The sequence below is a fragment of the Herbaspirillum sp. DW155 genome (assembly GCF_037076565.1).
In the GTDB taxonomy this organism is placed as follows: Bacteria; Pseudomonadota; Gammaproteobacteria; order Burkholderiales; family Burkholderiaceae_D; genus Herbaspirillum.
This window is the reverse complement of sequence record NZ_AP029028.1, coordinates 2695849-2809963: the sequence shown is the minus strand read 5'-3', so window position 1 is coordinate 2809963 and position 114115 is coordinate 2695849. Positions and strand designations below refer to the sequence as shown.

The window sequence follows — 114115 nt, the reverse complement described above, 5'->3', positions numbered from 1 at the left end:
CAGCCGCGTCGACAGGGCCAGCAGGGCGCCCAGCGCGCTGGTGTGCATCATGGTGGTGAAGAGATAGAACATCGCGCCGCGATCAGGCTCCGCGCGGCGCCACTTGGCCAGCACGCTCCACCAGAACAGCAATGCCGAGATGAAGAAACTGGCATGCTGGGCAATGTGCACCGCCTCATGTCGCAACGCCGCCTGGAAGCAGAACGGCACATGCCAGCCCCATACCGCCAGGAAATGCAGCGTCCAGGCCGGCAGCGGCCGGCTCGCGCCGCGTAGCCACTGCAGTGACCGCTGGCTGCCGAACCAGCGCCCGACCGGCTTGCGCCAGCCCGGCGCAAGCGACCACAGCCAGGTGCGCGCCGGCCTGCCGGCGATGAGCAGGGGCGCGGCGACGATCATCAGCAGTTCGTGCTGGACCATATGGGCCGCAAAGGAGACCGCCCCGGCCGCATCAATGGGCGAGAGCAACGCCGCCGACAGGCATAGCCAGCCTGCGACAAAGCTGGCCACCCGGCCAGGCTGGACGCGTCCCGCCCTGTGCAGTCGCAGACTGCCCAGCCAGTACATCGCAAGACTCAACAGCAGCAAAGACCACAGCCATGCCTCCGAAATTGCGATTCATATCCGTCGGCGAATTCAGGAGAAAGAATAGCCGCCGAATGAAGTGGTGAATCAACTTAAAATCACACAGCAGCAGGCGTCACCGCTGTCCACAATAAACATAGACGACTTTACTTTAGACGCTTTTATGGCTACTGGCTGTGCGTTTAGGTATACCCTTAAAGCTATCTTTGGCTGAATAGCGACTATCCGTGCGCCCTCCCTGTCCAAAACTCGACAGCACCTGGTGGTAACTCGGCTAAGAAGGCAAAGAAACGCTCTTGATCAACGTATTTGAGGATAGCGTTGGACACTACCGCTATAGCGTTATCGGGAGAGAAGTTGTGGCGCGAGCGCAGCGCACGTACTTCATCAATCATGCTAGCGCTGTTACCGAAAGCGGACGTTGGTTCAGATAAATCCCAGCGTTCGATAAGCACGGAACGCAGACATACCGGCAGCAGCTCGGCAAAAGAAATTGTCTGCTGAGGCGTCAGGCGGCGTCGGAATGTGTGCAAGACCCCCTCTACCATTGTGTAGGTAACGTGCGTACTCCACAGGTCGGCAGCGTCACGCACCTCGACTAAAAATTCGTAGAAGATATCGGATGCGCGGCTGTATTCGACTGGGACAGGCATGATTGCTTATTTCTCCTAAAATATGACATCCGAAAAAAGGGGACTCGTGACCTGCGTCTGTAATTTGTAGCCATTCGGGCAGTGAGTCGGTTGTCGATCATATTCGATTCCAGCCAGGCTCGACGGACCGTAGCTGGAGCTTGGTAGTTATGTGCGCTATGCGGCCTGCGCTCGTTGTAGAACTGACGCCATCTTTCGATCAGCACTTTTGCCTCTGCCCGGCTGCGGAACCACTCTCGGTTAAGCAGTTCGTCACGCAGTTTGCCATTGAAGCTTTCTACGAATCCGTTCTGCCATGGACTGCCTGGCGCAATGAAGGCGGGGCCAACGGAGGCATCCCGCAGCCAGCGCATGACCTTGGCCGCTGTGAACTCGGCTCCGTTGTCCGACCGAACGTAGGCTGGCTTTCCATGTAACCGCATCAATCGCGAGAGTGTCAGGATGACATCCAGGGAGCGCAGACTGGCAGCAACTTCTATAGCCAGGCATTCCCTGGTGTATTCATCGATCACGCACAGCATCTTCAATGAGCGTCCATCCACCATCTGGTCATGAAGAAAGTCGTAGCTCCAGACCGAATTGGGCCTGGTTGCTCCAGGTAGCCGAATATCGTTGCCGAAGCGAGGGACCTCTTGCGATGCCGCGATGAGCTGCTGCGTCAGGCTCCGATCCTTTTCAGGTTGCAGCAACTGATAACCTGCTACCCGCCGGCTCAGTTCCAGATAACGACATGCCTTGCGTTGCGACTGCCCTCGACGAGTAAGGACTTCCAGCGCTTCGCGCCGGCCGGCGGAGGTCATCATTTTTTTCGGCTTAACTCCTTCAAGCCATCAATCACCAGTAACTGTTCCACCACCATGCGTTTGAGCTTGTCGTTCTCGGATTCAAGCTCTCTGAGCCGCCGGGCATCCGAGACATCCATACCGCCAAACTTGTTTCTCCAGCGGTAAAAGGTCTGCTCAGTAATGTTGTGGCGCTTGCACAGATCTACCGTCGCAATCTCCTTGCTCTTTGCTTCTCGCAAGATGCTGATGATCTGTTCGTCCGTAAATCGCTTCTTCATTGAGTTCTCCTTGGTGTTAGCATAAAGAACTCACTTATCCGGTGGCTACAAAATTCGTCTCAGGTCACTCGCCGGAGCATAAAATGGCAAAATTAACAACGCATGACTCGGAGTTGAGGGGGGATAAAGTAATTCAATATCTGTTGGTTTGCTCGCAGAATTGATCCTCTTCATTTGCTCTCGTTCCATTGCCTCCCGAAGAGTGCCACGCTGGCATAGGGTTCTTCATATCCCAGCTTCCTTAAGTCCAGCAACATCTGTTTCAAGTTTCGTCTCTGATTACGTTAGTTGACTACCCCAGCGCTGAGTCAGACTTACGGCCAAAAGCTGTCGCTTGTATTGACATAGTAACGGATTGAAAGGGCAACTCATCAACTCCTACAATAGCCAAGAATTCTCATCGCATCATTACCCATCGTCCCTCAACAGGAGATTGATTGATGAAAATCTTCGACGACGTTATGGCACAAATGGAGGTCAACCGGCTGCCACTTTACGCGGTCAGCGCTACTGCTGCCAACTCGGCAGACAGTCCGCTCTATCTCTTTTTGCACTGGCACGGCTTCCAACGGTCTACCCCATTGCAGTTGCCGGAAATATCGTTCCCTGTCAGACCAGTGCTGAGTTCGCTGCTGAAGGTGGAGGGCCCCTGGTATAGCGACCTGCTGCGCGATGAATTAGTCCTGGAGCTGGCCTGGCGCCTAGGAGCCTGGGATGTCACGCGCATCCGTGCCCGCGGATGCAACCAGATCGGTGCGCCAGAGGGGGAAGCCCTGCAATGCCGACAGGCCTTCGGGGAGGGCGACGAAGACCATCCGGTCACACTCGACGATGCCCCGCAGGCCCGCCATGACGCCATGCAACTGGCTGCGCGCCGTGGCTACTGGCGCTGGCTGTTCCACCCGGTCAAGGGTGGCCTGTGGTCGCAACTGGCGCAGGACGACGAGACGCTCAACAGCGATGGCGCACGTACCGGCCCCTGTCCGGTCGCGCCGCTGCCGGCTGAAGGCCGGGGCCGCCGGACGGTCTACCGGATGGGACGCATCACGCGATTGATCCTCCCTTCCGGCCTGTAACAACTGGTTACAAATTGCTCCTCCTGGCGCTCTTGATAAGCGGCCCGGCCAGACCTATTTCCTGCATCGCCGAATTTTCAAGGCCGGGATCCCCGGATCCCTGATTCTCTTTTGTTCACGTGACATAGACCATTCTGGAGATTGAACATGAAACTTCGTCCCCTTTATGACCGAGTGATCGTCAAGCGAATCGAACACCAGCGCCAGACCGCCTCGGGCATCGTCATCCCCGACAGCGCCACCGAGAAGCCCGAGCAGGGCGAGGTGCTGGCCGTGGGCAATGGCCGCGTCCTGCCTGACGGCAATCTGCGTGCGCTGCAACTGAAGGTTGGCGACCTGGTGCTGTTTGGCAAATATGCCGGGCAGACCGTCAAGATCGATGGCCAGGAGCTCCTGGTCATGCGCGAGGAAGATATCTTCGGCGTCTTCGAAGCTGCCGCCGGGCAGGACAAGAAGGCTGCCTGACACGGCGCATTGCTGATCCTTACCATTCCCTAGTTCGTGGAGACCTAACATGAGTGCGAAACAAGTGAAGTTTCATGACACTGCCCGCGCCCGCATCGTCAAGGGCGTCAACGTACTGGCCGATGCCGTCAAGGTGACCCTCGGTCCCAAGGGCCGCAACGTGCTGCTGGATCGCAGCTTCGGTGCGCCGGTGATCACCAAGGACGGTGTCTCGGTGGCCAAGGAAATCGAATTGAAGGACCGCCTGGAGAACATGGGCGCGCAGGTCGTCAAGCAGGTTGCCTCCAAGACGGCCGATGTCGCCGGCGACGGCACCACCACGGCCACCGTGCTGGCCCAGTCCATCGTGCAGGAAGGCATGAAGTACGTGGCCGCCGGCATGAACCCGATGGACCTCAAGCGCGGTATCGACAAGGCGGTGGCAGCGGCCATCGACGAGCTGCGCAAAATCTCCCGCCCCATTACCACCAACAAGGAAATCGCCCAGGTCGGCGCGATCTCGGCCAATTCCGACGAGGCCATCGGCAGCATCATCGCCCAGGCCATGGAGAAGGTCGGCAAGGAAGGCGTGATCACGGTCGAGGATGGCAAGTCGCTGGAGAACGAACTCGATGTGGTCGAGGGCATGCAGTTTGACCGGGGTTACCTGTCGCCTTACTTCATCAATGATCCGGACAAGCAGCTGTGCCAGCTCGATGACCCGTTGGTGCTGCTGTATGACAAGAAGATCTCCAGCATCCGTGAACTGCTGCCGGTGCTGGAAATGACGGCCAAGGCCGGCAAGCCGCTGTTCATCGTGGCCGAGGATATCGATGGTGAAGCGCTGGCGACCCTGGTGGTGAACTCGGTGCGCGGGGTGCTGAAAGTGGCGGCGGTGAAGGCACCGGGCTTCGGCGATCGTCGCAAGGCCATGCTGGAAGACCTGGCCGTGCTGACCGGCGGTACCGTGATCTCCGAAGAAACCGGCAAGAGCCTGGAAAAGACCGCCCTGGAAGACCTGGGCAGCGCCAAGCGCGTGGAGGTGCGCAAGGACAGCACCACCGTCATCGATGGCGCCGGTGCCCAGGAAAAGATCGATGCCCGCGTCAAGGCGATCCAGGCCCAGATCGAGGAAACCACCAGCGACTACGACCGCGAAAAGCTGCAGGAGCGGGTGGCCAAGCTGGCCGGCGGGGTGGCGGTCATCAAGATCGGTGCCGCGACCGAGGTAGAAATGAAGGAAAAGAAGGATCGCGTCGATGACGCCCTGCACGCCACCCGTGCGGCGGTGGAAGAAGGCATCGTGCCCGGTGGCGGCGTGGCACTGCTGCGTGCCCGTGCGGCGATCAGCAAGCTGGAAGGGGCCAATGCCGACCAGAAGGCCGGTATCCAGATCGTACTGCGTGCGCTGGAGGCACCGCTGCGTGTAATTGCTGCCAACGCGGGCGATGAGCCCTCTGTGGTAGTAGCCAAGGTTTATTCCGGCAAGGGAAACTTCGGTTACAACGCGGCTAACGGAGAGTACGGAGACATGGTGGAACTGGGCGTGATCGATCCAACCAAGGTCACCCGCACCGCCTTGCAGAATGCTGCTTCGGTCGCTTCGTTGATCCTGACTACAGATGCTACCGTGGCGGATGCACCGACGGAGGAAAAAGAAGCCGCCCCAACTGCCGCGTTAGATATGTGAATCCGACAAGCTGTTCGAGAATATATATCGCTGAGCAGCAAACGCCCGCCTAAAGCGGGCGTTTTCACATTCAGAGCATCTGATTACGAATCTGCTGAGAAAATCATAAAATCAAGCGGTTAGGACTCCAGAACACCTTGATGGCAAGCCACAGCACAGGAAGTGGCATTAGTTTTTCTGCTGACTTTCCGTACGTGCAGCTGCAATGTCACTGAGCCATCTGCGCCAGCTGAGTATCTGTTGAAGGAGCTCGTCCTGTTCCATACCTTCGGTGTTCATCGCCGAAGTCCGGTTCTGCTGGTTCGATTTGATCTGTTCGAAACTGCTTTGCGTCAATGCCGTGCCGGCCTTGCTGACCACTCCACCCATGACGCTGGCTACCAGCGCTGCCGCCCGTGCGGCATAGTCGGGGCCATTTCTGCCGTTGTCGATGGCGGCCAGTTGCCGCTGTAGCGTGTCGCTCAAGGCGTAATCGCTGCTGATGGTGCCCTGATTGTCTATGGTGGCAATGACGCGCCCACCGCTACTGACTGTGGCATAGGTGCTGGTCAGTCGGCTGTCGATGGCCTGTGCGCTGTGGTCAGTATACTGGCTGCGCAAATAGAACTCGTTTGCGGCGATGCGCTGACGCTCTAAATCGACGAACTGCTGATACTCCGCCTCCGGCAGTTTGGCCACATCCACCTGCGCGCTGTCCATCCAGTCGCGCGAGATTTCCTGAACCGCCCGGGTTTCGCCGTTACCCAGCTTTAGCTCCTTCTGCTCTGCAGAGCTCCATGCCCTGCTGATTCCGCTGACTGCGCCGATACTCATCTGTCTGTCTCCTCTTTGGTCGTGAATGGGGCTGCGTAATTCACAAATCTCAGCGGCCGATGCTGCGCGCTATCATAGGCGCCAGCAGAAGTATGGGAATTAGCAGGCCGAGTTCGACGCTTTTCCAGCGCCGTAGGCTTGCTATTTTCTCCGCCGAGGGAGGCTGAGTGTTGCGATGCCACTGGCGGATGCGCACAGTGGGCTTGACGGATAACAGCCCGATCAGGGAAAAGCAGCCTAGCTTTAGCCAGAACGTGGCGTTGTCACCGTAGTAGTGCCAGCCCTTGGCACCCCATAGCAGCCGCGCGCTTCCGGCCAGCATGATGGCTGCAGCCAGCAGGCCATATACCACGTCCAGTCGTGCCAACAGAGTGATGTTGCACCGCGCAGCAGGCAAATACAGCAGCAGCCATTGGCCGAACAGCCCCATTGTCAATGCGAATGCAATCATGTGTTGACATGATGCAAGCAACGCGTCCAAGAGGTGATAGTGCATGGTTTTATCGGGAAGACTATCAAATTGGCGTACTCTAAAACGCACAAATAGACAGTGTCAAGTATTGCGGATGGCACGCTGCGTTACACTTACACCATGAGCCGTTCATCTATCGTAGCCGCATCTGCTGGCCAGCGCGACCTGCGCACAGACATTCTTCGTATCGCCAGAAACTTACTAGAGGAGGGGGGGCGTCCCCTCGCTCAGCATGCGCGAAGTCAGCCGCCGCGCCCAATCCACCCATCACGCACCGTACCACCACTTTGGTGACCGGGCCGCGATTCTGGCGACATTGGCTACAGAAGGATTTTCCCAACTCGGACAGCGGCTGGCCAAAGCCAATTGCCTCGCGGCCGTGCTGGGCTACGATGCCGTACTGCGCGCGTCGGCACGTGCTTATGTAGAGTTTGCGCTTGAACATACTGGCGTGTTCCGCCTGATGTTTCAGAACCACGCGGACAATCCGCTGAGTTCACCGGAGCTAGCTGCGAATGGCCTAGCGGCCGGGCCGAACTCACTCGCTTGAGCAAATTCATTCCGGGCGGGGACGGCGATAGAAGCCACGAGTACGTTCTCTGGTCCTTTGTTCATGGTCTGGCATGTTTACTAATCGATGGTCAGCTCGCGGCTAGTCTGGGCAGGGGTGACGGCCTACGGCAACAACTAGATGCCGTCAGGAATCGCGCGCAAGGTGGTGAAGCCGCCGGGCTGCTCGCCGATGTGATCGAGCATGCGTTGTTCTGTCCACCATTGGATGCCAATTGAGGCAAGTTCTTTGCCGGCCGTTTCGATGAGCGGCTTCAGACCAGCCTTGGCGACGATCAGGTTGCAGTAGCGCTCTACCCATTGATTTTCGGTAGGGCCGCGCTTTGCGTATTCCTTAAGGCTGCCCCGCAGGATGTATTGTTTCTTCGGGACGGTCTCCCTGATCTTTCTTGCGGTCTGCTCGGAGTATTCGACCCAGGCATCGTACAGCGTCGGTGATTTGTTGGAGAGAGCGGAAACCCATAATAGGGGAACCATGGGGGTGTGGGATGCCACCCGGCCGCGATGCCATGCATCCCGTCGCGGGCGATGAAAGCAGCGTCTGCTTCAGGGCGGCGCAATATGCGGCTGTTCATGGGGTCTCTTTGATCTGCGTGCAATGACCGACGGTAGACAGTTCCAGTGTTTACGCGGGTTTCAGCGGTGTGCGTCGCAACAATTCCTTTAAAATCAGGCACTTGCTGTTTGCCTTTTTCCCCGCGTATGATGGTGCGCATTGTTCTCTTCAGAGAGTCAAACAATGGACCACTGGCACGCTCCCTACCTCGGCTTGCGCCATATCCCGCCCGAACTCACAGAGTTTGAGCTAAACACGTTCTTCACGTTTTCCCCCAAAGAACGCGCATTGATTGAAGCGAGGCGCAGCCTTCTTTATCGTCTGGCGCTCTCCCTCCACCTTGGTTTTATCCGGATGACCGGCCGCACGCTTGATGCCTACAAGCAAATTCCTAAGGTTCTGTGGAGCCATCTCGGGGAGCAATTATCTATCGACCCGCCCGAGATCGGAACATTGCGCTCCCTGTATGAGACGCGGCCACGGACCTTAATCGACCACCAGCAACTGGCACAACAGGCGCTGGGCTTTTCCTCGATGACCGAGCACCAGCGACGTTACCTGGTCCGCTGGCTTAAGGAGACCCTGGTCGGCCGACCGGATGCCTCTACCCTGCTCATGCAAGTCAAGGTGTGGCTGTACCAGCATCAAATATTGGTTCCGCATGATAGGCTTCTCAGGCGCGTGATCGCCGAAGCGATACGCAGCCATGAGGCTGCCTTGGAGACTGCCCTGGTACGCTACCTCGGGGAGGCCAATATCCAGGGGTGGAGCCGGGACCTACCGGCACCGTATGAGGACAGGGGAAGCCTGCAACAGTGGCTATGGGCGGTCCCTGTGAAGCACTCGACAGTTCAGATGTCTGAATTGTTCGCAAAAATCGATCACCTCAAGGAGCTGAGTGTTCCCACGGACTGGCCTGCCGAAGTCAATGAGACGCTCGTGCGCCATTACGCGCGCCGTTGCGCTAATCGCCCACCTTCCGTCAGCAAGCGCATTCAATCGCAGTCCCGCCGACTAGAGACAGCTTGCTTCATGCGCTACGCACTGTGCTCAGCTACAGACCAGCTGCTTGCGATGTTTCGACGTTGGGCGATTGACGTCACGAGCGAAGCAGGTCGACAGGTCGATGCCGGTCGACCTGACCTCAAGAAGCAGCTTTGCGGCTTCGCAGAGGCAGTCAAGCTTCTTGCTCTGGATACTGCTTCTCCAGCTGCGGAAACGCTGCTCAAGATCCTGGACCTGGCTGACCAGGTGCTGCAACAGCACGCCCCGAGTCGACGAAGCTTGATTCGTCTGCAGCTGATGGCCAAGAGTGCGCAGGCCCGCGCTTTGTTACACAAGCTGGTTGACTTGCCCTTTGAGTCGGAGTCGCAACATCCGGTTGTTGACGCCATTCACGTGCTTCGCGGTCTGTACGGCCCAGACGGTGGCAACGAATTACCAGTTCACACCAATATCAAAATCGGCCGAGTCTGGCGTGAGATCATCCAGGGCGAGGATCGCGTTGCGGCACTGCGTGCGTTTGAGTGGGCCACTATTTCTGCTCTGAGAATGGCGTTACGCAATGGATCGGTCTTCGTGAATCACAGCTTCTCATTCCGCAGCCGGGAAACAATGCTTATTTCCCGCGAGGAATGGAAGGCAAAGCGGCACCATCACTACGGCCACCTTGGAGTATCGGAAGACCCCAAAGTTTTCCTTAATAATGTTATTGAGCACCTGGACGAAGGCCTAGAACGGCTCAAGGATGCCTACCTGTCCTGTGATGTGCGGATCGAGGCTGGAAGCATTCGCAACGAGGCCTTGGTGGCCGAAGAGCGAGATCCCCACCTCGATGCGCTACGGCGGGCCATCTTCGAAGACCGCCCAGTCGGGCAACTTCCGACGATCATTCTCGACATCGATAGTGAAGTGCGATTTTCTTGGCTGCTGTTGGGGAGGGAACCGCGCTCACGCAGCGAACTGCTTCTCGTCTATGCCGCAGTGCTGGCCCACGGCACCTCCCTGTCAGCAGCGGACATTTCACGCATGATCCCGGAGCTCAAAGCCTCGTCGATCCGGCAGATGATGAAACTGGTGGCAGACGAACGCAAATTGCGAGAGGCTGCCGATGCAGTCCTGGCGTACATGCACCGACATCCCATCGCCGCGCATTGGGGAATTGGTGATCTGGCGTCGTCCGACATGATGAGCTTGGAGACCACGCGCACGGTCTGGCAAGCGCGCGCCGACCCGCGTCGCCGCACGGCCTCAATCGGCATCTACACCCATGTGCGCGATCGCTGGGGTATTTTTTACGATCAGCCCATCCTCCTGAAGGAACGCCAGGTAGGCGCAGCCATCGAGGGCGTGGTTCGTCAAACCGCTACGGAAGATGTCGCTCAGCTCGCAGTAGATACCCACGGTTACACCGACTTCGGGATAGCCGTGGCAAAGGGCCTCAAGTTTGACCTTTGCCCTGTGCTTCAACACATGCGTGATCGATACCTCCATGTCCCCCGTGGCCACATGGTGCCGGATGAAATCCTGCCAGTGGTGGTCGGCGACGTTGACCTGGACGGGATCGAAGCAATTTACGATGAATTCGTCCGAGTGGTGGCATCCATCAAGAGCGGGCGCTGCACCGCTGTCCAAGCGCTGCAGCGTTTTGGATCGGCTGCCCGGGGCCAGGACGTGTACGACGGCGGCACGCAGCTTGGTAGGCTGCTCCGGTCGATCTTCTTGATCGACTACTTTACCAATTCGACCTTCCGCCGTGAACTTCGCCATGTGCTCAATCGTGGCGAGGCTGTGCATGCAATTCAGCGCGCTGTCCACACCGGCAAAATCCCCACCGAGTTGGCCAAGCGTCCGGATTCGTTGGCGGCGGTTTCGTCAAGTCTTTCATTGCTGACCAATGTGCTCATGGCCTGGAATACCCGTCATATACAGCGTGCCGTTGACCGTTTTGAGGAATTCGGCGGCGAGCCTATCGCTCCAGAACTTCTGAGGCGGATCGCTCCTACTCACCTGGAAGGACTGAATCTGCGCGGCACCCTTGAGTTTCCCTTGGCGGAATACGCGATACGTATTCTGCCTAGCAGTGCGGTCACGAGTTTACCGGCCAGTCAGAAACAGATCCGATAGCATGGCGAGATTGGTGTCGACAAATTCAGGCCGCTAAGACCGCTGCAACCAGCTTAGCGCGCTTTCTTTCCCGTTTCTGAGACGATCCTCCATTACGGAAGTAAAGTTTTCATTAATTAATGTAAATACGAACGATAATTACTTATAATCCGATAACTCGGTTTCCTGCCGCAACTTTTGAAAGTTTCTTCATGTCACTCTCGCACTTCCACCGCCTCACGCCGCTGGCCGCCGCGCTGGCACTGGCTTTCCTCAGCCCCCTGCCGGCCCTGGCGCAGAGCAGCGCCACCAGCACCAGCGACAGCACCGCCAGCAGCGACCAGAAAGACCAGCAACTGCCCACCATCACCGTCAATGCTTCGGCTGACGCCTCCGCCGATGGCCTGACCAAGGAATTCGCCGGTGGCCAGGTCGCGCGCGGCAGCCGCCTGGGCGTGCTGGGCAATGTCGACAATCTGGACAGCCCGGTGCGCTCGGTGGCCTACACCCAGCAACTGATTGCCGACCAGCAGGCGCATGGCGTGGGCGACGTACTCAAGAACGATCCGGTGGTGCGCACCACGCGCGGCTATGGCAACTTCCAGGAGTCGTACATGATCCGCGGCTTCATCGCCAACTCCGACGACCTGATGTACAACGGCCTGTTCGGCATCCTGCCGCGCCAGTATGTGGCCGCCGAAATGATCGAGCGCGTCGAGGTGCTGTACGGCGCCAGCGCCTTCCTCAACGGCGCCACACCGGGCGACGCCGGCCTGGGCGGCACCATCAACATCGTCCCCAAGCGCGCCGCCAATGAGCCGCTGACCGAGGTGACGATGGGCTACGAATCGGGCAACAGCAAATATGCCGCCATCGATTTCTCGCGCCGCCTCGGGCCGGAAGATCGCCTGGGCGTGCGCATCAACGCCGCCCGCCATGCCGGCGGCACCGGCGTGTCCAATGAAAAGCGCGAAACCAACCTGTTCTCGCTGGGTGTGGATTATCGCGGTAATGATTTCCGCCTCTCAGCCGATCTGGGCGTACAGGAAAACAATCTCAACAACATGCGCTCCAGCGTCACGCTGGGCAGCGGGCTGACTTCGGTGCCGGCGGCGCCGAGCGGCTCGGCCAACTATTCCCAGCCGTGGTCGTATTCCAATGAACGCGACATCTTCGGCACCGTCCGTGGCGAATGGGATCTGTCCGATCACACCACCGCCTGGGCGGCCTTCGGCGCCCGCCAGGGTACCGAAAACAATTCGCTGTCCGGCATCCGCGTCAACAACGCCAGCACCGGCGCCGCCTCCACCTACCGCTTCGACAATGCGCGCCAGGATGATGTGGCCACCGGGGAAGTGGGCATCCGCACCCAGATCAAGACCGGCGCGGTCTCACACAAGCTGGTGGCCGCCGCTTCGATGTACTCGCTGAACTCGCGCAATGCCTATGGCTATTCGTCTTTCTACGCGCTGGGCACCAATCTGTACAACCCGACGATGTACAGCCAGCCGGCACTGACCACGCTGGGCAACAGCCTCAGCGACCCGCAGACCACCACCCGCACCAACCTGGCCAGCGCGGTGGTCTCCGACACGCTGGGCTTCTATAACGATCGCCTGCTGGTTACCGTGGGCGTGCGTCAGCAGCAGCTCAAGTCCGACACCTATGCCTACAACACCCACCTCAACAGCGCGCACTACGACCAGAGCGCCACTTCGCCGATGGCCGGCGTGGTCTTCAAGGTGCAGAAGAACCTGTCCCTCTATGCCAACTACATCGAGGGTCTGCAGCAAGGCAAGCAGATTACCGACACCACAGCGGCGAACTATGGCCAGGTGCTTGCCCCGTACAAGTCCAAGCAGAAGGAAGTGGGCGTGAAGTATGAACTGGGCGGCCTGGGTCTGGGGGCGGCCTTCTTCACCACCGACCGTCCGCTGTCCTACAAGGATGCGGTCACCAACATCGAAGCCACCAACGGTCTGCAGCGTAACCGCGGCGTCGAACTGACCGCCTATGGCGAGCTGAGCAAGAACCTGCGCCTGCTCTCGGGCATCACCTTCCTCAATGCCAAACAGCAGCAGACCAGCGGCGGCACCAACAATGGCAAATACGCGATCGGCGTGCCCAGGCTGCAAGCCAATGCTGGTCTGGAGTACGACGTCCCCAGCGTGCGCGGCCTGAGCATCAATGGCCGTGCCACCTACACCTCGACTCAGTACGTGGATGCCGCCAACAAGCTGGAAGTGCCGTCGTGGGTGCGCTATGACATCGGCGCGCGCTACCTGACAGACATCGGCGGACACGCCGTGACCTTCCGCGCCGCCATCGAGAATCTGGCCAACCGCAACTACTGGGAATCGGCCGGTGGCGCCTCCAACTCGGGCTATCTGGTCCTGGCCAACCCGCGCACCTTTAGCACCTCGGTGTCGGTGGCTTTCTAAGCCGCATCGCCAACCGGCCTGCGCGCTGCAGGCCGACAGCAAAACGCCTGCACCTCAACGAGGACAGCAGGCGTGGTTGCATGGGCGCCGGCACCGGGCGGCGCTGCCTCAGTCGAAGCGCGGCGTAGGCGATCAGCATTTCCTCGATGAATAGCTTGGGCGAGAGCGGATGGTCGGCAATAGCGCGACGTTCGCCCATGCTGCGGATGGCCGTCGAAATCACCAACGCATCGACACGCTGGGCCAGCCCTCCAGTTCCTTGGCATGCCGCCGGTAGTAGCGCACCACGCCGGCCTTCAACCTGACGGGGGATTACGTCTGGCGCCAGGCCCGTCGGCTAGAAGCGGGGCACTTCAGGCCACTACGCAGCGGGGAAAAGCCGTAGTAGTTGGCCGCGGCGTGTACGAGGACGAGAATTCGTAACCTTACGATTTCTCGTAATAGCGCAACGTTGCGGGCGCTATCAGTGGTTCAAAACCTTAGCGTACGATTTTTTCCGAATTCTGTGGTGACCCCAATTCCACCACACCCGCAAACATAACTCGCACCCGCAGCCTACTCCTTATGGCATGGCAGCTAGCGTCACCGTAGTGCGGCGCATGAGACCTATCTCGCGCACGATCGCCCGCCCCAGATCGGCCTCGAAAATGTGTCCTTATCTCGGCTGGCTCCCTATGGGGGGCGATTCAGCGCGGGGATTCAAGAGAAAATATCCCAGCGGATGTCCGGTTGATAAGTGTTCAATTTAGCACCTTCTTTATGCTTCCACGGCATAAAGAAGGCAACCTTAAGCACTTTCAGGATTGTGTGTCATTTCCGGCCTTATCCCGGCATGACCCCTCTCCGCCAGGGCCTTGTCCTTGCGCCGGACCTCGCGTTCTAGTTCCTTGATGCGTCGCTGATCCTGTCTCGTCTGCGACGGGCTCGCGCGCGCCTCCTCGGGAACGGCCAGCGCCTGCGTTGCGTTTGACTTCCACTGCTGCAACTGCTGGGGATATACGCCGTTCTCATGACACCAGGCGCTGCGCTAGGCCTCATCCATTGCGGCGGTCGTGATCACCGCTTCTAGCCGCGCTGCGGCCGTCCAGATCCGTTCCTTGGACGGCCTGGACAACGACTTCGAGCACCAGCGCTCCAGCGTATCCACGCCAACTCCGATCTCCCGCGCCACCGCCTCAGGCGATGCGCTCTCGGGTGGCAGCATGCGCGCTACCGCCCGGTCCTTGAATGCTTGTCGGTATCGAGCCAATTTGTTCTCTCTCATCGCGCCCCCTAACCAAAGAAACGACGGGGTGGCGCCAGCGCCTACGGCGCCACCAACCTCCATCAATCGACCAGAGCTAAAGGCTCAGGTCCTATTGGGGCGACAAGTATTCTGACACGGGGGGGATGGGGACATTGCATCACCAACATAAGCTTGTCAACGGGAAAAAATCACTGCAAGATTTCGAGCGCCGAACCTGCGTCAGCTCGACGTGCAGCATGAAAAAAAGGCTGAGACATATTGCCGGAGCCCGCAAATACAACAGAGAGGAAGTGTGATCGGACCCGATTTCAGCGCTGCGCTTCTTAATCCAAATCAAACCGACGGCGCAGATTCGCTCGCTTTCTGCATGCCCGCACAACACATCGCCGGGCCATTAGAAAGGAGTGACTGCGCTCACCCACCACACCATCAGGGGCAGCGCGCCGAGCAGCAGCGCACGCGTTATCGCAGGCAGGCGCGCAGGCCAGTAGCTCACGGCCAGTACCAGCAACAGCGCAGCCAGCGTCAACACGCCCAGCTCAGCCACCAGGCCGACGCCCCAGCCCTGCATGTGGACGTTGAGGGCCAGGCTGGCCAGCAAGCCCAGCACGGCTGCGCCGCGCAAGCGCATGCGCAGCGGCGGCGCGGGTTCGACGCCGCGTCCGTGGATATCGGCGTAGTGGCGATCCATCGCCATGGCCAGCGCGCTCCATGCGCCGCCAGCCAGCACCAGCGCCAGCAGGAAGCCCGGGGCGCTCATGCGATTTCCTTCGCGACTGCAGGATGCGCTGCGCGCCGCACCGGCACCGATCGTTCCTGCGACGCACGCTGACGCCGTGCAAGCAGGTGTGCGGCCAGCGCCAATGCCGATCCCAGCGCCAGCAGCGTGAGATCGCATCCGGCTACCGCCCACGGCCCACGCCCCTGCAGCAGCGTCACGCCCAGGTGCGAATGTGTAGTGAACACATTAAGCACCGGCAGACCCAGGAACAGCGCTGCCCCTGCACCCAGCTGCAAGCGCCACATGCCCAGGCTGGGGCGGATCTGCGCCAGCACCGCCGCGGTCGCCCAGGCGGCAAAAAACAGGTGGATCTCCATCTGAGCGCGCCCCGCCAGTTCCACCGGCAGCAGGCGATTGGCCCAGAAGTAGCTGGCGAAGGCGATCGGCAATCCGGCAATGGCACCGAGGTTGAGCGCCTCTACCAGCCGCAGGCCGAACCCGGCTCGGGCACCAGCGGCGATGGCCTTGGCTTGTTTCTGGCGCGTCTTGACGGCCCACAGCAAGGCACCGGTGGCCACCATCAGGTAGCCGCACAGCCCGCACAGGAAGAACAGCATACGCAGCCAGGGATCGGCGAAATGTGCCAGGTGCAGTCCGACCAAAGCGCCGCGCGTGACCGCCGTGGCGCTGACTGCCTCACCGAGCGCCGCCACTTGACGTCCGCTGACGCCCTCGAAGAACAGCGCCGGTTGCAGTGACGAAAGTGTGGCCAGTTTCTGGCGCGTGACGACCACTGTCGCCTTGGCATCACCCGGGTTGTTGACCACCACCAGCGCCAGCGGTGCGCCTTGCCAGTGCTGCCGCGCGCGTTCGGCCAGGGCCGGCAGCGCGGTCAGCGGCGCCGCCACGCCCGTCGCCTTGACGCGTCCGGCGCCGCCCGGAAACACTTCCTCGAAGAAGGCCTTCTCGCCGCCCTGGTCGCGATAAGCGCTTTGCACGCCCCACGGCATGATCATGAACATCAGCGTGATCAGCCCGGTGTAGGTGATCATCAGGTGGAAAGGCAGCGCCAGCACTGCCGTGGCGTTGTGCGCATCAAGCCAGGAGCGCTGGCCCTTGTTGCGGCGGAAAGTGAAAAAATCGGCGAAGATGCGCCGGTGCGTAATCACGCCGCTGACGATGGCCACCAGCATGAAGAGCGCACACACGCTCACGATCCAACGTGCCCACTGCACCGGCAGGTAATGCAGGTCGAAATGCAGGCGATATAGGAACTCGCCGCCCCGCGTATCACGTACCCGCGCCAAGGGCTGGCCGGTGGCGGCATCGATACGCTCGCTCTTGAAGCGGCTGCGCGGGGAACTCGCTGCTTCCTTGCCGGCAGCAGCAGGCGGCGCGATCCAGCCGACCCGCATGGCCACGCTGCGTTCGTCCGGCAAGGTGATGAACCAGCGCTCGGCCTGCGGCGCGCGTTGCTGCAGATAAGCGGCTGCACGTTCGATCGCTTGGGCCTGCGTTACCGGCGCGGCGGCGCTGGCGTGCAGCTCGGGCATCATCCACAGGCTGATCTCTTCCTTGAAGTAACTGGCACTGCCGCCGGCAAACACCAGCAACAATACCCAGCACACCAGCAGCCCGCACCAGGTGTGCAACCAGGCCATGGACTGCCGCAATCCCTCCTTCATGGCAGCACCCGTCCGAACCAGGCCAGCAACGCCAGCGCCAGGGCCGGCAAGGCCAGCCCGTACCAGGCGCGCCAGGCACTGCGGGCCGCAAAGACCCAGATCACGGCACACGTGAAGACCGCAAAGGACAACATGGTCGCCGTCATCACCGCATCGGCCCGCCCCATGGGCAGGAAGCGCGCCGCCACCATCGTCGCCAGCGTGGTCAGCACGTAGCCGCCGCCCACGGCAGCCAGCGTGCGAGAGAGCACGGCCAACCGGTAGCGCAAGCCGGACGGGGCCGCAGAAGTCATTTTGTCAGGCACCATGAAAGTGAAAGCCGGAAGGCGGAGCCACGCTGCAGCCGGACTCGGGCGCAGGCAAGCCCCCAATTTATTTGATAATGATTATCAATTATATGGAGTCTGCGACGGCTGGACAAGTCCGCTTGCTGCACAAAGCGCTCCACCCGCATCACCAGGAGAACGCCGGTCATGCCTGGCCGCACTCATCTGGCCACCATCACGCGCATGACGGTGTGCGCTCATGCTCACTACCGGCACCAATGAGTATTCCGGCATGACCGCCTTCGCCATTGGCCTGCCCACCAAGAGCGGCGTGGGTGGCGGCGTGCTGTCGGTGATCCCAGGGCGCGGCTGCATCTGCGCCTGGTCGCCGCGACTGGACCCGCGAGGTAATTCGGTGTGCGCAATGAAGGCGCTGGAACTGAGGTCGAACACGGCCGGGCTATCGGTATTCGCCTGAAGTAAGGGCGCAAAAAAGTAGAAATCTCGCAGCATTGAAATACGTTGTGCTCTATCTCTCGCACCATCAGCGCAATCGACTACTAATTCAGCGAAGCCTTAATGAGTTATTGCGCTACGAGTTTCACAAGAAAAAATTTGCCCGAACACCATGCGCTCAATGATGCAAGAGCCAATTGCTACGCATTCCGGGAGCTGCCTGCTGAATCCAGTGGAGCTTCGTTTGCATAGAGCTAAAGGTGTAGGCAATAGAGCTGTTAGAAGTCTTACTTGCCACCGTTAGTAAAACTGGTCTCAACGAAATTACGCAACTGGGCCAAATCTGTCTTGGAATAGCTGGCAGTCGTTTGCACAGACGCATGGCCGAGTAAAGCTTGCGCAACTGGAAGTGGCACCTGGTGATCGACCACCAGTGCCTTTGCATACGCATGGCGTAACCAATGCGGTGAAGCGGCCTCTAGTAACGACGCCAGAGCGCCATCGTTCGGTCGAAGAGTGGTGGCGACTTCCTCAAAAATCGCCTTCACCTCACTGTACAAGCCGCTCTCCTGCAATGCGCCGCCTTTGAATCCATGGATTAGCGGTGCCACCTCGTGGGCGGCAGGCTGCGCAGTCAATCCGCGCGCAATGCGATAGGTCGTGAGGGCGTTTGCCGCGACATCCGGTAATGGAATGGCCCGATCCTTATTGCCTTTGCCATGGACGTAGAGCGTCCATTTGCCGTCATCCTCTACAACGACACGCGGCAAGTTGGTGTCGACATGCCACGCCAGTTCTGCAAGGCGAATTCCGCCATAACGGTACAGAACCCAGATTGCACGCCTGCGCAGGAGTGCCAACTCAGTCTTTCCTTCGATTGGCGTATCTAGCCAGGCGTCGCAGGCATTGAGTGCGGTCGGGGAAAGAAATCGTTTTGGAGAAAACTCATTCCTGGCCTGCGTGCCGGTGACCAAGCCAGAGGCTGGGTTGGCGATGAGATAACCGGTATCGAACCAATATTGATAGAGACTAGCGACGACGGCCAGTGCTCGCGCCTGCGTGCGCTCACTAGGCGCCACAACACGTTGCTGACCTTGGTCGGAGATGCTGATGCGGGCCACGCATAACGAATCGCGGTAAGCCAGCAAATCGTTACGAGTAAGGTTGGAAAGCGGTCCTATCTGCCGATCCCGGCACCAGCTGATGAGGCGTCGTAGATCGGCGGCATATGCACGCAAAGTATGCCGGGAGCGACTTGCCCGGTCACGCAAAAACAGGGAGAACGCTTGGCAGTCGTCAAAGGTCGCCAGCGTATTCGTGGAAGCTTCTTGGTTAACAAAGCGCCCGCTACGCGAAAGCCAGGCCACGAGCGTTCGGACATGCTGGGGATCGATAGCCGCGACCCATCTCTGGTGATCGCCAGAGTCTGATGCCTGCACCTGTATGGGTTCCCAATGCCGGAATCGTCGACGATACGTGCGAAGAAGTCGGTTCAATGTATCTTGCGGACTGGGTGCGTTATCCGTTGCAGCAGTGCGAAGGCGACCACTTTCCCACCACTCAACGACCTCGGTATGATCGAGCAATAGATCAAATACTGATCGCATCTCGACCTTCGCCGTCCCCAGCGAAGAAAAAGCACGCTTTATCTTGGCCAGCGTCCAGCGTTCATAGCAGGTGTGCCCGAGCACATGGGTGAGATATGCCAACGCCTCATCGGTGTCTTCAGGCAGTGGCGCTGGTGGAGTTACGCCGTGATCGAGCCAGCGTGCCATGATCAGCCGCCTTTGCGGCGGGGTGCTGGCTGCTTGCTGCCTGGGGGCTCGGCAGGTGCTGGCGAGCGCCGGTGCCGCGTTGTTGCAGCGTTGGCCAGAGTGGAGCGCATGATTTCTTCCAGTTGGGAACGCTGACTTGCGTTGACAGCCTTCAGTGCGGTGGCTTCACCCACGGCGGCCTGTCGCTTATCGCGTTCTGAAGCAGCGTCCGCTTCGGCATGAGAAATAGCTTCTTCTAGCGTCGAAATGCGTCGCTCTGCAAATTTTAGCTGTGAGCTCAGCCGGCTCTGTTCCTGTTGAAACTGCTGCCGCTGCAATGCCGTTTCTTGGAGCAGTTGCTTGGACAAGCCTTCATATCGCTGCTGTGCTGCCACCAGGCTTTCTTGATGAATCTGTGCGGCAGCGGCACTTTGCTCACGTGACTCATGCAGTGCGGCCTGGGTTGACTTCAAATCTACCTGCATCGATGCCACGCTCGCATGTGCTGCCACCAACTCGGCGCGTGCTTGGGCCACCTCTTGGTCCCGCATAGAAAGAAGCGCGCGTATCGCATCCAATTCTTCGCGCAACATATCCACCCGCATATTTGCCTCGGCCACGGTCTCTTGGGCGGTCTCGATCGATTGCTGGGCCTCGAGCTTGAGCTTTACGACATCATCGAGCTGCGAAGACACCGCCGCCTGCCAAAGCTGGCGCATGAGATCGGAAATATCTGCCGGTATATCTGGGAGAGCCATGTCGGCCAAGCCGGCGCTGATAATTTCCGATTCAATCGCGTTTATGGTCCGGCCGAGCGTCGCCGGATCGCCGCCGCCAAGCCGATCCTTCAACTTGCGTACCGAGACGATGCGGCGAAAGCGCTCGCGGGTCGGCGGGGATGAGTCATGGGCCTCGGCCAGCATCGACAGGATGGTCGAACGGATCTGATCGGGGGAGGCAATGGCGGGGCGGGACATAGAGAGGCTCCGTTGGCGGACGAATATCCCTATATTACATACAGTCCTAACGTTATGTAAGGTTAAAACGTCAGTTTTAATTTTTAAAATAAAAGATAACTAATATTATCGTGTCAAAACGAGGCTGGCGAAGCATCCGTTGTCCTAAGGGGCGGGGCGTGTAGCCTGACCAACGTGATCGGGCGCAAGGCCGGGTTCACCAGCGATTTCAAGTATTCCCCGGCGATGGTCTCGGCCGGTTTCATCTGGACCGAAGACAAGCTGCGTACCTACCTCAAGGCGACCAGCGAGGTCGTGCTGGGCAACAAGATGCGTTTCTGGGGGATGGGCAGCGACAAGCAGATCGATGACATCCTGGCTTACCTGCGTACTTTCAATCCTTAAGTACGGCCTGCTCCTGTCCAAGCGAAGATGACGGCGCGCCCCACCGCAGCATGTCTCTCTGCTGTAAAGCCGGGCCCGTTGATGAAAGCCAAAGGCGCACTGCCTCCCTAATATGCCTCACTGTGAACAGGCTCCGATTGCTTCTCCGGCACCGGCAGCCATTCCGATCTCCCTTGCACAGTTTGACTGAGGATGACATGCCCTTTCCAATCACGACCAGCCAGAACCCTAAGCCGATACCAGAGGACGTGGGAAATACCTTCGGCGCCTACTTTACCGACCACATGTTTCTGATGGACTACAAGCAGGGCCTGGGATGGTACAACCACAGGATCGTTCCTTTTGGCCCGCTCAGCCTGCATCCGTCCTGTGCGGCCATCCAGTATGGGCAATCGATCTTCGACGGTTTCAAAGCTTACCGCTGCGACGACGATGTGATCCGCCTGTTCCGGCCACTCGACCATATCGAACGCATTAACAAGTCGACGGCCCGGCTGTGTATGCCCGCAGTGGATCCGCAGAGCGTGTTGGCTGCCATGGTTCAGCTGGTGGATCTGGATCGCCGGTGGGTCCCGCGCCAGAAAGGAACGGCGCTCTACGTGCGCGAGACGATGATCGGAACGGAAGGGCTGATGGGCGTACGCCCGGCCAGCGAATACACCTTTATGATTTTCCTGTCACCGGTCGGTTCGTACTATGCAGAGGGCGCCAATCCGGTCAGCATCCTCGTTTCGGACAAGCATGTACGCGCCGCTCGCGGGGGCATCGGCGCCGCCAAGGCCGCTGCCAACTATGGCGCTAGTCTTCTGGCCAGTGAAGAGGCCAAATCGATGGGCTACACGCAGGTGCTGTGGCTGGATTCGACGGAGCGAAGATTCCTGGAAGAAGTCGGCACCATGAACGTGATGCTGAGAATTGGCAACGAAATCATCACCCCGCCCCTCAGTGATTCGATCCTGGCTGGCGTCACACGCATGACGGCGCTGGCCCTCCTGCGTAAATGGGGACTGCAGGTCAGCGAGCGGCCAATTGACATCAACGACGTGATGACCGGGATTGGCAACGGCACCATTGAAGAAATATGGGGCGTTGGAACCGCAGCCGTGGTATCGCCAATCGGTCAACTGACCTATCGCGGCCAAACGCTGGAAGTCGGCGCACGCCGGATCGGAAAAGTAACGGCACGCCTGCACGCTGCCATTACCAGCCTGCATACCCAGCCAGGCAAGGATCCTTATGGCTGGCGTGTCGATGTGATCTGATCGCGGCGATGCTGGCGCCAGTGGTACGGGCTCATGCCCGTGGCTTGCTTCATGGCGGTAGAGAAGTGGCTTTGGCTGGCAAAGCCACAGCTCATTGCGATATCAATGAGGGATTGCTCCGTTGAGGCGAGCAATGTCTTGGCTTTTTCAAGTCGGCGCTCCATCAGCCAGCGATGCGGCGTTTCGCCCACCTCGCTGCGGAAGCTGCGGGCAAAGTGGCGACGACTCAAACCGGCCGCCGCCGCGAGCTCTTCCAGACTCACATTCCTGTCGATATTATTGTCCACGAAACTGATCACCCGCTGGAGTCGCCAGCGCGGCAGCGCCACCGCCGGATCCGCCTCAAGCGGCGCATCGGCCTTGATCATCAGCTGCGACAGGGCGGAAATCAGTAAACCGTCGCTGAGCAGGCGGCTGGCGGCTGCGCCATCCGAGACGCAACTCCACATCCGGTGTAGTAATACATTCAGGAACGTGTCTTCCCATGAGTTCTCGCTGAGCCTTCGAAAAGCCTCGCGGATGCTTCGACCATGCGTCTGGCCGAGCACCGCCTGTACCGTAGCATCGGGAATGACCAGCATCAGAATCTCGCGCTCGCCATCAATTTCCCATTCACTTTGTACACCGGACGGGACGACCAGCAGCCGTCCGGGCTCGGCCGCTTCCTCGTGGCGTCGGCCGGCCATCGACCAGCGCCAGGTGCAGCGCTGCTTCACACGATAGGGTAAGGCGAGAATCGTTTCCGGTACTTCCGGATCAGAGAAGTTGTGCGGCCCCTGCTGCACCTTGATCAGGTCGTATCGCAATTTCCCTGGACTGCTCAGATGCTCTTGCGGGAAGGTCTGGTAGACCGAGCCCTGGTAAAAGTCCGAGTACCGCTTCCACTTTGAAGGCAACATAGACAGGCTCCAACTGATGTCATCGTCTTCTGGCTGAAGCAAAAATTGCGCCAGAAAAAGATCCTCGTTCGCCATCAGGTGACCGGTAAGCGAAGACCGGGGCACTTTTCAATAAAACGCGGCCGTTCAGTAAAAGGGCGCGCTGGATTTGCTCACCATAATGTTGACGCTGCCACAGGGCCTGCTCCCGCTTAATCTCGAATTTGCGATCCCGTGGGAACGGGCCTGAGAGAGTGGCAGAGTCACCGTGACGATGTTCGTGGGCGTCACGGTGTTTCATCAACCTCAATCGGGTGAACAACGTCATGGACAAAAAGTGGACTGCAGTGTTGCTCGTATCGATGTTACTGATGGCCTGTGGCAAGATGAATGATTCCGCAAAGCCCGTACAGGCTGACGATATCCCGGTGGTCCGGATCGCGACTGCTGCGCCTCTGAGCGGCGCGATAGCGCATCTGGGAAAAGACAATGAGCTGGGCGTGAAGATGGCCATTGATGATCTCAACGCGAGCGGCCTTGTGATCGGGCAGACCAGGGTCCGCCTGGAAATGGTATCGGAAGACGATGCCGGTGATCCGAAGCAAGGCACAGCCATCGCCCAGAAATTCGTCGACATGAAGGTCAATGGCGTCGTGGGCCACTTCAATTCGGGCGTCACCATTCCCGCATCAAAGATCTACAGTGCGGCTGGCATTCCGGAAATATCGCCCTCCTCGACCAATCCCAAATACACGCGCCAGGGTTTCAAGACAGCGTTTCGCCTGGTGGCAGACGACATCCAGTTGGGCGGCGCCATGGCTCGCTTTGCCGTGAACACGCTCAAGGCCCGCAGGATCGCCATCATTGATGACCGGACTGCCTATGGTCAAGGTGTTGCGGACGAATTTGAGAAGGCGGCTAAAGCCGCCAACGCAAGCATCGTCGGTCGCGAATTCACGACCGACAAGTCGACCGACTTCAATGCCATCCTGACCAAATTGAAAGCGGCACATGCCGACGTCATTTTCTTCGGTGGCCAGGATGCAGTAGGCGGACCGATGCTCAGGCAGATGAAGGCCCTCGGAATCAACCTCAAGTTCCTTGGCGGCGATGGCCTGTGTACTGGTGAAATGGCGAAGCTGTCAGGCGATGCTCTAGGGGACGATGTCGTCTACTGCGCAGAGGCCGGAGGCGTAGAAGGTGAATTCGAGAAAAAGATGCTTGAATGGAAGGCCGAGTTCCGCCGGAGGTATGGGGTAGATGTGCAACTCTATGCAGCCAACGCCTACGATGCCGTCAATGTGTTGGTGGCCGCGATGATGAAGGCAGGCTCCGCGGATCCGGCCATCTATCTCCCGCAGGTGTCGAAAGTACAGATCAAGGGGCTGACGGGACCGATCGCTTTCGATGAGAAGGGCGATATTCTCCAGGGCGCGCTTACGCTGTCAACGTTCCGCGGCGGGAAGAAAGAACCCATCGGGATCGTGCGATGACCTCGCTTGTCACTCGCGCTGATGCAAGGCGTCTCAAGATCGGCATCATAGGACTGGGCCGTCTTGGCACGGCGCTCGCCTGGAGCCTGGAGTCGCACGGCGGCAATGTCCATGCGCTGGCGAGCCGCTCGGTAACGCGGACCGCCGAGACGGCCATGCGTATGCGCTCTTGCAGCGTACTCACCGCACAGGGGGTAGCGGATCACTGCGACCTCATTTTCGTGACCACGCCGGACGCGCTGATAGCGCCGACCGTGGAGGGTCTTTCCTGGCGCCCGGGCAGTAGCGTCGTGCATTGCAGCGGTGCCACCGAGATATCGGTGCTCGGCAAGGCCGCTGCCGATGGTGCGGATATCGGCGGCTTCCATCCGATGCAGACCTTTGGCGATGCGCTCACAGCGGCCCGGACCTTGCCTGGCTGCGTGGTGACCATCGAAGCGGGAGAGGCCTTGGGCGCGCGGTTGGCGGATATTGCCCAGTTGCTTGGATGTGAGGTAAACCGTATCCCCGCAGGAGCGCGCGGCCGATATCACGCGGCAGCGGCGTATGCATCTCAGTACGTCAACGTCCTGTTGGACGAGGCCATCAGGATCTGGCGCTCATGGGGAGCATCGGAAGAAGCCGCCTTGCGTGCGCTGCTGCCACTGCTGCGCGGTACGATTTCTGCGATGGAGAGCGCTGGTGTCGCGGCAAGCATGCCCGGTCCGGTATCGCGTGGCGATGTTGCCACCGTCATGAAACAAATGCTGTCCGTGGCCGCATTGGGCGATGAGGATCTGGCGTTTTATCGCACGCTTTACCTGCGCAGCATCCGCATTGCGGAGGGAGCCGGGCGAATCGACGCCGCCATCGCTAATGAATTGCGTGACCTGGCCTGAGGCTTCACAGCTTATTGCAGAAGAGTCCAGTCCTCGCCTGGCTAGCGATGCTCCCGGAGGACCTGGGCTATTTCGCTGATGATGTCTTTGCCGTGTTCTGATGGCAGCTTACGGCTGCGGCAAGCCCACAACGCATTGGCCGATGAATGCACCCGGGCCCAGCAGTCTCTGAGCATGAGCCATGAAGAGCTCCATTCTGGGCGCTCGCCCTCACTGCGGCACAGACTGAGAACGCCGGACTCCACCAGCGGCTGGCTGATCGCGCCACAGAAGTTCATGCCCTGAATCAGCAATTGACGCAGGCGTGCGCGCAGTTTGAGCACTTCCAGGAAGCGGCTGCGCGGCAACGCGCCGAAGAACGGCAAGCTTTTGAGCAGTGTCTTGCCCGCCTGGAGCAGGAAATTGCCGCCTATAGGCGCCAGGAGGCCAGCCTAGCGCAACAGGCGGCCGAACTTGATCGGCTTCGCAAAGGCTTGGCTCACGCCCCAAATGAACTGCACCAGGTTATTTCCGAGTGTGATCAAAAAAACCTCCAGCTACAGGATTTGGGTCTTACAAAAGCTGACGCCGAACGTCGGCTTGATACAGTTCAGCAAGCGCTTATCGAGGCCAGGACTGAGGCAGCGACTGCCCGAAGGCAAGTCGAAATGCTGGAGAATCTGTTGGTCACCGCGGAACGAAAGGCGGAGCAAGCAGAACGTGACAAGGCTGCCTGGGTCGACAAGATCCTGATACAGCGCGAAATTCAAGGGCAGGGGCGCCTAGTCACGGGATACCCGACCATCCCCCGCCTGAGATAACGGCCAAGCGCGTCTTGCCGCACGAGCGGGCAAAGTCATTCGCGCACCTTTGCAGCAGAAGGCAGAAGGCAGAAGGCAGAAGGCAGAAGGCAGTGGGACTGTCGATGTCGAAATTGATTCGACCGCGCCCTTCTTCCACCAGGTGTTCGAAACCCGCGCGCCCGGCTTTGCTGCTCGCGTGGAGGTCTGCTCTGGCGACTCTGCCCGATGCGTCGGATGGAACGGATGCGGGGGGGGCGATGCTGCCTGGCCCAGGGCGGGTGGCGGCAAGTAAGGCAGGGTGGTGGTCGGGGAATGAACCCGGGACATCATCGCAGGACAGCCTTGACAAGCCCGGCGGTTGATTGCTGCCGAAGCACCGAGGAATTGGTCCGGCCGTTCTGTACCCAAGCCTTCATAGAAGGGGCCGGTGACTCGGCTGTTCGGCGGTCAAGCCGCTAGCAAGTGCTATCAGGTTTAACGTCGGCCTTCCGACGGGATGGCGGGCCGGGCGGCCGTGTTCATCCATGAGCATGGGTGTCCCGGCGACCTCACCAGTTCCGTAGGCTAATGCACCGCCGAGAAGCTGAATTGCTGGTAGTGTCGTGCCAGCACCTACAACAGTTCCGGCTCCGGCAGCGGCGACCCGCCCACCTCCAGGTGAGCCGGAAAGAAAGTGCAGCGTTGTGGTGTGAGCGAGCGTGACAGATTGGGACTGGCCGCAATGGCAGCGCTGACGGCATCGGGAAAGTCGGCGTCGCCCGTTGCCAGGTCCGAATTCATCACTAGCCCGGTGCGGATGTGGGGGAGGCCGATGTTGTCGACGATGCAGACCACGCACATGATCAATTCGGCGGTAGAGGTCGGCGTCGACCTGGTAGACGAAGTGCGTCGCATTGCGTGGCGGCGGGGTGCTGAACGGGCTTGCACCCTCGGTCCCGGCCAGCCTCAGTGCCGCGCGGTGTGCAGACAAAAACCGTTGATGTGGACAATCGCTCCCTTCTTTTCGCATCGGCGGGATCCGGTCGCGCCACGCTGGCTAACGCGGCTACGCTGAATCCGACCGTCTCGAATATCGTCTGCTTGAAGTTTTCGCCGCAATTGACCATGCCGGCGGTTTCCAGCGCGGCTTGCGCGCTGTCGGCGTGGCCTTGGGGCTCGATCTGACCATCCCGCAGCGCTTGCTTCAACTGATCCAGAAGCTCGGTGAACAATGGTGCGATGAGGTCCCCGCTGGCACGCAGCTGACGGCGCACCGGCGGCAGTTGCGACAGGAATTGGCGGAGCGTCACAAATTGAGGAGTTGGCCGGCGGGGTGGTCGGTTCTTCTCCGAAGGACTCGGGCGACGCTCTCAGTCACCAAAAGCTTCGACTATGCATTCTGGTTCCTTATCTCCGCGGCGATTGTTGCCGTCTTCATTGCGATATTTGTGAAGCCCAACAGTATCCAAAATTCTGAGGATGATGAAGTCAATTTCATCAGTGAGAATGGGGAGCGTGAACAACGAGCTTGAACCGTTTGAGATGAAATGGGCGCCTCGTGGCCGCCCTCCTTGGTTGCCTCTCCTCGTTACGTGTTGGCTGACGAATGATTTCTTCCTGACATATGTATTCCTTGATGTCGGGTAGTAAGATCGGCGGCGGCCAGTTGCATCGTCAATCAGCGAACACCAGTGGCTGGCGGCCTGTCCCCAAGGGAGCGCTTCGTGTATAGAAATCCACGTAGAGCTTCCCTGCCAGCAGCGCTTCCCGGTCTTTTCCCTGCAGTACGATCGATGCCTTGGCGTTCTTCTGGTATTGCCGCAGAAGGTTTGCCACCACCGGCCCCGGCTTGTCGGCCTCGCCGCGCTGCAGCGCCAGGCTGATCACATCGGACGCCGCTACATTCCTGGCGCTGGCGTGATAGTCCAGCCGGGCGGTGACCGGGTCGTAGGAAAGCTCTACGCGTACCGATGCATCACCGGGCTGCTCCAGCACGATGGGCTTGACGCGCCTGAATCCCGGCGCTTTGCCTGCGACCAGGGCGGGTGTGCTGAACGGCGGTCGCCGTGGACCGATCTTTTGTTCCCATCCGTAGGCAAGGCCGAGCAGGGCGGGCTCTGCAAATTCCGGCGCCAGTAGCTCCAGCGATACCGGCAAGCCGTCTTCGGTAAAGCCGACCGGCAAGGCAAGCGCCGGCAATCCCGTCGCGGCGCTCAGCTGGCAATTCATGGCGCCGCCTTGCGGCTCCCCAAGCAAGGCGGCCTTGCGCTGGATGGTGGGGTAGACGAGCGTATCGAGATGGTTTCTCTGCATGACATCGGTCATCAGGCTCTTCAAGGTGCTCCGTTTATGCATGACCTTCTCCAGCTCCTCCTTGTCTTTCGGGTTCTGCAGATCCACGCTGTTGCGCAGGCGCAATCCGGCCTCGAGCAGTTCGTGCTCCATGCCCCGCGCCAGGATATCGCCAAGGCTGCTGACCGGAGCACCCGGATGACTCTGGAGATAAGCGCCCAGGTCATATTTGAATTCATAGGGAATAATGCTGCTGCCACTGAGCAGGCCGTCGAGTTCCGGGATGGTGACGTCGGTGACAATTGCGCCCTGGTCCTTGAGTTGTTGCAGGGCCTTGTTGATGGCGGCAGAAACTTCCGCATCCTCGGGCGCGGTGCCGAAGAGTGCGCGGAGGACGCCGATCCTGGCACCTTGCAGACTGTCGGCCCGCAAATCATCCCGATACGACGTGGGGACGTGTCGATTGGCGTCCACGGTGGAGCTGTCCTGCGGATCGCTGCCCACCGTAGCATCCAGCATGATCGCAAGATCTTCCACCGACCTTGCCAGCGGCGCGGCGACATCCTGAGTCGAGGAGAGCGGCATGACGCCGCTGCGGCTGGCCAATCCGCGGGTAGTGCGCAAGCCGAACAGGTTCTGATGCGCTGCCGGAATACGAATCGAGCCACAGGTATCGCTGCCCATCCCCGCCGCAGCGAAACTTGCCGCCACGGCAGCACCGGTGCCGCCGCTGGAGCCACCGGGAGCACGTCGCGGGTCATAGGGATTACGGGTGAATCCTGTCAGGGAGGAGACTGTAGTCACTCCGGCAGCCAGTTCGTGCATCGTGGTCTTGCCGAGGATGACCGCGCCGGCCTCGCGCAAACGCTTGATCTGGAAAGCATCCGCCTGGGCTTGGAGAGTGGCCAGGGCCAGTGTCCCGCCGGTGGTGGGCATGTCCACGGTGTCGTAGTTATCCTTGACCAGGATAGGTATGCCATGCAAGGGACCGCGAGGTCCTGACTGGCGACGCTCGCGGTCGAGCTGGTCTGCCTCTTCCAGCGCTTTGGGATTGAGCGTGACGATGGTGTTGAGTTACGGGCCTTGCTGATCATAGGCCCGGATACGGGCGAGATAGGCCAGCACCAGGCTGCGTGCGCTTATCCGCCCGGCATCCTGCGCCGCCTGGAGATCGGTGATGGAGGCTTCGAAGACCGGGTCTTGCGCCAGCTTGCGCTGGCCTGCCATTTCTTTGCTCAGGGCGAAGGATGTCTGCGTCATGGCGCCCAGCAGCATGGCGGTGAAGACAATTGACGACGCCCGCGCAAATGATGAAGTGTTGTTGGCGTGATATTTCATGATCGGTCCTCTGGTTGCCTGGTCAGCAGGTTGTCTCAGACCGGCAGGGCGCTCGATCGCTCCGCTTTCCCGCCACGTGACGAGTAATCACGTGGCCCGCCCTTGCCCCCATGTGTTGTCCGAGGCGCCATGTCAGTACGCCATTGACGATGACGGCATCGATGCCTTGAGCGGGTTCTGCAGGTGTTTCATAGCTGGCGGTATCCCGAATCGTGGCCGCGTCGAACACCACTATGTCGGCGTAATGGCCGACCTCCAGCGTGCCCCGTTCGTGGAGCTTGAAATTGCGCGCTGTCAGGCCCGTCATCTTCCAGACGGCTACTTCCAGATCGAAGAGCCCGAGATCCCGGCTGTAATGCCCCAGGATGCGGGGGAAGGTTCCCCACAGCCGTGGATGCGGCTTTTCACCGGTGGGGATGCCGTCCGATCCGATCATGGTCTCGTCGAAAGCGAGGATGTTGCGCACGTCACTTTCATCCATGCCGAAATAGACGGCGCTGGCCGGTTGCAGGCGCGCTGCGGCCTCTTCCTTGCTCACGCCCCATTCGGCGGCGATCGCATCGAGCTCGCGGCCAGCCTGCTCCGGACACGGCTTGCTCGAGCTGATCAAGATGCGCCCAACCAAGCGCTTGGGATCCCGGTGCAGCATGGTGGAACTGGCGTTGTAGGGATAGCAGTCCAGGGCCACGCACTGGCATTGCATGGCCTGGCGTATGCGCGCCAGGGTCTCGGAAGACTTGCCGAAGTTATGTGCACGTTGCAACTTGTGGTGCGAAATCACCACCGGTGCATCCAGTTCCCGGCCGATCAGGAAGCTCTCCTCCAGCGCCTCCATCGATTTGTCAGCCTCGTCGCGCATATGCGTGACGTAGAGTGCGCCGGTCCCAGCAATGGGGCGACACACATCGATGACTTCCTGGGTGCTCGCATGCGCTGCTGGCGGGTAGTAGGTCCCGGTGGAAATGCCGATGGCGCCGGCTTTCAGTGCTTCATCCAGCAGGGCGTTCATTGCGCTGATCTCGTCTGGTCGGGCTTCTCTTTCCAGCGAATCCATCGTCATCACGCGCAAAGTTGAATGGCCCACCATGGCCGCCACGTTGACTGCCGATGGCGTCTGGCGCAAGGCGTCCAGATAGCTGCTGAATGTTTCGAAGCGGGTCCCGTCGGCATCGTCGAGCAGGCTGAGCGGCGCTGGCAAGGGTGTGCCGGCGCGCAGCGGTGCGATGCTGATACCGCAGTTCCCTGTGATCACCGTGGTGACACCCTGCGAGATCTTGAATGTCATGTCGGGCTGCGATAGCACTGCCTGGTCGTCATGGGTATGGGAATCGATGAAGCCAGGCGCGACGATTTTTCCACTAGCGTCTATTTTTTGCGCCGCCTGGCGATGCGATAGGTTGCCGATCTCGGCAATGCGGCCATGGCGAACACCGATGTCGGCGTGGAATCGTGGCGCCTTGCTGCCATCGATGATCGTTCCGCCGGTGATCAGCAGATCGAATTCTGGACTGTTTTGCATCTGTATGTCTCGTATGAACTTGTTGAAAAGAATCAGGAAGTGTGGGAAGACGACGTCTCCGGGATGGATGCCGCTGGCGGCGCCAGCCGCCAGGTCATGGCAATGAGGAAGGACAGCAGGGCAGAACCCACCAGGAACCAGAAGGCGGCCAGGTAAGCCCCATTGAAGGCGACGATCAGGCTGCCCATGACTACCGTAGCGACTGAGCCTGCCAACTGGCCGCCAAAATTCATCAGGCCGGTGGCACTGCCGATCAGGTGCGAAGGGAAGTGCTTCAGCGGGACGGAAAAAACGGTGGCGTAGACGAAATTGAAGGACAGCAGGCACAAGGTCCAGTAGACCACCAGCAACTCGATGACCGAGGTCGAGATCATGAGCGCCAGAAACACCGCGCAAGCAAGCGCGCCACCCATCATGAAGTACTTCTCACGCCCCTTGCCGTGCTTGTCCAGCAGCCAGCCCACTACATTGGTACCCAGAAACGCCAGCAGATAAGGGATCGCCGATGCGATGCCGATATGCAGCAGATCGATCTGATACACCTTCAACAGAAAGGAAGGCATCCAGGAGATCATCCCGATATAGACGATGCTGGTACAGAACCAGATGGCGGTCAGGCGCAAGGCGGTGGGATTCTTGACCAGCTCGCGCAGTTGATTCTTCGGACGCGCGGCGCTTTTTTCCTGTTGTGCGGCCATGCCGCTTCTCAGCGCCAGCCACAGCATCGCGGCCACGATCACGCCCATGAAGGCAAGAATGTGGAAGGTGCCGCGCCAGCCGAGATAGACCACCGTCAGCGCCACCATTCCTGAGCCGACCGCATTGCCCAGAAAGACCGTGGAGATCAGAAAGGATTTGGCGCGTGCACGCTCTTGTTGCGGAAAGACTTCCCCGACGGTGACCGAGCGGGCAGGGGAGAAGCACTCTTCTCCGGCGCCGAACAGGAAGCGGATCAGCAGTAGTGAGGCGAATGACCAGGCCATGCTGGTGAGCCCGGTAAACAAGGACCAGGCCACCACACACATGACAACGACGATGCGTGAGCCGTAACGGTCGGACAGCCATCCGCCCATGAGTTGCATGAGCGCATAGCTGACGTAGAAGGCGCTGAGCACCATGCCGGCCTGTTGCGCATCCAGGACGAATTCCTTGCTGATCGGTATGATCGCCGTGCTCATCACGATGCGGTCTGAATAGCCCACGGCCCAGGCCAGGAACAGGGCCGACAGGCAGATCATTTTCTGCGCTCGCGTAGTTGCCATTGGCATCTTCTCCTCAATATCGTCGATGTTCTTGATGTCGGATGATCGGCAAGCCGCGCCATCATCTGCATGTGTCGACTATAGGAGAGCGGGCTGGCCATCGTCCAATGAGAAGAAATTGCTGCCCCATAACTTCAGGTTATATACTTGTTCGCCCATTGTCTGGAGCTGCCATGCGCCTGCGTCATATCGAGATTTTCAGCGCCATCATGCAGACCGGCAGCGCCATCGGGGCGGCAAGATTGCTCAACGTGACGCAGCCGGCCATCAGCAAGATGCTGCGACACGCCGAACAAACGGTGGGCTTTGCCTTGTTTCTGCGTTCGGGTGGGAAGCTGGTTCCCACCCCGGAAGCATTACGGCTGCAGCAGGAATTGCAGCCTTTTGATGAACAACTGGCGCGCATCCGGCGGGTGGTCAGCAATCTCGCCAGCGGGAGCGAGGCGCCCTTGCGCATTGCGGCCACGCCGGCCATTGCACATCATCTTGCACCCAAGGCCGTGGCATTGTGGTGCCAGGCGCATCCCGATTCAGAATGCCTGCTGTCGGCCTCGCATACCCGTGAACTGCTGTACTCGCTGTTGCTCAACGAGGTCGATATCGCCCTGACCATGCAGCCGATCTCGCATCCCAACCTGATCACCACGGTCGTGTGCGACTGTGATATCTATGCCATCGCGCCGGCCAAGTGGTGGCCGCAAGAGCGACTCGATACCCCGATCACGCCTGATGAGATTGCGGGGCAGCCTTTCATCTCCATCGACATCCGCTCCCATCTGGGAGCGTCGGTATCAGCGTGGTTGGCAGGCGTGTCTCCCCCTCCCGATGTCAAGGTCACGGTGCAGACCTATACCTTGGCGCGATCGCTGGTAGAGGCGCGTATCGGCATCGCCGTGGTCGATCACTTCACGGCCAAGGCAGGGCACGCAGACAAGGAAATACAGATGCGCCGGATCGACTTGCCTACGGCCAACAAGGTCTACGCCATCACTAATCGTTCCAGGCCGGCGCCCAAATCGGCGAATTTCCTGTTGGAGGCAATCCGTTCCTTGCCGGACTGAGGGGCGACGAAGAGGATCTGTCCTCAGTTGCCCACGTCCCGCACGACGGCCGAATACGGAATGGGCGCCCAGGCAAAGCCATCTCCGGCGCGGAGGATATGCCCCAGTCCAGGAAAGGAGAGGTGCGGTCCCGCTACCAGTTCATGCGACTGCGACAGATCTTCCAGCGCTGTTATCCGGGTTCGGGCGGCCTGCGCCTCGTCCGCATCGAAATCCACGGTCACGTTCGGATGGGGAAGTTGCACCTCTGCAGCATGGATGATATCGCCGACGACCCGCATCCGATGACCTCGGCTTTCGATATTGTAGAAGCTATGACCCGGCGTGTGGCCCGGCGCCGGAATGGCTTCGATGCCCGGGAACAGAGTCGTTCTTCCGCTGAATGTCCTGATGCGTCCCGCCGCCATATAGGGTGCCAGTGCTGCCCGTCCTTCAACGAACATCTGCTGGTGGCTGGCCTTGGCCTGCGCTTTGGCGGACTCACTCATCCAGTAATCCAGCTCGCTCTTAGCCAGGAAGACATCCGCATTGGGAAACTGCCTTTCACCGTCCTTGGTTAGACCTGCCGAATGGTCGCCATGGACATGCGTCAAGAGCACGGCATCAATGGATGCTGGATCATAGCCGGCGGTCTTGAGCGTCTCGACTAGATGGCCACAGCAAGAACCAAAGACCTTGCCGGCACCGCTATCGATCAGAATGCGTCGTTCGCCGGTATCGATCAGAAAGGCATTGATGGAGGTTTCACGATTCAACGGCTCCCCGGCATTGCGAAATTGGGCAGTAAGGGCGTGCTTATCTATGCCATGCATGATCTGGTCAAAAGGCACAGGGGTTGTGCCGTCGGTCAGCACAGTGACTTTGAAGTCACCAACCAGGATCCGATAGATCCCAGGAGCTTGAGAGAAATTCTGAGCCTCCATCAATTGCGGGACACCTGCAGCGTAGACGGTTACCGGTCCCATTGCCGAGAGCAGGGATGCGAAAATAAGGACAATCAGTTTCATCACTATCACCATAAAAGTAAGATAAACAGCCCTGATAGGCGGCTCGTAGCTGATAATAGTGAGCCCAAAGTTACGATAGTTAAAGTACTAACCTAATGGTAAGTATGGAAAAAGAGAGAAAAAATTTTCGCCAGATTGATTGCAGCGTGTTCCTGGCGGATTGCCCAGCGCGGGAAGTGCTGGCGTTGCTGGCGGAGAAATGGACCCTGCTCGTCTTGCACGCGTTAAGCGAGAAGACGTACCGAACAGCTGAGCTGAGACGGCGCATCGGTGGCGTATCGGAAAAAATGCTGATCCAGGCCTTGCGCCGGCTTGAGCAACATGGCCTGGTGACCCGCATGAGCTACAAGACCGTTCCGCCACATGTCGAATATTCGCTTACACCGCTGGGTGTATCGTTGAGCAGCATCGTATGTGCTTTAGATACGTGGGTAGAGACACACGCATTAGAAATTAGCGAATGGGAGAACAGCTAAGGTAGTGGCGGCTTGGCACACGTTGGTAAGCGAATCTGCGAACAGTTTTTGGTTTGAGATTTGAACGATGGGCATCATGAATTGCATCGAAGTTCACATTCGGGCATCAAACGTCTGCAATGGGTCTATACGGGCTTCCAGCGATATGCAGCTTCCGCCAAGATCGGACACGCATGAATATGGAGGGCGCTAATGAAAGAGTTAAGGTTCAGTATTTTTGGAAAGCTTATCGCTGTCACAGGCACGTGCGGTGATTGGCAAGCGTATTACCTTGGGACGGACGGAAAGCGCAGACCAGCGGATTTTGTTCTGCCCCACGACATAGTCGAAAATGAGCTTTGTGTATACCTGGCGGATATCTTCCATGAGAACGCAACTCCACGTAATTGCGACGCAGTGAAATTATTATGAAGTCTGCATTCGGCCACAACGAGACATACTAGAAAATCGGAAATTATGTTTGCCTGCGCTTGCTGTGGCTATGAGGTGTTTCCTGCACCACCCGGTTCGTACGAAATTTGTCCCATCTGTTTCTGGGAGGATGACGAGCTGCAGTTGTACTATCCCCATGCCCACGGCGCCAATCCTTCTAGCCTGATAGAGTCCCAAGTCAACTTTGTGCAGTTTGGTGCATGTAATAAAGAGATGGCGAAAAATACTCGCAAGGTAACGGAAGGCGATACGCGAGGATGGCCGTTGGTTTCCTCTCTGGGGGCGACGGGTTGACACATTGATTCATCTGGGCTCATAGGGGCAGCTTGCTTGGATGTGACGGCAATTCAAGACGCGCTAATAAGGATCTGCAAGTTGGCCGGTCTTGCGGAGGCTTTGGTCGTCGAAAAGAACGTCTCGATACTTAGGGCCTACGTTAGTTGGCGGCGACAAGACCCATGGAGCCGTCAACAGCTAATTGAATGCGTCGGCTTTGCTACCTCATCCAGTCAGGCCTTTTTAGATCCAGCCGTGATCAATGTGCTTCGAGTTAAGGACACTGAATCCCGATAACACGGGTGATATTTCCCGTATGAATAGAGGAAGTAAAAGTGTGTTGGCATCTTAGCGCCAAGAAGTATAAGAAGTAATCGTAGGTTGATAGAAGAAGAATGCAGCCATTTTCAACAATCACCATCTATTACTTCAATTTTTTGGCAAAGCCACCTATTTTTACTTCCCAGCGTTCCATCTGCGCCGGATAGGTATACACGCGGCGCGTCATTCCCTGCAGGCCCAGCAGGTGCATGGGGAAGAAGCAGACATTGAAGCCGACGAAGAAGAGCCAGAAATTCCAGCGTCCCAGGCGTTCGCCGAGGAGCCGCCCGCTGAACTTCGGGAACCAGTAGTAGAACCCGCCGAACAAGGGGAAGATGGCCCCGCCCAGCAGCACATAGTGCAGATGCGCCACCACGAAGTAGGTATCGTGCAGCTGCAGGTCCAGCGGCACCGAGGCCAGCATCAGCCCGGTCAGCCCGCCCATGATCAGGATGAAGAAGAACGCCAGCACGAACAGCAGCGGCGTGCGAAATACCGGCCGACCCAGCCAGAGGGTGCTGATCCAGCAAAAGATCTGCAGCGCCGTGGGCAGCGCAATGAGCAGGCTGGCCGCCGTGAAGAAGAGCTTGCCGTTGACTGGCAGGGTGGTGGCAAACATGTGGTGCACCCACAGCCCGAAGGCGAGGAAGGCGGTGGCGATCAGGGACAGCACCATGGCCGGATAGCCCACCACCGGACGGCGCGAAAAAGTCGCAACCACGGTGGAAATGATGCCCAGCGGCGGCAGGAAGATCAGATAGACCTCCGGATGCCCGAAGAACCAGAACAGGTGCTGCCACAGCAGGACGTCGCCACCGTTCTGGTGACTGTAGAACTGCGTGTTGACGAGCCGGTCCGTGATCAGTCCGGTACTGGCCAGCATCACCGCCGGCATGGCGAAGAGCACCATCACCGAGGTCACCAGCATGGCCCAGGCGAACAGCGGCAGGCGGCGCAGGCTCATGCCGGGAGCACGCAGCTTGAGCAGGGTGGTGATGATGACGATGGCTTCGATCAGGGCCGACAGCTCGGTGAAGGTGATCATCTGCGCCCAGATGTCCACGCCCTTGCCGCTGGCATACTGGTTCAGGGCCAGCGGCACGTAGGCAAACCAGCCCACGTCCGGACCGCTGCCGGCGATGAAGGCGCCATACAGCAACAGGCCGCCGAACAGGAAGATCCAATAGGCAAAGGCATTCAGGCGCGGGAAGGCGACGCTGCGCGCCCCGATCATCAGCGGCAGCAGGAAGGCCGAGATGGCCTGCATCACCGGTACCGCGAAAAGGAACATCATGGTCGTGCCATGAATGGTGAAGAGCTGGTTGTAGAGCCGTGCGCCGATCAGGTCCGAGGCCGGGCGTGCCAGTTGCAGGCGCATCGCCAGCGCCAGCAGTCCGCCCAGCAGGAAGAAGGCGAAAGTGGTGACGATGAAGCGGCGCGCAATCGTCTTGTGATTGACCGCGCACAGCCAGCCATACAGACCGGGCGGATCGGCCCAGGTCTGTTCCAGCAGCCGGGCCTGCGCGTCTGGCGCGGGATCGGCAGGCGAGGCAAGCGTGGCGTTCATTTCAGGGTCTCCAGATAATCCAGCAAGGCCGCCATGTCCTGCGGCGGCAGATGTGCCGGGGGCATGATGACGCCGGTCTTGAGCGAGCGGGCATCGTTGATCCAGCCCGCCAGGAAGCCGCGCTCATTGGGGAAGATGCCGGCCGCCAGGGTGCTGCGGCTGGCCAGGTGGGTGAGGTCGGGGCCGCCGCGTCCGGCTGCGCTGGTGCCGCGAATGGTGTGGCATTGCGCGCAGCCGTTGGCGTTGAAGATGGCCAGGCCGCGGGCATCGATGGAGGCATGGGAGGACTGCGCCGCACGCGCCTGCTGCGCGGCCCAGCGCGCGTAATCCTCGGGCGCCTCGGCCTGCACCAGCAGGGCCATGCGGGCATGTTCGAGGCCGCAGAATTCGGCGCACTGGCCGCGATAGAGTCCGGCCTGGTCGGCCCGCAGTCGCAGTTGTGCATGCTTGCCGGGGATCAGGTCGAGCTTGCCGTGCAGGTTGGGCAGCCACAGGGAGTGGATGACGTCTTCGCTGTCGAGGTCGATGAGTACGGCGCGGCCCACCGGCAGATGCAGCTCGTTGGCCGTGACGAACTGGCGGCCGTCGAGCGGATCGCTGTAGCGGGCTTCCCACCACCACTGGCGGGCCGTCAGCCGGATATGCAGGGCCTGGGCGCCGGGCAACTGGTCCAGCGCACGGCTGGCCACCACATCAGCGCCGAACAGGGCTATCAGTCCAATGGCCGACAAGCCCAGTGCCCAGCCGATCAGCCAGGGCAAGCGCGGTGGCAGGGTGGACAGGGCGGCACGGCGCTGGTGCGCCCGCCACAGTGCCAGGCCACAAGCGAGCAGGATCAGCACGAACACGGCCGTGCACAGTAGCAGCGTGAAGTGCCAGAGCCGGGCGATGGTTTCCGCCTGCACGCCGGCGGGATGCAGGACGTTCTGCCAGACCTCCCGCTGCGCCCGGGCATCGGGCGCCCACAGGCCGGCCAGGAGCGCTGCCAGGCGCAGCGGCCGGTTGAAACGAAAAGTGGTGGGCAGAGGTGGCAAGGCGGATCGCTCGGTGATGCAGGGATGAGCGATTATGCGAAGCTGCGCAGCACGGCGGAATAGGAAAACCCGGCGAGCCTGCGTAGGAATGCTGCACCGGCACTTGCGGCTGAGCCAGCCTCCCCGGTGCGGGCGAAGCGCCGTCAGCCGGAGCGATCAGGTGCGATGGCAGACTTGTCCTGATCGCCGCGCACGCCGCTTCAGAGGGCGTTGAGCGGGATCTTCAGATAATGCACGCCATTGGCTTCGGCCGGCGGCAGCTGTCCGGCGCGCATGTTGACCTGCACCGAGGGCAGCAGCAATACCGGCATGTCCAGCGTGGCATCACGGGCGCTGCGCATGGCCACGAAGGCGTCTTCACTGATGCCTTCGTGCACGTGGATGTTGTGCAGGCGCTCTTCGGCCACCGTGGTCACGAAGCGCAGTTCGCGACCACCTGGCTGGTAGTCGTGGCACATGTAGAGCCGGGTATGCGGCGGCAGCGACAACACCGCATGGATGGAGCGGAACAGCCGGCGTGCATCGCCACCCGGAAAGTCGCAACGCGCCGTGCCATAGTCGGGCATGAAGAGCGTGTCACCCACGAAGGCGGCGATCTGGTCCGCTTCCTCCACCACGTAGGTGACGCACGCCGGGGTATGGCCGGGGGTGTGCATCACGCGGGCCTGCAACTGGCCGATCCGGAAGGTCTCGCCATCGGTGAAGAGGTGATCGAACTGGCTGCCGTCGTGTTCGAATTCTGTGCCGGCGTTGAAGAGCTTGCCGAACACCTGCTGCACCTGGCGGATGTGCTCGCCAATGGCAATGCGCCCGCCCAGCTTGCGTTTGAGGTAGGGCGCGGCGGAGAGGTGATCAGCGTGGGCGTGGGTCTCCAGAATCCATTGCACGCTTGCGCCCAGCGCCTGCACGCGCGCTATCAGGTGATCGGCGCTGCCGGTGGAGGTGCGGCCGGACTTGGCATCGTAGTCCAGCACGCTGTCTACCAGCGCACATTGCGAGCTTGCACGGTCCAGCACGATGTAGCTGACGGTGCTGGTGGCGGGGTCGAAATGGCCTTCGATATGCAGTTTGTCCATGAGGGTTCCTGGTGTTTTTTCTTCACATTCACATAAGCTGCTTGCGGCAACGGTCGCCGCGCACGGCGACTCTGCGCGCAATACCGTTCATTTCGCCTGAAACCGCTCTGCCCAGGCGAACAGCAGCATGCCTGCCAGCATGGCCAACACGAAGGCCAGGCCTTTCATGGAGCCCATGCCAAGCAAGACCAGTGCCGGCCCCGGGCAGATGCCGGCGATGCCCCAGCCGATCCCGAAGAGCACGCTGCCCAGCACCAGCCGGCGGTCAATCCGGCGCGCGGTGGGCAATTGCATGGTCGCGCCCAGCAGCGATTGCGACCGCTGCTTCGCCAGCGCGAAAGTGGGGATGCCGATGGCGATGGCTCCGCCCATCACCAGCGCCAGGGAAGGGTCCCAATGACCAGCCAGGTCGAGAAAATCCAGTACCTTGGCCGGGTTGGCCATGCCGGAAACAATCAGGCCCAGGCCAAAGAGCAAGCCGGCAACCAGCGCGGCGATATGGCGCATCAAGCTCATGAAAGCGCCCCTTGCAGCCCCAGTACATGCCGCAACAGATAGACGCTCAGGAATCCGGCTGCCATGAAGCTCACCGTCGCTAGCGCTGAGCGCAGCGAAAAGCGCGACAGCCCGCACACGCCATGGCCGCTGGTGCAGCCGGCGCCGTAGCGCGTGCCCACGCCCACCAGCAAGCCGGCCAGGACGATTTCCGGATAGCCGGCATCGATGCGCAGCGCAGGCAGGGCAGTCACGAGGGCATAGAGCAGGGGGGCGGCAAGCAAACCCAGCACGAACAGCGCGCGCCAGATGTTGTCCTTGGCGCGCGGCATCAGCAGGCCGGCGACGATGCCGCTGATGCCGGCAATGCGGCCATTGAAGAGCACCAGCACGGCCGCAGCCACGCCGATCAACAGGCCGCCTGCCAGCGAAGCGCCGGGCGTAAAGGCATTCCAGGCAATGTCCATGCTCACTCCTTGGGGCAATAGAGTTGATACATCAGGCCCAACATCTCCAGCAGCCGGGGATCGGCAACGCGGTAGTAGACACGCTTGCCTTCACGCCGCGTGCTGACCACGCCTTCATTGCGCAGCACGCCGAGTTGCTGCGACAGCGTGGGCTGGCGGATGTCGAGCGCCTGTTCCAGTTCGCTCACGCACATTTCGGCCTGCGAGAGCTGGCACATCAGCAGCAGGCGGTCTTCATTGGCGAGCACCTTGAGCGCCGCCACCGCCTGGCCGGCGGCCTGGCGCATTTGTTCGGCTTGCAGCGGAGCTGGGTTGGTCATGAAAGGTGATTATGCATTTCAATATTATATTGAAATATATAATAATAAGGCCGGATGCAAATTGCAAGCTCAAACGAAAGAAGCAAAGCCGGAAGGGAAACGGTGCAGAAGGGGGCAGAGCGCAGGCAGGAGGCACCCGCGCCGCTCAGAGGGTGGCGTGCAGGAGATCGATCATGTGGCGGCTGGCCTGGTGCGCAGCCGACATGGCTTCTTCAGCGAAAGCAAACGGGGCATCCTCGCCGCAGAATTGCAACTGGCCATTGATATAGACGTCCCAGGTCCAGCCACTGCCGGAGTCGGCCAGACATTTGAGTTCTATCCTCACCAGCTCGTCGCGATACCTGAAAAGTGCCTTCCTCATCGTGTCCGCCGGGTTTCTTATGATGAAGCAGCACGCCCGGATGGGCTTGCTCCCCTGAGTTGCGCAAGTGTACGCGATTACTACCTTGGCAATATCGGCATTTGACTGCATATATTTGCGCAAATTTTCCCACATTTTACCCATGAGTAGCATTTATTGCTGCCCGGTATTGCGTCGAGCAGGAGATCAGGACGATCAACGCAACTCAGGAAGGATGCGGACTGCCCGCCAGCAGGCGGTCAAGCAACTCATCGTAGTGATGATGGGGCGTGGTGATGGCATAGAAGCTCTCCACCAGTTCGCTGGTCTGCCCGGCCACTACCAGGGTGCCATTGCGCAACTCGTCCTGCACCACCACCTCGGGCAGGACGGTGAGCCAGCCGCTGTCACGTGCGATCAGACGCAGCATGGCCATGTCGTCGACTTCGGCGCGCATGCGCGGGCGTACGTCGCTGGAGATGCACAGCGCATCGAACTGCATGCGCAGCGCATGGCGCGGTCCGGGCAGGGCCATATCGACGCCTTCGAGGTCTTGCGGAATGCGCAGGCTGCGGGCTTCCCAGCGGTGCGCGGGGCCCACCACCGAGACCGCCTGGCTGCCCAGGAAGCGGCAGTGCAGCGGGCGATCCGGATCGGAGGGCACGGTCTCGTTGGCCAGTACCACGTCGAGCTGATGTTGCATGAGGCGCTCCAGCAAGCCTTCCAGCAGGCCCGATTCCAGCGTCAGCGCGACCGAAGGGTCCGAGAGCATGGGGCGGATCCAGTTTTCCTGGTAATTACGCGACAGCGTGGCCACGCTGCCCACCCGCAGGCGCGTCACCCCCGCTGAACGGCCTTCCAGCCGGCCCAGCATTTCCTGGCTCAGGCCAAAAATGTTGTCGGCATAGTTGAACACCAACTGGCCGGTGTCGGTCAAGGTCAGACGGCGGCCTTCACGCAGGAAGAGATCTTCATCCAGCTGTTTTTCCAGCTGACGAATCTGTGCAGAAACCGCCGATTGCGAGGTGTGCAGTTCCTCGGCCGCCCGCGTCAGATGACCGAGTTTGGCGACACGCCAAAAATACCGCAGATGATGAAAGTTAAGCTGTTCTAGACGCATCGTTCGTATTTATCAATGTATTCGTTCTGATAAATGTAATTTACAGAACGATCAATGGCAAGCATCATGGCCCCATTCCAATGCATGAGGTTTATTGTCATGACGACCATCCCCTTCCTCGCCTACAGTGCCTGGGCCCCGCCGGCGCTGATGCTGGCCGCCGCTCTGGTGCTGGGCCTGTCCCGGCTGTCGCCGCCGCGCGTATGGACGCTGTTCAAGTCGCTGTCCCTGCTGGCCTTGCTGCCGGCCTTGTTGACCCTGATCGCCGGGCGTGACGGCGCGCCCTGGCCGGGTGTGCTGCATCTGTCGACCTTCGGGCTGATACTGGCGCTGCTGGTGCAGGCGCTGGGCACGGTGATCGGCAGCTTTTCGGCGCGCTACCTGCAAGGCGAACAGGGCCAGCGCCAGTATGCCGCCGCGCTGGCAGCCGTCTTGACCGCCGTGCACCTGCTGCTGCTGGCCGACCACTGGGTCGTGCTGATCGCTGCCTGGGCGGCGGTGGGCCTGGCGCTGCAGCGGCTGCTGTGTTTCTACCCTGATCGTCCGTTCGCGCGCCTGGCTTCCTACAAGAAAAGCATCGCCGACCGCCTCGCCGATGGCCTGCTCATCGTAGCGGCCGCGCTGGCCTGGACGACGGTGGATAGCGGCTCCTTCTCGGCGCTGTGGACGCACCTGGCGCAGCATGGCATGTCCGTGAGCCTGCAGGTCAGCGCGCTGTGCCTGATCCTGGCGGTGATCCTGCGCACGGCCCTGCTGCCGGTGCACGGCTGGCTGATTCAGGTGATGGAAGCGCCCACCCCGGTCTCGGCCTTGCTGCATGCCGGCGTGGTCAACCTGGGCGGTTTCGTGCTGGTGCGCTTTGCCCCCTTGCTGGACCAGGCCATCGCCGCGCGCGCCGTGCTGCTCATCGTCAGCGCCGGCACCGTGCTGCTGGCCGGGCTGGTGATGCTGACCCGCATCAGTATCAAGGTCAAGCTGGCCTGGTCGACCGTGGCGCAGATGGGATTCATGCTGCTGGAGTGTGCAGCAGGCCTGTACCTGTTCGCCGCGCTGCATCTGATCGGGCACTCGCTCTACAAGGCCCATGCCTTCCTGTCGGCTTCGTCGGTGGTGCGGGAAACGCGTCTGGCCGCCTTGCACAGCCCGGCCTTGCCCGGCGCTGCCAGCGTGATCCTGGCGCCGCTGGCGAGCATCGCCCTGGTGCTCGGCCTGCACAGCCTGAGCCCGCACGCGGCCTGGCCGTGGTGGTGGAGCGGCATCCTCGGCCTGGCCTGGGCGCCGCTGCTGTGGTGCCCGACGGCGCCGGGCAGCAGCTACCTGCGCAGCTGGCTGCTGGGCCTGCTGGGTGCGGGTGGCCTGACGGTGGGCGCCCTGGTTGCGCACCTGCTGCCGCTGCACATCGCTGATGATCCGCGCACCGCGTTCGGCGTGACGGCCCTGCTGGCGATGCTGGCGCTGTATGGCTGCATGGGCCTGCTGCAACTGGCACCGCACAAGATGGCCGCCTGGCGCCGCCGCAGCTACGCCGGCTTCTACCTCGATGAAGCCTATACCCGGCTGGCCCTGCAACTCTGGCCCTCGAACTGGGCCCCCAGCGCCCGCCGGGCCGCCGCCGCACAGAATGTGAACAATCTCGCCGCCGATAGCCGTCACCAGGGCTGAACCCGCCTCACCGGAGAAACCGCATGAACGTTTTGGAAAAAAATAGCCAGACCCTCACCGCCTGGAGCGCCGAGCTGGAACACCACCTGCAGCAAGCCTGTCAGGACGCCTGCAGCGCCATCGCCCCGGCCTGGCCGCTGGACCGCGCCATCGCCGTCAACCCGCACTGGTCGCGGGTGGGCATGCCGCTGCGGGAGGTCGCCGCGCGCATGGCCTTGCTGGGCGGTATCCAGGTCTTTCCGCCCAAGGACCAACTGCAGCAAGCGTGGGAACAGGGCCGCGTGATGCAGGCCGATCTGGAATACGCCCTGGCGCAATCCATCGAGGCCCAGGAACGCGGTGTCGACGTCGCCCACTGCCTTGCCGTACTGGCCTCGGGCAACCCGCCGCCGCGCCTGCCGCTGCTCATCGACGTGCTGGACAACGATCCCCAGCGCCATACCCGGCTCTCCTGGCGCCAGGCCATCACGCACCAGGTCAGCCAGACCTGTGCCGCCTATTTCGACCAGCACCAGGCCGACTGGCAGCCCGAGCGTGGCATGGGCCTGTACGCCTTCTGGCGCGAGACCCTGGAGCACGACCACGGCATCGGCCTGCTGATGGGTCTGCCGCACATCGCCGATGGCATCCGGGCATTGCCGGCCTGCGCGCGTGAAGCCGAGCGCTGGGTGATGCAGCGGCTGGACTTGCCGCCCGAGGTCTGGGCCGATTATCTGGAGTCGGTGCTGCTGACCGTCAATGGCTGGGCTTCCTGGTGCGCCTACCTGGGCTGGCAGGCGCGTCTGGAAGGCGGCAGCGACGAACACCTGCGCGAGCTGCTGGCCATCCGCATGGCCTGGGGCGCCTTGCTGCTGGAGTGCAAGGATGACGAAGCGGCCAGCCATGCCTTCCACACCGTGCAGCAGGCTTGGGCGCGCTCACAGGAGCGGCTGCAGCAGGCCCGGCAGGAGTTGCTGGTCGATGAACTCTGGCAGGTCGCACTGGAAGCAGGCTATCAGCGCCGGCTGGCGGCCGCCTTGCTGAAGCAGGCGCCAGCCAGCGCCGGCGCCGTGGAGGTGCAGGCCGCCTTCTGCATCGACGTGCGCAGCGAACCGCTGCGGCGTGCGCTGGAAGCCGTGCATCCGGGCATGCAGACCCTGGGCTTTGCTGGATTCTTCGGTCTGCCGGTGGCGTACACGCCGCTGGCTACGCAAGCCAGCCGGCCGCAATTGCCGGGCCTGTTGCCGCCCGCTTTGCAGGTGCAGGATGTGGTGGCACCGGCGGGTGCATCGGCCGATGGCGGCGTGCTGGCCAGCGCGGTGGCGCGGGCGCGGCGCAAGACGCTGGCCTTCAAGGAGCAATGGCAGGGCAACACGCGCTGGCCGGGCTCGGCGTTTTCCTTCGTCGAGGTGGCGGGCGTGACCGCGCTGGGCGGCCTGTGGCAATGGCTGCGGCCGGGGCAGGGCGAGCGGGCGCGCGATGACCTGGCCGGCTTGCCCGCGCGTTACCGTGAGGTCTGCCGGCCGCAACTGGTCGGCGTGACGCTGGCCGACAAGGTGGCGCTGGCCGCCCGCGTGCTGCACGCCATGGGCCTGGACCGCCAGGTGGCGCCGCTGGTGCTGCTGGCCGGCCACGGCAGCCAGTCGGCCAACAACGCGCATGCAGCGGCGCTGGACTGCGGCGCCTGCTGCGGCCAGACCGGCGAAGTCAATGCCCGCACGCTGGCGCAACTGCTCAACGAAAAGGAAGTGCGGCGCGGCCTGCTGGAGCGGCAGATCTTCATCCCCGAAGACAGCCATTTCCTGGCCGTGCTGCACAACACCACCACCGACGAGATCGAAGCCTTCGACCTCGACCTGCTGCCGCCCGCCGCCCTGGCGCGCTGGCAGGCACTGCAACCGGTGCTGGCCGAGGCGGGCGACCGCGTGCGGCGCGAGCGGGCGCCAGCCCTTGGCGTGGACCCGGCGCAAGCCGCTGCAGCCCTGCTCAAACAGTTGCGTCAGCGCGCCAACGACGGCGCCCAGCCGCGTCCCGAATGGGGCCTGACCGGCAACGCCGCCTTCCTGATCGCCCCGCGTGCCCGTAGCCGGGGGCTGGACCTGGGCGGACGCTGCTTCCTGCACGACTACGATGCCAGCCAGGATCAGGACGGCAGCGTGCTCGAACTGCTGATGACCGCGCCCATGCTGGTGACGCACTGGATCAACTGGCAGTATCACGCTTCCACCAGCGACCCGCTGCGCCTGGGCAGCGGCAACAAGCTGCTGCACAACGTGGTGGGCGGCACCATCGGCGTCTTCGAAGGCAACGGCGGTGATTTGCGGATCGGCCTGTCGCGCCAGTCCTTGCATGATGGGCAGCAGTGGGTGCACGAGCCGCTGCGCCTGACGGTCGTCATCGATGCGCCGGCCGAATCCATCGATGCCATCGTCGCCCGCCATGCCATCGTGCGGCAATTGCTGGAACACGGCTGGCTACACCTGTGGCGCTTTGGTGAAACCGGACTGGAGCAGTGGCGGCGCGAAGGCTGGAAGTCAATCGCCCTGTGAAACTTCTGGTATCGTTGACCAGATGTTGTAGCATGGATACCGTTTAGCAACGATGAACCGCTGGAGAAAGAATGATCCCCATCCTTCCAGCCTCCCATGCCGGCCCGGGACACGACGCTTCGCGTCGTTCCTGCGAGGGCTGCTCCGAGGAGGGCCAACTGGACATCCAGTTCGAGTACGCCTATCAGCCCATCGTGCGGCTTTCCACGCGCTCGGTCTATGCCTACGAAGCGCTGGTGCGCGGTCCCCAGGGCGAGCCGGCCTACACCGTGCTGGCCCAGGTCAATGACAGCAACCGCTATCGTTTCGACCAGGCCTGCCGCACCAGGGCGGTGGAAGGCGCGGCGCGGCTGGGGATGACCGAGTTCCTGTCGATCAACTTCCTGCCCAATGCGGTATACCGGCCGGAAGTGTGCATCCAGAGCACCTTCAAGGCGGCGCGCCAGCATGACTTTCCGATCGAGCGCATCATCTTCGAGGTCACCGAAGGCGAACGCGTGGACGACCGGCCGCATCTGGTGAACATCTTCAAGGAATACAGCCGCTTCGGTTTTCGCACGGCCATCGATGATTTCGGTGCCGGTTACGCCGGCCTGAACCTGCTGGCTGAATACCAGCCCGACCTGATCAAGATCGACATGGACCTGGTGCGCAACATCGATGCCGACAAACCGCGCCAGGCCATCGTGGCGGGTATCGCCGCCATCTGTCGCGAGCTGGACATCGAAATCCTGGCCGAAGGCGTGGAAACCCGTGCCGAGCGCGATCACCTGGCCGCGCTGGGGATTGACCTGATGCAGGGCTACTGGTTTGCCAGACCGGCTTTCCAGGCCCTGGCGTTGGTGGCCGATGCGGTCTGGGACTGAGTTCTTCAGGGTGTAAGCAAAGAAATGAAGCAAAAGCGGCATGCTCTCGATGCCGCTTTTTTGCGTTCTGTTCAGGGCAGGGACGCCAGGCGCGGCTACAATCCCTGGCCGGAACATGTAAAGAGATATCCCAATGAAGATCTACGCCACTCTGCCGTGGCTGGCAGCGATGCTGGCACTGACCGGCTGTGCCACCGAAGCCTATCGCGCCACCGAGAGCCAGTGCGCTCCGGCGGCCTATGCCCAGTATCCGATCATCCAGCAGACGCGCCTGGAGATGCGCACCCGCGCCATCCAGGTGCCGACCGGGCAGACCCGCTGCAGTTCGGTGGTCAATGGCAACAGGACCGATACGGTCTGCCAGGACATCCTGCGCACCGAGTATCAGCAATATCCCGTCTACGTGACGGTGGACATCAATGAATATGGCCGCAACCAGGTCATCACGGCCTGTGCGCGCAGCCAGTGCGTGAGGACGCACGGCAATCCGGACTGTGAATAGTCAGCCCGGCGCCAGCCCAGCCTGAGCATCGGCCGGGCCGGGCGCTGCCTCGATGCGCTCGATGTCCAGCCGCGCCGGTTCGTCACTGCGCAAGAAACCCCCGCCACAATCCGCTCCGCAGCAAGGCCTGTTCACGCGTATGCCGCAAGCCGCGCACGCCCGGTGAAGCTTCATGCAAAAAGCGGATATCCAAGCACGATTTACTTTGTGGCTTCAAACGATCCTGTCGCCCACAATCGTGGCTCGCGGCGACTGCAGAGGCTGATCCCGCGTCCCCCGGGGCGACTTTGCGATCAGGCCATGCACACCAACAACTTCATGCGTATCCCTGGTTTTCTGCAGTTCCGGGAGGAGGGCTGTGCGCAGCACGGATGGCTCGCCAGCCTGTCCTGACAAAAGTGCCCTATGAAGGTTTGTGCCGCTGGCGGGCTGTTTTTTCCCGCACGTTGCCTGCGAACCCGCGTCCAGCGGCATGAGCTTGCCCCCGGGGCGGCCGGCGCTGCAACACGCACTGAATACTTTTTCCCAAAAACACCTCTTTTCGGAGCCTTGCATGCTGCTTTCCCGTCTTTTCCGTCACTTCCTGCTGGTCCTGACTGTACTTTGCGCCAATGCCACCATCACGCTGGTGGCGCTGATCAGCTCGTCCGCCATGGCCGGTGCGGTGGGCGCAGGCGGGCTGGGCGATCTGGCGATCCGCTATGGCTATCAGCGCTTTGATACGCAGGTGATGGTGATCGTCATTGCGATGCTGATCTTGCTGGTGTCGCTGGTGCAGCGCCTGGGCGACAGCTACGTGCGCCGCCTGCGCAACCGCTGACAAGAGCGGGCCGGCAATGCTGTGACGGCCGGTTCCGCGATGTATGGATTCCGCGTTTGTTTGTCTCCCTACAAGCCGACACCGGCCGTGACCGGCGGCATGAGCGCATGCGCAATCGGGTTGAACCATGCGCGGCTGATCCGAAAGAGCGCCCATCCGATCCTGTTTCCTGTTCCCAGTGCTACATCGCAAACAGCATGACGCGATATAGCAAAAGCGGCATATCTGCTTTCCCGTCCACGTAGTGCCAGAGCGAGGTCGGGCTCATTATGATGAGCCCCACTGCCACCTCGGTCCCCGATTCACCGAGGGCACACCTCCGCATTGACGGGCTTTCTCCGAACCAGTTACAGGAACCACGATGGCGAACTACAAGAAGCAGGATGCGCGTGCATGGGCGCGCGAATACCTCACCGGCTGCAGTGCGGTCACCCTTCCCAGCTATAGCGCCGACCTCAAGCGGCTCAACGAAAAAGGTATCCGCCACGATATCGACCTGGCCGTACGGTTCGGTTACCGCTACACCTTGCTCTGCGCGGAAGTGGCCATCACCCCCGAAGAAAATGCGCAGTTTACCGCCTGGGCGCGCGAATCGGCCGGCCGGAACATGGGATTGTTCTTCCACGCCGCCTTCGGCACCCTGCAGGAAAACATCGAGGCCGTGAAGCTGGCCGAGAAGGCGGGCGCCGATATCGTCCTGCTGTCGTATCCTCCGCAGTTCTGGCCCGCCAACGAGCAGCAGATCTACGACTACACCCGACAGTTCTGCGATGCCACCGACCTGGCCGTCATGCTGTTCCCGATTCCATTGTGGGGCTTCGAGCGCGTGCATCCGGCCGGGATGCCGGTGGAGTTCGTGCGTCGCCTGCTCGACGACATTCCCAATATCGTGGCCATCAAGTCTGAACAGGGTTTCCCTCTGGTGGCGGGACTGTGCGAGATGTGGCACCACTTCCGCGATGAGGTGGTGATCAGCTGTCCCATCGAGGGCGATGCGATCCCGATGATGAGCATGATGCATCTGCAGTTCTCCGGCACCAGCAATACCCAATGGATGCAGGACTACTATCCGCGCGCCTTCCAGCTGGCCAGAGACGGTCAATGGGAAGAGGCCATGCAGTTGTACTGGAAGGTGCAGCCGGCGCGGCTGGCCAATAGCGCTGCATCGGCGACCTACGCCGGTGGCACCGGGGTGCTGAACCGTACCCAATGGAAATACCAGGACTGGCTGGCCGGCTTCAACGGCGGGCCTTTGCGTGCGCCCGCCATGCGTTGCCCGGACCGCATCATGCGCCAGCTGCGCGAAGGGTTGCGGGCCTCTGGCATCACACCCACCACCGATCCCGACAGCGAATTCATGACCGGTCGCCATCCCGTTTAAGAGAGGACCTGCAATGCCACATCCAGAAGTCAGTCAGGTCAAGACGGGCCTCCATATCGGCGGGCAATGGCGCGAGGCCTCCGATGGCGGACGTTTCGAAGTCCGTGATCCCGCCACCGAAGAGGTACTGGCCGAGGTGGCCAGCGCCTCGGTGGCCGACGCGCTGGAGGCGGTCGATGCCGCCTATCGCGCCGGTCCGGCCTGGGCCGCCACCTCGCCCAGGCAACGAAGCGATGTGCTGCGTCGCGCCTTCGATCTGCTCATGGAACGCAAGGAAGCCTTCGCGCGCCTGATCGTTCTCGAAAGCGGCAAGGCGCTCGCTGAAGCGCGCGGCGAGGTCATCTATGCGGCCGAGTTTCTGCGCTGGTATTCCGAAGAGGCGGTCCGCATTCAAGGCGAAGTGTCGCAGGCACCCGGCGGGGCCAACCGTATCCTGGTAGTGCGGCAGCCGATTGGCGTGGCCGTCTTCGTTACGCCCTGGAACTTCCCGGCTGCGATGGCGACCCGCAAGATAGGCCCGGCGCTGGCGGCCGGTTGCACGGTGGTACTCAAGCCGGCCTCGGAAACGCCGTTGACCGCGCTGGCGATGGCTGAGATCTTCGAAGAAGCGGGCGTACCGGCCGGTGTGATCAATGTCGTACCGTCGCGCAAGTCCGGCGAGGTCGTCAAGGCGATGCTGCAAGACCCGCGCGTACGCAAGCTCTCCTTCACGGGTTCAACCGAAATCGGCCGGGTCTTGCTGGAGCAGGCTGCACAGAATGTCGTGAAATGCTCGATGGAACTGGGCGGCAATGCGCCCTTCATCGTTCTGGAAGACGCCGATCTGGAGGTCGCGGTGGCCTCTGCCATGGTGGCCAAGCTGCGCAACGGCGGCGAGTCCTGCACGGCGGCCAATCGCTTCTATGTGGCGCGAGCCGTCGCAGAAGAGTTTTCAATGCGCTTCGCACAGGCCATGGCGGCCGTCAGGATAGGACCGGGTCTGGAGGAGGGCGTGCAGCTTGGACCCCTGGTCAACCGCAGCACGCTCGACAAGGTGCATCAGCTGGTCACCGAAGCGGTGGAGCAGGGCGCGCGGGTGCTGACCGGCGGCAAGATCCGTGCAGGGAAAGGCTATTTCTATGAACCCACGCTGTTGACCGGTGTGCGTCCGGATGCCGCCATCCTGCATCGGGAAATCTTCGGTCCGGTGGCGCCGATCTGCGTGTTCGACAGTATCGATGAAGTGATCCGGCTGGCCAATGACACCGCATTCGGACTGGTGTCCTTTGTGCATAGCCAGGATCTCGGCAAGGCACTGCATGTGGCCGAGCGCATCGAGGCCGGCATGGTCGGCATCAATCGCGGCGTGGTGTCCGACCCGGCCGCACCGTTCGGCGGCTGGAAGCAGAGTGGTGTCGGCCGGGAAGGCGGGCACGATGGCCTGCTGGAATACCTTGAGTCCAAATACATCTGTGCATCGTGGTGATGACGGTCACCCGGGTACGTTCCCTTGGTTCTCCCACAGTGAGATAAACGATGATCAAGACGACGGCTGCGATCCGGCGCAAACCGGGCATGACGCAACAGGAGTACTTCCGCTATATCCTTGATGTCCACGCCGCTCTGGCAAAAGCCAGGCCATGACCCGCGAGCATGTGATCATCTGAGCAGTTTTTTTCAATGAGGCAGGGTTTGCCGATGGCATTGCCCGGTCCTGCCAACAGCGATATCGAGGAGCGCAGACGTTCTTGAACAAGCCAGATTCTTCCTTGCCGATCCCGGCCATCCTCGATGCACGCTGGGCGCTCTTTGCCAGGGTGGCCGAACTGGGCAGCCTGACGCAGGCCGCCAATGCGCTCAATGGACCGCAATCCGTGATCAGCCGCCAGATCGGCCAGCTGGAGAGGCAATGCGGCGCCAAGCTGTTTCGTCGCACCGGGCGCGGCGTGGTCCTCACCGAATTTGGTGAAATCGTCTACCGCCGCATCCGGGCGCTGATGCTGGAGGCTGACCGGCTCGCCGATGACATTCTGACGACCAGCAATATCCCGATCGGCGAGGTCCATGTGGGCTTGTTGCCCTCGACCGTGCCGACGTTTGCCGGGCGACTGTTCCAGGCGGTTCAGGCGCAATTTCCACGGGTCCGCCTGCACCTGGTCGAAGGTTCCGGCGCTCAGCTTGAAGAATGGCTGGCGGGTGGCCGTCTGGATATGGCCTTGTTGTTGCGGGAAGGTGTGGTGGACGATAGGGATGAGCCTTGCCTGTTGACCACGACGCTTGATTTGATCGGCCCGCGCGATGCCCCCGTGCTGGCATCCGGACGCATTGCCTTTGATGCGCTGCAGAGCCTGCCCCTGATATTGCCCGCTGAGCCCCATGTCCTGCGCCGACGGCTCGATGTCCTGGCCCGCGAGCGCGGCGTGCGGCTGAGCGTTTCGGTCGAGGCCGACACCATTGCCCTGCAAAGAGAAATTGCAGCAGCCGGCATCGGCTATGCCATCGTCGCTGCAGTGTCTGGCACCGGCGTGCAGGATGGCCGCCTGGGCAAGGCGCGCATCGTGGAGCCTGAGCTCATGCGCAGTATCGTCCTGGGTACCACCCGGCATCGGCCGAGCACGCTGGCAACGCGCAGCCTGCACCAGCTGATTCGCACTTTGTTTTCACACCCGGCGCCCATCCGCTAGCAGAGACGCTGGCCAGTTCGTTCAGGCTGCCATTTCTGCCTTCTTTATGTCGATCCCGGATTTCCGGACAGGGCTCCGCCTTGTCTGGCCGACCTGCCTATGAGGAGTTCGTTTTCATGTCTGCATCTGCCGCCATTGCTTCTGTCCCGCCGACCCTCTTTCTGACCGATGACGACGTGAGCCAGCTGCATAGCTGGAAGGACGCCATCGACGCGCTGCGCGCCGCTTACGCAGCGCCGGTTGAACAACAGATGGTGCCGCCGCGTTCCATGGCGCGCGGTAACGGTATCTGGCTGCGCACGCTCAGCGCCATTTCGCCCAGCGGCGGGCACCTCGGTTCCAAGCTGATCTCGGCGTCGCCTCGGGCGGGCTGCGCCAGCTATCTCATCTCCCTGTTCGATGAGCAGACCATGGCGCTGTCCGCATTGATCGATGGCAACCAGATCACGGCCATTCGCACGGCCGCCACTGCGGCCATCGCGGTGGACGCGCTGGCCCCGCGGCGGGCGCTGCGGGTGGCCGTGATCGGATCCGGTTTTGAGGCGCGCTCACAACTCAATGCCTTGCATGCGGCCCGCTCCCTTCAGTCGGTGTCGGTCTTCAGTCCCACGCCGGCCAGCCGCGAACGCTTTGCCGCAGATTTCCGCCATCGCGCGGGTATCGACATCAGCGCCGCCCCGAGCGCTGAGACGGCAGTCAAAGGCGTTGATGTGGTCATTTGCGCTGCCCGCTCACGTGACGAATCTCCGGTCTTGCGCGGGGAGTGGCTGGAGCCTGGCATGTGCGTTGTCTCGATAGGATCGACGCTGCCGGAGCAGCGCGAGGTAGACGTCGATGTGATTGCGCGCGCCGGTCTCATCGTCGCCGACATGGTTGAGGAGGTGGCACACGATACCGGGGACATGATTGCCGCCCACCGCGCCGGCATCCGCTTTGCGGACAAGCTGCACGGGCTGGACGATCTGATCGGCGGTCGCCTGGCGCCACGGCCTTCAGGTGAAATAGCGCTGTACAAGTCGGTCGGATCAGCGCTGCAGGATGTCGTCACCGCGGAGATGCTGCTGCGCCGCGCGAGGGAAAGCGGCAAGGGCAGCATGCTCCCGGTGTCGATCACACCGGTTCGGAAATGAGGCGCCTTTAATGGAGCTGTCGTGCCGGCTCGTGGCGCAGCGGGCGGAAACCCCATTCGCCGGTATCCGGTCGGTACAGGGCATAGATCTCGCTCATTCCCTCCATGGTCCACGTATGCAGATAGTCGCTGATGCCAGTAATGTGAATCTTGCGCAGCGCCTCGGTGGCACATTGGCTGATGGCAGATTCGGAGTCATGTTCGAGCGCACCGATCTGCTGGCCATAATTCTCGCCGCCGATGCTGCCCCACCAATGGTGGACAAAGGCCGGAATGTCGGTGCCTATGCGCAGCTGGCGCAGGCCATGTCGGCGCTGGCGCAGATCGAACTGCACCGGCAGCAAGGGAGTCACGAGCGACTGGCTGTCATCGGCTAGCAGGTCGTTGCTGTCCGAGGCATAGAATCCCAGCGACAGCATGAGCCGCTGTTGTTGCTCGGGTATCGCCGCCAGCACGCCGGAGAGGTCGATGCGTTCCAGGCGTTCGCGCTGCCATCCCGCTACGCCGCTCGCCGCCAGATGCTGACAATAGATTTCCGCATCCAGTGCCGAGGCGAAGGTGAGTACGCCGGCTTCCTCTCCCAGCCGGACGATGAAGGTCTGCTTCATGGGCGGCTGATCAGGAGCGGACTCGGCCTCCAGCGTCAGGCCCCAAAGAGAAAAGGGTGAATGCTTCGCGTACACGTCAGGATTTCCCATGATTGATCGGGATGCGAGGATGAGAGCAGGCCCGGCAATCCCGTCTTGTTTTGACAAGGCGTACCGCCTTCGCCGAGATCAGCGAGCGCGTACTGTTCTGGGTGGCAGGGTTCGGCAGCGCGGTTCCACACGCAGGCAACGCAGCGCCAGTGTCCGGTAACGCAGTGAGCGCAGCACGCCGGTGCCGGCGTTGCCTGCCATGCCGGCATGCCGCAGGTCGCGTCGCCCGCGCAGTGAGCGCAGCAAGGAAAAGCCATGTAAGGGCAGGTGCATGCGCATGATTACGCCATCTTCAATGCTCGCGCCGTATCGTCCAGCGTCAGCGTGAGCTTGTCGATCAGTTCGTCCAGCTCGTCAAGACTGGCCACCAGCGCGGGAGCAAGGATGATGCGTGCGCCGGAAGTGCGCACGATCAGCCCGTGGTGCTGCGCCCGCCGCATGCAATACAGCCCGACCGCATTTTCGTTGGCAAAGCGCTCTTTGCCCTGCTTGTTGGGGGCCAGCTGCAGGGCGGCCACCGCGCCGCTGCCTTCAATGCCGTTGACCAGCACATGGCCGCCCAGGCGGCTGCGCAGTTGTGCCTGCAGATAGGGACCGGTGCAGTTGGCCAGTTGCGTCAGCACACCGCCTTCGTCCAGCAGCGACAAGGTAGCCAGCGCGACTGCGGCGGCAACCGGATGCCCCTGGTAGGTCAGGCCGTGGGCGAACACGCCGCCGCACTCGGCCAGCGTCTCGCCGACGCGCTCGGAGAGCACCAGTCCACCCATAGGCACATAGCCGGAAGTGAGGCCCTTGGCGATGGTGATCAGGTCGGGCTGGAACCCGAAATGCTGATGGGCGAACCAGTGACCGGTCCGACCGAAGCCACCGATGACCTCATCGGCACACAGCAAGACCTCATGGCGTTGGCAGATGCGCTGTATCTCGGGCCAATAGCTGGCGGGTGGGAAGATCATGCCCCCGGCCCCCTGAAAGGGCTCGGCCACGAATGCCGCCACATTGTCCGCGCCCAGTTCGATGATCTTGCGCTCCAGGGCTTGCGCTGCATGCAGGCCGAACTCGGTCTCGCTGAGCGGGCCGTCATAGTCGAACCAGAAGGGCTGCTCGATGTGCGTGACCTCGGGCAGCACGCTTGCGCCCAGCGCGTGCATGATCTTCATGCCGCCCAGGGAGGCGCTGCCTACCGTCGAACCGTGATAGCCATTGTGGCGCCCGATGATGACGCGCTTGCCGGCGCGTCCGGCGAGTTCCCAGTAACGGCGCACCACCTTGATGAGCGTCTCGTTGGCCTCGGAGCCGGAGTTGCAATAGAGCACGCGGCTGTAGCAGGCGGGCAGCAGTTCGAACAACCGGCCCGACAGCTCGGCGACCGCAGGGTGGGTGGTGTTGAAGAACTGGCTGCAGTAGGACAAGGTGGTCATCTGCCTGGCGGCCGCGTCCACCAGTTCCTGCCGGCCGTAGCCGAGGGTGGTGCACCACAGGCCGGACATGGCATCGAGCAGGCGATGCCCCTGATCGTCCCAGACATGCAGGCCCTGGCCGCGTACGATGACGCGCGCATGCTCGGGTTGAAGGAACTTGTGATCCTCGAAGGGCAACAGATGTCGCGCCAGATGAATGGCCCGATAGTCTCTTTGCTCCAGTGCGCGACCGACGATATGGTTCATGGATGTTGTCAGCGGAAGTGTGCTTCGGGGAACGCCAACGGAGCAGAGCATGCCGTGGCGGGCTATTGCTCGTTGAGTGGCATCGCAGCGCCGGCGGTTCCCCCGCCGGTAGAACCGGACCGCAGGAGTCGACATGAAAGCAGTCGTGACGGGCCACAGCCGTGGTCTTGGAGCGGCCATCGCCGCCGAACTGATGCAACGCGAGATTGCGGTATTGGGCCTGGCACGTCGCCGCAATGACGCGCTGGCCCGGCAATGGCCCGGCTTGTTGCATGAACAGCTGATCGATCTGGCCGATTCACCGCAACTGTGCGCCTGGCTGGACAGTGACCTGTTGGCAGCCTTTCTCGCCGATCAGGAACAGGTGCTGCTGATCAACAACGCCGCCACCATCGAACCCAGCGCTGCATTGCCATCCCAGTGTGCCCATGACATCGCCCGGGCTGTCATGCTCAATGTCGGCGCGGCCCTCATGCTCTCGGCGCGGGTGGCGACACTGGTGCAAGCCTGCCCCGGCTGCACATGCCGCATCCTGCATCTGTCCAGTGGGGCCGGTCGTCAGGCCTATCCGGGATGGTCGGTGTACGGCGCGAGCAAGGCCGCCCTGGACCAGCATGCACGCGCGGTCGCGCAGGATGCCTTGCCGTGGTTGCGCATCTGCAGCCTGGCTCCCGGCGTGATCGATACCGACATGCAGGCACAACTGCGACAGCTTCCGGCCGAGCGGTTTGCCTTGCGGGAACTGTTTCTCAGCCTGCAGGCACAGGGGCAACTGAGGCCACCGGCCGCCTGTGCGCGAGACGTGGTGGATTTTCTTTTGACTGAAGCGTTCGGGCAGCAGCCGGTGGCAAGCCTGGCTTGATCGCAGGCCGCAGGCCGCCACGGTGCATGGGCTGGCGATCTCAGGCCGGGCGGCAATCATGGCCGGTCAATGGAATGACCGTTACGCCGCAGGGGCCGAAGCGATCGCAAGCCGCCGCTGCTGCATCGCTGCTGCTGCGCGCCAGTTCCGTGTAGGCATAAGCTTGTCCTGCCGTTCTTACCCGCACTGCAAATGTTTTCATCAGAGCGTCTCCTCCCGGGTTGCGCCATCGGCTGTGACGGCCTGCATGCCTGGCTACCGTCAGTGGCGATGGCGCGCCAGTTGGTTCGCAAAGGAGATGCGCCGCCGCGGTGCGGGCTTGTATTGTTTCCATCAGGGAAACAGTGTATCGTTTTGCCCTTGATCTTCCGTTTCATCGGGCAGGTTGCGGACGAGTTGCGAGACGTCGTGACCTGATTTGCCCGGGCGGGCGAACACCAGGCGCGTATTTCTGCGAAAATGGCCATCCCGTGGGGGCGGGACCAGGCCGTTGGTGACGGTCTCGTGAAGATTGCGTTGAATAACAAGGAAACTGATTTATGAGTTACACCGTCGATGCCGTCAGCAAGGCGATAGAGCTGCTGTTTCTGGTGGCTGAAGAAGGGGGCAATGGCGTGACCGAGCTGGCCAAGCGCTCCGGCAATACCAAGGCGCGTGCCTTCCGGCTGCTGACTACGCTGGAAGAATGTGGTCTGGTACGGCGTCAGTTGCCCATGGCGACCTACAGCCTCGGTTATCGTGCGCTGATTCTGGGAACCGCCGCGCAGGGCCAGTTGAGCCTGGTCAACGTGGCCCGTGACATCCTTCAGGATATCGGGAACGAATGCAACGAGAGCGTCCTGGTCAGGGTGCGCGACGGCATGGATACCGTCTGCGTGGCGTGGTGGGATGCACCGCATGCGATCCGGGTTCACAGCCAGTTGGGTGATCGCCGTCCCCTGTTTGCCGGGGCCTCCGGCAAGCTCTTGCTGGCGTATGCACCGGCCGATGTGCAGGCCGAGATCCTCTCCGGCAAGCTGCAGAAATTCACCCCGAACACCATCATCAAGCAGGCCGACCTCAAGAAGGAACTCAAGAAGATCCTGGCGGAGGGATTCAGCATTTCCCATTCCGAGAAGACGGCGGACATGGTGGCGGTCGCCGCTCCGGTGCGCGATTCCCAAGGCAATGTGGTGGCGTCGCTGTCCATGACGGCGCCATCGAGCCGCGTGCCCAGGGAGAAACTGGACAAGTACGTCAAGATCATCACCCAGGCCGCCGCCCGTTTCTCCCAACTGCTGGGCTACGTCGACGCGCTGGCCTGAGAAACGCAGACCTTTCCTGTATTGCTTTCAGGCCGGACTGCTCGCGCGATCCGTCGAGTCTTCCCGGGACGCGCTCCCGGCCCGGCCTGAAACGCCTCTTTCTTCTTCATTGATACGCATGCAGCAGCGATCTGAGCTTGCGCCGCGCATGAAACATGCGGGTCTTGATGGTATTGACCGGACATCTCATGGTGTGTGCGATCTCATCGTAGGCCATGCCGTGGTAGTAGGTCAGGGCGACCACATTGCGCTGCTCCAGCGGTAACTCGCCCAGCGCGTCTTCCAGCAATTTCCTCATTTGCAGATGGTTCATCTGCTGTTCCGGCTCGGGCATGGCGCTGAGCTCATCTTCGTCGATCACGATCTCTGTCTTTCGTTGCACGCTGCGCAGTGCTTTGAGACCCTGGCGATAGGCAATCGAAAACACCCAGGTCGAGACCTTGCAGGTCTGATCGTAGGTATGCGCTTTCTGCCACACCACCAGCATGGTGTCGTTGATGATCTCGTCGACAAGGTGCGGGTGGGCGGCGAAGCGACGCAGGAAAGCGGTCAGCCGCGGACAATACTGTTTATATAATTTCTCGAAAGCGACCAGATCGCCCTGGGTGATGCTCGCCATCAGGCCGGCGTCGTTGGCGGCCACATCGGCGGGCACATCGCCGTCCGGCACGCGGCGCTGTCGCCCTTTTTTCGGCATGTCGTGTCGCATCTCGCTTTCCTTGCACTCAGGTGTCAATAGGCTGCCATGCATGGCCTGACGCATTCATCGGTGCGATGTCCGGAGCACGCCTGCGCTCTTTCGATCAGTGAAACGCCTGGCTTGGCCAAAGATGACGCCGGGCATTGTCTCATTTGGTGCAGGTTGCCTGCCCGTGCCACTTTCCGGCGCATTTTCCGCGCCTGAATAGCCGACGTTGTTTCACATAATAATACAGCTTATTTTTTTAATGAAACATCGTTGACGAGCTGGATACAGCTGTTTAACATGTCGCCTGTCGTTACAGTGGTTTGCAGAATGAGACGATGGGATGATGTTTCTATTATCGACAATCTGGTATCAAGGGAGAGAGATGTGAAGAAATCCGCAATTGGACTGGCCTGCCTGGGGCTGGTGGGGACCGCCTGTGCGCAAAGCTCGGTGGAGATTTACGGCATTGCCACGGCCGGGTTGGGTTATGTCGACAAGGTGGCTACCACCGGCACCAGCACGGGTAATCGCGTGGGCATCGATTCGGGCCAGTACACGCAGTCGCGTCTTGGTTTCCGTGGTGCCGAGGATCTGGGCGGCGGCAACAAGGCCGAGTTCGTCATTGAAGGCGGCTTTACGCTGGATAACGGCGCCTCCACGCAGAATGGTGCCACCTTCGGTCGCCGCACCACGGTAGGCCTGTCCGGTAATTACGGCGATGTGCAGTTGGGTCGCCGCAAGGATTACACCGATTTCATCGCCAACCAGTATTCCACTGCATCGCGCATGCTGCCCTTCACCGGCAAGGCGCATGGCAACAATCTGGATCGTGCTACCGGCGAACGCGCCAACAACATGATCTACTACACCACGCCGAACTTCAGCGGCTTCCAGGCCAACTTCACCTATGCCTTCGGCGAGACGGCCGGCTCCAACAGCACCGGTCAGTCGCTGGGACTGGGTGCCAACTATGACAATGGCCCGTTCGGCATCGGCTTCGCCTACTGGCAGTCGAAGAAGGCGGCCACCGTCGGCTCGGCCACCACCAATACCAGCAGTGACCAGGGTGCGGCTTCCAACGCCGGCTGCAATACTTCCACCTTGGGCAATGCAGGCGACACCTGCACCAAGGTCTGGATGCTGGGTAGCAACTACGATATCGGTCCCGTGACCCTGCGCGGCACTTACTCACTGGTCAAGCAGCCGCTGGTCAACGCCTCTTCGGGTACTGCGGTCAACTTTGTGCGTACCGCGACCGCCACCAGCGGCGTAGCGGCATTCACTGCAGGCGGCATCAACAATTCGCGCGCGGACATCTATGACGTCGGTGCCGACTACAAGTTGGGCAACTGGGTCTTCAAGGGTAGCGTGATCCATTCCCGTTACGACTTCGTGGGTGCCTCCAGCAAGGGCAAGCTCACCACGCTGGTGCTGGGTGCCGATTACAATCTGTCCAAGCGCAGCCTGCTGTACGCGATGGTGGCCAACATGCGGGCCGCCGACATGTACAGCCCGGGCCTCACCAGCAATGGTGCGCCGGGCGCGGACAAGTCGCAGAACGCCCTGGCGCTGGGCATCCTGCATCGCTTCTGAGGTTCTGTTTTTCTTGAGGTGGCTCCTCTTTGCCAATCTCGCTTGCGGGATTGGCTTTTTTCCGGAACGTCGGCCTGCCCGGGTAGCGCCGCTCAACCGCGCCGGACTCCTGCCGAGACATCAGAGTCATGCCTGATTACACAATCGATGCAGTTGATGAGACGCTGGGCCTGCTCCTGCTGGTGGCAAAATGTCCCGGCCTGGGGGTGACGGAGTTGTCGCTGCGCTCGGGGATGACCAAGGCGCGGGCGTTCCGCATGCTCTATACGCTGGAGAAGAGCGGTCTGGTTTGTCGCGACCACCATGCTCCTGTCTATTACCTGGGCCACAATGCCTTATACCTGGGGGTGGAGGCCGAGGGCCAGATCAGTCTGGCCCGACTGGGCAAGAAATACCTGCGGCAGATCGGCACCGCCTGCCACGAAACCGTGCAGATGCGCATCCGCGATGGTCTGGAATCGGTCTGCATTGCACGCTGGGAATCCTTCGAGCCTGTCAACGCCCCGAGCCAACCAGGCAACCGGCGGCCGCTCTATGCAGGAGCGTCGGGCAAGGTACTGCTGGCTTATGCTCCCCGGGAGATTCAGGATCATGTCCTGCGCACTGAGCGCAAGCGTTTCACCGGGGCCACGCTGGTCAATCGCAGCAGCCTCAGGCAGGCGCTGGACAAGGTGTTGCAGGCGGGGCATGCAGTCTCCTACGGCGAGATGTCGGTCGATTCGGTGGCCATTGCAGCGCCCGTCTTCAATGCCAATGCCGAGGTGATGGCCACCATCAGCGTGGCCGGCCCGGCCAGCCGTATCGGTGGCGAAGAGGTTACGGCAATGGCCGGTATGCTGCGCACGGTGGCGCGCCAGTTGTCAATGAATCTGGGATATCGTTGAACGTCGCAGGCAAGCTATCCATGCGCTCATCTGCCGGCCGCTGGCAAGGGTGGCTGGCGCGAGTGACGGCGAGGCGAAGCCGTCATGAAATACGCGCTCGCGCGCCAATGCAGGTCTGGTGTCCTGTCTCCACCCGGAAGCATTGCTGCTCTGGTCAGAGGCGGGAATGCACCGAGCTGATGGCGGCAGCTTCAACTGTTTAATCGAAGTCAAGAAGAGGGTCGCAACATGTTCAAGGTAGTGAGGAAAATATTTGCCGCAGCCTGTATCGCCGTTGGACTGCTGGGGACGGTCGTGCAGGCGGCTGAACTGAAGATCGGGTTCAAGGCGGAAATCACCTCGGCCGATCCCCATGTGCTCAATAGCGCCAACCGCAATATTTGGGCCCACGTCTATGATTCACTGGTGGCCCAGGATCATCATCTCCGTCCCAAGCCTGGTCTGGCGCTGTCCTGGCGCATGCTCAATCCGACCACCTGGGAATTCAGGTTGCGGCCGGATGTGAAATTCCATGACGGGCAGACCATGACGGCCGAGGACGTCAAGTATTCGATCGAGCGCGCCATGAACCTGTCGGGGCCGCGCACCTTCCGTTCCTATCTGCGCGAAGTGAGCACCATCAGCGTCACTGCGCCCTTGACCGTGCAGGTCAAGACCAGGCACGTCAGCCCGACGCTGCCCGACAATCTCGGCCTCATCGCCATCCTGCCCAGATCCCTGGGTGCGCACGTCAGCGAAGAAAGCTTCGCCAATGGCAAATCGGCCATCGGCACCGGGCCGTATCGCTTCGGCAGCTGGCTGCATGGACAGAAACTCGTGCTCAACAAGAATCCGGCGTACTGGGGCGAGAAGGAACCCTGGGATACCGTGAGCTTCCAGTTCATACCACGTGAGCCGGCTCGCGCAGCCGCCTTGCTGTCCGGCTCGCTGGACATCATCAACGATATCACCGCCAACATGGAGACTTCGCTGCGTGCCTTCAAGCTGGTCTCGGTGACGTCCTACATGCTCAACTACCTGGCACTGGATCAGTTCCGCGACAGCTCGCCCTTCGTGCGCGACGCCAGTGGCGCCCCCATGAAGAAGAACCCCATGAAGGATCTCAAGGTGCGTCAGGCGATGTCGATGGCCATCAACCGCGACGGCATCATCAAGTACCTCATGAAGGACGATGCCACGGCGGCCCAGCAACTGGTGCCCAAGGGATTCTTCGGCTACGACGCCCAGCTCCGGCTGAGCGGCTATGACGTCGCCAGGGCGCGGGAGTTGCTGGCGCAGGCCGGCTATCCGCAAGGTTTTCAGCTGACCCTGCATTGCCCCAACAACCGCTATGTCAATGACGCCCGACTGTGCGAGGCCATCGCCCAGCAATGGAGTCAGGTGGGGATCAAGACGGACGTGGCGACCATGCCTTATGCCGTGTTCCAGACCCGAGCCTTCGGCAGCGGCAGCGGCGAACCGGAATTCAGCGCCTTCCTGGTAGGCAACGGGGCCGTGACCGGCGATTCGCTCACGGGACTGGTATCGACGATCCACAGCTACAACGCGGCCACCTCGGTTGGCGTGAGCAACTATGGCCGCTACAGCAACAAGGAAGTGGATGCACTCATCGAACGCGCAGCCGGTACTACCGATGAGGCGGCGCGGGCAGATCTGCAGCGGCAGGCCAGCCGTCTGGCCCTGGGCGATGTCGCCATCATTCCGCTGCAGCACCTCAATGCATCCTGGGCCATGAAGAAGAACCTCGTGCTGACCCCGCGCGCCGACGGATTCACCATGGCCATGGATATCCGCCAGAAGTAAAGATCGTCGCACGCGACATGGAAAGGAGTGCAGATTGCACTCCTTTCAGATTGATGACAAAGCCCTGGCGAGAGCCAAGGCTTTGTTGTTTAATCGGTCATGCTCAAAAAACCGACAGCCGCCCAGCACGAGTTAGAGATGGTGACCATCGAGATGCTCGTGCCCAAGGACCACCTGCTGCGCAAGATCGACGCGGCGGTGGATTTCGAGTTCATCCGCGAGAAGGTGGCGCATCTGTATTGCGCCGACAATGGCCGCCCGGCACTGGACCCGGTGGTACTCTTCAAGCTCTTGTTCATCGGCTACCTCTTCGGTATCCGCAGCGAGCGCCAGCTCATCCGCGAGGTCCAGGTCAACGTGGCCTATCGCTGGTTTGCCGGATTCCGTCTGACCGACAAGGTGCCGGACTCCTCCACCTTCTCCCAGAACCGGCGCCGCCGCTTCATTGATACCACCGTCTATCAAGACATCTTCGACGAGATCGTGCGCCAGGCCATTGGACGCGGCATGGTCGATGGCCGTGTGCTCTACAGCGACAGCACCCACCTCAAGGCCAACGCCAACAAGAACAAGTTCGACTACGTTCAAGTTGCCCAGACACCCTCGGCCTATCTGGCCGAACTGGATGCGGCTGTGGATATCGACCGTGCCGAGCATGGCAAGAAGCCGCTCAAACGTGACGATGATGATGAGCCGCCCACCAAAGAGATCAAGGTTAGTCGCACCGATCCCGAGAGCGGCTACATGGTGCGCGACGACAAGCCCAAGGGCTTCTTCTACCTGGATCACCGCACCGTCGATGCCAAGCATTGCATCATTACCGATACCCATGTCACGCCCGCCTCAGTCCATGACAGTCAACCTTATCTGGCACGCCTGGATCGTCAGCGCCAGACGTTCGGATTTGATGTACAGGCCGTTGGCCTGGATGCTGGCTATTTCACACCGGCCGTCTGCCAGGGACTGGAGAATCGCGAGATCAGCGGCGTGATGGGCTACCGCACACCCAACCACAAGCCGGGGACATTCTTTAAACGGGCGTATGAGTACGATGCCTACCGTGACGAATACATCTGCCCGCAGGGCCAGTCCTTGCACTACAGCACCACCAATCGGCAGGGGTATCGGGAATACAAATCCAAGCCTGAACAATGCCGGGGCTGCAAGGTACGCGAGCAATGCACCAATAGCGCCAATGCGGTCAAGGTGGTGACGCGCCATGTGTGGGAGCGTTCCAAGGAGAAGGTGGATGATCGGCGTCGTACCGAATGGGGCAAGCGCATCTATGCCCGACGCAAGGAAACGGTAGAACGCAGCTTCGCCGACGCCAAGCAATTGCACGGACATCGCTATGCCCGCATGCGCGGCTTGCGCAAGGTCGCCGAGCAGTGCTTGTTGGCGGCGGCGGCCCAGAACATGAAGAAGATTGCCCTGCTGGTGGCGCGCTTGCGCGCGCTTTTACCGGGCTTGAACGCCTATGCCAGCGTACAAAAGTGGCTACAGAGAAAAATGAGCGCATTGCTTGGCTTCTGCGCCATCGACCATCTGCAAATTACCTGCGCCTGAAAAACAAAACCCCGTGTTCGAAAACACGGGGTTCGTCATCAACCTGAAAGGAGTGCAGATTGCACTCCTTTTTTTCTTTGAGTGAACCGCGCTTTCTCCGCGGATTCGCGTCTAAACCCATCCGGCGGGAAACGTTGGAATCCCGCTCTGGATAAGGGTTTCCGCCTGGAATCGTGATCCATAAAAAGAGGTTTCAGAGGGTGATCTTTGTTTGACACGGTATCGCTTGATAATATATAGTATCGCTCATTGATACAGCGTATCATGATCTGCAAGGGGCTGCCGGGACAGCCTCCGGATCGCAAGGAGGAGTCCGGCGTGAATTCGACATGGGAGCGGAACGATGTTTGAGATGTTGTTGAGGCGCGCGCTGCAAAGCGTGCTGGTGATCTTTGTGATGTCGATCCTGGCTTTCGTCGGCATCAATCTGGTGGGCAATCCCATTCATCTGCTGGTCGCGCCGGATGCCCCGCTGGAAGAAATACAGCGCGCCTCGCATGCGCTGGGGCTGGATCTGCCGATGTACCAGCAATACCTGCGCTTCGTGAGCAACGCCCTGCATGGGGATCTGGGCAATTCCTTCGTCTTCAATCAGCCGGCCATCGGTCTGATCTTCGAACGCATGCCGGCCACCTTCGAACTGGCCGTGGCGGCCTTGCTGCTGTCGGCGCTGATCGGCATTCCGCTGGGCATGTGGTCCGGTTTGCGCCCCGGTAGCCGCGTGCACAAGCTGGCGATGGGATTTTCGGTGCTGGGCGTGACGGTGCCGGTGTTCTGGCTGGGCCTGCTGCTGATCCTGGTGTTTTCGGTCAACCTCGGGTGGCTGCCTTCCGGCGGCCGCGGCCCGACCACTTCCTTGCTGGGGATACAGGTGAGCTTCCTCAGCTGGGAAGGGCTGCAGTACATGGTGCTGCCGGCCTGTACGCTGGCCCTGCACAACATCGCGCTGGTGATGCGCATGACCGAGGCCGGCACGCGCGAGGTGGCGGTACAGGAATACGTCAAGTTTGCGCGCGCCAAGGGGGTAGGGGCGGTACGTCTGATGATGCGGCATATCGCGCCTAACGTGATGATTCCCATCGTGACCGTCATGGGCATCGAGTTCGGCCACCTGATCGCCTTTTCCCTGATCACCGAAACCATTTTCGCCTGGCCCGGCATGGGCAAGCTCATCATCGATTCGGTGCTGCAGCTGGACCGGCCGGTGGTGGTGGCTTACCTGATGGTGGTCCTGCTGCTTTATGTGGTGATCAATTTCGTGGTGGACGTGCTGTATCTGATCCTGGATCCGCGTCTGCGGACCAAGTCGGCGTAAAGAGGCAAACATAATGATGATGAATGATATCGAGACAGGCGCACTGGCATCGCAGGCTCACTCAGGAGAAGGCGTCGCCAGACCGTCCACCGAGACTGCTGCCTCGGAGTCCCCCTGGCGCGTACTGGCCAGACGCTTTTTCAAGAGCCGCGTCGGCACGGCGGCTGCACTGCTGCTGGCCATCCTGATCGTGGCGGCGGTGGCCGCACCGCTGATTGCCCCTCAGGATCCCTATGACCTGTCCAAGGTCTCCATCCTGGAAGCCGAACGCAGTCCCGGTACGCTCAGTACCGACCAGAGCATGCACTACCTGCTGGGCACCGATGGCGCTGGCCGCGACATGCTCAGCGCCATTCTCTACGGATTGCGCATCAGTCTGGGCATCGGTGTGGCCAGCGCGCTGGTGGCACTGGTGCTGGGCACCAGCCTGGGCCTGGTGTCGGCCTACTTCGGCGGCAAGGTGGATGCCTTGCTCATGCGCGTGGTCGATGTGCAACTGAGCATCCCGACGATCCTGGTGGCCTTGGTGCTGCTGGCCGTGCTGGGGCAGGGGGTGGACAAGACGCTGATGGCGCTGGTGCTGGTGCAGTGGGCCATTTTTGCCCGCAATGTGCGCGGCGCGGCCCTGGTCGAACGCGGCAAGGATTACATCGAGGCGGCCTTGGGCCAAGGCTTGCCGGCGCGCCGCATCATGTTCCGTCACGTGCTGCCCAACTGCGTGGCACCGCTGATCGTGACCACGACCAATCAGATGGCCAATGCCATCACGCTGGAGGCGACCATGAGTTTTCTCGGCATCGGCCTGCCGCAGACCAAGCCTTCACTGGGCCTGCTGATTTCCAACGGCTTCGACTACATGCTGTCGAACCAGTACTGGATCAGCGTCTTTCCCGGCGTGGCCCTGGTCTTGCTGGTGATGGCGGTAAGTCTGGTAGGCGACCAGTTGCGCGTGGTCCTCAACCCCAAGCTGGACGCATAAGGAGCGAAGATGGCACTGCTGGAAGTCAGGAATCTGGTCACCCAATTTCACACGGAAGCGGGTGTGGCCAAGGCGCTGGACGATGTGTCGTTCACGCTGGAAAAAGGCAAGGTATTGGGTATCGTCGGTGAATCCGGGTCGGGCAAGTCGGTGACGGCTTTCTCGCTGATGAACCTGATCGACGCACCGGGCCGCGTCACAGGCGGCGAGATCATCTTCAAGGGCGAGAACCTGAGGCAGGCCAGCCCCAGGCGATGGAGCCAGTTGCGCGGGGATCGCATCGCGATGGTGTTCCAGGACCCGATGATGTCCCTGAACCCGGTCATGCGCATCGGCGCGCAACTGGGCGAGACCATTGCGATCCATCGCAAGGCCTCGCGCAAGGAGATTGATGCGCGCGTGTGCGACGCCTTGAAGCGGGTCGGCATCCCGGCCCCCGAGGAACGCATGCGGGTATATCCGCACGAGATGTCCGGGGGCATGCGTCAACGCGTGGCCATCGCCAATGCCATCATCAATCATCCCGATCTGATCATCGCCGATGAGCCGACCACGGCGCTGGATGTGACGATCCAGGCCCAGATCCTGTATGAGATGAAACAGCTGGCGCGCGAAAGCGGAACCGCCCTGATCTGGATCACCCATGACATCAGCGTGGTAAAGGACCTGGCGGACGACCTGTGCGTCATGTATGCCGGCCGCATCATCGAGCGCGGGCCGGTACAGCAGGTCATCCGCCAGCCGCTGCATCCCTACACCCAAGGCCTGATCGACTCGCTGCCACAGTCCGGGCACCAGGGCAAGCGCCTTTACTCCATTCCCGGTGCCACGCCGCCGCTGCTGCGACTGCCACCCGGTTGTTCCTTCGCGCCACGCTGCAGCCGTGCAGCGCCGGATTGCCAGACCATTCCGCCGGTCGTGGCCGCGGGCGGCCGCGAACATCGCTGCTTCTACCCACTGAGTGCATGAGGATGACGACAATGCTGACGACCAATGAATTAAGCAAGAGCTTCAGCCTCAAGAGCAGCGGGCTCACACGGGCGCTGGGCAAGCTGGGGCTGGCCAGGCCGCCGGCACGGCGGGTATACGCGGTCAATGAAGTCTCGCTGAGCATAGAACGCGGCGAAGTCCTGGGGCTGGTCGGGGAATCGGGCTGCGGCAAATCCACCGTGGGCAGGATGATCGCCGGTCTGCTGCCGGCGACCAGCGGCAGTCTCTCCTTCGACGGCGTGGACATGACCAGGCCGAGCCTGCAGACGCACCTGAACATTCAGATGGTGTTCCAGAATCCGTATGCCTCGCTCAACCCGCGCCAGCGGGTGGATCAGATCATCAGCGAAGCGGCCTTGTATCACGGACTGGTGCAACGCAAGGATGCCGCTGCCTTCGTCGGCGATCTGCTCAGGCAGGTCGGTCTGGACCCGTCCTATGCGGGTCGTTATCCGCACCAGTTCTCAGGCGGGCAGCGTCAGCGCATTGCGATTGCGCGGGCGCTGGCACTGGACCCGAAGTTCATCGTCTGCGACGAGGCCGTCTCGGCGCTGGACGTGTCGGTGCAGGCGCAGATCCTCAACCTGTTCATGGAATTGCGCGAGACCAAGCAACTCACCTATCTGTTCATCAGCCATAACCTGGCGGTGGTGGAATACATCGCGGATCGGGTGGCGATCATGTATCTGGGCCGCATCGTGGAGATCGCCGACAAGCGGTCAGTGTTCGCCCGGCCCAACCACCCTTATACCCAGGCGCTGATGGCCGATGCGCCCAGGCTCGATGCCAAGGTGGTGGAACATCGGCCGATCCAGGGCGAGCTGCCCAGTCCGCTCAACCCACCCGCCGGCTGTACTTTTCACCCCCGCTGTCCGCGCGCCATGCGCCGCTGCAGCGAGGAACGGCCGATGCTGCGCAGCATCGGCGATGGCCACTGGTCTGCATGCCATCTCAATGACGCCTGATGGCGTCGCAGTATCCAACGGAAAAAGCAATGATCAAGTCAGTCAATCAAGTGTATGCATTACTGCGCCCGGGCGTGAGCGAGACCCAGCTGCCGCTGGTGGTCGATTCGCCCCACAGTGGCACGATGTATCCCTTCAACAGCGGCATCGTGGCACCTGCCGAGGCCTTGCAGACCACCTGGGATGCGTACGTCGACGAATTGTGGGCGGGCGCGCCGGCGGTCGGAGCGGCCTTGCTGTCGGCGCGATTTCCGCGCGCCTACATCGATCCCAATCGCGCGCCCGATGATATCGACCAGGAGATGCTGGCGCAGCCCTGGCCCCATGCGCTCACACCCTCAGCGGCATGCAGCCGTGGCATGGGCCTGATCCGGCGTCACGCCCTGCCGGGCATTCCGATGTATCAGGACAAGCTGAGCATCGAGGAGGTCGAACATCGCCTGCGTCATTACTATCATCCCTACCATGCCGTTCTGAAGGCCTTGCTCGATGAAGCGTTCCAGCGTTTCGGCCGCGTCTGGCACATCAACTGCCATTCGATGAAGTCGGTGGGCAATGCCATGAACGTGGACAATGGCGCGGATCGCCCCGACATCGTGGTCAGCGACCGCAAGGGCAACTCGGCCAGCAGCGCGCTCACCGAGTGGGTCGCCGGCGAGTTTGACCGACGCGGCTATCGCGTGAGGATCAATACGCCGTATCAGGGCGGCTATATCGTCCAGCATTATGGGGTACCGACGATGCGCCGACATAGCATCCAGATCGAAATCAAGCGCAGCGTCTACATGAACGAGAAGCGCTGCGAGAAACATGAGGGATTCGACCGCCTGCAGCATGATCTGAGCAGCTTCCTGGCCTCGCTGGCCGAGCACCTGCGCAAGGATATGCACCAGAGTCCGCCGGTGACGCCCGCGCCGTGAGGCCACTGCGTCACCTCCTCACGTAGCACAGAATCGGAAATCGTCGAAAAGGAAATCAAGATGCAAGACCTGGTAGCGCGCCTGAACGCCATCTGCGATGAGCAGCCCTATGTGACCGCCTGGTATGTCAAGAACCTGATCACCGGCCAGGAGGCCGATCGCGACGGAAATGTCGCCTTCCCGTCGGGAAGCACCCGCAAGACCTCGATCCTGATGGCCGTGCTGCGCGCCGTCAACCAGGGGCGGCTGGACCTCAATGCGCCGATCGTGTACGAGGAAAGGCTGCGTCAGGGCGTGATGTCGGGAACCTTCAAGTACCTTACGCCGGGCTTTACCATCAGCCTGCGCGACGCCCTGGTCCAGATGATCATCGTCAGCGACAACGTGTGTACGGCCATGGTGATGGAGCGCATCAGTCTGGAAGAAATCAATCAGTTCTGTCATGGCATCGGCATGCGCAATACGGTCCATCGCAATTCGGTGCCGCGTCCGGATATGCCGCCCGATCACAAGCTCGACGAAGTGACCACCATCAGCGCCTGCGATCAGGGACTACTGTATGACCTGATCCTCAAGGGCTGTTCCGATCACGAAGCCGCACAGCGCCTGGGTTGCACGCCGCAACAATGCGCCTTTGCCATCGAGGTCTTGAGCTGGCAGAAGTTGCGGACCAAAATGGCATCGCTGCTGCCCTCCGATACCAAGGTCGCCCACAAGGGCGGTACCGGCAAGCGGGGCCGCATGGATGGTGGCATCGTGTTCCGCAACGAACAGCCCCTGTTCATCCTGACCGGTTACACCGACCAGGTGCCCTGGGAAATGCCTGACGGCATGCCCGGCTACGTGTCGGCCTTCAATACCCTGGGCCGCCTGGCGCGGGCCTGCTGGGATGGTATCGGCAACGACCGCTGATCCGCGTCCCGACCCGCTTAACGTAATGAAAGAGCAGCCATGAACGACAAGCAAGACGTCCACCACGAAGAAGGAAAACTGGCCCCTTCATGGATGGATGCCAACGTGCCAGAGGGTTTCACTCTGGTGGCCACAGGCGACCTGATCCTGACCGACGCCATCTTTCCCCGGCTGCAGCGCAAGAGCCCGGACCTGATCGATTTGCTCAGGAGCGGGGATGTCACCTTCGGCAATTTCGAGGGAACCGCCATCGATCTGCAGCGCTTCGGCGGTTATCCGTCGGCGCTGGCCGGCGGCTCCTGGCTCATCAGTACGCCTGCCGTGGCGCAGGATATCAAGGACATGGGCTTCAATCTCATGAGCCGCGCCAACAACCACACTACCGACTGGGGCGTGGAGGGCATGCGCTATACCGATGCGCTGTTCGACAAGGCCGGCATGGTTCACGCCGGAACCGGCGAGACGCTGGCGCAGGCCCGCGCGCCGCGCTACCTGTGCATCCCGGCGGCACGCGTGGCCATGGTCGCGCTGGCTTCGCGCTTTGAGGCCAATGCCCGGGCCATCGATCCGCTCGGCCAGATTCCGGGGCGCCCCGGCCTCAATGCCTTGCGCACCACGCGCCATGTACTGGTTTCCCCGCAGCGACTGGCGATGCTGGCGGCCATTCGCGATGCGCTGCCCAAGGGCATGATGCGCAAGTCCGTTCTGGCTGCCGATGCCCGCAATGGCACGGTGACCCTGTTCGATATCAAGTACCGTGCCAGCGAGGAGGTCGGTGAGGGCGTTGATTTCACCTTCACCATGGACGAGCGCGACCGCAAGGAAATCATCCATCACCTGCGCCAGGGCAAGCAGAGCGCCGATTTCGCCATCATCTCCATGCACACGCACGAACCGGGCAATTTCTGCGAGACACCGCCGGACTTCATGCCGCTGCTGGCCCGCCAGGCCATCGACAATGGTGCCGATGCCTTCATCGGCCACGGCCCTCACCAGTTGCGCGGAATCGAAATCTACAAGGGCAAGCCGATCTACTACTCGCTGGGCAATTTCTTCTTCATGGAGAACCAGCAGCAGCCCATCACCCGCGATGAACACGAGAAGGACAAGGTAGAACCGATGTCCATGACCGAGGCCGAATTCATGGAGCACCGACGGGTGCATGGCGTGTTCAAGGAACAGGTGTGGTATGAGAGCGTCGTGGCCGTCAATCGCTACGGCAGTCGTGGCCAGCTGCAGCAGATCGTGCTGCACCCCATCGAGATGCATTGGCAGGGTGAACGCGATGCCGACCGCGGCATTCCGCGCATCGCCCACGGCGAGGACGCCCAACGCATCCTGCAACGTCTGCAACGCTTGTCTGCCGCCTATGGCACCCGCATCGATATTGTCGGGGAAGTGGGCATCGTCAGCCTGACCTGAAAGAGACCGTAGAAAAAATGCTGCCTGCCGGGAAGGCAGGCAGCATCGTCAGGCGCAGATCATTGATGACGCGTCAGTTCAGCAGCACTGGCGCGCACTGCTTCAATGCGTGATGCCATCGTCGTCGGTGGAGGTGGGTCTGCTCCACAGCTGCGGGATCTTGCTGGCATGACCGTGATGCCGCCTGGCCGGCGGAGGGTCGAGGAACTGATCCTTGCGCCAGTCCATGGCCTTGGCGGCCAGATGGGCCAGAATCGAACGCAGCATGACGGCATCCATGCCGCCGAGCCGGTAACGGTTGGCAAAGACGATCCGACCGGTCGCCGGCGAGAGCGTGTAGATGGGACCGTTGCCGGCATACATCAACAGATTGGTCTCCAGCAGCGCGCGATAGGCCTGGGCTTCGCGTCCGGCTTCCACCGCGCCGAAATCACAATAGACCAGCAGGGTGTCGGGACTGAGCTGCTCGTGGTGGGCCAGTGAGAACACGACATCGTTCACCGCCACCGGTCCGCCTTCCAGAATACCCTGCGCACCCTTGATCTGGCACAGGTTGCAGAGCTGGTGGATCAGTTGTTCATAGTGCTGTCTGGACATGGATGACCTCGTTGTTCTTCGTTATCGGACCTAGCGTGCAAACTTCGTTTCCAGTCGCGCCAGGTTGCGGGAAAACTCCACCGCCATCTCCGCCAGGGCCTGGGTCGGATCGATCAGTTTGATGTCGCCGTAATCCTTGTCTTTCAATGCCAGGGGAATTTCGGTACATCCTTCCACCACGGCCGAGAGCTTGTGCTCCTTGCCCAGTTCCTGAACCGCATTGTCCAGCAGTCTGGTTCCCTTTTCCATGTCGCCGAACTTGACCCCTTCGTAAATGCCGGCCATCACGTTGTCTTTCTGGGATGCCGGGGAGGGCAGCGCCCACTTGATGCGGGGGCAGCCATACTGCTCCATGCGCGTCGCCGTGGTCTGGTAGAGCTTGCTGTCGATGGTGCCGTTGGTGGCCAGCAGACCGACCGACTTGTCCGGATCCAGATTCTGCTTCTTGAGTGCCCACATGGTGGCTTCGGCGATATGCAGCAGCGGCACCTTCAGTTTTTCAGAAAGCACGCCGTGGTAAGCGTGGAAGGTATTGCAGGGAAAGATCAGAAAATGCGCCCCCGCGGCCACGCAGGCCTGTGCCACGGCGAGCGCGCCATGATAGGGATTGCTGGGGTCGTTCTTGAGCAGATGGGCGCGCCATTCGCCGGCGTTGTTACGGTCGCCCGTGAAGCTGTTGAGATAGGCAGTGCGGTCCTTGATCAGATTGGGGATGTTCATCGTGATGACCTGCATGTGATCCTGGTCGGATTTCGGGTCGCCCACCTCCTTGGCTGTCTTGAAGAGCTTCTGGGTGAGGTCCAGCGTCGCTTCCGGGCCCATGCCGCCGACCACCCCGACCGGGACGAAGTTGACGCAGGGCGGCAGCGGTACCTGGGCCGTGTCGATATCCTCGGTGCGCAGGCGCTTGGGGGAAGACCCCTCCTGGAAACTGCTACCCAGATCGAGGTGCCTCTTCCACTTCTGTTGGAGGATGGGATAGATGTCGTCGTTGTTCAGTTGCAGGGCCGGTCCCCACGGAACGACGCGCGCTTGCAATGCGGGCGCACGTTCCTGGACCGGGGCTTGTTCTGAGGAACCCGCCTGGCTGGTGTCGCCGGGCGAATGATGTGAAATGGCAGCCATGATTATCTCTGAGTCGAATGGATGGAGCAGGGCGCAAGCCCCGTGCGGCGCCGGGCCGCACGGGATTACGCGTCTGACTCTGCGGAAATTACTTGTCCAGGATGGTGTCGCTCTGGTCGACGTTGGCCAGGATGTGCGACACCAGGCGAGTTGACCACTCGCACAGCTCGGTCATCTCTTCCTTGCTCACACCGACCAGATCCAGCGTGGCTTCACTGCACAGCGGCTTCATGAATTCGGACGCGGGCAGGCCGGTGGCCAGCACCTGGGCCGAGACGCTGGCGAAGCTCTTGGAGAAGTCGCCGCTTTCACCTTCGCGCAGTTTGGAGCCGCCATCGATCTTGATGATCGCCGGCACCGCCTTGAGCTGAGGGCCCTTTTCCTTGTCGGAGTAATCCGAGTACACGGCCACGCGAAATTCGTATTTCATCGACTTCAGCGGCGAGTCCTCCTTGGACACACGGTCGGCGGTCAGGTACTCGGAGATGGTGTACGGGAAGCCGCCACGGTCACCATAGGTGCCCTTGACCGATTCGTAGGACTCCCTGATTTCCTGGCGGATCAGTTCCGGGGTCTCCTTCTCGGCAATGTCGAAGGCGCGGATACCGTCGCCATGGCCGGTGCCACTGGGCTTGATGATGACGCGCTTGCCCTCGGCCAGCATGCTCAGCACTTCCTTCTCGACATCTTCCAGGGTGGAGGCCTGACGATTGACGATCTCGCGCGAGAAGCCCGGATAGGCCGCACCCTCGGCCTTGTTGAACTGGTTGGTGAACGCGTAGGCGTGGCCCTTGGAAGCGGCCGGCACATAGCTGATGTTGTTGGAGGTGAATTTGCTGGTATCGAGTTTCTTGCCGCTGCCTTCATTGAGCGCATTGATGTTCAGCACCAGACGGTCGTTGCCGATGAAGCTGACCTTGCGGCCATTGAGGAAGGGCGTGCCGTCGTGGATCTCGATGGCCTTGGCCAGTTGCGCGGTATAGCCGACCAGCACGGTGGGTTGGGTGGGCTTGTCCCAGTTGTGGCCGTTGAGGATGTTCTTCATTTTTTCCACGCCATCCTTGTCGCGTCCCGGTTTTTCCAGTGCCTTGCTGTTCTCGATGACCGGCTTGCCGTCCTTCATGACCAGGGCGTCGGCATCGAAGCTGTCCACGCCCAGTACCTGCACGCCCAGGACCGGCTGACCGGTCTTCTCGGCCTGCTCCTGTTGCGCTTGCGTGATGGTGGTCTGCATGGCATTGGCGATCATCAGCTTTTCGTGGATCTTCTTGCTTTGCCCGAACGCGGGCGGATCTTCACGTCCGGAACAGGCGACCAGGAACAGTGCCGTCGGTTCTTTCTCAAGGATGTGGCTGACGTTGCCGAACGAACTCATCACGGTGTCCAGAGTGTTGGGCTCCATGGTGGTGATGTTGCCGTAGCCGGTGCCGTTGAGTTCCAGCAGGGTGGCGCGGAACTCGCCGGAGTCGGCGACCTTGTAGGGCATGATGTCCAGCGGTGCCACCACGAATTCGGTCGGTTTGATGTTGGCGGGCAGCGGCACGGCCGAGGCATCGCCAAAATGTTTGGCCAGTGCGGCGTCCTGCCCGCGCTGGGTCTCGAAGTTCTGTTCCAGCTTGACGTCGCGCACCAGGTCGGCTACACCGGGACTGGTCATCATCTTGACGAAGCCGGAACCCAGGCGCTTCTGCAGCAACGACAGGTTCTTGGCCGCCAGGCCATCGTCCTTGCCGGTGATGTTCTGCAGGATCTCGGCGACCACGGGATCAGAGACGGCCCGCAGCGAGGAGGCACGCGAGCCGGAACCGGAGATGCGCGGGGTGCCGCCGGTTTCAGTGGGCGTCGTGGCGCGGGTGGGGGATTGGGAGGAGGTGTCGGCGTAGTCGTCGTAATCGCGCTTGATGCCGCTGGTGGATGGAATGTATGCCATTTTTTTTTCTTGCCTGTGTATTCTCAAAATTGCGTGATGAACCGGAGGCAGTTGCCGTGTAACAGGGGCATGTCCGCACCAATGGGAGGGCGGTGTGTGCATGTCACGTCAAGGGTGCTTCCGGGGTGAATGGCGGGAAATTCATTGAACCCGCGTCATTGAGTTGAGGCCCGAAAAGGGCTGGTTCCATCGTGGCAATAAAATGGGAATGGCCGGGCGATCCGGCCGCTATCGGGTGGCCGGCAAGGGGGCGTGGGCAGGCGTAGGGAACGAGACGGGGAGGGAACCGGGCACAGTGGCGCGCCCACTCATGTCGACTCATGTCGAGTCAACTTCACCTCAAGGAAAGGAGTACATCATGTCGCTCATTGGCGGTCTGTTTCATGCACTGACGCATCCCCTGGATACCCTCATGAACCCCGTCGGCACACTTCATCGAGGGATGCACGGAAGACAGCAGCCCCAAACCGGAAGACATCAAGTAAGACGGCAGGCCGGAGCAGGACGTTACAAGGACGTCGTGGAGCCGGCTCTCAGCGGCGGTGCTGCAGGTGCTTGCCCCGCTGCGGCACCGCCTGGCCGACGCAATACGCGGGCCTACAACAACAAGCAAAAATGACGATCAGCCGTTACCGACAATTGATTGAACAACTGGGCGCACATTTCGGAATGCCTCTACAGGGAACCATGCACCAGGCCACCACCATGCAGGTGAAGGGGGTGGAATTGAATCTCTACCACGGTGGACTGATCGTGCCGGACAGCGTGCTGCTGTCTTGCGAATTCGGCCCGCTGCCTCAGTTTCAGCGCGAGAAAATATTGCTGCGCCTGCTGGAGACCAACATGTATCTCTTCAACGCCAATTGCCCCGCCTTCACCTATCAGGCGCAGAAGGACAGCATCATCCTCATCTGCCGCTTTTCACTGAGTTCGGCCTCGCTGGAATCGACCCTGGAACTGTTTGATTTCCTGGTGAGCCTGGCACTGCGCTGGCGGCGCGACCATTACCTGTTTGGTGAGGACGGAACGGAAATCTGAGTGAGCCAGGATAGCGCAGCGTGTAATGCGTGCGCTCGCTGGTGACGCAACACGCAAGCAACGACGAGACCCCGGCATGCCGGGGTCTCGTCTGCTTTGTTGCGCGCCTGCAGGCACTGCACAGGCGCTGCGATGGCTGGATCGTGCACGCCATCGCGCAACCCTGCTAAAGGATCAGCCGCCCTTGATGTCGCCGCCGCCGGCGTCGCCGCCGCCAGCATCGCCGCCCTTGGCGGCATCCAGGGTCTGGGTATCCACGCCCAGGGCACCGGCCAGCTTCTGCTCTTCACCAGGGCTGATGGTGCCTTTGGTCAGTTTCTTGAGCAGCTTCTTGATCTCGTCATCATCGCCGCCATTGCCGCCACCGTTGCCGGCGCTGTTGGCACCGCTGTTGGAATCGGGTTTCTGCGATTGCTGCGCTCGGTTTTCCAGTTCCTTTAGGATGGCATCCTTCTGCCATGGCTCCATACCATCTTTGCCCAGGGCCTTGAGCAGGTCGCCGGATGATGCATTTTTCAGGGTCGACGAGAACGAATCCATTTCGGCGCCGGTCGGGATGCTGCTGACGCTACCAGACGAGATACTTAAGCTCATGTTATTTCCTTGTAAGAGTTGAAGGGAACATCATTACTGCCCCGATAGGTTGTTTCGGGGGGCGCAACGGTTCCGTGCGACTCTTTCATTTCGTCACATCGCCTCGCAGCTCGATTGCAGGCGCCTGCCATGAATGGAACCGCACCGCCGGAAAATCCATACAGGAAGACTGGCGGACATTCCGCCAGCTCGCTGCACAAAGAAAATGATCTCGCCGACGGAACTATCGGCGTCGGCTTTCCCACCCATCGATGACCGTTCTGCTGTTCCGGTAGTGCGGTACTTTTTTTTACCATTCATGGAGGTTGTTATGGCTGCTGTAGGTGGTGCTTCTCTTGCAGGTTCTGGACATGCAATTGCGGATCAAAGTATGGAAAGCGCAGCTGAAACCGCTGTCAATGCCGTTACCGCATATACCAAATTCGTGAAGAAAGGGGAGGATAACGCCATCCAAAATATTTAAGCTCGGTAACGACCGGAAAGTTTCCGGCAGGTGGCGGTATCCGCAGCGGTGCCGCCACTGCCACTGTCGATTCTTTTTTCAAATGACGTCCTCATGAAAGGAGACGCTGATGAGCACTTATCAAAGCCAGATGATGAATTCATCCCAGTCGTACGGCAATCCCAGCCTGCGTCAGGGTGGTGAAGATCCCATGGTGCAGAATGCCCGGGCCGGCTCGGAAAATGCCATGGAATTCCAGCTGTGGGTGTCTCAGCAAGCTACATCGCTGGCCAAGCTGAAGATCTTCAGCGCCATGGCCAAGAACGTCAACGACCAGCAATAGGTGGTACGTACCAGGCGCGACTGCGGCAAGGAGAAATCAAGGAGAAATGGATGATCAGTAATGCGACTTCTTCGGTTGGTGTGGGTGATGGCGTTCGCAAGGGGGCTGAGCGCTCCATGCAAGTCGAGTCGGCCATCAGTGCTGCGGTGACAAACGTCGACAATGTGACGGTGTTCACCAAGTTCATCAAGAAGGCCGAGGATGCGGCGCAGGCGGCTGTCTGATCAGCGCTGCGCCTTCTTTACCTGCTTGATCTGACAGGATGACGACCACGATGACCCATTCACGTTCGCGCGACGCTGCGAGAAACGGCCACAGCATCTCAGCTGCGGCCCTGCCTGTGGACACGCTCCAACAGCCCGTGTTGGATGAGCATTTCCCCTGGCACCGCATTCGTCGCATGCCCCGCAAATAAGCCAGCGGATCAGTACAACGGCATGCAGTGTGTCGCATGCGCAGCGCCTGCCCGGGGTATACGGTGCGGCGCATTTCTTACGACAGAAAGGCAAACGCAATGGAATGGAGCAATGGCTATGTGCATGGCATCGACTATCCGGTCAGTTTCTTCGCCGAGCAAAGCCCGGTTCATTTGAGTGTTGGCTGTGTGGTGCACGGGGTGGAACCGGTGCCGCTGGATCGGCCCTTCACCTATATGGAACTGGGTTGCGGCCAGGGCCTGACCTCGGCGGTGCTGGCAGCGGCCAACCCGCAAGGGCGCTTCTATGCCGTTGATTTCCTGCCCACCCACGTCCAGACCGCACGCGAGCTGGTTGACGCCGCATCGCTGGACAATCTGACCGTAATCGAATGCAGTTTCGAGCAGATGGCGGGCGGCGAGATCGATCTGCCGCAGTTCGATTTCGTCACCATGTACGGCGTCTACAGTTGGGTCGATGCAGCCAACCGCAGGTACATCGCCGAATTCCTGCGTCGTTACCTCAAGCCGGGCGGCATCGCCTACCTCAACTACAACGCCATGCCGGGTTGGAGCTCGGCGCTTTCCCTGCAGCGCCTCCTGCGCGAATTCGGCCGTGACAGCACGCTGTCCTGCGAGCGCCAGGTGGCACAGGGACGCGCACTGGTCGAGGCGCTGCGCGACCAGAAAGCCGCCGCCTTCGCCCGTGCTGACAGCGACGGACTAGGGCTGCGGCTGGAGATGTTGGGCGGCAAACACGTGGATTACCTCGCCCACGAATATCTGAACCAGGGATGGGATGCGCTGTATTCCATCGATGTGATCCAGGCGATGGCTGCGGTCAAACTGGATTATGTCGGCTCGGCCCTGCTCGAGAACAGTTTCACGCAGCTGTACCTGACACAGGGACAACGCGACCTGCTGGCCGGCCTGCCCAACAGCGGCATGCGTGAGCTGGCATGGGACCATTTGCGCAACAGCTCTTTCCGCGAGGATATCTACGTCCGCGGCGCGCGCATGATGAGCCCGGCTCGCCGTGACGCCTGGCTGGAACGCTGCGGCGTGGCGCTCACCCTGCCTCGCTCACGGATCAATCTGGAACTGACGCTGGTGATCGGCAAGATCAACGCCGATGCGCGCCTGGCCGATCCGATGATCGAGGCGCTGCTGGAGCGCCCGCATTCGCTGGTCGAACTGGCCGCTCTGCCGGAAATCCGCAGCCGGGGATATGGCTTGCGCGAGGTCGCGTCGATGGCTGGCTTATTGATGGCGGGCAGGCAAGCGGCAATATTCTTTCTTTCCTCGGCCGGGAACGATCAGGCTCCGGCAGCGCGCCTGAACCGGGTGATCGCAGCCCGTTCCCGCGAGTGCGATCATTTCCAGGCGCTGGCGTCGCCATTGCTGGGCAATGGCGTGAAATCCAGCCTGCTGCAGCGGGTCGCTTACGATCAGGCCGGGCATGCGGTGCTACAGCCGGAAGGCTGGGTACACGCCATGGCGCAAGCCGTGCAGCGCCAAGGTGCCAAGCTCGAACGGGCGGGCGTGGCGTTGGAAGCACCGCACGAAATAGATGCCGAACTGCGCTATCTGGCCGAGGCCATCGCCGAACAACGCATGCCGGTCTGGCGCAACCTGAACATGGCACCGCTGGCTGCCACTTCCTGAGGGACGGTGCGCGTCAAGGAGAGGGCGGGAACCCACCTCATCCATCGTGGTGAGATGCGTTCCCGGCGCATGTCATTTCTCTGCACGGGTTGAAGCGGCCTGCTGACGCTGCCCACAGGTCTCACGACGGACAACGACCGTTCCGTGAGCTTCCTCATTTCATCGCGAGATCCTGCCCAGGCGCAAGCACCTGCAATGAAGGGAACCGGTACAAGTCTGTCGCGACTCAGAAATCAGTTCAGCGACGTGATTTCCGCACCGCTTCTTTCTGAGGACAACAACATGAGCATTTACAACAATTTCAGTTTCCGGTCGGTCAGCGACTATTTCTCTGTCGGCGGCGAGGGCCGTGCCAAGATTCGCGAAGGGCAAGCCAGGCTGTCCTCGTCATTCAGCGCCATGCGCAACAGCGACTGGTACAAGAAATGTACCAAGTTCGATGCCCCTGATCTGTCCCGGCGCATGCAGAGCCATCCGCGTGCGCAGCAGGCTTATGCCGAGGCGCGTCAACGATTGGCTCAGTTGCAGGTGCAGATGAGCGGGCTGATCCAGAAGCTCTACAGCAAGCTCAAGCAATACGGTATCTACGCCAGTCATCAGCCCCATGATGCGGAGCGTGCCATCCATCGGCGCTGGCGTAACTTACTGCCGCCGGGCGCAAGCATTCTGCCGGGTGCCCATTTCGATGCCAGGGAACGGGTCGAGCGAATGGAGTGGCACAGCGAGGGTGTGAAATGGAACGCGACCCATCATGTCGATACCGGTGAACGTATCTCCGTGACCGACTGGAGAAGCGGCGCCGATGGCTGGCAGCAGCGTGACGAGATCGAACACAACTACCAACGCCGCTGGACCACCAGCCGACGCGAGGGACCACCGCTGCAACATTTCAGCATCTTTGTTCCGGTCGTTCCGAATAACGAAGGCTGGTTTGTCGGCATGATCCGGGATCATGCGAACGCTGTCGAATGGAAGACCTACTTCCATCCCGGACGGCAAACGCATTATCGTTGTACGGCGTGGAGCGCCTCGGGTGATCAGGGAGTGCTCTTGCGAACCACCTACGACGAAATGACCAAGACGACCTGGCACGAAACCTACAATCAGACGAACGGAGCGCACCACTCCAGGTCGGACTGGCGTACTGCGGAAGATGGCGTCAGCCGGGAGCGCACGGTCAAGGATCACGTCACCGGAGAGGTCTTCGTCGAGGTCAACGAAGACTTCAACCGGACCGGCTTCTTCGATCAGGAATACGCCGGACAGGACTTGCACAAACTGGCAGCGGAGTCTCTTGCCGCACTGGGGCTGGAACCGGACGAGCGTGACCAGAGCACGATCAAGAAGCACTACAAGAGGCTGGCCTTGCGCTGGCACTCCGATAAACAGGTGGGTAAAAGCGAGGCGGAAAAGGCGGTAGCGCAGCAGATGTATGAGCAGATCGATCGCGCCTACAAATTCCTCGCCAGCCCGGCCTTTGCCAAACTGTGAGCGCCAGGATCCGACATGGAACGTGACGAATCGACGATGTACTTTTCCTATCCCGATCCGCAGCTCAAGCGGCCACTGAAACGTATCCCCATCCAGCTGCCGCCGGATCCTCAAACGACGGCGGCATGCACTGACTTCACCGCGCTGGCCCAGGCAGCGCGCGCATCCATGGAGCAGGCGTCGGACACCGCGCAGCAGCAGGATCAGCAGGGCATACGACAGCTGGAGGCGCTCAGGAATATCGGCTTGTCCGAGCAGGAGATGGAGCTGCTGCGCAAGCAGCTCCAGGAGGGCATTTCAGCCGTGATCGATGAGGTTTTCGCGGTGCTGGTCAAGACGACGGAGGCGCCGGTGCGGCTCGGTGGCCAGGTCGAAGAGATGGATCTGCGCACGCTGAAAAAAATCTCGCGCGATGGCGAATCCCTGATCCGCAACGGTCGCGAGCTGGCCGAGGATCTTGTCATCGGCAGCCTGGTCAACTGGGGCAACGAAGTGTGGGATCCGAATGATCCTTCCACCAGCGCGGCCTCGTCCGGCAACCTGCTGATCAAGATGCTGCAGCAGTAATTCGACAGCAGGCATGGCTGTCTTCATCCGACGCGTCACGAAACCGCGGCAGGCGCGCTTGTCGTCGGTCGTATCTTCAGGAGACGGCGGCCAAGTGAGCGCTGGACGCCTGCATTCAAAAAAAGGAACCGGGCAAGACGCGGCGTCACTCATTCGGGAGTCCATGGGTGTTGCGGCAGTGGAAGGCATGGCGTTGGGGAAGACCCTCTCCAGCAATGGGTGCTGCCGCGCGCCACGGGCGTGCGGATCGTCCACCATCTTTTGGAGAAATCTATGTCGGTAAATATCACCACCACGACCACCACCACGACCACCTACAACATTGATCAGGAGAATCTCCTTCCACGTGCTCTAACGGATGGACAGCTCGATCCCGAGTCCAGCGATATCCTGTTGAAGGAGGGCGACGACGCGACCTCCGATATGGTCAACAATCTACCCATCCCCGACAACTTCAAGGGCGCGATCCTGAGCCTGATGGGCCTGGGTGGCGGACGCACTGCGTCGAGTGCGAGCGCAGCCAATACCATCCGCAACTTCCAGCAGGAAAACAATACCGGTCTGCTGTCGGCCAAGCAGATGAGCGATATCGCCGATACTGGCTATTACCAGGACAAGAACGGCAATCTGAAACCGGTCTCGGCCGATGTGCAGGCCGCTGCCCAAGTCTTGATGGCCAATGGGGGCGCGCTGTTCAAGCAACTGGAATCGGCCAACACCGGCAAGCAGGATGGCCTGCTCGGTCCCAAGGATTTCCCGGCTGCCCGGCGTCAGGGAATCCTGTCGGACGATTCCGGTACCAACCGTGCGACGCCGCGCAACGGCCTGGCGGACGACTTTCTGCTGCAGGCAGTGATGCGGGGTCTGCTCTCCAACGGTCAGTCGGGTTATGACGCCGGCAAGACGATGGACAGCTTCATGAAGGACAACAAGATCGATCTGCTGTCGGCCGATGACGTTCGTGATATGGCCCAGACCGGCTACTACAAGGACAAGGATGGCAACCTCAAGCCCCTGCCTGAAAACGTTCGTGAGGCGGCCGAGGAACTGATGGAAAATGGCGGCGAACTGTTCAAGAAGCTCGAATCGGCCAACACCGGCGTGCAGGACGGCCTGCTGGGACAGAAGGACTTCGATGCCGCCGTCAAGAACGGTAGTCTGGACGGATTCAACAATACCCGCAGCATCGGCAGCTGGAATGCCCCCACCAGCGTCGCCAGCAACAACGTGTTGCCCTCGGCCTACAGCGCGGGCAATACGATGGATCACTTCCTGAAGGACAACAACATCGATCTGCTGTCGGCCAACGATGTGAAGAACATCGCCGAGACCGGCTATTACCAGGACAAGGACGGCAAGCTCAAGGCCGTTCCACCTGAAGTGCAGCAAGCCGCTCAAGCGCTGATGGCCAATGGTGGTCAGCTGTTCAAGGAACTGGAGTCGGCCAACACCGGCAAGCAGGATGGCCTGCTGGGACAACTGGACTTCACCGCCGCCGTCAAGAATCGCAGCCTGGACAGCCAGAACGCCACGCCCACCATCGCCACACCCAACATCGTGCTGCCCTCGGCCTATAGCGCGGGCAATACGATGGATCACTTCCTGAAGGACAACAAGATCGATCTGCTGTCGGCCAATGACGTGAAGAACATCGCCGAGACCGGTTATTACCAGGACAAGGATGGCAAGCTCAAGGCCGTTCCGCCTGAAGTCCAGCAAGCCGCGCAGGCCTTGATGGCCAATGGCGGTCAGCTGTTCAAGGAACTGGAGTCGGCCAATACCGGCAAGCAGGACGGGCTGCTGGGACAACTGGACTTCGCCGCCGCCGTCAAGAACGGCAGCCTGGAAAGCCAGAACACCATGCCTACCATTGCCACGCCCACCAACGTCCTGCCGTCTCCCTACAGCGCGGGCAATACGATGGATCACTTCCTGAAGGACAACAACATCGATCTGCTGTCGGCCAATGATGTGAAGAACATCGCCGAGACCGGCTACTACCAGGACAAGGACGGCAAGCTCAAGGCCGTTCCGCCCGAAGTGCAGCAAGCCGCTCAGGCCTTGATGGCCAATGGCGGTCAGCTGTTCAAGGAACTGGAGTCGGCCAATACCGGCAAGCAGGATGGCCTGCTGGGACAACTGGACTTCGCCGCCGCGGTCAAGAACCATAGCCTGGACAACAATACCTCGACCTTGCCGACCGGTTCCCCGACCATCGTGGCCGACAACACCGTCCTGCCGTCTGCCTACAGCGCGGGCAATACGATGGATCACTTCCTGAAGGACAACAAGATCGATCTGCTGTCGGCCAATGACGTGAAGAACATCGCCGAGACCGGCTACTACCAGGACAAGGACGGCAAGCTCAAGGCCGTTCCGCCTGAAGTGCAGCAGGCCGCTCAAGCCCTGATGGCCAATGGTGGACAGCTGTTCAAGGAACTGGAGTCGGCCAACACCGGCAAGCAGGATGGCCTGCTGGGACAACTGGACTTCACCGCCGCGGTCAAGAACGGCAGCCTGAGCGGCAACGCCACCATGCCCACGATCTCGCAACCCAACACTGTCCTGCCGTCTGCCTACAGCGCGGGCAACACGATGGATCACTTCCTGAAGGACAACAAGATCGATCTGCTGTCGGCCAACGATGTGAAGAACATCGCCGAGACCGGCTACTACCAGGACAAGGATGGCAAGCTCAAGGCCGTTCCGCCTGAAGTGCAGCAGGCCGCGCAGGCCCTGATGGCCAATGGCGGCAAGCTGTTCAAGGAACTGGAGTCGGCCAACACCGGCAAGCAGGACGGCCTGCTGGGACAACTGGACTTCGCCGCCGCCGTCAAGAACGGCAGCCTGAGCGACAACACCACCATGCCCACGATCTCGCAATCCAACAACGTCCTGCCGTCTGCCTACAGCGCGGGCAACACGATGGATCACTTCCTGAAGGACAACGAGATCGATCTGCTGTCGGCCAATGATGTGAAGAACATCGCCGAGACCGGCTATTACCAGGACAAGGATGGCAAGCTCAAGGCCGTTCCGCCTGAAGTGCAGCAGGCCGCGCAGGCCTTGATGGCCAATGGTGGTCAGCTGTTCAAGGAACTGGAATCGGCCAATACCGGCAAGCAGGATGGTCTGCTGGGACAACTGGACTTCGCCGCCGCGGTGAAGGCTGGTCAGTTTTCAGCTGGCTAAGTAAATAAGTAAAGGACGGTGCCGGGCCGGATGACATACGGCCTGGCACCCTCTGAGCGTTCAGTAAACCGATAGGAAGCATCATGTCAATTGCTCGTATCAATACCCACGGGCCATCCCGTGCAATCGACTACGCCTTGTTCCTGCGTGACTACATCGACATGCAGGAAACTCAGTCCGCACAGGACTCGGCCCCGCTACCCGCCGCAAGCGTCGCGGCCGCGCCGCCGAGCGCACCGGCCAAGGCGATCGATCATCCCCGGCGTGGCACCCGCGCTTTTCTGGAGCGGGCACCCGGTACACCGCGCAACCGGGTCAGCAACAAACGCCGCTACGGTGATTCGTCAGAAATCGTCCAGGGCGACATCGCGCACTGGCAGCGCATGGATACGCAAGCCAGCAAGTCACTGGATGCGATTCCGCAAGGCGACGAACTGGCGCGCGGCATGCGCGTGGACAAGCCTTACATGCGGCGCATCGGCGAGGGCAGGGCAGGCAGGTCCAAAGACGGCCCGGCGGCCGCTGCCTCAGCGCCGCTGAACAGGGCTGCGATGAAACGGGCGAGCGGAGTCGGCCAGGCCATGCGCGAACGCGCCCAGTTCATCCGGATGCACGGTGTGCTGTTGGAGGCAGCATGGCGGCCCGTCGCTCACCCGGCACAGGCCTGAGGTCCGCCGCAGCTGTAGCGGCAAGATCGTTTCAGAAATCAATCTGCATACATCCCGGTTGGAGTTCAGCATGAAAAGGTATCTGTCTGGCATCGACGCCATGGAGCGCGAGAACGGGCCGCAAAAAAACCGCAAGCGCCGCAGGACGCCCTCCCTGGAGCACTTCGGCGATGGCGAAGAACTACGCCTGGACGAGCATTTCCCCTGGCATCGCATTCGCCGTCTGCCACGCAAATGAAACGCCTCCGGGCGCGGTCCTGGCGCAGCTGTGGGTCGGTACGCAGCAAGCGGCCGTCGTCATCTCAATTCATCACGAGGGATTCAAATGCAATGGCATGAAGGCTATGTTGCCGATATAGACCATGTGGCCACGTTCTTTCCCGAGCAGAGTCCCGCCCAGTTGAGTTTCGCGTGTCTGCTCAATGGCTGCGAACCACCTTCTCCGGAGCGGCACTTCCGCTATCTGGAACTGGGATCGGGCCAGGGCCTGACCGCCAATATTCTGGCGGCGGCCAATCCTCAGGCAGATTTCTATGCCGTCGATTTCAATCCGGCGCACATCGCGGGCAGCCGGCAACTGGCCGAGGCGGCAGGACTGCAGAACATCCGCTTTCTGGAAGCCAGCTTCGCTGATCTGGCCGAGAGGCTGACGGCGCTGCCGCCGCTGGATTTCATCACGATGCATGGCGTCTACAGCTGGGTCAGTGCTGAAAACCGCCATTGCATCATGCGCCTGGTCGAGCGCTACCTGAAGCCGGGCGGGGTGGTCTATCTGAGCTACAACGCCATGCCCGGCTGGGCACCGAGCTTGCCACTGCAGCGCCTTCTGCTGGAACATGCGGGCCGCTCTCCGGGCAGCATGCAGGCAAAAATCGACAAGGCGCGCAGTCTCGTGCGGGCTCTGACGGAAATCCAGGGCGGCTATTTCACCAGGACCACCAGCGCCAATCTGCAGGCCCATCTGCGGCTCGCCCTGGAGCAGGATGCCGGCGGTGCGCCCGACCTGGTTCACGAATACCTGAGCCAGGGCTGGCAGCCGCTCTATCACATCGATGTGGCTCGCGCTGCGGCCCAGGCCAAGCTGGAGTATGTGGGGTCGGCCGACCTGTCGTGGGCATTCCCCGCGTTGTACATGAATGCACAGCAACGCGACCTGCTGCAGCAGATCGAAGACTCCGCGCTCCGTGAAACGGTAAGGGATTATGTCAAGAACACTTGCTTTCGCAAGGATATCTACGTGCGTGGCAAGCGTCCTCTGAGCGACCTGCAACAGGAGCAATGGTTCGACCGCATCGGCCTGGCACTGACGGTGCTACGGGAGACGGTGAGCCTGAAGATGAGTTTCCCCCTCCATGCCCACCAGATCGATGCCGAGATCTACGGTGCCATGCTGGACGCGCTGGCGCCGGGGCCCAAAAGTCTGGCGCAATTGCGCCAGCTGCGGTGTCTGCAAGACCGGAGCCTGACCGATATTGCGCGTCTGGCGGCCTTGCTGGTCGACACTGGACAGGCCGCGCCTTATTTCCTCCAATCCACCGGGCAGGACCGCCGACCGGCGCTGCGCCTGAATCAGGCGATCGCCCAGCTGGATAGCGGATATCGCGTATTCGCGTCGCCCTTGCTGGGCAGTGGCGTGGCCACGCCACTGTTCCAGCGGCTGGTCTACGACTCGCTGGCCGATCCGCACACCGCCACCATGAGTTCCACGGACCTGGCCAGCCGGGTGCTGCGCCGGGTCGAGTCGCAGCATGTGCCAATTCTTCTGGAGGAGCGCGAACTGGTGAGCGCGGAAGAAAAATGGCGTGAGGTACAAGAAACCGTCAAGGCCATCCTGACCCGCCGCCGCCCGTTCTGGAAGCACTTGCTGATGTTGCCGGATGCGGCACAGGCCGGCGCGCATTGATCGACAAAGAGGAACTATGGAGTGCAAGCAAGCGTATGTTGCCGGCATCGGTGATCCGAGCGGTTTCCACCGGGAGGCAAGCCCGGTGCATTTGAGTTTTTCCTGCGTCCTCCATGGTGTGGAACCGGTAGCGCTGGATCGCCCGTTCAATTATCTGGAGCTGGGGTGGGGACCGGACCTGGCCGCCAGCGCGCTGGCGGCAGCCAATCCCCAGGGGCGCTTCTACGCAATTGATTGCAGACCCGCCCAGATGCAGTGCGCGCGGGAACCAACACAGGTCGCTGAACCGGACAAGCTCCGCGTACTGGAATGCAGCGTCGCTGAGATAGCTGCCAGGCTGACCGAATTGCCGCCGATGGATTTCATCGCCCTGCGCGGCCTCTACAGCCGGGCCGGTGCCGGCCAGCGCCAGTGTATCGTCGACCTGATCTCCCGCTGTCTCAAGCCGGGCGGCATCGTCTGTCTGAACTATGACGCCATGCCGGGATGGAGCCCCTCCTTGCCGCTGCAGCGCCTCATCCGTGAACGGGCCTGCAGCGATGGTCCTGCCACGCACAAACAGATGTCAGCGGCACGCGAGATGGTGCAGCAACTGCAGGCAGCGGGGGCAAGCTTTTTCGATGGCAATCCCAATCTGCAGTACCGGCTCGATTCGCTGCGCCACGAAGAGGGCGGCTATCTGGCCCAAGCATGCCTGAGCGAGGGGTGGACGGCGTTCTATCATGCCGACGTCGCAAGGGTGATGGCCGGGGCCAAGATGGATTACGTGGGCCCGGCAGACCTGGCGCAGGCCTTTCCACGGCTCTACCTGACGCTAGAGCAGCAACAGCTGCTGGCGACGGTGGACGATCCCATCCTGCGCGAAACGGTCAAGGACTACCTGTGCAACACCAGTTGGCGCTCGGACATCTACCTGCGCGGGGTGCGGCGCATGACTTCTTCGCGGCGCGAGCATTGGCTGCGTCAACTCGGCCTGTCGCTGGCCAGCCTGCCGGACAGCCTCACGCTGGATATGGATTTGTCCATCGGCATGGTCAAGGCCGATCCTCGTTTCTATGAGCCGGTGCTCAATGCGCTGGTACGGCGACCACACAGTCTGGTGGAGCTGGCCGAGATTCCAGCCCTGTTCCCGCTGCGGCTGGAAGACATTGGCCAGATGGCCGCATTGCTGACAGCCTCGGGCCAGGCCGACGTTCATTTTCTCGGTGCCGGTGAGCTGCCGGTCGCACCGGTGCCGCGCCTCACTGCTGCCCGGAGCGATGCGATCATCATGCGGGATGCGTCGGCAGGGCGCATCTTGCACAAACGCTGATGCGTGCGACCAGGGCGCGCTGGTGCGCCCGGATATTGCCTGGCGTCATCATTGCGGGGCGTTGAGAAGCCGCGCCGGCCCACGGCGTTTCGCGGTTAGAATAACGGCTGCATTGGGCGGGCGCCCTGCGCCTGGCCAGTCATGGCCCGGGGAGGACCGTTGGCCATTCCCGTTTGCAACGATAGCGAGACGCCACCATTGGATAGTGAAGAAGAGAAGTCTGGTCCGTCCGGCGAGACCCACATTGAACGGGTCAACCGCCTGCTGCGCGAGCTCATCGGCTTGACCGGCCAACCTGATGCGAGCGTGGCGGTGCTGGAGTTGCAGCTGGGCGAGATTTTCACGCGGACCCTGATCGATCCCGACACCTCGGATCACCACCTTGCCATCACGGCCTTGCTGCCCCGTTGCGAGCAGCCGCATTACCTGCCGCGCATGTTTTCTCCGCCGGGCGCACCGCCCCTGCCACCGCAGACCGATTTCCTCTGGCATGCCGATCAGGGCTGCTATATCGTCGTGCAGCGCATCGCCGTGGACGCATTGGCCGACGAACGCAGCATCATGGATGCCATCCTCCTCACCGCCGACATTGCCCGCGACTACCATCTGGCGATCAATGCCGGTGCCGCCTCGGGCGGCTAGGGCATGTTTCCGCTGTTTCCTTAACGACGTCCTGTAACGCAGCTACGCTCAGGCGCGCCTGCCCCGAACGAACAGGGCAGGCCCATGTCTCGCATCAGGCGTACAGACTGTGGCTCAGCGGCGCGCTGCCATATTTGCTGCGCACGGTGGCGCGTACGCGCGAGACCCGTGAGCGCACTGTACCAATCGGAATGTGCAGATGCTCGGCGGCTTCCTCGTAGGTCGCATCGCCATCGAGCACGGCTTCGAAAGTGGCGCGGATCTTGACGGGCAATTCGTTGAGCAGGTTTTCGACCTTCTCGGCCATCTGGCGCATTTCATAAAGCACGGCCGGATCCGCGTGCGTATCGACAATCTGTTCCATGAAATTCTCATCGACGGCATCGCAGCGGTCGGCGATGTTGCGACGGACCTGGTTGCGTGCCAGGTTGAGGGCAATGCCGAACAGCCAGGTCGAGGGCTTGGAGAGCCCGGAAAAACGATGCGCGCATTTGCTGGCTTCGATGAACGTGTTTTGTACTACGTCTTCGGCATCTTCATGGCTGCCGACATAGCGCTGGATGAAGCGCAACAAGTGAGTTCTGTGTTCGGTATAGAGTTGAACGACATCGATGGGGACGATTTGAGCCGCCGCTTGTTCCTGGGCGTACTCGTCATGTTGCTCTGCGCTGTCGTGCAGTTGTTCTTCCAATGCTTGATTCATTTGGTCCTCCTTGGAAAATCGAGGGGTGGGTGGGGGGCAGGGTTACGCCGCGTTGGCGGGCGAACCTTGCTGGTTGGAGCGGAAGATAGCAGCGACAGATCAAGTTTCATCAAAACGGTGAACATTCATGAGACTTTGAAAAATGTTGAGGAAGCTCTTCATCATTGATGAGAAATTTCCGGAACCGGAGATGTTAGGGTAGCCACCGACAAGATTGCGCGCCCGTCACCGGGGCCGCAGTGAGGGGAAGGAACCATGGACGCGGGCCGAACCACTCAGGGCCATGAACATGAAAATCACCCCCTTCGACAGCCTCGACAACCTCAGCCCGGACACCACCCTGCCCAGGCCGCATCTGCGTCACGGCCATCGTCCCGGCATGGATCCCTTGGGCAATGCCAATACAACGACCGAGCTCAGTCCGCTCGATGCGCTGGAAGTTCTGGCCGGGGTTCAGGAGGGACTGGCGTTCAGCCGCAAGAGCCTGCGGCAGCGCCTGCGCGCACCGGTGCGCGCACAGACCCAGCAAAAGCTGTCCACGCCCGCACGCAAGTCCAAACTCAGAGTGGGCGAGAAGGAACACCGCGACGAGGACGAGGAAGAACTGTTCGCGCCAATCGAACAGACCCTGGATCTGCTGCGCAACGGGGCGGACCGCGAGCGCCAGGCGGAGGTGGAGGCCATGCTGGCCAGGCATTTCGATCCGCTGCAGCGCTACCACGTGTTCTACGAGGCCTTGGAACAGATTGAACAGAATCCGCAGGGTGGCGGCAAAGACCGGGCGATCAAGAAGGCACTCACGGCGATGATGAACAATCTCACCGAGCGCCATCCCCATGAGCTCAGACGCGCCTTGCAGCAGAGCGATGAGATGGTCAGTTCGCTCGAAGCGATGGCCGGCGAGGACGGTATCTCCGCCAGCGGACCCAGCACGCGCGAGCTGCGTTTCCTGATCGGCGCAAAGTCCAAGGGCAATTTCGATGCGCCGCTGACACCACTGACCATGCTCAAGGCACTGATCCGCAATTTTGGACCGACCAAGTGCGAGCAGGCGCTGAGCAGCTTGCGGGCACGCATGATGGCCGGCTTCTGAGCCTCTTCACAAAATGAAATGAAAGCGAACACCAATGCAACGAGTACTGACATGGCCCGCGCTGCGACAACACCGAGGCGAGGCCGCGGCATGAATCTCCGATTCGATTTTGCCGTGGCCGAGGCGCTGCGACGCAAGCTCCTGGATGGGTGGCAACCTGCCCACGGGAGCGAGCTGCAGGGCCTTGGCCAGCCATCGGCCATGTTGCGCAGACCGGAATGTTGAAACAACGCGGGCACGCGCAGCGTACCGCCGTCCTTCACACGGAGCGCTGATGGCAGCGCCTGCTGAGATGGCGGGCGCATTTTTCATGCAATTCTTCGTCAGTGTTTTCATCCACTCGCCGGAACAGGAAGACTCAAGATGAAATCGGATTTGCGCAAGAATCCGCATCGGAGCATAGGGCGCTACTGGCTCACGATGTCCGATGCCTCGGCCTTTACGCTGGTGCGATCAGGTATTGCCATCGCCGATGAGTTGCGCGTGGCGTTGTGCGACAAGGAAAAGCTGTTGGTCACGCAAAGCAGCGCGGAATTGGCGGTACTGATGCTTACCGCAGCAGAAGCGGGCTGGGGCAAGGGCAAGGTGGCGCATCTGGTGTCGCAGATAGTGGATGTGCGCAAGCTCGACAACCACGGCAAGGGCAGGGTGTATCTCCTGATCCGGGATGCCATGACGCGCTTGCCCATGATTCTGTGGCCGCAAGAAAAAATGCAGATGCGCCGCGAATTGCTGGAGGAGCTGACCCGTCAGATCAATCTCTACCAGGACGATGCGCCCAGCGTGATGACCCGAGACGAGGTTCGCGAGCGCCAGTGGCGTGAATCGGTGCTGGCCATGCGCCAGCGGGAAACCAGGATCAGGAGCTGAGAGCCGCGAGATGGAAGAGATTCTCACCACGATGATTCATGACGCCAGCTTGCAGAAGGTGGTAGCCACCCGGCGTCGGGAGGATGGCCTGGTGCTGTTCGTCTATCCGCTGGCCGAGGGCGTCATTGTCGGGATGGGCGGCACGCGCGAGGGGGCTGCGTCTGCCAGGCAGATCTTGAGCCGACGCGCAGAAGATCTGGAGCGGTATGGCGCCTGGTTGCCCGCCATGTTCACCGACGGCAGCCTTTACGTGCTGCAGCGACTGAGCAGCGTCCATGAGCAAGTCCCGCCACTGGACGATGCGGCGCTGGCCATTGCAGAGGAGTTGCTCAATTGATCCATCAGAAACTCGGTGCCAGTGATCCGGGCTATCTGCCCGGGTTAGATGAACTTGGGGATATCCATAGCCTTCCCCAGCTGCCGGTCACCCGCAAGGCGCTGCCGGAGTTGTTGCCGGTCGAGCGGGAGAATTCGCTGCCCCCCCTGGATCTGCCGGTCGATCCGGGGATGGTGGTGCTCAACCGTCTGCTGGGCCCCGAATGCTCCTTCGACAGCCCGGCATGGAGCCTCAACCCGGTGCCGTGCATGCGCCAGCTGCAGAAGGTGCTGATCGCCCATTCGTTGCAACTGCCTGAACAACAACGCGGCCCCTGCCTGGCCTCAGTACGCAGGATCAACGACAACATCGACTGGCGTCTGCGCCTGCAGCAGATGCGACGCAGCCACGCCGAGGGACCGTCCATTCAGCAAGACCAGGAAAATGATGAGAAGAAAGAGACCGCATGATGCCCTCTCCGAGGAACGGCTCATGGCCATCGCTCTGGTCTGGGGCTACTTCAGCGCCTATCAGTACGAAGCGGCCTTTGAGCTGGCCCAGGGCTGCCTGCAAGTGTGGCCGGACGAACCGAAACTGTTCCTGATGGCCTCCTATGCGGCGACCGAATTGCTTGAGCCGGTGGACCGACAGCGTCTTCTGAGCATGCGCAACACGGAAAACGCAGCCTGGATCGACCTGATCCTCGCCAGGCTCAATGCAGGTGAGGCGTCCCAGGCGCTCTGCGCCACCAATCGCTAGGGGAAGGCATGCAAGGAATCGGGATACTGATGGCGCTCAACAAGTTTGCTGCCAAACTTGCCCAGCGCGCCGAACTGATCGTCGCCGCCTTCGTCATCGGCATCGTGTTCATGCTGGTGCTGCCCATGCCGGTATGGCTGCTGGACATGCTCATCGCCTTGAGCCTGTGCATCTCCGGCCTGATCGTGATCGTGGCCATGTACATGCCCGGGCCCACGGCCTTTTCCACCTTCCCGGCGGTGCTGCTGCTGACGACGCTGTTCCGGCTGGCCATCTCGGTCTCGACCACGCGTCTGATCCTGCTGGAAGGCGACGCCGGCCATATCGTCGAGACCTTCGGCAACTTTGTCGTCGGCGGCAACCTGGTGGTGGGTCTGGTGATCTTCCTGATCCTGACGGTGGTGCAGTTCATCGTCATCACCAAAGGTTCGGAGCGGGTCTCGGAAGTATCGGCACGCTTTTCGCTGGATGCCATGCCCGGCAAGCAGATGTCCATCGACAGCGATCTGCGCGCCGGTATCCTGACGGCCGAGGAAGCCAAGGAAAAGCGCGCCAAGCTGGGTCAGGAAAGCCAGCTGCACGGAGCCATGGATGGCGCAATGAAGTTCGTCAAAGGGGACGCCATCGCCGGCATCTGCATCGTGGCCATCAACCTCATCGGCGGCATCTCCATCGGCATCATCCAGCGCAATCTGGATGCTGCAGAATCGATGCGGGTCTATTCCATCCTCTCCATCGGCGATGCCCTCATCGCGCAGATCCCGGCCCTGTTGATCTCGCTGGGCGCTGGCGTGATCACCACCCGGGTCAGCAAGGATGAGGAAGCGGGCAAGAGCACCAATATCGGTCGCGATCTGGTCGGCGAGTTGTTTGCCGAGCCACGGGCTCTGCTGACGGCGGCGGCCATCATGCTGTTGTTTGCAGCCATCCCCGGCATGCCCAGCATGGTCTTCGTCATCCTGGCGCTGGCGCTGTTCGTGGCCGGCATGGTCGGGGTCCTCAAACCGCTGGCCGATGCCCAGAGCAAGCTGGAGGCCGAGGAGATCGAGCGCGCCAACGCCGGCATCGTCGACCTCACCAATTTCTCGGCCACCACCCCCTTTACGTTGCGCATGCCCGAAGCCATGCGCAACACGCCGGAGGCCGAAATCATTCGCTCGGCGGTACGCATCATGCGCAACGGATTGCTTGAGCGGCGTGGCATCCCGGATCTCAAGCCCATCGAGTTCGAGTTCCATACCGCAGTGCCGGAAGGTCGCGTGCAATTCCTGATGGCCGAGGTTCCCCTGATCGATGAACCGATCATGTTGGGCTGGGGTGCGACCCGCGAGAATCTGGAGCGGGTGACCGAACTGGGCTTCGAGGCGCACGAACGCAATATCGCCGGATCACGCCGCCGCCGCGTCTGGCTGCGCCTGGACGATGAAGAAAAACTGGCCCAGACGGGCGTGCCGGTACAGCGCTGGGAACACGTCTTCTCCGCCGATATCGAGGTGGAGATGCTGCGCAACTGCCAGATGTTTGTCGGCGTCAACGAGGTCATCCGCTTCACGCGCTGGGCCGAGCGGCGTTACCCCGAGCTGGGCAAGGAGGTCATCAAGTCGGTGACGCTGCCCCGGCTCACTGAAGTGGTACAGCGCTTGACGCGCGAAGGCGTCGCCCTGCGTAACGCCCGCCTGCTGCTGGAAACCACGCTGGACTGGGCACCCAAGGAACGCGATCCGGATGTCATCGCCGACTATGTGCGGCTGGCATTCAAGCGCCAGCTCTGCTTTGAAGTCGCCAGGGAGGGACTCATCGAAGTCATCCTGCTGTCTCCGGAACTGGAGGACAAGCTGCGCAATGCGATGCGCCAGACCAGCCAGGGCAGCTACCTCGACATCGATTCGGAGCTGGAACAGATGTTTCTGGACCGCCTCAACGAATTGTCTTCCAACGTCAGTACCCCCATCACACCACCGGTACTGGTGACCGCCGCCGACATCCGGCGCTCGGTGCGCAAGCTCATCGAGGAAGAATTCTTTCCGGTGCCGGTCTTCGCTTTTTCCGAGCTGACCCAGCATGCCAAGGTGAAACCGGTCGGAATGATCGAGATCTGAGCCGGGCAGGGCAGCTCGCCACTGCACCACCGTGGAACTTGTTGCCACAGACCGACATAAAGAAGGGTAGGTCTTCTCCGTCCCGCCCCGCTGCAACTCTGCAGTCAGCCTGGATGCCCGCAGTCGGAAGGCGGCGACGGTGAAGATGTCAGGGGCCGCCATCACGGCGCTCATCGCAATTCATCTGTTGGAGCAACAATCATGGCTTTTCATGTCAACTCCTCGGGAGCACCCGAGATTCATCACGATCATGCCGCAGAGACCGGATCCCCGTCCCTGCTGGCCAAGGTCTCGCGTCAGGCGGTGTCGCTATCGCGGCGGTTCATGGTGGCGTATGCCGCCTTCAATCTGAAACATCTCGAACACACCATGCGTGCATTTTCCGCACGCAATGGCGAGGCGCACGATACCCGCAGCTTCTACGCCGGTATCTTTGCGCACGCAAGGCAACGGCTGCAAGTCAAGCAATACAGCGTCGAACAGGACCTGCTCAGGATCTTGACACTGCTGGAGGCGCGGGGGCCGGGCACACCGCATGGTGCGCATGCAACGGCAACACCGCCGGCCTTCACGGACGTGCTGGAAGCCTTGGCAGGCCAGCGCCAACGCGACGCTGAGGCCGCCGCATCGGCGGCAGAGCGGCATGATCACCGCGGACAAAGCTGATGACACTGACGTTTCAGCACACCGTCCTTTCGCCTATCCCTATCGCTTGATTCAACGGAGTGTAAGTCATGAGCTTTTCTGCAAAAGAAGTACCAGCCCAGCCGCCCGCCTCACCGATGACCCGGGAGCAGGCGCAGAACATCATCGACCGGGCGAGCAAGGACAGCTTTCTGGCACAGGAGATCGATCAGCTCAGGGAGAAATGCTGCCTGTTCATCGGGGAAGTCATGCAGGAGGTCAATCAGGCGCTGGCCGAAAAGGAAAAACGTACCCCGGCCCTGCTGCGCAGCAAATCTGACAGCACCATTTCCTTGCAAGCGGCCGGCCGCGAGCGCGAGAAGCTGGCCAAGCAGCGCCGCGAACTGGCCGAAGCCATGGTCATCGGGGCCTTGCTCAACAGTGACAATCCCGGCTGGAATCCGCTCGACCCATCGACCGCCAGAAGCGGCGGAGGCAGCCTTTTGCTGGCACTGCTCAAAAGTGCCGAGTTCTGAGCCTGCAGAGGCAACCACATCACCGGTTCACTCTTGAATTTGATGGAGCATTGTCATGCATGAAATGCGGATTCTGAATGGTTATCTTCGCGGTGCAACTATCCCGCTTGGCGACCAGGTCTGCATCATCGGTGCCAGCGACGAGGCCGATGTGGTCCTGGCGGACCCTGGCATTGCCACACGCCACGCCAGTGTGTCGCTGAGCCCCGAGGGCTGGACACTGGAAGCGCTGGACGGCCAGCTGCGCAATGCCGAGGACAACCACCAGCGTGATTTCCTCCAGCTGGAGGTCGACGATTTCGCACGCCTCGGTCCGATCTGGCTGACCGTCACCGAAGAAGGCACACCCTGGCGTGATCCTCCGCCGGAGCCGGTGGACAGCGTGGCCGAGGTGCCAGATGCGCCGATCCCGCACGCCGCGGAAGACGACGAGGAGCACCACGCGGTCATGGACGGCACCGTGATCAGCGCCGATGAGGCTGCGGCCATGCCGTCGGCAGAGACCTTGCCCACCGCATCCACCAACACCAAACGCGGGCGTCGCCTGTTGTTGCTGCCCTTGTCGCTGGCCGCGTTGCTGTCGGCGGCAGCGGCCTATGCCATCACCCGCCATTACCCGGCCGGTGCGGAGCAGAGTTTGAGCGCCAATGAGCGGCTGCTGCCGCCGATTGGTACCACCGCGGCCATGGAGCCGCCCGCTGCCAAGATGACGCCTGAACAGTTGCGTGCGGCGTTTCGCAAGCGGCTGGCGGAGGTGGATCTGCTCAAGCGTTTCAATCTGCAACTGGACGATCACGAGTGGGTATTGCAGGCGGCCCTGGATGAAGACGAGAGCGAACGCTTCCAGCGCATGCTCAGCAGCTTCGTGCGTGCGCATGACATTGACTTCCCGGTCAGGGTCAAGATCGGCAGCGCCGAATCGATGTTGCCGTTCCGCATCCAGCAGGTGATTTCCGGCAGCAATGCCAGCATCGTCACCGAGGATGGCCGGCGTCTCTATATCGGCGACGAATATCGCGGCGTCGTCCTGGCCGGCATCGACAACAACCAGGTCAGCTTCACCGGCCGCCACAACATCAACGTCCGATGGTAAGCCCGACGCTAAGCCCGACGCTAAGCCCGATGCCAGCCAAGACCGCAGCCGTCGACGATGCCGATCCGCTGGAGCGGAAACTGCAGCATATGCGCCGGCAGCTCGGCGCATGGCGCCAGAGTCTGCCTCTGCGACCGGGGTTCGTCAGCTTCGGCAAGGTATCGCAGGTGCTGGGCACCCTGGTGGAAGCCCATATGCCACCGGTCCAGATCGGTGAACTCTGCCATCTGCTCGACCCGCATGTGGAAGGGCCGCCCATCCTGGCCGAAGTGGTGGGTTTCACCGACAAGGCGGCGATCCTGTCGGCCTTGAGTCCGCTGGAAGGCGTCTCCAGCAGCACCATCATCGAACCCTTGCGGCGCGCCCACAGCATCGAGGTCGGGGATCATCTGTTCGGTTGCGTGCTGGACGGATTCGGTCGCTGGATGTTCCGCGCCCCGGCAGCGGCGGAGAACGTGGCGACCTGGCGCGCCATCTCGCCGGTCATGCGCGACGCCCCCAAGGCCACCGACCGGCCACGCATCTCGGTGCCGCTGGCCACGGGCGTACGGGCCATCGACGGTCTTCTGACCATGGGGACGGGACAGCGTATCGGCGTCTTCGCCGGGCCCGGATGTGGCAAGACCACGCTGATGGCGGCCATTGCGCGCGGCTGTGAAGCCCAGGCCATCGTCTTCGGACTGATCGGCGAGCGTGGCCGTGAGCTCAACGAATTCCTGGAGCATGAATTGGATGCCGAACTGATCCGCAAGACCGTGGTGGTCTGCGCGACGTCCGACCGTACTTCGATGGAACGGGCGCGCGCGGCCTTTACCGCTACCGCCATCGCCGAGGCTTTCCGCGATCGCGGCATGAAGGTATTGCTGCTGGTGGACTCACTGACCCGATTTGCCCGTGCCCAGCGCGAAATCGGCCTGGCCGCCGGCGAGCCACCGGCCCGGGGCGGCTTCACGCCCTCGGTCTACACCATGTTGCCGCGTCTGATCGAGCGCGCCGGGGGGACGCCGCAGGGTTCGATTACGGCGATGTATACGGTGCTGGTGGATGGCGAATCGGTATCCGATCCCATCGGCGACGAAGCCAAGTCGCTGCTGGATGGCCATATTCTGCTCACCCGCAAACTGGCCGAACAGGGGCATTACCCGGCCATCGATGTGCTGGCCAGCATCAGCCGGGTGATGAGCAATGTGACCACCCGCGAGCACCGCAAGGCGGCATCGCATTTCCGGGAACTGATGGCGCGCTATCAGGAGATGGAGCTGCTGATCCGCCTGGGTGAGTACAAGAGCGGTACCGATCCGGTAGCCGACCGCGCCGTCAAGCTGCGGGACGAGCAACTGGCCTTCCTGCGCCAGGATACCAGCAGCAGTGCTCCCTTCCAGCCGACGCTGGACAAGCTCATGGAATTGCAGGCATGACGACCGCACATCAGATCGCGGGCGGGATCGGGCGTCGCGGCCGCCGTGAGGTCATCGATGTACCCGAACGCAAGCGCGAGGACCGGCGGCTGGATCAGTTGCTCCACGTGCGCAAGCAGCGTCTCGGGCGTCTGGAGCGCGAGCGCAACGAAGCCCGCCAGGCCTGGCGGGCCTCGCGCAATCAGTTGCGGCAGGCACGGCAACTCTGGCGTGACATGCTGGCCCGCACCCAGGAGCAGTGGCAGCAGTCGCGTCGCGAGTTCATGCAGATGACACTGACCACCGGCCAGTTCAATCGCGCCAAGGCGCTTTACAAGCGCATGCAGGCGGAAAGCGCCCAACTGTATCTGCGCTGCCAGGAATGGGTACAGCGCTGCCGCCAGGCACGCAGCGTCTTTTTCGAGGCACGGCGCAAGGTGCTCGAAGCTAACCGGCAGCAGGAAAAACTGAGCGTCTTGCGCGACGAAATGCGTGCGCAGGCGCAGATGATGGAGCAATGACGGATGTCACCTCAAACCATTTCTTCGGTCATGGAGCGCCTCTGTAGCGAGCCGCTGCCGGTGCAGCGCTCCCCGGCCAATCGCGCGCCACCATTCATGGCGCACTTGCCGCCGGTACGGCCGGCGCCGGCGGCGGCTCCCTCGCATGCTCAGCCCGGCACGCAGAACAACCAGCGTCCACGGACGCCCGCGAGCCCCCGGCGGGTGACCCGGGAGCGTTCGGCCATGTCGGGCAGCGGCGAACGCGCACCGGCCAGTGCCAGCGATACAGCGCGTATGGAAGGCTGCATCGTGATGCCAGAGGACAGACAGCAGGAGCATTCCGGGGAGGACGACAGCCAGCCCGAAGAGGGACTGGGCAGCACGGACGCGACGTCAAATTTCGATACCGAGGCCTTGCTCGATCTGCTGCCTGTACAGGCCCAGAGCGGCGTCTTCGAGGTCATGCTGCCCGGTGGCGAGACGCTGGCCGTGCTGACCGACCTGAGGGAGTCTCTGGCCTCGTTCCTGCTGGCAGCCGGGAGCGATCGGCTGCGCGAGATCCTGCTGGGCAAAAGAATGGAACTGGAAAAGGGGCTGGCGCGACGTATGGGCAGAAGCGTGCGACTGGCCGTGCTCTAGCTGGATGGCCAACAGACCGGGTGCCAGCCCTGATGCGGACACCTACGATCAACCATGCAGCAGGATGCCCCATTCATGTCCTATACCGTTGCCGGCGACCTGCCGGAGCAGAACGGCGAGTCTGCCCGATTGACCACGAATCCTCTTCTGCGCCGCGCACCCAAGGTCTCTGCCAGCCTGGCGGCGCTGACGCGCAAGGTCGGACGCGGGTTGCTCATGGTGCTGCCGGACCAGCAGGCCGAGCTGACGCTGCGACTGGCCACAGACAATGCGGCGTCGCAGACAGCAGACATCCCGCTGCTGCTGTCAGGACCGGCCGGCTCCGTGTGGCTCGACGACGGCATACGCTGGTTGCGCGTACTCACCGGCATCGACCTCACGGCGGCACTGGCCGATCCATCAGCGCAGGAATGTCCGCCGTGGCTGACCGCTGCCGTGGCCGCCAGATTGCAGGGCAGCCCGTTGTACCGGACCGCACGGATCAGGTCTGCACAGATAGCCGATGCATCACAGGTCTGCACCCTGGAATTGAGCCTGCAGCAAGACGCTCATGTGATGCTGGGCAGTCTGCACGCGGCACCGCAAACCTGGCTGCGCTTGCTGGAGGACTGTGACATCACCGCACTGCGCGCGCCAGAAGACGATTTTTTGGCGATCCCCTGGCACCAACCCGTGGTACTCGGATGGCACCGACTAAGCGATGCGGCCTGCGCCGCACTGGTGCCGGGGGACATCATCTTGCCCTCCCGTCCTGCCTTCCAGAGCAATGGCACGGGCAGGCTCAATCTGGCCGGGCGCAACTGGCGTGTACGTTATCTCGCTCCCGCGCAACTGCAACTCATCTCACCGGAGTCAAGCTTGGATATGGAATCAGCAGAGGATCTCGATTACGACGCAGCGCCGGATGCCCCCGCAGGGGAGGACGTCGCGCAAGCCGACGCGCCCGCCGCGCTGGAAGCGTTGTCGCTGACGCTGACCTTTGAACTGGGACGCATCGCCTTGCCGCTGGGAGCGCTGCGCAGTCTGGCACCGCAATCGATTCTTGCCTTGCAGTCCGGCCAACCGGGCGACATCGGCATCTTCTGTGGAGGCCGCCGGGTAGGACAAGGCGAAGTGGTGGATGTGGATGGCGCGCTGGGCATTCGTATCGTCCACTGGGGTGGGGCATGCTGAACAATCAGTTCGACGTCGTATCGTTTTCTGTCCTGCTGGCCCTGCTGGCGCTGATCCCGCTGCTGGTGGTGACGACCACCTCGTTCCTGAAAATTTCGCTGGTGCTGCTGGTCCTGCGCAACGCCATCGGGGTGCAGCAGGTGCCGCCGACACTGGCCATCTATGGTATCTCGCTGGCGCTGAGCGTGTTCATCATGGCACCGACGGTACAGGAAATCGGGGTGCACGCATTACAGATGGAGTCCTCGCCGGTCGCTTCACGGACCACACCATTGCTGGTGAGGGCGCAGGAATCATTCGAGCCGCTGCGCAAATTCATGATGAAGGTGAGCCGACCGGAACAGCGCGAGCTGTTTCTTGCATCGGCCAAAAAACTCTGGCCCAAGGACGTGGCCAAGGAGGCGCGCCCCAGCGATGCGCTGATCCTGATCCCGGCCTTCGTGGTATCGGAACTGCAGGCCGGCTATGAGATCGGTTTTCTGATCTATATCCCCTTCGTGATCATCGATCTGCTGATTTCGAATCTATTGATGGCGCTGGGCATGCAGCAGGTCAGCCCGCAGACCATCACCATTCCGCTCAAGCTGCTGCTCTTCACACTGGTGGCCGGCTGGGGCAAGTTGCTCAATGCGCTGGCGCTGTCCTATGTGTGACAGGTCGTCCGGGATGGGCACAATTTCACGAGAAAGCGAAGATGGCTGATACGCTCAATTTTTTCCAGCAAGGCCTGTGGATGGCAGTGATGATGTCGGCACCGCCGCTGGTCATTGCCACGCTGTGCGGCGTGGTGGTCTCACTGATCCAGGCGGTGACCCAGATCCAGGACCAGACGCTGCCCTATGTGGTCAAGCTGGTGGCGGTGGCCGTCACGCTGGCGACCATGGGCCGCTGGATCGGTGTGGAACTGCTGCGGCTGGCAGACCTGGCCATGACCATGGTCCCCGACATCGGCCGCTGAGACTGCAGCGCCCATGCAATCCTCCACCCTGATCGACCTGCATGCCGTGATGGTGACCGTTGCCATCGTCACGCCGCGCGTGCTGGTGTGCCTGGTGATTCTGCCCGGCTTCGGCCTGAACGTGCTGACCGGGATGGTCAAGAACGCCACCGCCATGGCCATTGCGCTGCCGGCTGCGGTACCGACCTTTCTGTTCGTGCAGGACCGCGTTCCCGATTTCCTGCTCTCGGCCATGCTGGCCTTCAAGGAAGCCATGATCGGTCTGCTGTTCGGTGTCCTGATGGCGCTCCCGCTGTGGGTCACGCAGTCCATCGGATCGATCTTCGACATGCAGCGCTCACCCATCCAGATTCAGGCCAACAATGCCAGTGTGGACCGCGATGCCAGTGCCATCGGTGCCATGCTGCTGCAGGCGGTGGTGCTGGTGATGGTGCAGGCCGGACTGTTTTCGGCACTGGCGCGCATCCTGCTGGAGAGCTACGCCCTGTGGCCTGCCTACACCTTGCTGCCGCCTTTTGAGGCCGGGCATTTCGATGTCCTGGTCAAGCGTTTTGGCGAGTTCCTGTGGTATGTCGTGGTGTATGGCGCGCCGGTCATCATTCCCCTGATGCTCATCGAATTCGCCTTTGCCATCATCGGGGTATTCGCCTCCAATCTGCAGGTCTCGTTCGCGTCCGCCCCCATCAAGAGCCTGGTCGGCTTGCTGATCCTGCTGATGTACTGGGCCACTTTTTCGCATCATGTGACCGGCGATTTTTCCCATCTGCTGGACCTGCTGGCCAGCCTGACCGATGCGGGGAAGCGATGAGCGACGAAAAGAACGAAGAACCTACCCACAAGAAGATCGAGGATGCCAGAAAGAAGGGCCAGATCGCCGTCAGTCGGGATCTGGCGCGGCTGGCCATGCTGGTGGTGGTGGCCGAACTGGCGTTGTCCACCGAATCGCTCTGGCGCGGTGCCATCTCCAACCTGATGGAGGCCGGCATCCATGGAGTGGGACAGGATTTCATCCCGGTGGCCATGTCCATCCTCAGTTCGGCCGGCATCTTCGTGGCTATCGTCGTGGCTACCTGCTTTGTGGTCTGCATCGTCATCGGCGTGGCCGCGCACTGGGGCCAGTTCGGTATGCTGGTGGCCAGCGAGGCGCTTACGCCCAAATTCGACAAGCTCAACCCGGTCAATGGTCTCAAGCAGATCATCTCCAAAAAGAAGCTGGTGGAGCTGATGACCACCGTGGGCAAGGCGCTGTTGATCGGCTGGATCGTCTACGTGCTGGTGCGCGGGAATCTGGCCAACATCGTTTCTCTCTCCAGCGGCGATCCCAAGGACAGCTATTACGGTTTTCTGACCATCCTGCGGTCCATCTTCCACGTCGTCATCGTGGTCTGTCTGTGTCTCGGCCTGGTCGACTTTGCCATCCAGAAGTACTTCCACAAGAAGGAACTCATGATGGACAAGGAGGAAATCAAACGCGAGCACAAGGAGTCCGAGGGCGATCCGCTCATCAAAGGGCAGCGCAAGCGGCTGGCGCGTCAGTGGGCCAATGAGGCACCGGCGGCCAAGACCGCCAATGCCAACGCCGTGGTGGTCAATCCGACCCACTTCGCGGTGGCCCTTTACTACGATGCGGGCCAGCAGATGGTTCCGCAGGTACTGGCCAAAGGCAAGAACGAGACGGCGCGGGCCATGATCCGGCGCGCACGCGAATGCGGCATTCCGGTGATTCGCCATGTCTGGCTGGCCCGTCACCTGTACGCCCACTGCGATGAGGATACGGTGATTCCGCGAGAAAGCTACGAGGCCGTCGCCCATGTCTATGCCGTGGTGCACGAGCTGGTGGCCAGTGCCCGCACCGACCGCCACGTCGAGCTGGAAAGTCACGGCATCAAACCGGATTCATCGGAAGGGCCGCCATGATGAAAATGCCCGACTACCTCTGCAGCGCCGAGCAGCCGACAACGCCGGGGACCGCCCGCGAAAACCTGTCCCGACGCACCATCAAGGCGACGCTGAGCCATACCGTCACCCGGGTGCGCGTGAGCGGCAAGGAGAGCCCCGACAGTTCGGAGACCGGTGCGGCACGTACCGGCATCGGAGACATCACGAGTTTCAGTTGCACCGTCCAGCTGGAGATCATCGGTGATATGCAAGCGAACGCATTACCTGCATCGCCTGCGCCCGAAGCAAGGTCCGGGGAGGCTGGCGGTCTGCTGCCGGGCGAAGCGGACGGGCGGTGCGATGACAACGCCGGCATGGCCACGGGCGGCACCGAACGCCACGCGGGAGAAGAGACCATCATCGGCAGCGGTGATCGCGCCCATCATCTTGCGCTGAAGTACACCCAGGTCTCGGTGTCCTTGCGACCTTCCCGCATAGTCACGCCGCCACTGATCGCGCCCGGTGCGCCCTTGTCGCCGAGCCAGCGGCAACGTCGCTGCCTGCAGTCCGGGTTCTGCGATCCCTCCTCGCCGCTGGGCTGCGGCGGGCAATTTTGCGACCTGCTGCCCGACTTCTGAGCGCGGGCAGGGCGGAACCAGCAGTGCGCCAGCGACCACTCAGGAAGGAGTCAAGAGCTGCCATTTCCTGGAGAGGCGAAAACATGAGTGTGATGACAGAGGCTGGCAGCGCCGGCTATTCCTTTGAAACGCTGGGCAAGAACAATAACGTGACGCTGGACCTGCAGCCCGTCAATGCAGCCGACAGCAGCGATTTCCGTGCTGCCCTGGCGCGTCATCTGAACAACGATCCGGCGCATATCAAGACCGACAACGCCTCGCTGGGTTCGGCCATCGTTGATCGCACCACGCACCTGGCTGCGGAGATCAAGCAGGACCAGCAGTACGTCTCCAAGCTGCTGGAACAGGCCACCCGAACCGGCGACTCGATGCAGTTGATGAAAGCGATGATGGCACTCAATGATTTCCAGCTGCGGGTGCAGACCGTATCCAAGGTGGTCTCCAAGGCGGTGACCTCGGTTGATTCGCTCACCAAGCTCCAATAAACCATGCGCCTGCGACCACTGGCCAATTTCCTGCCCCTTCGCCCGCGATCACATTGCAGCAACCGGCTGCTGGCACAGCTGCCGCGCCTGGCGGCGATCCTGTTGCTGCTGCTTCTGCTGTCGGCCTGCTCCCGATCGGTCAATCTGCAGGCCGGCCTGTCCGATGGCGATGCCAACGAAATCGTTCTGGTGCTCAATCGCAAGGGCATCAGCGTCGAGAAGCAGAAGAGCAAGGAGGGCGTCACGCTGATCGTCAAGGAAGATGATCTCTCGCGCGCCACCGAAACCATGAACGAAGCGGGCCTGCCGCGCCGCAACCTGTCCAACCTGGGGGAGGTGTTCAAGAAGCAGGGGATGATTTCCACCCCCATGGAAGAGCGTATCCGCTACATTCACGGGCTCTCCGAGGAACTGGAGTCAACGCTGCAGCAATTCGACCACGTTATCTCGGCGCGCGTCCATGTGGTCCTGCCGGAGCGGATTGCACCGGGCGAACCGATTCAGCCGTCGTCAGCGGCGGTATTCGTCAAATATCGTGCGCCGCTGGACGAGGATATGGTCATGCCGCGCATCCGCAAGCTGGTAGCCTCCAGTATTCCTGGCCTGAGCGGCGAGGAGGGACGTGCCAAGGTCTCGGTGGTGATGATGCCCGGCGAGGTGCCCACGGCAGGTATCGAATGGACCACGCTGGGGCCCTTCGTGGTGGCCGTCTCCTCAGTAAGGGCGCTGGGCCTGACCCTGCTGGGGCTGGTCTTGCTGGTCCTGCTGGGGGGCGGCTGGCTGGCATTCCTGCATGTACAGCGCAATCCCAAACTCATGTTGATGATCGCCCGGCTCGCCATGCGCAAGGCCAAGTCCGCAGATCCAACCGAACCGACCACGACCAAGGCCACGGCTGCGCCGACTTCGCCAGCCCCCGCAGCCGCAACGGCGACGGCGGGCAAGGCAGGGCAGGGTAAATCGTGACAGATCTGGTTCCCGATCCTGCACCACCGATCTTGAGTCAGGCCTTTCTCGACTGGTGGTTCGCCCCGTGGCAATACCTTGATCTGGCCGTCTTGCCGGGGATGAGCGCCACTCTCGTGGCAAGGCGCGACAGTTATCGTGCCTGGTGTGAACGCGCCGCGCTGGCCCCGGACCTGCCGCGCCTGTTCGATCCCGGCTGGCAGAGTGCGGCCAGCCAGCAGGGGCAGGAGTTGCGCCGTCGTGCCGGACTGTTCGGTGGCTTGTTCGCCGCGCGAGAGCACCAACAGTCGGTTCTCGGTACGCTGGCGCGCGACCAACAGACCTGGTGTCAGCGCGTCTCGCTGGCCCAGCCGCTGACGCGCTGCGTGCCCCGGATCAGCAGCCCCGACGGTGCTCAGGCAGATGCCGTCCTGATCGGACTGGCCGAACTGGCGTGGCGGCTGGAACAGCATTTTCCCGGCATGTGGGCGCGTTTGCGCGGCTTGCTGGATCCATCCGAACGCAGCCGCATCGACAGCGCCTTGCCCGCTGCGGCCCACTCACCGGTGGCCGAATCAGCCGCTGCCGCCCGGCGTGCACTGCGGTGTTGGCAATCCTGTTGCACGCGTGCGCAGCAAGAATGAGATCGCCCGCGTTTTATGAAAGTGATGACCCATGAGCGACTTTGCCGTGCAGCGTGTGACCGTGCCGGATCAATTGCGTGCGCACCAGGGTGTGCTGCGCCTCACCGGGCTGACCGTGACCAGCGATGCGGCGCAACTGGCAGAGCAGATGCTGGCGCAGGCCCGCGACGAGGCTGAGCGGATACGCGAGCAGGCCGCAGAAGATGCCCGGCATGCCGTAAAGCGACAGCAGGAGGAAGTCGCGCAACGCGGGACTGCGTTGCTGGAGGGATTGCAACGAGCGCAGCACGACATGCTGGAGCGCATCGAAGAGGTCGTCGTGGATCTGGCGCAAGACGTGATGGAGCGCCTGCTGCTGGAACTTGCCCCGCGAGATCGCATCGCCGCCATGCTGCGCAGGGTACGTCAGGAGGCGCCAGCCAAGCTGCACGAGGCGGTACTGTGGGTCCACCCGGACGACCAGCAGCTGCTGCCGGCTTCGCCCTGGGAGGTCCAGACCGATTCCGCGCTGGCCCCGGGCAGTTGCCGCCTGGAGGCGGCCAGCGGGGAGTGGCGCAGCGACTTTGCGCTGGCGGTGCAGGCTTTGCGCGATGGTCTGGCCGCTGCCCGCACCCACCTCGGAGCCCAAGATCCTTCATGAGCCGTGGTGGCAGAGCACATCGACCCGGCAGACAGAGACCTCGCAAAAAATCCGAACTGAAGTCCAGGCCGCTGCCACCTATCCGCCGTAAGCCCCCTGTCATCCACATGAGGAGATGAGCGTCATGTCGAGCAATCCGGTACTGCAGAATCTACGCCACATGGACAAGAAGTTCGATGAGATCAGCCAGAAGATCAACGACTTCAACCGCCAGCAGGTCGACGGCGAGATGCCCGATCCGGCCGCCTTCATGGATCTGCTGCAAAAGCAATCCGTCACCAAAAGCGCCATGAGCGCCCAGTTCAATCTGCTGCAAAAGCCGTTGAAGACCGTCCTCAACGAAACCAAGTAACACGATGTCCACCGAGAGCCCAGACCACTGGCTGCAGACCCTGCCGCTGGATGAACCGGTCGTCATCGATGGTGAGACGGTGTTTTTGCGGGTACGCCAGGAAGGTGCCGAGCTGGGCGTCTACCTCGGCGGCCGACCCAGCGACAGTGCATTGGCCGAGACCATGCGCGTGAGTTTCCAGAGCGCCAGAGAATTCGAAGCAGGTCTGGCCTGGGAGCCGGAAGGCGGACTGGTGCTGTCGCGCTGGGTGGCCGGTGCAAGTGGCTGGCATGACCTGGCAGAGCCGCTGGAGCAGCTGCTCAACCAGCTGGCCTTGTGGCGCGCCGCCCTGTCCCGCGCCCCTGCCGGCCATGACAAGCGCACCAGGCGCGATGAAGAACGCTTCTACAAACTGTTGTCTCAGTCCGGGGGAATGAAATGAATAGCCGCGAGTGGATCAAATCGTGGGGCATGGGCATCTTGCTGGCGGCGTTGCTGCTGTGGGGGACGACACTGCATGCAGCCGTGCCGGCAGCATGGAAGGACAGCGGCTTTTCTATCAATGCCAACGGCATGACGCTCAATGGTGTACTGGAGGATTTCTCCCGTACCTATGGGGTGCGGCTGTCGATGAGCGGCGAGGGCGACCGCCTGGTGAAAGGGCGGCTCAAAGCCGACAACGGTATCGAGTTTCTCAACCGGCTCGGAGCGACCTACAAGTTTCGCTGGTTCGTCTACAACAACACCCTCTACGTCGCCTCGGCCAGCGACAACACCTCCGAGCGGCTGGAGGTGGGCGAGGATGCCGTGCAGGACGCCAAGGCTGCGCTGGTCGGGCTGGGTCTGTATGACGAGCGTTTCGGCTGGGGCGAGCTGCCGGACGAGGGCGTGGTCATCGTCAGCGGCCCGCGCAGCTATGTCGATCTGGCGCGTAATGTGCTGCTGCCCGCCAGCGACAAAAAAGTGCCCCGCAAGGGACGGCAGATCATGATGTTCCGCCTCAAGTACGCCACGGCGATGGATCGTGTCATCACCTCGCGCGGCAAGACCGAGACCATCCCCGGCATCAAGACCATCCTCAGCAACCTGCTGTTCGGTCCCAACAGTGGCGAGAAATTGAGCGGTTCTACGCCACGCTTCGATGCCGCCAGCAATAAACGATCGCGCCAGCCCAAAAATGAGCGCGCCGCCATCGGCGAGAGCACCGGCGAAGGACTGGGGCCGCTGTTTTCTGCGCCCGTGGGCAATGGCAACAACCTGATGATGCCGGGAGGCGCGATGGACGGTGGCCGCAGCGGTGGTACCGGTGACTCCGGACGTGCCAGCGAAGAGGAGGGACGTCCGCGCATCGAAGCCGATCCCAGCCTTAATGCCATCATGATCTACGACAACATCAACAAGCGCGACATGTATGCCTCGCTGATCGCCGAACTGGATGTCCAGCCGCAGCAGATCGAGATCGAGGCCCTCATCGTCGATATCGATCGCAGCAAGCTCTCCGACATGGGCGTGGAATGGGGCGTGCGCGCCGGCGCGGTCAACAGCACCATCAATGCCACTACCGCCGCCTCGGAAGGCATGAACCTGCCATTGCCCGGCGCCACGCTGCTCATCAGCAATGCCGCCCGCTTCTATGCGCGGCTCAAGGCCATGGAATCCAATGGCGATGCCCACGTCCTGGCCACGCCCACGGTACTGACCCTGGACAACGTGGCGGCCGTGCTCGACCTCAGCCGTAGCGCCTACGTGTCGCTGGTGGGCGAGCGCGTGGCCGACCTCGCCGACATCACCGCCGGGACCAAGCTGCGCGTGATCCCGCGCATCATCCATGATGGCGGGCAGACGCGGGTGAGACTGGAGGTCGACATCGAAGATGGCTCCTTGGACAGCAATGACAGCGGCAACAGCGGCAATCCCAACAATACGGTATCGACCAGCGTCACCCGCTCGACCATCAGCACCCAGGCCATCATCGACTCGCAGCAGACCCTGATGATCGGCGGCTATCGCGCCGAGGCATTGAGCAAGAACAAGCAGAAGGTGCCGGTGCTGGGAGACCTGCCGGTGTTGGGCGGGCTGTTCCGCAGTGAATCGCAGTCCACCAGCACCAAGGAACGACTGTTCCTCATCACGCCGCGCATCACCGGCACCGACGGTCTGGATGTGTCCACGACCAGGGCATTGCGCGAAAAGTCGCCTGACCAATCGGCTGCGCCGGCCACTCCCGCCACTCCCGCTGCGCCAGGAACAATGCCGGGTGCGCCAGCCGCACCGATGCCTGCGCTGCCTCCAGGCATCCCCGGCACCACGACCGGCCCCGTGCTGCCGGTAGGACCGCCACCGCATGCCGCTGGTGCGAGCGAGACGACAGTGGCCAGCGCGACGCCCGCCACCGCGGCGGCCACCACCGCATCCGATACCCCTGCCGCTCCGGTAAGCACTGCTGCAGCTGGCCCTTTCAGCCCCATTGGCAACGGCTTGCGCCTGCCCACACGAACGCGGGTCCAGTGCAAGCGACCCGCCGGCGTCGGAATGATGTAGGTAATTACGGAATGGTGACAACCTTGTTGCAGAAGAGGGCAACGGGCCTTGAGAACGATTTGATGAGGAAGCGAACGTTCGGTCTTTTTAAGAAATACCGGGGAGGATTCTAAGAAAATGCCGGTCATATTTTTTGAGAATCTCCGTCTTGAATCTTCTTTACTATCAACAAGAAATCAAACAAACAGAAGCCAGCAAGGTAAAGGTCGCTCAGCCAGTCTCGAGGAAAATTGCGGACAGATGCCACTTTCTGTATCGCCGCAACACCCTGACAAGAGCATCGGGCGGTGAAGAAATCAACCAAATGACGCATAAGGGTTAGTCATGTATTCAGAACAAATTACTTACAAATGCATGAGCAGAGTACTAAGTATTTTCTCCTTTACGCTGGGTTGCACGCTGCTGGCCGGTAGCATGCAGCCAGCCCATGCGCAGACCTCCACCGAGCATCTGTTCCCCGTGACGGGCCGGTTCGACCTGCTGGCGGGCGACGGCGGCTTCTCCGATGACTGCGATACCGCGACGGGGCTGGCCGCCGGCGACAATGGCGTGATCATGCTGGCCAAGCTGGATGGTCAGAAGACGCGGGCAACCGGGAAGGGCAAGAATGGCGGCGCCATCGCGCCCGCAGCGGATGTGGAGCAGCTGCCGGCAGCGCTGCCGCAGAGTCCGACGGCGCCGGATGCGCAGGAGACCTGGGAAATCATCGTCTCTGACAAGACCCTCAATGCCGCCCTGGCACGCTGGGCCAGCAAGGCTGGCTGGCAACTGGTGTGGGAGCTGCCGGTGGACTACGCGGTCGAGACCCGTACCACTGTCCATGGCAGTTTCGAGGAAGCGGTCGGGGCCGTCACACGCGGCATGGAAAGTGCCGAGATCCCGATGAAAGCCATGTTCTATCAAGGTAACAAGGTCTTGCGTATCACGGCCAAGGGAGCGGAATGATGAAGGCAAAATACTGGGCGCTGGCACCGTTGGTCGTCGTCATGGGCGGATGCACCGCGCTGCACCAGATGGAAAACGATATCGATGCCACCACCGACAAGACCGCAAGCCTGGTCAAGGAAGTCGGTCGCACCGCACCAGGCGCGGTGATGCCGTCCACGCCACTGGTGACCCACGATAGCGGAATCTGGTTGGGCAAGAACGTGGTCAAGCTGGGGCAACCGGCGCTGCCGCCCATCTTCTACGAACCCACCACCTTTGATCGCACCCTCTATTCGCTGAGCGAACTGGCCGAGCGCATCACCTTGCGCACCGGCATTCCCAGCCGGGTTACGGCCGATACCCAGGAAGTGGCCGGCATGGCATTCCGCAATCGCCCCGGCGCGGCCGGGTTCAATGCTACGCAGCCGCTGCCGCCTGGTTTGCCCGGCGAGAATGGCCCGGGGGCAGCACCCGGCGCGGCGGCGGGTAATGCCGCACGCCTGCCGCTGCCCTCTGCACCGACGCCGCAATTGCTGTCCCTGCCGGCAGATGCGTCGACGGGCGTACGGATTTCCTATGCCAATGGTTCGCTCAAGGGGCTGCTTGATACCGCCGCTGCGCGGTTCGGCGTCTCATGGAAATACGTCGACGGGACAATTCAGTTCTTCCACACGGAGTCGCGCAACTTCCAGATCAATGCCATTCCGGGCGACTCCACCTTCACGGCCACCGTTACCAGCGGTGCCACCTCCACCGGCGGCGTCTCCGGAGGGGGCAGCAGTGGCGGGGGCAGCACGACTTCCAGTGGCAGCGCCGTATCGGCCAACAATTCCCAGAACACCGGGGTCGCTTCGAAGCTGTCGGTCTACAGTGGTATCGAGAATGCCATCAAGGTCATGCTCTCGCCCTATGGCAAGGTACTGGCCTCGCCTGCCACCGGGGCCATCACGGTCGTCGATACACCGGATTCCCTGGACAAGATCGCCGCCTATATCGATGGCGAGAACAAGGCGCTGTCACGCCAGATCGCCATCAATGTCACGGTGCTGTCGGTGAGTCTGTCGCATTCCGACGAATACGGCATCAACTGGAGTGCGGTCTACAACAGCCTGAACCGGAACTTCGGCATCAGCAACAGCTTTACGCCAGCCTCGCCGGGCTCCGGCAATTTCACGGCGGGTATCGTCGGCTCCTCCAAGTTCTCCGGCACTACGGCGGTGATCAATGCCTTGTCCGAACAGGGCAAGGTGCGTCGTCAGACCACCGCCTCGGTCGTGACCCTCAACAACCAGCCCGTACCGGTGCAGGTGGCGCGCCAGACCAGTTACCTGCAATCTTCGCAGACGTCGATCGTGGCGCAGGTCGGCACCACCACCACGCTGATCCCGGGGGTAGTGACGGCCGGCTTCAACATGAGCATCCTGCCGCACGTGCTGACCAATGGCACGGTGATGCTGCAGTTCTCCACTGACATCTCCACCTTGCGCGGCATCCGGCAGATCGAAAGCAATGGCAGCCGTATCGAATCCCCTGAACTCGATACCCGCAATTTCCTGCAGCGTGTCGCCATGAAGTCCAACGAGACCCTCATCATCAGCGGCTTTGAACAGACCGATGACAACCTCGATTTCAAAGGCGTGGGCACGCC

Annotated in this window: 110 protein-coding genes and 4 pseudogenes (2 of these 114 running past the window's edge); 77 read left to right on the top strand and 37 right to left on the bottom strand. The window is 61.3% G+C overall.

All coding sequences use genetic code 11. The features are described 5' to 3' along the window. The 3 genes and pseudogenes from AACH55_RS12875 to AACH55_RS12865 form a co-directional block, all read right to left on the bottom strand. Positions 1-567, bottom strand: partial view of a cytochrome c oxidase assembly protein gene (locus AACH55_RS12875; RefSeq protein ID WP_338720287.1) — the 5' portion only. The gene continues 177 nt to the left of window position 1, outside the view; only the first 567 of its 744 coding nucleotides appear in the window; the start codon lies at positions 565-567; its stop codon lies beyond the left edge, outside the window. 239 nt (positions 568-806) lie between these two features. Next, positions 807-1238: a DUF2267 domain-containing protein gene (locus AACH55_RS12870; RefSeq protein ID WP_338714887.1), complete on the bottom strand. Its 432-nt coding sequence runs from the start codon at positions 1236-1238 to the stop codon at positions 807-809. Positions 1239-1315: 77 nt separating this feature from the next. Next, positions 1316-2301: pseudogene (locus tag AACH55_RS12865) on the bottom strand (IS3 family transposase); the annotation flags it as partial. 440 nt (positions 2302-2741) lie between these two features. Between AACH55_RS12865 and AACH55_RS12860 the strand changes: the two are divergent. From AACH55_RS12860 to groL, 3 genes are all read left to right on the top strand, one after another. After that, on the top strand, positions 2742-3377 hold the full coding sequence (locus tag AACH55_RS12860) for a diguanylate cyclase (RefSeq protein ID WP_338714885.1): 636 nt from the start codon (positions 2742-2744) through the stop codon (positions 3375-3377). A 147-nt stretch (positions 3378-3524) separates the two neighbouring features. Continuing rightward, positions 3525-3842, top strand: a complete 318-nt coding sequence (locus AACH55_RS12855; RefSeq protein ID WP_034332874.1) for a co-chaperone GroES — start codon at positions 3525-3527, stop codon at positions 3840-3842. A 49-nt stretch (positions 3843-3891) separates the two neighbouring features. Beyond that, positions 3892-5511: a chaperonin GroEL gene (gene groL, locus AACH55_RS12850; protein ID WP_338714882.1), complete on the top strand. Its 1620-nt coding sequence runs from the start codon at positions 3892-3894 to the stop codon at positions 5509-5511. A 168-nt stretch (positions 5512-5679) separates the two neighbouring features. Here groL and AACH55_RS12845 read toward each other — a convergent pair whose 3' ends face one another. Together AACH55_RS12845 and AACH55_RS12840 are read right to left on the bottom strand one after the other, a co-directional pair. Next, positions 5680-6324, bottom strand: a complete 645-nt coding sequence (locus AACH55_RS12845) for a hypothetical protein (RefSeq protein WP_338714880.1) — start codon at positions 6322-6324, stop codon at positions 5680-5682. Positions 6325-6373: 49 nt separating this feature from the next. Continuing rightward, entirely contained in the window at positions 6374-6820 is a 447-nt protein-coding gene (locus AACH55_RS12840) for a DUF2214 family protein (RefSeq protein ID WP_338714879.1), read from the bottom strand. 208 nt (positions 6821-7028) lie between these two features. Between AACH55_RS12840 and AACH55_RS12835 the strand changes: the two genes are divergently transcribed. Continuing rightward, the gene (locus AACH55_RS12835; RefSeq protein ID WP_338714878.1) at positions 7029-7346 is read left to right on the top strand and encodes a WHG domain-containing protein; all 318 of its coding nucleotides are present in this window, start codon (positions 7029-7031) and stop codon (positions 7344-7346) included. Between the two features lie 137 nt (positions 7347-7483). Here AACH55_RS12835 and AACH55_RS12830 read toward each other — a convergent pair whose 3' ends face one another. Beyond that, complete coding sequence (locus AACH55_RS12830; RefSeq protein ID WP_338714877.1) at positions 7484-7843, bottom strand: hypothetical protein; 360 nt, start codon at positions 7841-7843, stop codon at positions 7484-7486. Positions 7844-8105: 262 nt separating this feature from the next. On the opposite strand from AACH55_RS12830, the gene AACH55_RS12825 reads away from it, so the two are divergent. Both AACH55_RS12825 and AACH55_RS12820 read left to right on the top strand, forming a co-directional pair. Continuing rightward, positions 8106-11048, top strand: a complete 2943-nt coding sequence (locus AACH55_RS12825) for a Tn3 family transposase (protein WP_338714875.1) — start codon at positions 8106-8108, stop codon at positions 11046-11048. Between the two features lie 191 nt (positions 11049-11239). After that, positions 11240-13468: a TonB-dependent siderophore receptor gene (locus AACH55_RS12820; protein ID WP_338714874.1), complete on the top strand. Its 2229-nt coding sequence runs from the start codon at positions 11240-11242 to the stop codon at positions 13466-13468. Between the two features lie 841 nt (positions 13469-14309). Here the strand turns inward: AACH55_RS12820 and AACH55_RS12815 are convergent. The 4 genes and pseudogenes from AACH55_RS12815 to AACH55_RS12800 all read right to left on the bottom strand — a co-directional run. Continuing rightward, positions 14310-14717 (bottom strand): annotated as a pseudogene (locus AACH55_RS12815) (transposase); the annotation flags it as partial. Positions 14718-15108: 391 nt separating this feature from the next. Continuing rightward, the gene (locus tag AACH55_RS12810) at positions 15109-15474 is read right to left on the bottom strand and encodes a DUF3325 domain-containing protein (protein ID WP_338714872.1); all 366 of its coding nucleotides are present in this window, start codon (positions 15472-15474) and stop codon (positions 15109-15111) included. Next, the gene (locus AACH55_RS12805; protein WP_338714870.1) at positions 15471-17120 is read right to left on the bottom strand and encodes a PepSY-associated TM helix domain-containing protein; all 1650 of its coding nucleotides are present in this window, start codon (positions 17118-17120) and stop codon (positions 15471-15473) included. The genes AACH55_RS12810 and AACH55_RS12805 overlap by 4 nt, the downstream gene beginning before the upstream one ends. Further along, positions 17117-17413 (bottom strand): DUF3649 domain-containing protein, encoded by a 297-nt coding sequence (locus AACH55_RS12800; RefSeq protein WP_338714868.1) that lies wholly within the window; start codon positions 17411-17413, stop codon positions 17117-17119. The genes AACH55_RS12805 and AACH55_RS12800 overlap by 4 nt, the downstream gene beginning before the upstream one ends. A 232-nt stretch (positions 17414-17645) precedes the next feature. On the opposite strand from AACH55_RS12800, the gene AACH55_RS12795 reads away from it, so the two are divergent. Beyond that, positions 17646-17864 carry a glutaminase gene (locus tag AACH55_RS12795; protein WP_338714867.1) on the top strand — a complete coding sequence of 73 codons (219 nt, stop codon included), beginning with the start codon at positions 17646-17648 and terminating at the stop codon, positions 17862-17864. A gap of 265 nt (positions 17865-18129) precedes the next feature. Here AACH55_RS12795 and AACH55_RS12790 read toward each other — a convergent pair whose 3' ends face one another. Beyond that, a complete protein-coding gene (locus tag AACH55_RS12790) occupies positions 18130-19617 on the bottom strand; it encodes a tyrosine-type recombinase/integrase (RefSeq protein ID WP_338714865.1) in 1488 nt (495 codons plus the stop codon). 2 nt (positions 19618-19619) lie between these two features. Further along, positions 19620-20573, bottom strand: a complete 954-nt coding sequence (locus tag AACH55_RS12785) for a DNA-binding protein (protein ID WP_338714863.1) — start codon at positions 20571-20573, stop codon at positions 19620-19622. A 174-nt stretch (positions 20574-20747) separates the two neighbouring features. Here AACH55_RS12785 and AACH55_RS12780 point away from each other — a divergent pair, with 174 nt between their 5' ends. Both AACH55_RS12780 and AACH55_RS12775 read left to right on the top strand, forming a co-directional pair. Continuing rightward, positions 20748-20957: a hypothetical protein gene (locus tag AACH55_RS12780; RefSeq protein ID WP_338714861.1), complete on the top strand. Its 210-nt coding sequence runs from the start codon at positions 20748-20750 to the stop codon at positions 20955-20957. A gap of 197 nt (positions 20958-21154) precedes the next feature. Then, complete coding sequence (locus AACH55_RS12775; RefSeq protein WP_338714860.1) at positions 21155-22219, top strand: branched-chain amino acid aminotransferase; 1065 nt, start codon at positions 21155-21157, stop codon at positions 22217-22219. On the opposite strand, the gene AACH55_RS12770 is transcribed toward AACH55_RS12775, so the two are convergent. Then, a complete protein-coding gene (locus tag AACH55_RS12770; RefSeq protein WP_338714859.1) occupies positions 22192-23193 on the bottom strand; it encodes an AraC family transcriptional regulator in 1002 nt (333 codons plus the stop codon). The two genes, AACH55_RS12775 and AACH55_RS12770, sit on opposite strands and share 28 nt — an antisense overlap. Positions 23194-23423: 230 nt before the next feature. Here AACH55_RS12770 and AACH55_RS12765 point away from each other — a divergent pair, with 230 nt between their 5' ends. From AACH55_RS12765 to AACH55_RS12755, 3 genes are all read left to right on the top strand, one after another. Beyond that, positions 23424-24590, top strand: coding sequence for a branched-chain amino acid ABC transporter substrate-binding protein (locus AACH55_RS12765; protein WP_338714858.1), 1167 nt, complete (start codon positions 23424-23426; stop codon positions 24588-24590). Next, positions 24587-25468: a DUF2520 domain-containing protein gene (locus tag AACH55_RS12760; protein ID WP_338714856.1), complete on the top strand. Its 882-nt coding sequence runs from the start codon at positions 24587-24589 to the stop codon at positions 25466-25468. The genes AACH55_RS12765 and AACH55_RS12760 overlap by 4 nt, the downstream gene beginning before the upstream one ends. A gap of 293 nt (positions 25469-25761) precedes the next feature. Further along, positions 25762-26268 carry a hypothetical protein gene (locus AACH55_RS12755; RefSeq protein ID WP_338714854.1) on the top strand — a complete coding sequence of 169 codons (507 nt, stop codon included), beginning with the start codon at positions 25762-25764 and terminating at the stop codon, positions 26266-26268. Between the two features lie 594 nt (positions 26269-26862). Here the strand turns inward: AACH55_RS12755 and AACH55_RS12750 are convergent. Next, positions 26863-27144: a hypothetical protein gene (locus tag AACH55_RS12750; RefSeq protein ID WP_338714853.1), complete on the bottom strand. Its 282-nt coding sequence runs from the start codon at positions 27142-27144 to the stop codon at positions 26863-26865. 254 nt (positions 27145-27398) lie between these two features. On the opposite strand from AACH55_RS12750, the gene AACH55_RS12745 reads away from it, so the two are divergent. Further along, positions 27399-27761, top strand: coding sequence for a hypothetical protein (locus AACH55_RS12745; protein WP_338714851.1), 363 nt, complete (start codon positions 27399-27401; stop codon positions 27759-27761). Positions 27762-27903: 142 nt separating this feature from the next. On the opposite strand, the gene AACH55_RS12740 is transcribed toward AACH55_RS12745, so the two are convergent. From AACH55_RS12740 to AACH55_RS12725, 4 genes are read right to left on the bottom strand one after another with little or no spacing between them, the layout of a single operon-like run. Then, a complete protein-coding gene (locus tag AACH55_RS12740; RefSeq protein WP_338720286.1) occupies positions 27904-29586 on the bottom strand; it encodes an amidase in 1683 nt (560 codons plus the stop codon). 9 nt (positions 29587-29595) lie between these two features. Beyond that, positions 29596-29859: a hypothetical protein gene (locus tag AACH55_RS12735; RefSeq protein ID WP_338714849.1), complete on the bottom strand. Its 264-nt coding sequence runs from the start codon at positions 29857-29859 to the stop codon at positions 29596-29598. Positions 29860-29881: 22 nt separating this feature from the next. Then, positions 29882-31378: a D-aminoacylase gene (locus AACH55_RS12730; protein WP_338714847.1), complete on the bottom strand. Its 1497-nt coding sequence runs from the start codon at positions 31376-31378 to the stop codon at positions 29882-29884. Positions 31379-31410: 32 nt separating this feature from the next. After that, positions 31411-32640 (bottom strand): MFS transporter, encoded by a 1230-nt coding sequence (locus AACH55_RS12725; protein WP_338714845.1) that lies wholly within the window; start codon positions 32638-32640, stop codon positions 31411-31413. Positions 32641-32813: 173 nt separating this feature from the next. On the opposite strand from AACH55_RS12725, the gene AACH55_RS12720 reads away from it, so the two are divergent. After that, positions 32814-33701 (top strand): LysR family transcriptional regulator, encoded by an 888-nt coding sequence (locus tag AACH55_RS12720; RefSeq protein ID WP_069372991.1) that lies wholly within the window; start codon positions 32814-32816, stop codon positions 33699-33701. 23 nt (positions 33702-33724) lie between these two features. Here the strand turns inward: AACH55_RS12720 and AACH55_RS12715 are convergent, their stop codons facing one another. Continuing rightward, the gene (locus AACH55_RS12715; RefSeq protein WP_338714844.1) at positions 33725-34708 is read right to left on the bottom strand and encodes an MBL fold metallo-hydrolase; all 984 of its coding nucleotides are present in this window, start codon (positions 34706-34708) and stop codon (positions 33725-33727) included. A gap of 104 nt (positions 34709-34812) precedes the next feature. On the opposite strand from AACH55_RS12715, the gene AACH55_RS12710 reads away from it, so the two are divergent. Then, positions 34813-35184 (top strand): helix-turn-helix domain-containing protein, encoded by a 372-nt coding sequence (locus AACH55_RS12710; protein ID WP_338714843.1) that lies wholly within the window; start codon positions 34813-34815, stop codon positions 35182-35184. Between the two features lie 201 nt (positions 35185-35385). Here the strand turns inward: AACH55_RS12710 and AACH55_RS12705 are convergent, their stop codons facing one another. The 9 genes and pseudogenes from AACH55_RS12705 to AACH55_RS12665 all read right to left on the bottom strand — a co-directional run bounded on the left by AACH55_RS12705 (position 35386) and on the right by AACH55_RS12665 (position 42632). Beyond that, positions 35386-35550, bottom strand: a complete 165-nt coding sequence (locus AACH55_RS12705) for a hypothetical protein (protein ID WP_338714842.1) — start codon at positions 35548-35550, stop codon at positions 35386-35388. An 814-nt stretch (positions 35551-36364) separates the two neighbouring features. Continuing rightward, positions 36365-37780, bottom strand: a pseudogene (locus tag AACH55_RS12700) (cbb3-type cytochrome c oxidase subunit I); the annotation flags it as partial. Continuing rightward, entirely contained in the window at positions 37777-38814 is a 1038-nt protein-coding gene (locus AACH55_RS12695; RefSeq protein WP_338714841.1) for a c-type cytochrome, read from the bottom strand. The pseudogene AACH55_RS12700 and the gene AACH55_RS12695, both read right to left, overlap by 4 nt. Before the next feature lie 200 nt (positions 38815-39014). Beyond that, complete coding sequence (locus AACH55_RS12690; RefSeq protein WP_338714840.1) at positions 39015-39890, bottom strand: MBL fold metallo-hydrolase; 876 nt, start codon at positions 39888-39890, stop codon at positions 39015-39017. A gap of 87 nt (positions 39891-39977) precedes the next feature. After that, entirely contained in the window at positions 39978-40397 is a 420-nt protein-coding gene (locus AACH55_RS12685) for a DUF6691 family protein (protein WP_338714839.1), read from the bottom strand. Positions 40398-40402: 5 nt separating this feature from the next. Then, positions 40403-40852 (bottom strand): YeeE/YedE family protein, encoded by a 450-nt coding sequence (locus AACH55_RS12680; protein ID WP_338714838.1) that lies wholly within the window; start codon positions 40850-40852, stop codon positions 40403-40405. Between the two features lie 2 nt (positions 40853-40854). After that, positions 40855-41172 (bottom strand): metalloregulator ArsR/SmtB family transcription factor, encoded by a 318-nt coding sequence (locus AACH55_RS12675; RefSeq protein ID WP_338714837.1) that lies wholly within the window; start codon positions 41170-41172, stop codon positions 40855-40857. Positions 41173-41317: 145 nt separating this feature from the next. Further along, complete coding sequence (locus AACH55_RS12670) at positions 41318-41533, bottom strand: hypothetical protein (protein ID WP_338714835.1); 216 nt, start codon at positions 41531-41533, stop codon at positions 41318-41320. Positions 41534-41738: 205 nt separating this feature from the next. Next, on the bottom strand, positions 41739-42632 hold the full coding sequence (locus AACH55_RS12665; RefSeq protein ID WP_338714834.1) for a LysR family transcriptional regulator: 894 nt from the start codon (positions 42630-42632) through the stop codon (positions 41739-41741). A gap of 99 nt (positions 42633-42731) precedes the next feature. Between AACH55_RS12665 and AACH55_RS12660 the strand changes: the two genes are divergently transcribed. From AACH55_RS12660 to AACH55_RS12620, 9 genes and pseudogenes are all read left to right on the top strand, one after another. Beyond that, on the top strand, positions 42732-44294 hold the full coding sequence (locus AACH55_RS12660) for an NADH-quinone oxidoreductase subunit L (protein ID WP_338714833.1): 1563 nt from the start codon (positions 42732-42734) through the stop codon (positions 44292-44294). Between the two features lie 23 nt (positions 44295-44317). Then, positions 44318-46822, top strand: a complete 2505-nt coding sequence (locus AACH55_RS12655; RefSeq protein WP_338714832.1) for a DUF2309 domain-containing protein — start codon at positions 44318-44320, stop codon at positions 46820-46822. A 71-nt stretch (positions 46823-46893) separates the two neighbouring features. Next, positions 46894-47688 carry an EAL domain-containing protein gene (locus AACH55_RS12650; protein WP_338714831.1) on the top strand — a complete coding sequence of 265 codons (795 nt, stop codon included), beginning with the start codon at positions 46894-46896 and terminating at the stop codon, positions 47686-47688. A gap of 133 nt (positions 47689-47821) precedes the next feature. Further along, positions 47822-48190 carry a hypothetical protein gene (locus AACH55_RS12645; protein WP_338714830.1) on the top strand — a complete coding sequence of 123 codons (369 nt, stop codon included), beginning with the start codon at positions 47822-47824 and terminating at the stop codon, positions 48188-48190. 616 nt (positions 48191-48806) lie between these two features. After that, positions 48807-49010 (top strand): annotated as a pseudogene (locus AACH55_RS12640) (ABC transporter permease); the annotation flags it as partial. A gap of 361 nt (positions 49011-49371) precedes the next feature. Then, positions 49372-50391 (top strand): dihydrodipicolinate synthase family protein, encoded by a 1020-nt coding sequence (locus tag AACH55_RS12635; protein WP_338714829.1) that lies wholly within the window; start codon positions 49372-49374, stop codon positions 50389-50391. Between the two features lie 13 nt (positions 50392-50404). After that, complete coding sequence (locus tag AACH55_RS12630; RefSeq protein WP_338714828.1) at positions 50405-51856, top strand: NAD-dependent succinate-semialdehyde dehydrogenase; 1452 nt, start codon at positions 50405-50407, stop codon at positions 51854-51856. Positions 51857-52118: 262 nt separating this feature from the next. Next, complete coding sequence (locus tag AACH55_RS12625) at positions 52119-53054, top strand: LysR family transcriptional regulator (protein ID WP_338714826.1); 936 nt, start codon at positions 52119-52121, stop codon at positions 53052-53054. Between the two features lie 116 nt (positions 53055-53170). Then, positions 53171-54184 (top strand): ornithine cyclodeaminase family protein, encoded by a 1014-nt coding sequence (locus AACH55_RS12620; protein WP_338714825.1) that lies wholly within the window; start codon positions 53171-53173, stop codon positions 54182-54184. Between the two features lie 7 nt (positions 54185-54191). Here AACH55_RS12620 and AACH55_RS12615 read toward each other — a convergent pair whose 3' ends face one another. Together AACH55_RS12615 and AACH55_RS12610 are read right to left on the bottom strand one after the other, a co-directional pair. After that, complete coding sequence (locus AACH55_RS12615; RefSeq protein ID WP_338714823.1) at positions 54192-54938, bottom strand: hypothetical protein; 747 nt, start codon at positions 54936-54938, stop codon at positions 54192-54194. Positions 54939-55162: 224 nt separating this feature from the next. Next, on the bottom strand, positions 55163-56548 hold the full coding sequence (locus AACH55_RS12610) for an aminotransferase (protein WP_338714822.1): 1386 nt from the start codon (positions 56546-56548) through the stop codon (positions 55163-55165). Between the two features lie 133 nt (positions 56549-56681). Between AACH55_RS12610 and AACH55_RS12605 the strand changes: the two genes are divergently transcribed. After that, complete coding sequence (locus tag AACH55_RS12605; RefSeq protein ID WP_338714820.1) at positions 56682-57410, top strand: SDR family oxidoreductase; 729 nt, start codon at positions 56682-56684, stop codon at positions 57408-57410. A 40-nt stretch (positions 57411-57450) separates the two neighbouring features. On the opposite strand, the gene AACH55_RS12600 is transcribed toward AACH55_RS12605, so the two are convergent. Then, complete coding sequence (locus tag AACH55_RS12600; RefSeq protein WP_338714819.1) at positions 57451-57612, bottom strand: hypothetical protein; 162 nt, start codon at positions 57610-57612, stop codon at positions 57451-57453. Positions 57613-57949: 337 nt separating this feature from the next. Between AACH55_RS12600 and AACH55_RS12595 the strand changes: the two genes are divergently transcribed. Continuing rightward, positions 57950-58714, top strand: coding sequence for an IclR family transcriptional regulator (locus tag AACH55_RS12595; RefSeq protein ID WP_310158016.1), 765 nt, complete (start codon positions 57950-57952; stop codon positions 58712-58714). Between the two features lie 106 nt (positions 58715-58820). On the opposite strand, the gene AACH55_RS12590 is transcribed toward AACH55_RS12595, so the two are convergent. After that, positions 58821-59477: an RNA polymerase sigma factor gene (locus AACH55_RS12590; RefSeq protein ID WP_338714818.1), complete on the bottom strand. Its 657-nt coding sequence runs from the start codon at positions 59475-59477 to the stop codon at positions 58821-58823. 309 nt (positions 59478-59786) lie between these two features. On the opposite strand from AACH55_RS12590, the gene AACH55_RS12585 reads away from it, so the two are divergent. The 11 genes from AACH55_RS12585 to AACH55_RS12535 all read left to right on the top strand — a co-directional run bounded on the left by AACH55_RS12585 (position 59787) and on the right by AACH55_RS12535 (position 72751). After that, positions 59787-60995, top strand: a complete 1209-nt coding sequence (locus tag AACH55_RS12585) for a porin (protein WP_338714817.1) — start codon at positions 59787-59789, stop codon at positions 60993-60995. Positions 60996-61123: 128 nt separating this feature from the next. Then, the gene (locus AACH55_RS12580) at positions 61124-61879 is read left to right on the top strand and encodes an IclR family transcriptional regulator (RefSeq protein ID WP_338714816.1); all 756 of its coding nucleotides are present in this window, start codon (positions 61124-61126) and stop codon (positions 61877-61879) included. 228 nt (positions 61880-62107) lie between these two features. Beyond that, positions 62108-63682 carry an ABC transporter substrate-binding protein gene (locus AACH55_RS12575; RefSeq protein ID WP_338714815.1) on the top strand — a complete coding sequence of 525 codons (1575 nt, stop codon included), beginning with the start codon at positions 62108-62110 and terminating at the stop codon, positions 63680-63682. A gap of 99 nt (positions 63683-63781) precedes the next feature. Continuing rightward, positions 63782-65248, top strand: a complete 1467-nt coding sequence (locus tag AACH55_RS12570; RefSeq protein WP_338714814.1) for an IS1182 family transposase — start codon at positions 63782-63784, stop codon at positions 65246-65248. Between the two features lie 343 nt (positions 65249-65591). Next, positions 65592-66563 (top strand): ABC transporter permease, encoded by a 972-nt coding sequence (locus AACH55_RS12565; protein ID WP_338714811.1) that lies wholly within the window; start codon positions 65592-65594, stop codon positions 66561-66563. 13 nt (positions 66564-66576) lie between these two features. Further along, complete coding sequence (locus AACH55_RS12560; RefSeq protein WP_338714810.1) at positions 66577-67542, top strand: ABC transporter permease; 966 nt, start codon at positions 66577-66579, stop codon at positions 67540-67542. Between the two features lie 9 nt (positions 67543-67551). Then, positions 67552-68511 (top strand): ABC transporter ATP-binding protein, encoded by a 960-nt coding sequence (locus AACH55_RS12555; protein ID WP_338714809.1) that lies wholly within the window; start codon positions 67552-67554, stop codon positions 68509-68511. 2 nt (positions 68512-68513) lie between these two features. Next, the gene (locus AACH55_RS12550) at positions 68514-69497 is read left to right on the top strand and encodes an oligopeptide/dipeptide ABC transporter ATP-binding protein (protein ID WP_338714807.1); all 984 of its coding nucleotides are present in this window, start codon (positions 68514-68516) and stop codon (positions 69495-69497) included. Positions 69498-69526: 29 nt separating this feature from the next. Beyond that, a complete protein-coding gene (locus AACH55_RS12545) occupies positions 69527-70417 on the top strand; it encodes an N-formylglutamate amidohydrolase (protein WP_338714806.1) in 891 nt (296 codons plus the stop codon). Between the two features lie 60 nt (positions 70418-70477). Next, positions 70478-71329: a serine hydrolase gene (locus tag AACH55_RS12540; protein WP_338714804.1), complete on the top strand. Its 852-nt coding sequence runs from the start codon at positions 70478-70480 to the stop codon at positions 71327-71329. 39 nt (positions 71330-71368) lie between these two features. Further along, on the top strand, positions 71369-72751 hold the full coding sequence (locus tag AACH55_RS12535; protein ID WP_338720133.1) for a CapA family protein: 1383 nt from the start codon (positions 71369-71371) through the stop codon (positions 72749-72751). Positions 72752-72853: 102 nt separating this feature from the next. Here AACH55_RS12535 and AACH55_RS12530 read toward each other — a convergent pair whose 3' ends face one another. The 3 genes from AACH55_RS12530 to AACH55_RS12520 form a co-directional block, all read right to left on the bottom strand. After that, entirely contained in the window at positions 72854-73348 is a 495-nt protein-coding gene (locus tag AACH55_RS12530) for a CesT family type III secretion system chaperone (RefSeq protein WP_338720131.1), read from the bottom strand. A 30-nt stretch (positions 73349-73378) separates the two neighbouring features. Then, positions 73379-74473, bottom strand: a complete 1095-nt coding sequence (locus AACH55_RS12525) for an amino acid racemase (protein WP_338720129.1) — start codon at positions 74471-74473, stop codon at positions 73379-73381. Between the two features lie 88 nt (positions 74474-74561). Further along, complete coding sequence (locus AACH55_RS12520; RefSeq protein WP_338720127.1) at positions 74562-76403, bottom strand: hypothetical protein; 1842 nt, start codon at positions 76401-76403, stop codon at positions 74562-74564. Between the two features lie 615 nt (positions 76404-77018). Here AACH55_RS12520 and AACH55_RS12515 point away from each other — a divergent pair. Beyond that, complete coding sequence (locus AACH55_RS12515; protein ID WP_310838666.1) at positions 77019-77441, top strand: CesT family type III secretion system chaperone; 423 nt, start codon at positions 77019-77021, stop codon at positions 77439-77441. A 174-nt stretch (positions 77442-77615) separates the two neighbouring features. Here AACH55_RS12515 and AACH55_RS12510 read toward each other — a convergent pair whose 3' ends face one another. Then, entirely contained in the window at positions 77616-78035 is a 420-nt protein-coding gene (locus AACH55_RS12510; RefSeq protein WP_338720124.1) for a hypothetical protein, read from the bottom strand. Positions 78036-78168: 133 nt separating this feature from the next. On the opposite strand from AACH55_RS12510, the gene AACH55_RS12505 reads away from it, so the two are divergent. From AACH55_RS12505 to AACH55_RS12450, 12 genes are all read left to right on the top strand, one after another. Continuing rightward, on the top strand, positions 78169-78498 hold the full coding sequence (locus AACH55_RS12505) for a hypothetical protein (RefSeq protein ID WP_338720122.1): 330 nt from the start codon (positions 78169-78171) through the stop codon (positions 78496-78498). 109 nt (positions 78499-78607) lie between these two features. After that, positions 78608-78820: a hypothetical protein gene (locus tag AACH55_RS12500; RefSeq protein ID WP_209568933.1), complete on the top strand. Its 213-nt coding sequence runs from the start codon at positions 78608-78610 to the stop codon at positions 78818-78820. A gap of 50 nt (positions 78821-78870) precedes the next feature. Next, on the top strand, positions 78871-79044 hold the full coding sequence (locus AACH55_RS12495; protein WP_209568931.1) for a hypothetical protein: 174 nt from the start codon (positions 78871-78873) through the stop codon (positions 79042-79044). 290 nt (positions 79045-79334) lie between these two features. Then, a complete protein-coding gene (locus AACH55_RS12490) occupies positions 79335-80900 on the top strand; it encodes a class I SAM-dependent methyltransferase (protein WP_338720119.1) in 1566 nt (521 codons plus the stop codon). 144 nt (positions 80901-81044) lie between these two features. Further along, complete coding sequence (locus AACH55_RS12485) at positions 81045-82391, top strand: J domain-containing protein (protein ID WP_338720117.1); 1347 nt, start codon at positions 81045-81047, stop codon at positions 82389-82391. A 15-nt stretch (positions 82392-82406) separates the two neighbouring features. Beyond that, on the top strand, positions 82407-82958 hold the full coding sequence (locus tag AACH55_RS12480) for a hypothetical protein (RefSeq protein ID WP_338720115.1): 552 nt from the start codon (positions 82407-82409) through the stop codon (positions 82956-82958). A 273-nt stretch (positions 82959-83231) separates the two neighbouring features. Then, complete coding sequence (locus AACH55_RS12475; protein ID WP_338720113.1) at positions 83232-86150, top strand: hypothetical protein; 2919 nt, start codon at positions 83232-83234, stop codon at positions 86148-86150. 83 nt (positions 86151-86233) lie between these two features. Continuing rightward, positions 86234-86818, top strand: a complete 585-nt coding sequence (locus AACH55_RS12470) for a hypothetical protein (RefSeq protein ID WP_338720111.1) — start codon at positions 86234-86236, stop codon at positions 86816-86818. A gap of 70 nt (positions 86819-86888) precedes the next feature. Further along, positions 86889-87056 (top strand): hypothetical protein, encoded by a 168-nt coding sequence (locus tag AACH55_RS12465; RefSeq protein WP_209568922.1) that lies wholly within the window; start codon positions 86889-86891, stop codon positions 87054-87056. A gap of 87 nt (positions 87057-87143) precedes the next feature. After that, complete coding sequence (locus tag AACH55_RS12460) at positions 87144-88721, top strand: class I SAM-dependent methyltransferase (RefSeq protein ID WP_338720109.1); 1578 nt, start codon at positions 87144-87146, stop codon at positions 88719-88721. A 16-nt stretch (positions 88722-88737) separates the two neighbouring features. After that, positions 88738-90033, top strand: a complete 1296-nt coding sequence (locus AACH55_RS12455; RefSeq protein WP_338720107.1) for a class I SAM-dependent methyltransferase — start codon at positions 88738-88740, stop codon at positions 90031-90033. Between the two features lie 159 nt (positions 90034-90192). Beyond that, positions 90193-90675 (top strand): hypothetical protein, encoded by a 483-nt coding sequence (locus AACH55_RS12450; protein ID WP_338720105.1) that lies wholly within the window; start codon positions 90193-90195, stop codon positions 90673-90675. A gap of 94 nt (positions 90676-90769) precedes the next feature. Here the strand turns inward: AACH55_RS12450 and AACH55_RS12445 are convergent, their stop codons facing one another. Further along, positions 90770-91378, bottom strand: coding sequence for an RNA polymerase sigma factor (locus tag AACH55_RS12445; RefSeq protein WP_338720103.1), 609 nt, complete (start codon positions 91376-91378; stop codon positions 90770-90772). Positions 91379-91667: 289 nt separating this feature from the next. On the opposite strand from AACH55_RS12445, the gene AACH55_RS12440 reads away from it, so the two are divergent. The 27 genes from AACH55_RS12440 to AACH55_RS12310 form a co-directional block, all read left to right on the top strand. Beyond that, positions 91668-92471, top strand: coding sequence for a hypothetical protein (locus AACH55_RS12440; protein WP_338720101.1), 804 nt, complete (start codon positions 91668-91670; stop codon positions 92469-92471). A 363-nt stretch (positions 92472-92834) separates the two neighbouring features. Continuing rightward, a complete protein-coding gene (locus tag AACH55_RS12435) occupies positions 92835-93341 on the top strand; it encodes a hypothetical protein (RefSeq protein WP_338720099.1) in 507 nt (168 codons plus the stop codon). A 10-nt stretch (positions 93342-93351) separates the two neighbouring features. Next, positions 93352-93678 carry a hypothetical protein gene (locus tag AACH55_RS12430; RefSeq protein WP_209568911.1) on the top strand — a complete coding sequence of 109 codons (327 nt, stop codon included), beginning with the start codon at positions 93352-93354 and terminating at the stop codon, positions 93676-93678. Further along, positions 93675-94127 carry a hypothetical protein gene (locus AACH55_RS12425; RefSeq protein ID WP_338720097.1) on the top strand — a complete coding sequence of 151 codons (453 nt, stop codon included), beginning with the start codon at positions 93675-93677 and terminating at the stop codon, positions 94125-94127. The genes AACH55_RS12430 and AACH55_RS12425 overlap by 4 nt, the downstream gene beginning before the upstream one ends. A gap of 22 nt (positions 94128-94149) precedes the next feature. Continuing rightward, on the top strand, positions 94150-94416 hold the full coding sequence (locus tag AACH55_RS12420) for a hypothetical protein (RefSeq protein WP_338720095.1): 267 nt from the start codon (positions 94150-94152) through the stop codon (positions 94414-94416). An 8-nt stretch (positions 94417-94424) separates the two neighbouring features. Beyond that, positions 94425-96515: a type III secretion system export apparatus subunit SctV gene (sctV, locus tag AACH55_RS12415; protein ID WP_338720093.1), complete on the top strand. Its 2091-nt coding sequence runs from the start codon at positions 94425-94427 to the stop codon at positions 96513-96515. A gap of 201 nt (positions 96516-96716) precedes the next feature. Next, complete coding sequence (locus AACH55_RS12410) at positions 96717-97181, top strand: hypothetical protein (protein WP_338720091.1); 465 nt, start codon at positions 96717-96719, stop codon at positions 97179-97181. A gap of 68 nt (positions 97182-97249) precedes the next feature. After that, positions 97250-97675, top strand: coding sequence for a hypothetical protein (locus AACH55_RS12405; protein WP_338720089.1), 426 nt, complete (start codon positions 97250-97252; stop codon positions 97673-97675). A gap of 55 nt (positions 97676-97730) precedes the next feature. Beyond that, positions 97731-98768, top strand: coding sequence for an FHA domain-containing protein (locus AACH55_RS12400; RefSeq protein ID WP_338720087.1), 1038 nt, complete (start codon positions 97731-97733; stop codon positions 98766-98768). A gap of 29 nt (positions 98769-98797) precedes the next feature. Further along, a complete protein-coding gene (locus tag AACH55_RS12395) occupies positions 98798-100186 on the top strand; it encodes a FliI/YscN family ATPase (RefSeq protein ID WP_338720085.1) in 1389 nt (462 codons plus the stop codon). Beyond that, entirely contained in the window at positions 100183-100686 is a 504-nt protein-coding gene (locus AACH55_RS12390; RefSeq protein WP_209568897.1) for a hypothetical protein, read from the top strand. Before AACH55_RS12395 ends, AACH55_RS12390 begins: the two co-directional genes overlap by 4 nt. A gap of 3 nt (positions 100687-100689) precedes the next feature. Then, complete coding sequence (locus tag AACH55_RS12385) at positions 100690-101307, top strand: hypothetical protein (protein WP_338720083.1); 618 nt, start codon at positions 100690-100692, stop codon at positions 101305-101307. 75 nt (positions 101308-101382) lie between these two features. After that, complete coding sequence (gene sctQ / locus AACH55_RS12380; RefSeq protein WP_338720081.1) at positions 101383-102480, top strand: type III secretion system cytoplasmic ring protein SctQ; 1098 nt, start codon at positions 101383-101385, stop codon at positions 102478-102480. Continuing rightward, complete coding sequence (gene sctR, locus AACH55_RS12375; protein ID WP_338720079.1) at positions 102474-103133, top strand: type III secretion system export apparatus subunit SctR; 660 nt, start codon at positions 102474-102476, stop codon at positions 103131-103133. Before sctQ ends, sctR begins: the two co-directional genes overlap by 7 nt. A 41-nt stretch (positions 103134-103174) precedes the next feature. Further along, the gene (sctS, locus tag AACH55_RS12370; RefSeq protein WP_209568892.1) at positions 103175-103438 is read left to right on the top strand and encodes a type III secretion system export apparatus subunit SctS; all 264 of its coding nucleotides are present in this window, start codon (positions 103175-103177) and stop codon (positions 103436-103438) included. Between the two features lie 13 nt (positions 103439-103451). Then, positions 103452-104246 (top strand): type III secretion system export apparatus subunit SctT, encoded by a 795-nt coding sequence (sctT, locus tag AACH55_RS12365; RefSeq protein ID WP_209568890.1) that lies wholly within the window; start codon positions 103452-103454, stop codon positions 104244-104246. Continuing rightward, positions 104243-105355, top strand: a complete 1113-nt coding sequence (gene sctU, locus AACH55_RS12360; RefSeq protein WP_338720077.1) for a type III secretion system export apparatus subunit SctU — start codon at positions 104243-104245, stop codon at positions 105353-105355. Before sctT ends, sctU begins: the two co-directional genes overlap by 4 nt. Then, positions 105352-105954 carry a hypothetical protein gene (locus AACH55_RS12355; protein WP_338720075.1) on the top strand — a complete coding sequence of 201 codons (603 nt, stop codon included), beginning with the start codon at positions 105352-105354 and terminating at the stop codon, positions 105952-105954. The genes sctU and AACH55_RS12355 overlap by 4 nt, the downstream gene beginning before the upstream one ends. 83 nt (positions 105955-106037) lie before the next feature. Continuing rightward, complete coding sequence (locus tag AACH55_RS12350; RefSeq protein WP_209568884.1) at positions 106038-106439, top strand: EscI/YscI/HrpB family type III secretion system inner rod protein; 402 nt, start codon at positions 106038-106040, stop codon at positions 106437-106439. Positions 106440-106442: 3 nt separating this feature from the next. Next, the gene (sctJ, locus tag AACH55_RS12345; protein WP_338720073.1) at positions 106443-107405 is read left to right on the top strand and encodes a type III secretion inner membrane ring lipoprotein SctJ; all 963 of its coding nucleotides are present in this window, start codon (positions 106443-106445) and stop codon (positions 107403-107405) included. Beyond that, complete coding sequence (locus AACH55_RS12340; protein WP_338720071.1) at positions 107402-108028, top strand: hypothetical protein; 627 nt, start codon at positions 107402-107404, stop codon at positions 108026-108028. The genes sctJ and AACH55_RS12340 overlap by 4 nt, the downstream gene beginning before the upstream one ends. A gap of 31 nt (positions 108029-108059) precedes the next feature. Then, positions 108060-108668, top strand: a complete 609-nt coding sequence (locus AACH55_RS12335) for an HrpE/YscL family type III secretion apparatus protein (protein WP_338720069.1) — start codon at positions 108060-108062, stop codon at positions 108666-108668. Between the two features lie 124 nt (positions 108669-108792). Continuing rightward, positions 108793-109020 (top strand): hypothetical protein, encoded by a 228-nt coding sequence (locus AACH55_RS12330; RefSeq protein WP_338720067.1) that lies wholly within the window; start codon positions 108793-108795, stop codon positions 109018-109020. Between the two features lie 4 nt (positions 109021-109024). Next, positions 109025-109441 (top strand): hypothetical protein, encoded by a 417-nt coding sequence (locus tag AACH55_RS12325; protein ID WP_338720065.1) that lies wholly within the window; start codon positions 109025-109027, stop codon positions 109439-109441. Next, positions 109438-111540 carry a type III secretion system outer membrane ring subunit SctC gene (gene sctC / locus AACH55_RS12320; protein WP_338720064.1) on the top strand — a complete coding sequence of 701 codons (2103 nt, stop codon included), beginning with the start codon at positions 109438-109440 and terminating at the stop codon, positions 111538-111540. Before AACH55_RS12325 ends, sctC begins: the two co-directional genes overlap by 4 nt. Before the next feature lie 354 nt (positions 111541-111894). Continuing rightward, a complete protein-coding gene (locus tag AACH55_RS12315; protein ID WP_338720062.1) occupies positions 111895-112485 on the top strand; it encodes a toxin co-regulated pilus biosynthesis Q family protein in 591 nt (196 codons plus the stop codon). After that, positions 112482-114115, top strand: the 5' portion of a protein-coding gene (locus tag AACH55_RS12310; protein WP_338720060.1) for a PilN family type IVB pilus formation outer membrane protein. 94 nt of this gene lie beyond the right edge of the window; the window shows 1634 of its 1728 coding nt (coding positions 1-1634); it begins with the start codon at positions 112482-112484; its stop codon lies off the right edge, out of view. Before AACH55_RS12315 ends, AACH55_RS12310 begins: the two co-directional genes overlap by 4 nt.

Coding starts and splice junctions, on each gene's coding strand:
- AACH55_RS12870 (WP_338714887.1), bottom strand. CDS start 1,238: ATGCCTGTCCCAGTCGAATACAGCCGCGCATCCGATATCTTCTACGAA.
- AACH55_RS12860 (WP_338714885.1), top strand. CDS start 2,742: ATGAAAATCTTCGACGACGTTATGGCACAAATGGAGGTCAACCGGCTG.
- AACH55_RS12855 (WP_034332874.1), top strand. CDS start 3,525: ATGAAACTTCGTCCCCTTTATGACCGAGTGATCGTCAAGCGAATCGAA.
- groL (WP_338714882.1), top strand. CDS start 3,892: ATGAGTGCGAAACAAGTGAAGTTTCATGACACTGCCCGCGCCCGCATC.
- AACH55_RS12845 (WP_338714880.1), bottom strand. CDS start 6,324: ATGAGTATCGGCGCAGTCAGCGGAATCAGCAGGGCATGGAGCTCTGCA.
- AACH55_RS12840 (WP_338714879.1), bottom strand. CDS start 6,820: ATGCACTATCACCTCTTGGACGCGTTGCTTGCATCATGTCAACACATG.
- AACH55_RS12835 (WP_338714878.1), top strand. CDS start 7,029: ATGCGCGAAGTCAGCCGCCGCGCCCAATCCACCCATCACGCACCGTAC.
- AACH55_RS12830 (WP_338714877.1), bottom strand. CDS start 7,843: ATGGTTCCCCTATTATGGGTTTCCGCTCTCTCCAACAAATCACCGACG.
- AACH55_RS12825 (WP_338714875.1), top strand. CDS start 8,106: ATGGACCACTGGCACGCTCCCTACCTCGGCTTGCGCCATATCCCGCCC.
- AACH55_RS12820 (WP_338714874.1), top strand. CDS start 11,240: ATGTCACTCTCGCACTTCCACCGCCTCACGCCGCTGGCCGCCGCGCTG.
- AACH55_RS12810 (WP_338714872.1), bottom strand. CDS start 15,474: ATGAGCGCCCCGGGCTTCCTGCTGGCGCTGGTGCTGGCTGGCGGCGCA.
- AACH55_RS12805 (WP_338714870.1), bottom strand. CDS start 17,120: ATGAAGGAGGGATTGCGGCAGTCCATGGCCTGGTTGCACACCTGGTGC.
- AACH55_RS12800 (WP_338714868.1), bottom strand. CDS start 17,413: ATGACTTCTGCGGCCCCGTCCGGCTTGCGCTACCGGTTGGCCGTGCTC.
- AACH55_RS12795 (WP_338714867.1), top strand. CDS start 17,646: ATGCTCACTACCGGCACCAATGAGTATTCCGGCATGACCGCCTTCGCC.
- AACH55_RS12790 (WP_338714865.1), bottom strand. CDS start 19,617: ATGGCACGCTGGCTCGATCACGGCGTAACTCCACCAGCGCCACTGCCT.
- AACH55_RS12785 (WP_338714863.1), bottom strand. CDS start 20,573: ATGTCCCGCCCCGCCATTGCCTCCCCCGATCAGATCCGTTCGACCATC.
- AACH55_RS12775 (WP_338714860.1), top strand. CDS start 21,155: ATGCCCTTTCCAATCACGACCAGCCAGAACCCTAAGCCGATACCAGAG.
- AACH55_RS12770 (WP_338714859.1), bottom strand. CDS start 23,193: ATGGCGAACGAGGATCTTTTTCTGGCGCAATTTTTGCTTCAGCCAGAA.
- AACH55_RS12765 (WP_338714858.1), top strand. CDS start 23,424: ATGGACAAAAAGTGGACTGCAGTGTTGCTCGTATCGATGTTACTGATG.
- AACH55_RS12760 (WP_338714856.1), top strand. CDS start 24,587: ATGACCTCGCTTGTCACTCGCGCTGATGCAAGGCGTCTCAAGATCGGC.
- AACH55_RS12750 (WP_338714853.1), bottom strand. CDS start 27,144: ATGCGACGCACTTCGTCTACCAGGTCGACGCCGACCTCTACCGCCGAA.
- AACH55_RS12735 (WP_338714849.1), bottom strand. CDS start 29,859: ATGAAATATCACGCCAACAACACTTCATCATTTGCGCGGGCGTCGTCA.
- AACH55_RS12730 (WP_338714847.1), bottom strand. CDS start 31,378: ATGCAAAACAGTCCAGAATTCGATCTGCTGATCACCGGCGGAACGATC.
- AACH55_RS12725 (WP_338714845.1), bottom strand. CDS start 32,640: ATGGCAACTACGCGAGCGCAGAAAATGATCTGCCTGTCGGCCCTGTTC.
- AACH55_RS12720 (WP_069372991.1), top strand. CDS start 32,814: ATGCGCCTGCGTCATATCGAGATTTTCAGCGCCATCATGCAGACCGGC.
- AACH55_RS12715 (WP_338714844.1), bottom strand. CDS start 34,708: ATGAAACTGATTGTCCTTATTTTCGCATCCCTGCTCTCGGCAATGGGA.
- AACH55_RS12710 (WP_338714843.1), top strand. CDS start 34,813: ATGGAAAAAGAGAGAAAAAATTTTCGCCAGATTGATTGCAGCGTGTTC.
- AACH55_RS12705 (WP_338714842.1), bottom strand. CDS start 35,550: ATGGAAGATATCCGCCAGGTATACACAAAGCTCATTTTCGACTATGTC.
- AACH55_RS12690 (WP_338714840.1), bottom strand. CDS start 39,890: ATGGACAAACTGCATATCGAAGGCCATTTCGACCCCGCCACCAGCACC.
- AACH55_RS12685 (WP_338714839.1), bottom strand. CDS start 40,397: ATGCGCCATATCGCCGCGCTGGTTGCCGGCTTGCTCTTTGGCCTGGGC.
- AACH55_RS12680 (WP_338714838.1), bottom strand. CDS start 40,852: ATGGACATTGCCTGGAATGCCTTTACGCCCGGCGCTTCGCTGGCAGGC.
- AACH55_RS12675 (WP_338714837.1), bottom strand. CDS start 41,172: ATGACCAACCCAGCTCCGCTGCAAGCCGAACAAATGCGCCAGGCCGCC.
- AACH55_RS12670 (WP_338714835.1), bottom strand. CDS start 41,533: ATGAGGAAGGCACTTTTCAGGTATCGCGACGAGCTGGTGAGGATAGAA.
- AACH55_RS12665 (WP_338714834.1), bottom strand. CDS start 42,632: ATGCGTCTAGAACAGCTTAACTTTCATCATCTGCGGTATTTTTGGCGT.
- AACH55_RS12660 (WP_338714833.1), top strand. CDS start 42,732: ATGACGACCATCCCCTTCCTCGCCTACAGTGCCTGGGCCCCGCCGGCG.
- AACH55_RS12655 (WP_338714832.1), top strand. CDS start 44,318: ATGAACGTTTTGGAAAAAAATAGCCAGACCCTCACCGCCTGGAGCGCC.
- AACH55_RS12650 (WP_338714831.1), top strand. CDS start 46,894: ATGATCCCCATCCTTCCAGCCTCCCATGCCGGCCCGGGACACGACGCT.
- AACH55_RS12645 (WP_338714830.1), top strand. CDS start 47,822: ATGAAGATCTACGCCACTCTGCCGTGGCTGGCAGCGATGCTGGCACTG.
- AACH55_RS12635 (WP_338714829.1), top strand. CDS start 49,372: ATGGCGAACTACAAGAAGCAGGATGCGCGTGCATGGGCGCGCGAATAC.
- AACH55_RS12630 (WP_338714828.1), top strand. CDS start 50,405: ATGCCACATCCAGAAGTCAGTCAGGTCAAGACGGGCCTCCATATCGGC.
- AACH55_RS12620 (WP_338714825.1), top strand. CDS start 53,171: ATGTCTGCATCTGCCGCCATTGCTTCTGTCCCGCCGACCCTCTTTCTG.
- AACH55_RS12610 (WP_338714822.1), bottom strand. CDS start 56,548: ATGAACCATATCGTCGGTCGCGCACTGGAGCAAAGAGACTATCGGGCC.
- AACH55_RS12605 (WP_338714820.1), top strand. CDS start 56,682: ATGAAAGCAGTCGTGACGGGCCACAGCCGTGGTCTTGGAGCGGCCATC.
- AACH55_RS12600 (WP_338714819.1), bottom strand. CDS start 57,612: ATGAAAACATTTGCAGTGCGGGTAAGAACGGCAGGACAAGCTTATGCC.
- AACH55_RS12595 (WP_310158016.1), top strand. CDS start 57,950: ATGAGTTACACCGTCGATGCCGTCAGCAAGGCGATAGAGCTGCTGTTT.
- AACH55_RS12590 (WP_338714818.1), bottom strand. CDS start 59,477: ATGCGTCAGGCCATGCATGGCAGCCTATTGACACCTGAGTGCAAGGAA.
- AACH55_RS12580 (WP_338714816.1), top strand. CDS start 61,124: ATGCCTGATTACACAATCGATGCAGTTGATGAGACGCTGGGCCTGCTC.
- AACH55_RS12575 (WP_338714815.1), top strand. CDS start 62,108: ATGTTCAAGGTAGTGAGGAAAATATTTGCCGCAGCCTGTATCGCCGTT.
- AACH55_RS12570 (WP_338714814.1), top strand. CDS start 63,782: ATGCTCAAAAAACCGACAGCCGCCCAGCACGAGTTAGAGATGGTGACC.
- AACH55_RS12565 (WP_338714811.1), top strand. CDS start 65,592: ATGTTTGAGATGTTGTTGAGGCGCGCGCTGCAAAGCGTGCTGGTGATC.
- AACH55_RS12560 (WP_338714810.1), top strand. CDS start 66,577: ATGATGATGAATGATATCGAGACAGGCGCACTGGCATCGCAGGCTCAC.
- AACH55_RS12555 (WP_338714809.1), top strand. CDS start 67,552: ATGGCACTGCTGGAAGTCAGGAATCTGGTCACCCAATTTCACACGGAA.
- AACH55_RS12550 (WP_338714807.1), top strand. CDS start 68,514: ATGACGACAATGCTGACGACCAATGAATTAAGCAAGAGCTTCAGCCTC.
- AACH55_RS12545 (WP_338714806.1), top strand. CDS start 69,527: ATGATCAAGTCAGTCAATCAAGTGTATGCATTACTGCGCCCGGGCGTG.
- AACH55_RS12540 (WP_338714804.1), top strand. CDS start 70,478: ATGCAAGACCTGGTAGCGCGCCTGAACGCCATCTGCGATGAGCAGCCC.
- AACH55_RS12535 (WP_338720133.1), top strand. CDS start 71,369: ATGAACGACAAGCAAGACGTCCACCACGAAGAAGGAAAACTGGCCCCT.
- AACH55_RS12530 (WP_338720131.1), bottom strand. CDS start 73,348: ATGTCCAGACAGCACTATGAACAACTGATCCACCAGCTCTGCAACCTG.
- AACH55_RS12525 (WP_338720129.1), bottom strand. CDS start 74,473: ATGGCTGCCATTTCACATCATTCGCCCGGCGACACCAGCCAGGCGGGT.
- AACH55_RS12520 (WP_338720127.1), bottom strand. CDS start 76,403: ATGGCATACATTCCATCCACCAGCGGCATCAAGCGCGATTACGACGAC.
- AACH55_RS12515 (WP_310838666.1), top strand. CDS start 77,019: ATGACGATCAGCCGTTACCGACAATTGATTGAACAACTGGGCGCACAT.
- AACH55_RS12510 (WP_338720124.1), bottom strand. CDS start 78,035: ATGAGCTTAAGTATCTCGTCTGGTAGCGTCAGCAGCATCCCGACCGGC.
- AACH55_RS12505 (WP_338720122.1), top strand. CDS start 78,169: ATGGAACCGCACCGCCGGAAAATCCATACAGGAAGACTGGCGGACATT.
- AACH55_RS12500 (WP_209568933.1), top strand. CDS start 78,608: ATGAGCACTTATCAAAGCCAGATGATGAATTCATCCCAGTCGTACGGC.
- AACH55_RS12495 (WP_209568931.1), top strand. CDS start 78,871: ATGATCAGTAATGCGACTTCTTCGGTTGGTGTGGGTGATGGCGTTCGC.
- AACH55_RS12490 (WP_338720119.1), top strand. CDS start 79,335: ATGGAATGGAGCAATGGCTATGTGCATGGCATCGACTATCCGGTCAGT.
- AACH55_RS12480 (WP_338720115.1), top strand. CDS start 82,407: ATGGAACGTGACGAATCGACGATGTACTTTTCCTATCCCGATCCGCAG.
- AACH55_RS12475 (WP_338720113.1), top strand. CDS start 83,232: ATGTCGGTAAATATCACCACCACGACCACCACCACGACCACCTACAAC.
- AACH55_RS12470 (WP_338720111.1), top strand. CDS start 86,234: ATGTCAATTGCTCGTATCAATACCCACGGGCCATCCCGTGCAATCGAC.
- AACH55_RS12465 (WP_209568922.1), top strand. CDS start 86,889: ATGAAAAGGTATCTGTCTGGCATCGACGCCATGGAGCGCGAGAACGGG.
- AACH55_RS12460 (WP_338720109.1), top strand. CDS start 87,144: ATGCAATGGCATGAAGGCTATGTTGCCGATATAGACCATGTGGCCACG.
- AACH55_RS12455 (WP_338720107.1), top strand. CDS start 88,738: ATGGAGTGCAAGCAAGCGTATGTTGCCGGCATCGGTGATCCGAGCGGT.
- AACH55_RS12445 (WP_338720103.1), bottom strand. CDS start 91,378: ATGAATCAAGCATTGGAAGAACAACTGCACGACAGCGCAGAGCAACAT.
- AACH55_RS12440 (WP_338720101.1), top strand. CDS start 91,668: ATGAAAATCACCCCCTTCGACAGCCTCGACAACCTCAGCCCGGACACC.
- AACH55_RS12435 (WP_338720099.1), top strand. CDS start 92,835: ATGAAATCGGATTTGCGCAAGAATCCGCATCGGAGCATAGGGCGCTAC.
- AACH55_RS12430 (WP_209568911.1), top strand. CDS start 93,352: ATGGAAGAGATTCTCACCACGATGATTCATGACGCCAGCTTGCAGAAG.
- AACH55_RS12420 (WP_338720095.1), top strand. CDS start 94,150: ATGGCCATCGCTCTGGTCTGGGGCTACTTCAGCGCCTATCAGTACGAA.
- sctV (WP_338720093.1), top strand. CDS start 94,425: ATGCAAGGAATCGGGATACTGATGGCGCTCAACAAGTTTGCTGCCAAA.
- AACH55_RS12410 (WP_338720091.1), top strand. CDS start 96,717: ATGGCTTTTCATGTCAACTCCTCGGGAGCACCCGAGATTCATCACGAT.
- AACH55_RS12405 (WP_338720089.1), top strand. CDS start 97,250: ATGAGCTTTTCTGCAAAAGAAGTACCAGCCCAGCCGCCCGCCTCACCG.
- AACH55_RS12400 (WP_338720087.1), top strand. CDS start 97,731: ATGCATGAAATGCGGATTCTGAATGGTTATCTTCGCGGTGCAACTATC.
- AACH55_RS12395 (WP_338720085.1), top strand. CDS start 98,798: ATGCCAGCCAAGACCGCAGCCGTCGACGATGCCGATCCGCTGGAGCGG.
- AACH55_RS12390 (WP_209568897.1), top strand. CDS start 100,183: ATGACGACCGCACATCAGATCGCGGGCGGGATCGGGCGTCGCGGCCGC.
- AACH55_RS12385 (WP_338720083.1), top strand. CDS start 100,690: ATGTCACCTCAAACCATTTCTTCGGTCATGGAGCGCCTCTGTAGCGAG.
- sctQ (WP_338720081.1), top strand. CDS start 101,383: ATGTCCTATACCGTTGCCGGCGACCTGCCGGAGCAGAACGGCGAGTCT.
- sctR (WP_338720079.1), top strand. CDS start 102,474: ATGCTGAACAATCAGTTCGACGTCGTATCGTTTTCTGTCCTGCTGGCC.
- sctS (WP_209568892.1), top strand. CDS start 103,175: ATGGCTGATACGCTCAATTTTTTCCAGCAAGGCCTGTGGATGGCAGTG.
- sctT (WP_209568890.1), top strand. CDS start 103,452: ATGCAATCCTCCACCCTGATCGACCTGCATGCCGTGATGGTGACCGTT.
- sctU (WP_338720077.1), top strand. CDS start 104,243: ATGAGCGACGAAAAGAACGAAGAACCTACCCACAAGAAGATCGAGGAT.
- AACH55_RS12355 (WP_338720075.1), top strand. CDS start 105,352: ATGATGAAAATGCCCGACTACCTCTGCAGCGCCGAGCAGCCGACAACG.
- AACH55_RS12350 (WP_209568884.1), top strand. CDS start 106,038: ATGAGTGTGATGACAGAGGCTGGCAGCGCCGGCTATTCCTTTGAAACG.
- sctJ (WP_338720073.1), top strand. CDS start 106,443: ATGCGCCTGCGACCACTGGCCAATTTCCTGCCCCTTCGCCCGCGATCA.
- AACH55_RS12335 (WP_338720069.1), top strand. CDS start 108,060: ATGAGCGACTTTGCCGTGCAGCGTGTGACCGTGCCGGATCAATTGCGT.
- AACH55_RS12330 (WP_338720067.1), top strand. CDS start 108,793: ATGTCGAGCAATCCGGTACTGCAGAATCTACGCCACATGGACAAGAAG.
- AACH55_RS12325 (WP_338720065.1), top strand. CDS start 109,025: ATGTCCACCGAGAGCCCAGACCACTGGCTGCAGACCCTGCCGCTGGAT.
- sctC (WP_338720064.1), top strand. CDS start 109,438: ATGAATAGCCGCGAGTGGATCAAATCGTGGGGCATGGGCATCTTGCTG.
- AACH55_RS12315 (WP_338720062.1), top strand. CDS start 111,895: ATGAGCAGAGTACTAAGTATTTTCTCCTTTACGCTGGGTTGCACGCTG.